The sequence below is a fragment of the Paenibacillus physcomitrellae genome (assembly GCF_002240225.1).
Taxonomy (GTDB): Bacteria; Bacillota; Bacilli; order Paenibacillales; family Paenibacillaceae; genus Fontibacillus; species Fontibacillus physcomitrellae.
In genome coordinates this window covers 3545967-3661309 of record NZ_CP022584.1, presented here as the reverse complement: position 1 = coordinate 3661309, position 115343 = coordinate 3545967, and the positions used below count along the sequence as shown (strand labels likewise).

Annotated in this window: 108 protein-coding genes, 1 tRNA gene, 2 pseudogenes and 1 riboswitch (2 of these 112 cut by a window edge); of the genes and pseudogenes, 37 read left to right on the top strand and 74 right to left on the bottom strand. The window is 51.3% G+C overall.

Features of this window, described 5'->3' with window-relative positions:
* The 6 genes from CBE73_RS16480 to CBE73_RS16455 all read right to left on the bottom strand — a co-directional run.
* Positions 1 to 255, bottom strand: the 5' end (the start) of a protein-coding gene (locus CBE73_RS16480) for an aspartate aminotransferase family protein (RefSeq protein ID WP_094095153.1). It extends 1128 nt beyond the left edge of the window; only the first 255 of its 1383 coding nucleotides appear in the window; the start codon lies at positions 253 to 255; the stop codon falls past the left edge of the window.
* The gene (locus tag CBE73_RS16475) at positions 252 to 2228 is read right to left on the bottom strand and encodes a peptidase U32 family protein (protein ID WP_094095152.1); all 1977 of its coding nucleotides are present in this window, start codon (positions 2226 to 2228) and stop codon (positions 252 to 254) included. The genes CBE73_RS16480 and CBE73_RS16475 overlap by 4 nt, the downstream gene beginning before the upstream one ends.
* A 116-nt stretch (positions 2229 to 2344) precedes the next feature.
* Positions 2345 to 3139 (bottom strand): energy-coupling factor transporter transmembrane component T family protein, encoded by a 795-nt coding sequence (locus CBE73_RS16470; RefSeq protein ID WP_094095151.1) that lies wholly within the window; start codon positions 3137 to 3139, stop codon positions 2345 to 2347.
* A complete protein-coding gene (locus CBE73_RS16465) occupies positions 3136 to 4080 on the bottom strand; it encodes an ATP-binding cassette domain-containing protein (protein WP_094095150.1) in 945 nt (314 codons plus the stop codon). The genes CBE73_RS16470 and CBE73_RS16465 overlap by 4 nt, the downstream gene beginning before the upstream one ends.
* A complete protein-coding gene (locus CBE73_RS16460; protein WP_094095149.1) occupies positions 4056 to 4982 on the bottom strand; it encodes an energy-coupling factor transporter ATPase in 927 nt (308 codons plus the stop codon). The genes CBE73_RS16465 and CBE73_RS16460 overlap by 25 nt, the downstream gene beginning before the upstream one ends.
* Positions 4982 to 5539 carry a Gx transporter family protein gene (locus CBE73_RS16455; RefSeq protein WP_094095148.1) on the bottom strand — a complete coding sequence of 186 codons (558 nt, stop codon included), beginning with the start codon at positions 5537 to 5539 and terminating at the stop codon, positions 4982 to 4984. Before CBE73_RS16455 ends, CBE73_RS16460 begins: the two co-directional genes overlap by 1 nt.
* A gap of 410 nt (positions 5540 to 5949) precedes the next feature.
* On the opposite strand from CBE73_RS16455, the gene CBE73_RS16450 reads away from it, so the two are divergent.
* Positions 5950 to 6846 carry an SDR family oxidoreductase gene (locus CBE73_RS16450; protein WP_094095147.1) on the top strand — a complete coding sequence of 299 codons (897 nt, stop codon included), beginning with the start codon at positions 5950 to 5952 and terminating at the stop codon, positions 6844 to 6846.
* 111 nt (positions 6847 to 6957) lie between these two features.
* Here the strand turns inward: CBE73_RS16450 and CBE73_RS16445 are convergent, their stop codons facing one another.
* The 3 genes from CBE73_RS16445 to CBE73_RS16435 all read right to left on the bottom strand — a co-directional run bounded on the left by CBE73_RS16445 (position 6958) and on the right by CBE73_RS16435 (position 9971).
* Positions 6958 to 7947: a polysaccharide biosynthesis protein gene (locus CBE73_RS16445; protein WP_094095146.1), complete on the bottom strand. Its 990-nt coding sequence runs from the start codon at positions 7945 to 7947 to the stop codon at positions 6958 to 6960.
* Positions 7948 to 7966: 19 nt separating this feature from the next.
* Positions 7967 to 8656: a glycosyltransferase gene (locus CBE73_RS16440; protein ID WP_094095145.1), complete on the bottom strand. Its 690-nt coding sequence runs from the start codon at positions 8654 to 8656 to the stop codon at positions 7967 to 7969.
* Between the two features lie 235 nt (positions 8657 to 8891).
* The gene (locus CBE73_RS16435) at positions 8892 to 9971 is read right to left on the bottom strand and encodes a glycosyltransferase family 2 protein (RefSeq protein ID WP_229752582.1); all 1080 of its coding nucleotides are present in this window, start codon (positions 9969 to 9971) and stop codon (positions 8892 to 8894) included.
* 145 nt (positions 9972 to 10116) lie between these two features.
* On the opposite strand from CBE73_RS16435, the gene CBE73_RS16430 reads away from it, so the two are divergent.
* Positions 10117 to 10812, top strand: a complete 696-nt coding sequence (locus CBE73_RS16430) for a GT-D fold domain-containing glycosyltransferase (protein ID WP_229752581.1) — start codon at positions 10117 to 10119, stop codon at positions 10810 to 10812.
* Between the two features lie 115 nt (positions 10813 to 10927).
* Here the strand turns inward: CBE73_RS16430 and CBE73_RS16425 are convergent, their stop codons facing one another.
* From CBE73_RS16425 to CBE73_RS16385, 8 genes are all read right to left on the bottom strand, one after another.
* Positions 10928 to 12235: a nucleotide sugar dehydrogenase gene (locus CBE73_RS16425; protein ID WP_094095142.1), complete on the bottom strand. Its 1308-nt coding sequence runs from the start codon at positions 12233 to 12235 to the stop codon at positions 10928 to 10930.
* A 162-nt stretch (positions 12236 to 12397) separates the two neighbouring features.
* On the bottom strand, positions 12398 to 13333 hold the full coding sequence (locus tag CBE73_RS16420) for a glycosyltransferase family protein (protein WP_094096361.1): 936 nt from the start codon (positions 13331 to 13333) through the stop codon (positions 12398 to 12400).
* A 95-nt stretch (positions 13334 to 13428) separates the two neighbouring features.
* Positions 13429 to 13836, bottom strand: coding sequence for a hypothetical protein (locus CBE73_RS16415; RefSeq protein WP_094095141.1), 408 nt, complete (start codon positions 13834 to 13836; stop codon positions 13429 to 13431).
* A gap of 296 nt (positions 13837 to 14132) precedes the next feature.
* A complete protein-coding gene (locus tag CBE73_RS16410; protein WP_174704754.1) occupies positions 14133 to 14537 on the bottom strand; it encodes a YhfM domain-containing protein in 405 nt (134 codons plus the stop codon).
* 754 nt (positions 14538 to 15291) lie between these two features.
* A complete protein-coding gene (locus CBE73_RS22220) occupies positions 15292 to 15528 on the bottom strand; it encodes a RidA family protein (RefSeq protein ID WP_174704753.1) in 237 nt (78 codons plus the stop codon).
* Between the two features lie 129 nt (positions 15529 to 15657).
* Positions 15658 to 16038, bottom strand: coding sequence for a transporter (locus CBE73_RS22495; protein ID WP_094095138.1), 381 nt, complete (start codon positions 16036 to 16038; stop codon positions 15658 to 15660).
* Between the two features lie 483 nt (positions 16039 to 16521).
* Positions 16522 to 17097 carry a dihydrofolate reductase family protein gene (locus CBE73_RS16390; protein ID WP_094095137.1) on the bottom strand — a complete coding sequence of 192 codons (576 nt, stop codon included), beginning with the start codon at positions 17095 to 17097 and terminating at the stop codon, positions 16522 to 16524.
* A 170-nt stretch (positions 17098 to 17267) separates the two neighbouring features.
* Positions 17268 to 17747 (bottom strand): DinB family protein, encoded by a 480-nt coding sequence (locus tag CBE73_RS16385; RefSeq protein ID WP_094095136.1) that lies wholly within the window; start codon positions 17745 to 17747, stop codon positions 17268 to 17270.
* 362 nt (positions 17748 to 18109) lie between these two features.
* Here CBE73_RS16385 and CBE73_RS22580 point away from each other — a divergent pair, with 362 nt between their 5' ends.
* Positions 18110 to 18193, top strand: a complete 84-nt coding sequence (locus tag CBE73_RS22580) for a putative holin-like toxin (protein WP_220687457.1) — start codon at positions 18110 to 18112, stop codon at positions 18191 to 18193.
* Between the two features lie 431 nt (positions 18194 to 18624).
* Here CBE73_RS22580 and CBE73_RS16380 read toward each other — a convergent pair whose 3' ends face one another.
* The 8 genes and pseudogenes from CBE73_RS16380 to CBE73_RS16350 all read right to left on the bottom strand — a co-directional run bounded on the left by CBE73_RS16380 (position 18625) and on the right by CBE73_RS16350 (position 24765).
* Positions 18625 to 18978: a VOC family protein gene (locus CBE73_RS16380; protein WP_094095135.1), complete on the bottom strand. Its 354-nt coding sequence runs from the start codon at positions 18976 to 18978 to the stop codon at positions 18625 to 18627.
* Positions 18979 to 19400: 422 nt separating this feature from the next.
* Positions 19401 to 19495: pseudogene (comI, locus tag CBE73_RS22485) on the bottom strand (competence inhibitor ComI).
* A 538-nt stretch (positions 19496 to 20033) separates the two neighbouring features.
* Positions 20034 to 20927 carry a hypothetical protein gene (locus tag CBE73_RS16370; protein WP_094095133.1) on the bottom strand — a complete coding sequence of 298 codons (894 nt, stop codon included), beginning with the start codon at positions 20925 to 20927 and terminating at the stop codon, positions 20034 to 20036.
* Between the two features lie 213 nt (positions 20928 to 21140).
* Complete coding sequence (locus CBE73_RS16365) at positions 21141 to 21887, bottom strand: restriction endonuclease (RefSeq protein WP_094095132.1); 747 nt, start codon at positions 21885 to 21887, stop codon at positions 21141 to 21143.
* A gap of 243 nt (positions 21888 to 22130) precedes the next feature.
* A complete protein-coding gene (locus tag CBE73_RS16360; protein ID WP_094093757.1) occupies positions 22131 to 22583 on the bottom strand; it encodes an NUDIX hydrolase in 453 nt (150 codons plus the stop codon).
* Positions 22584 to 23077: 494 nt separating this feature from the next.
* Positions 23078 to 23173, bottom strand: a complete 96-nt coding sequence (comI, locus tag CBE73_RS22480; protein ID WP_229752580.1) for a competence inhibitor ComI — start codon at positions 23171 to 23173, stop codon at positions 23078 to 23080.
* 288 nt (positions 23174 to 23461) lie between these two features.
* Complete coding sequence (locus CBE73_RS16355; protein ID WP_094095131.1) at positions 23462 to 24178, bottom strand: hypothetical protein; 717 nt, start codon at positions 24176 to 24178, stop codon at positions 23462 to 23464.
* 236 nt (positions 24179 to 24414) lie between these two features.
* The gene (locus CBE73_RS16350; RefSeq protein ID WP_094095130.1) at positions 24415 to 24765 is read right to left on the bottom strand and encodes a DUF3139 domain-containing protein; all 351 of its coding nucleotides are present in this window, start codon (positions 24763 to 24765) and stop codon (positions 24415 to 24417) included.
* 1560 nt (positions 24766 to 26325) lie between these two features.
* Here CBE73_RS16350 and CBE73_RS16345 point away from each other — a divergent pair.
* Positions 26326 to 27120 (top strand): class I SAM-dependent methyltransferase, encoded by a 795-nt coding sequence (locus CBE73_RS16345; RefSeq protein ID WP_094095129.1) that lies wholly within the window; start codon positions 26326 to 26328, stop codon positions 27118 to 27120.
* A 239-nt stretch (positions 27121 to 27359) separates the two neighbouring features.
* Here CBE73_RS16345 and CBE73_RS16340 read toward each other — a convergent pair whose 3' ends face one another.
* From CBE73_RS16340 to CBE73_RS16320, 5 genes are all read right to left on the bottom strand, one after another.
* Positions 27360 to 28676 carry an ABC transporter substrate-binding protein gene (locus CBE73_RS16340; protein WP_094095128.1) on the bottom strand — a complete coding sequence of 439 codons (1317 nt, stop codon included), beginning with the start codon at positions 28674 to 28676 and terminating at the stop codon, positions 27360 to 27362.
* Between the two features lie 195 nt (positions 28677 to 28871).
* The gene (locus CBE73_RS16335) at positions 28872 to 29678 is read right to left on the bottom strand and encodes a carbohydrate ABC transporter permease (RefSeq protein WP_174704821.1); all 807 of its coding nucleotides are present in this window, start codon (positions 29676 to 29678) and stop codon (positions 28872 to 28874) included.
* Between the two features lie 44 nt (positions 29679 to 29722).
* Positions 29723 to 30604 (bottom strand): carbohydrate ABC transporter permease, encoded by an 882-nt coding sequence (locus tag CBE73_RS16330; protein WP_094095127.1) that lies wholly within the window; start codon positions 30602 to 30604, stop codon positions 29723 to 29725.
* Positions 30605 to 30935: 331 nt separating this feature from the next.
* Complete coding sequence (locus tag CBE73_RS16325) at positions 30936 to 31274, bottom strand: hypothetical protein (protein WP_094095126.1); 339 nt, start codon at positions 31272 to 31274, stop codon at positions 30936 to 30938.
* A 180-nt stretch (positions 31275 to 31454) separates the two neighbouring features.
* The gene (locus CBE73_RS16320) at positions 31455 to 32213 is read right to left on the bottom strand and encodes an SDR family oxidoreductase (protein ID WP_094095125.1); all 759 of its coding nucleotides are present in this window, start codon (positions 32211 to 32213) and stop codon (positions 31455 to 31457) included.
* A gap of 188 nt (positions 32214 to 32401) precedes the next feature.
* On the opposite strand from CBE73_RS16320, the gene CBE73_RS16315 reads away from it, so the two are divergent.
* Positions 32402 to 33112 (top strand): TetR-like C-terminal domain-containing protein, encoded by a 711-nt coding sequence (locus tag CBE73_RS16315; protein WP_094095124.1) that lies wholly within the window; start codon positions 32402 to 32404, stop codon positions 33110 to 33112.
* Positions 33113 to 33230: 118 nt separating this feature from the next.
* Here CBE73_RS16315 and CBE73_RS16310 read toward each other — a convergent pair whose 3' ends face one another.
* Positions 33231 to 33818, bottom strand: a complete 588-nt coding sequence (locus CBE73_RS16310) for a YdhK family protein (RefSeq protein ID WP_094095123.1) — start codon at positions 33816 to 33818, stop codon at positions 33231 to 33233.
* 183 nt (positions 33819 to 34001) lie between these two features.
* Here CBE73_RS16310 and CBE73_RS16305 point away from each other — a divergent pair, with 183 nt between their 5' ends.
* Together CBE73_RS16305 and CBE73_RS16300 are read left to right on the top strand one after the other, a co-directional pair.
* Positions 34002 to 34808 (top strand): TrmB family transcriptional regulator, encoded by an 807-nt coding sequence (locus CBE73_RS16305; protein ID WP_094095122.1) that lies wholly within the window; start codon positions 34002 to 34004, stop codon positions 34806 to 34808.
* Positions 34802 to 36061 carry an MFS transporter gene (locus CBE73_RS16300; protein WP_094095121.1) on the top strand — a complete coding sequence of 420 codons (1260 nt, stop codon included), beginning with the start codon at positions 34802 to 34804 and terminating at the stop codon, positions 36059 to 36061. The genes CBE73_RS16305 and CBE73_RS16300 overlap by 7 nt, the downstream gene beginning before the upstream one ends.
* 98 nt (positions 36062 to 36159) lie before the next feature.
* Here CBE73_RS16300 and CBE73_RS16295 read toward each other — a convergent pair whose 3' ends face one another.
* The 4 genes from CBE73_RS16295 to CBE73_RS16280 all read right to left on the bottom strand — a co-directional run bounded on the left by CBE73_RS16295 (position 36160) and on the right by CBE73_RS16280 (position 39888).
* Complete coding sequence (locus CBE73_RS16295; RefSeq protein ID WP_157739601.1) at positions 36160 to 36489, bottom strand: hypothetical protein; 330 nt, start codon at positions 36487 to 36489, stop codon at positions 36160 to 36162.
* A 256-nt stretch (positions 36490 to 36745) separates the two neighbouring features.
* Positions 36746 to 37726, bottom strand: coding sequence for a FecCD family ABC transporter permease (locus CBE73_RS16290; protein ID WP_157739600.1), 981 nt, complete (start codon positions 37724 to 37726; stop codon positions 36746 to 36748).
* Positions 37723 to 38766, bottom strand: coding sequence for a FecCD family ABC transporter permease (locus tag CBE73_RS16285; protein WP_094095118.1), 1044 nt, complete (start codon positions 38764 to 38766; stop codon positions 37723 to 37725). Before CBE73_RS16285 ends, CBE73_RS16290 begins: the two co-directional genes overlap by 4 nt.
* A gap of 48 nt (positions 38767 to 38814) precedes the next feature.
* The gene (locus CBE73_RS16280) at positions 38815 to 39888 is read right to left on the bottom strand and encodes an ABC transporter substrate-binding protein (RefSeq protein ID WP_094095117.1); all 1074 of its coding nucleotides are present in this window, start codon (positions 39886 to 39888) and stop codon (positions 38815 to 38817) included.
* A gap of 264 nt (positions 39889 to 40152) precedes the next feature.
* Here CBE73_RS16280 and pdxR point away from each other — a divergent pair, with 264 nt between their 5' ends.
* From pdxR to CBE73_RS16260, 4 genes are all read left to right on the top strand, one after another.
* Positions 40153 to 41643 carry a MocR-like pyridoxine biosynthesis transcription factor PdxR gene (gene pdxR, locus CBE73_RS16275; protein WP_244905499.1) on the top strand — a complete coding sequence of 497 codons (1491 nt, stop codon included), beginning with the start codon at positions 40153 to 40155 and terminating at the stop codon, positions 41641 to 41643.
* A 150-nt stretch (positions 41644 to 41793) separates the two neighbouring features.
* A complete protein-coding gene (locus CBE73_RS16270) occupies positions 41794 to 42684 on the top strand; it encodes an ABC transporter permease subunit (protein WP_094095116.1) in 891 nt (296 codons plus the stop codon).
* A 2-nt stretch (positions 42685 to 42686) separates the two neighbouring features.
* Entirely contained in the window at positions 42687 to 43583 is an 897-nt protein-coding gene (locus CBE73_RS16265) for an ABC transporter permease (RefSeq protein WP_094095115.1), read from the top strand.
* A gap of 123 nt (positions 43584 to 43706) precedes the next feature.
* Positions 43707 to 43949, top strand: coding sequence for a WGxxGxxG family protein (locus CBE73_RS16260; RefSeq protein ID WP_094095114.1), 243 nt, complete (start codon positions 43707 to 43709; stop codon positions 43947 to 43949).
* A gap of 53 nt (positions 43950 to 44002) precedes the next feature.
* Here CBE73_RS16260 and CBE73_RS16255 read toward each other — a convergent pair.
* From CBE73_RS16255 to CBE73_RS16240, 3 genes and pseudogenes are all read right to left on the bottom strand, one after another.
* Positions 44003 to 44499 (bottom strand): annotated as a pseudogene (locus tag CBE73_RS16255) (manganese catalase family protein); the annotation flags it as partial.
* Between the two features lie 724 nt (positions 44500 to 45223).
* Positions 45224 to 45296: transfer RNA gene (locus tag CBE73_RS16245), tRNA-Thr, on the bottom strand.
* A gap of 224 nt (positions 45297 to 45520) precedes the next feature.
* The gene (locus CBE73_RS16240; protein WP_094095112.1) at positions 45521 to 45820 is read right to left on the bottom strand and encodes an MTH1187 family thiamine-binding protein; all 300 of its coding nucleotides are present in this window, start codon (positions 45818 to 45820) and stop codon (positions 45521 to 45523) included.
* Positions 45821 to 46224: 404 nt separating this feature from the next.
* Between CBE73_RS16240 and CBE73_RS16235 the strand changes: the two genes are divergently transcribed.
* The gene (locus tag CBE73_RS16235; RefSeq protein ID WP_094095111.1) at positions 46225 to 48198 is read left to right on the top strand and encodes an anaerobic ribonucleoside triphosphate reductase; all 1974 of its coding nucleotides are present in this window, start codon (positions 46225 to 46227) and stop codon (positions 48196 to 48198) included.
* Positions 48195 to 48713 (top strand): anaerobic ribonucleoside-triphosphate reductase activating protein, encoded by a 519-nt coding sequence (nrdG, locus tag CBE73_RS16230; RefSeq protein WP_094095110.1) that lies wholly within the window; start codon positions 48195 to 48197, stop codon positions 48711 to 48713. The genes CBE73_RS16235 and nrdG overlap by 4 nt, the downstream gene beginning before the upstream one ends.
* Positions 48714 to 48788: 75 nt before the next feature.
* Here the strand turns inward: nrdG and CBE73_RS16225 are convergent, their stop codons facing one another.
* The 3 genes from CBE73_RS16225 to CBE73_RS16215 form a co-directional block, all read right to left on the bottom strand.
* On the bottom strand, positions 48789 to 49412 hold the full coding sequence (locus CBE73_RS16225; RefSeq protein WP_094095109.1) for a TetR/AcrR family transcriptional regulator: 624 nt from the start codon (positions 49410 to 49412) through the stop codon (positions 48789 to 48791).
* A 189-nt stretch (positions 49413 to 49601) separates the two neighbouring features.
* Entirely contained in the window at positions 49602 to 50396 is a 795-nt protein-coding gene (locus CBE73_RS16220; protein WP_094095108.1) for a TIGR00266 family protein, read from the bottom strand.
* 81 nt (positions 50397 to 50477) lie between these two features.
* On the bottom strand, positions 50478 to 52271 hold the full coding sequence (locus CBE73_RS16215) for a S9 family peptidase (protein ID WP_094095107.1): 1794 nt from the start codon (positions 52269 to 52271) through the stop codon (positions 50478 to 50480).
* A 221-nt stretch (positions 52272 to 52492) separates the two neighbouring features.
* On the opposite strand from CBE73_RS16215, the gene CBE73_RS16210 reads away from it, so the two are divergent.
* Positions 52493 to 53395: an SDR family oxidoreductase gene (locus CBE73_RS16210; protein WP_094095106.1), complete on the top strand. Its 903-nt coding sequence runs from the start codon at positions 52493 to 52495 to the stop codon at positions 53393 to 53395.
* 337 nt (positions 53396 to 53732) lie between these two features.
* On the opposite strand, the gene CBE73_RS16205 is transcribed toward CBE73_RS16210, so the two are convergent.
* The 6 genes from CBE73_RS16205 to CBE73_RS16180 form a co-directional block, all read right to left on the bottom strand.
* Complete coding sequence (locus CBE73_RS16205) at positions 53733 to 55433, bottom strand: proline--tRNA ligase (RefSeq protein ID WP_094095105.1); 1701 nt, start codon at positions 55431 to 55433, stop codon at positions 53733 to 53735.
* 595 nt (positions 55434 to 56028) lie between these two features.
* On the bottom strand, positions 56029 to 57756 hold the full coding sequence (locus tag CBE73_RS16200; RefSeq protein WP_094095104.1) for an NAD(P)H-hydrate dehydratase: 1728 nt from the start codon (positions 57754 to 57756) through the stop codon (positions 56029 to 56031).
* Positions 57757 to 57857: 101 nt separating this feature from the next.
* Complete coding sequence (locus CBE73_RS16195; protein ID WP_094095103.1) at positions 57858 to 58496, bottom strand: NAD(P)-dependent oxidoreductase; 639 nt, start codon at positions 58494 to 58496, stop codon at positions 57858 to 57860.
* Between the two features lie 274 nt (positions 58497 to 58770).
* On the bottom strand, positions 58771 to 59085 hold the full coding sequence (locus tag CBE73_RS16190; protein WP_229752591.1) for a DUF1634 domain-containing protein: 315 nt from the start codon (positions 59083 to 59085) through the stop codon (positions 58771 to 58773).
* Positions 59086 to 59172: 87 nt separating this feature from the next.
* Entirely contained in the window at positions 59173 to 60006 is an 834-nt protein-coding gene (locus CBE73_RS16185) for a sulfite exporter TauE/SafE family protein (RefSeq protein WP_094096358.1), read from the bottom strand.
* Between the two features lie 186 nt (positions 60007 to 60192).
* Positions 60193 to 60903, bottom strand: coding sequence for a DUF421 domain-containing protein (locus CBE73_RS16180; protein WP_094095101.1), 711 nt, complete (start codon positions 60901 to 60903; stop codon positions 60193 to 60195).
* A 130-nt stretch (positions 60904 to 61033) separates the two neighbouring features.
* On the opposite strand from CBE73_RS16180, the gene CBE73_RS16175 reads away from it, so the two are divergent.
* Positions 61034 to 62032 (top strand): hypothetical protein, encoded by a 999-nt coding sequence (locus CBE73_RS16175; protein WP_094095100.1) that lies wholly within the window; start codon positions 61034 to 61036, stop codon positions 62030 to 62032.
* A 204-nt stretch (positions 62033 to 62236) separates the two neighbouring features.
* Here the strand turns inward: CBE73_RS16175 and cysW are convergent, their stop codons facing one another.
* From cysW to CBE73_RS16150, 5 genes are all read right to left on the bottom strand, one after another.
* Positions 62237 to 63103, bottom strand: a complete 867-nt coding sequence (gene cysW / locus CBE73_RS16170) for a sulfate ABC transporter permease subunit CysW (RefSeq protein WP_094095099.1) — start codon at positions 63101 to 63103, stop codon at positions 62237 to 62239.
* A 31-nt stretch (positions 63104 to 63134) separates the two neighbouring features.
* Positions 63135 to 63968 (bottom strand): sulfate ABC transporter permease subunit CysT, encoded by an 834-nt coding sequence (gene cysT / locus CBE73_RS16165; protein WP_094095098.1) that lies wholly within the window; start codon positions 63966 to 63968, stop codon positions 63135 to 63137.
* A gap of 68 nt (positions 63969 to 64036) precedes the next feature.
* The gene (locus CBE73_RS16160) at positions 64037 to 65080 is read right to left on the bottom strand and encodes a sulfate ABC transporter substrate-binding protein (protein ID WP_094095097.1); all 1044 of its coding nucleotides are present in this window, start codon (positions 65078 to 65080) and stop codon (positions 64037 to 64039) included.
* 310 nt (positions 65081 to 65390) lie between these two features.
* The gene (locus CBE73_RS16155; protein ID WP_094095096.1) at positions 65391 to 65738 is read right to left on the bottom strand and encodes a hypothetical protein; all 348 of its coding nucleotides are present in this window, start codon (positions 65736 to 65738) and stop codon (positions 65391 to 65393) included.
* Between the two features lie 254 nt (positions 65739 to 65992).
* Entirely contained in the window at positions 65993 to 67084 is a 1092-nt protein-coding gene (locus CBE73_RS16150; RefSeq protein ID WP_094095095.1) for a lactonase family protein, read from the bottom strand.
* Between the two features lie 178 nt (positions 67085 to 67262).
* Here CBE73_RS16150 and CBE73_RS16145 point away from each other — a divergent pair, with 178 nt between their 5' ends.
* On the top strand, positions 67263 to 67766 hold the full coding sequence (locus CBE73_RS16145) for a CcdC family protein (RefSeq protein WP_094095094.1): 504 nt from the start codon (positions 67263 to 67265) through the stop codon (positions 67764 to 67766).
* A gap of 81 nt (positions 67767 to 67847) precedes the next feature.
* Here CBE73_RS16145 and CBE73_RS16140 read toward each other — a convergent pair whose 3' ends face one another.
* Together CBE73_RS16140 and CBE73_RS16135 are read right to left on the bottom strand one after the other, a co-directional pair.
* Positions 67848 to 68084 (bottom strand): cold-shock protein, encoded by a 237-nt coding sequence (locus tag CBE73_RS16140; RefSeq protein WP_094095093.1) that lies wholly within the window; start codon positions 68082 to 68084, stop codon positions 67848 to 67850.
* A gap of 77 nt (positions 68085 to 68161) precedes the next feature.
* Entirely contained in the window at positions 68162 to 68362 is a 201-nt protein-coding gene (locus CBE73_RS16135) for a cold-shock protein (protein ID WP_068699733.1), read from the bottom strand.
* Between the two features lie 95 nt (positions 68363 to 68457).
* Between CBE73_RS16135 and CBE73_RS22215 the strand changes: the two genes are divergently transcribed.
* The 4 genes from CBE73_RS22215 (at position 68458) to CBE73_RS16120 (ending at position 71306) form a co-directional block, all read left to right on the top strand.
* Positions 68458 to 68787: a hypothetical protein gene (locus CBE73_RS22215; protein ID WP_174704752.1), complete on the top strand. Its 330-nt coding sequence runs from the start codon at positions 68458 to 68460 to the stop codon at positions 68785 to 68787.
* Positions 68788 to 68947: 160 nt separating this feature from the next.
* Complete coding sequence (gene nfsA, locus CBE73_RS16130) at positions 68948 to 69700, top strand: oxygen-insensitive NADPH nitroreductase (protein ID WP_094095092.1); 753 nt, start codon at positions 68948 to 68950, stop codon at positions 69698 to 69700.
* A 90-nt stretch (positions 69701 to 69790) separates the two neighbouring features.
* On the top strand, positions 69791 to 70333 hold the full coding sequence (locus CBE73_RS16125) for a DUF2062 domain-containing protein (RefSeq protein ID WP_094095091.1): 543 nt from the start codon (positions 69791 to 69793) through the stop codon (positions 70331 to 70333).
* A gap of 178 nt (positions 70334 to 70511) precedes the next feature.
* Positions 70512 to 71306, top strand: a complete 795-nt coding sequence (locus CBE73_RS16120) for a (2Fe-2S)-binding protein (RefSeq protein ID WP_094095090.1) — start codon at positions 70512 to 70514, stop codon at positions 71304 to 71306.
* Positions 71307 to 71428: 122 nt separating this feature from the next.
* Here the strand turns inward: CBE73_RS16120 and CBE73_RS16115 are convergent, their stop codons facing one another.
* The 8 genes from CBE73_RS16115 to CBE73_RS16075 form a co-directional block, all read right to left on the bottom strand.
* Positions 71429 to 72250: a TatD family hydrolase gene (locus CBE73_RS16115; RefSeq protein ID WP_229752577.1), complete on the bottom strand. Its 822-nt coding sequence runs from the start codon at positions 72248 to 72250 to the stop codon at positions 71429 to 71431.
* Positions 72247 to 73155 (bottom strand): ABC transporter ATP-binding protein, encoded by a 909-nt coding sequence (locus tag CBE73_RS16110; RefSeq protein WP_229752576.1) that lies wholly within the window; start codon positions 73153 to 73155, stop codon positions 72247 to 72249. Before CBE73_RS16110 ends, CBE73_RS16115 begins: the two co-directional genes overlap by 4 nt.
* 44 nt (positions 73156 to 73199) lie before the next feature.
* Positions 73200 to 73514, bottom strand: a complete 315-nt coding sequence (locus CBE73_RS16105; RefSeq protein WP_094095089.1) for a hypothetical protein — start codon at positions 73512 to 73514, stop codon at positions 73200 to 73202.
* A gap of 162 nt (positions 73515 to 73676) precedes the next feature.
* Positions 73677 to 74453 (bottom strand): ABC transporter permease, encoded by a 777-nt coding sequence (locus tag CBE73_RS16100; RefSeq protein ID WP_094095088.1) that lies wholly within the window; start codon positions 74451 to 74453, stop codon positions 73677 to 73679.
* Entirely contained in the window at positions 74450 to 74743 is a 294-nt protein-coding gene (locus CBE73_RS16095; RefSeq protein WP_094095087.1) for an MTH1187 family thiamine-binding protein, read from the bottom strand. The genes CBE73_RS16100 and CBE73_RS16095 overlap by 4 nt, the downstream gene beginning before the upstream one ends.
* A 678-nt stretch (positions 74744 to 75421) precedes the next feature.
* Positions 75422 to 76519 (bottom strand): ABC transporter substrate-binding protein, encoded by a 1098-nt coding sequence (locus CBE73_RS16085; protein WP_373286350.1) that lies wholly within the window; start codon positions 76517 to 76519, stop codon positions 75422 to 75424.
* Positions 76520 to 76631: 112 nt separating this feature from the next.
* A riboswitch (TPP riboswitch) is annotated at positions 76632 to 76745 on the bottom strand.
* Positions 76746 to 76921: 176 nt separating this feature from the next.
* Positions 76922 to 77128 carry a copper ion binding protein gene (locus CBE73_RS16080; RefSeq protein WP_094095085.1) on the bottom strand — a complete coding sequence of 69 codons (207 nt, stop codon included), beginning with the start codon at positions 77126 to 77128 and terminating at the stop codon, positions 76922 to 76924.
* Positions 77129 to 77154: 26 nt separating this feature from the next.
* A complete protein-coding gene (locus CBE73_RS16075; RefSeq protein ID WP_094095084.1) occupies positions 77155 to 77568 on the bottom strand; it encodes a metal-sensitive transcriptional regulator in 414 nt (137 codons plus the stop codon).
* A 266-nt stretch (positions 77569 to 77834) separates the two neighbouring features.
* Between CBE73_RS16075 and CBE73_RS16070 the strand changes: the two genes are divergently transcribed.
* Positions 77835 to 79490, top strand: coding sequence for a copper resistance protein CopC (locus CBE73_RS16070; protein ID WP_094095083.1), 1656 nt, complete (start codon positions 77835 to 77837; stop codon positions 79488 to 79490).
* Positions 79491 to 79644: 154 nt separating this feature from the next.
* Positions 79645 to 80367 carry a YcnI family copper-binding membrane protein gene (locus CBE73_RS16065; RefSeq protein WP_094095082.1) on the top strand — a complete coding sequence of 241 codons (723 nt, stop codon included), beginning with the start codon at positions 79645 to 79647 and terminating at the stop codon, positions 80365 to 80367.
* 98 nt (positions 80368 to 80465) lie between these two features.
* Here CBE73_RS16065 and CBE73_RS16060 read toward each other — a convergent pair whose 3' ends face one another.
* Positions 80466 to 81020, bottom strand: coding sequence for a flavodoxin family protein (locus CBE73_RS16060; RefSeq protein ID WP_094096354.1), 555 nt, complete (start codon positions 81018 to 81020; stop codon positions 80466 to 80468).
* A 337-nt stretch (positions 81021 to 81357) separates the two neighbouring features.
* Between CBE73_RS16060 and CBE73_RS16055 the strand changes: the two genes are divergently transcribed.
* A complete protein-coding gene (locus CBE73_RS16055; RefSeq protein ID WP_094095081.1) occupies positions 81358 to 81585 on the top strand; it encodes a PspC domain-containing protein in 228 nt (75 codons plus the stop codon).
* A gap of 54 nt (positions 81586 to 81639) precedes the next feature.
* Positions 81640 to 82326, top strand: coding sequence for a PspA/IM30 family protein (locus CBE73_RS16050; protein WP_094095080.1), 687 nt, complete (start codon positions 81640 to 81642; stop codon positions 82324 to 82326).
* Between the two features lie 320 nt (positions 82327 to 82646).
* Here CBE73_RS16050 and CBE73_RS16045 read toward each other — a convergent pair whose 3' ends face one another.
* Positions 82647 to 83576 (bottom strand): SPFH domain-containing protein, encoded by a 930-nt coding sequence (locus CBE73_RS16045; RefSeq protein WP_094095079.1) that lies wholly within the window; start codon positions 83574 to 83576, stop codon positions 82647 to 82649.
* The gene (locus tag CBE73_RS16040; protein WP_094095078.1) at positions 83576 to 84010 is read right to left on the bottom strand and encodes an NfeD family protein; all 435 of its coding nucleotides are present in this window, start codon (positions 84008 to 84010) and stop codon (positions 83576 to 83578) included. The genes CBE73_RS16045 and CBE73_RS16040 overlap by 1 nt, the downstream gene beginning before the upstream one ends.
* Positions 84011 to 84222: 212 nt before the next feature.
* Between CBE73_RS16040 and CBE73_RS16035 the strand changes: the two genes are divergently transcribed.
* A complete protein-coding gene (locus tag CBE73_RS16035) occupies positions 84223 to 86085 on the top strand; it encodes an alpha-glycosidase (RefSeq protein WP_094095077.1) in 1863 nt (620 codons plus the stop codon).
* 83 nt (positions 86086 to 86168) lie between these two features.
* A complete protein-coding gene (locus tag CBE73_RS16030; RefSeq protein ID WP_094095076.1) occupies positions 86169 to 87869 on the top strand; it encodes a glycoside hydrolase family 13 protein in 1701 nt (566 codons plus the stop codon).
* A 125-nt stretch (positions 87870 to 87994) separates the two neighbouring features.
* Here CBE73_RS16030 and CBE73_RS16025 read toward each other — a convergent pair whose 3' ends face one another.
* From CBE73_RS16025 to CBE73_RS16015, 3 genes are all read right to left on the bottom strand, one after another.
* Positions 87995 to 89101 (bottom strand): acyltransferase, encoded by a 1107-nt coding sequence (locus CBE73_RS16025; RefSeq protein WP_094095075.1) that lies wholly within the window; start codon positions 89099 to 89101, stop codon positions 87995 to 87997.
* A 134-nt stretch (positions 89102 to 89235) separates the two neighbouring features.
* A complete protein-coding gene (locus CBE73_RS16020) occupies positions 89236 to 89814 on the bottom strand; it encodes a nitroreductase family protein (RefSeq protein ID WP_094095074.1) in 579 nt (192 codons plus the stop codon).
* A gap of 107 nt (positions 89815 to 89921) precedes the next feature.
* A complete protein-coding gene (locus CBE73_RS16015; protein ID WP_094095073.1) occupies positions 89922 to 90251 on the bottom strand; it encodes a thioredoxin family protein in 330 nt (109 codons plus the stop codon).
* 232 nt (positions 90252 to 90483) lie between these two features.
* On the opposite strand from CBE73_RS16015, the gene CBE73_RS16010 reads away from it, so the two are divergent.
* From CBE73_RS16010 to CBE73_RS15975, 8 genes are all read left to right on the top strand, one after another.
* Complete coding sequence (locus CBE73_RS16010; protein ID WP_157739599.1) at positions 90484 to 92724, top strand: helix-turn-helix domain-containing protein; 2241 nt, start codon at positions 90484 to 90486, stop codon at positions 92722 to 92724.
* 202 nt (positions 92725 to 92926) lie between these two features.
* Positions 92927 to 94513: an extracellular solute-binding protein gene (locus tag CBE73_RS16005; protein WP_094095071.1), complete on the top strand. Its 1587-nt coding sequence runs from the start codon at positions 92927 to 92929 to the stop codon at positions 94511 to 94513.
* A gap of 47 nt (positions 94514 to 94560) precedes the next feature.
* A complete protein-coding gene (locus tag CBE73_RS16000) occupies positions 94561 to 95466 on the top strand; it encodes an ABC transporter permease (protein WP_229752575.1) in 906 nt (301 codons plus the stop codon).
* Complete coding sequence (locus CBE73_RS15995) at positions 95466 to 96362, top strand: carbohydrate ABC transporter permease (protein WP_229752574.1); 897 nt, start codon at positions 95466 to 95468, stop codon at positions 96360 to 96362. Before CBE73_RS16000 ends, CBE73_RS15995 begins: the two co-directional genes overlap by 1 nt.
* A gap of 6 nt (positions 96363 to 96368) precedes the next feature.
* Entirely contained in the window at positions 96369 to 97319 is a 951-nt protein-coding gene (locus CBE73_RS15990) for a sugar phosphate isomerase/epimerase family protein (protein WP_094095069.1), read from the top strand.
* Positions 97319 to 97996, top strand: coding sequence for a hypothetical protein (locus tag CBE73_RS15985; RefSeq protein ID WP_229752573.1), 678 nt, complete (start codon positions 97319 to 97321; stop codon positions 97994 to 97996). The genes CBE73_RS15990 and CBE73_RS15985 overlap by 1 nt, the downstream gene beginning before the upstream one ends.
* A 4-nt stretch (positions 97997 to 98000) precedes the next feature.
* Complete coding sequence (locus CBE73_RS15980) at positions 98001 to 99083, top strand: Gfo/Idh/MocA family protein (RefSeq protein WP_094095068.1); 1083 nt, start codon at positions 98001 to 98003, stop codon at positions 99081 to 99083.
* 29 nt (positions 99084 to 99112) lie between these two features.
* Positions 99113 to 100117, top strand: coding sequence for a Gfo/Idh/MocA family protein (locus CBE73_RS15975; protein WP_094095067.1), 1005 nt, complete (start codon positions 99113 to 99115; stop codon positions 100115 to 100117).
* 295 nt (positions 100118 to 100412) lie between these two features.
* Here the strand turns inward: CBE73_RS15975 and CBE73_RS15970 are convergent, their stop codons facing one another.
* Entirely contained in the window at positions 100413 to 101309 is an 897-nt protein-coding gene (locus tag CBE73_RS15970) for a LysR family transcriptional regulator (protein ID WP_094095066.1), read from the bottom strand.
* 111 nt (positions 101310 to 101420) lie between these two features.
* Between CBE73_RS15970 and CBE73_RS15965 the strand changes: the two genes are divergently transcribed.
* From CBE73_RS15965 to CBE73_RS15955, 3 genes are all read left to right on the top strand, one after another.
* A complete protein-coding gene (locus CBE73_RS15965; RefSeq protein WP_094095065.1) occupies positions 101421 to 102881 on the top strand; it encodes a DHA2 family efflux MFS transporter permease subunit in 1461 nt (486 codons plus the stop codon).
* 435 nt (positions 102882 to 103316) lie between these two features.
* Positions 103317 to 104024, top strand: coding sequence for a helix-turn-helix domain-containing protein (locus CBE73_RS15960; protein WP_094095064.1), 708 nt, complete (start codon positions 103317 to 103319; stop codon positions 104022 to 104024).
* Positions 103999 to 104406, top strand: coding sequence for a toxin-antitoxin system TumE family protein (locus tag CBE73_RS15955; RefSeq protein WP_094095063.1), 408 nt, complete (start codon positions 103999 to 104001; stop codon positions 104404 to 104406). Before CBE73_RS15960 ends, CBE73_RS15955 begins: the two co-directional genes overlap by 26 nt.
* A 136-nt stretch (positions 104407 to 104542) precedes the next feature.
* Here CBE73_RS15955 and CBE73_RS15950 read toward each other — a convergent pair whose 3' ends face one another.
* The 5 genes from CBE73_RS15950 to CBE73_RS15930 form a co-directional block, all read right to left on the bottom strand.
* Complete coding sequence (locus CBE73_RS15950) at positions 104543 to 107278, bottom strand: alpha-mannosidase (protein WP_094095062.1); 2736 nt, start codon at positions 107276 to 107278, stop codon at positions 104543 to 104545.
* Between the two features lie 204 nt (positions 107279 to 107482).
* The gene (locus CBE73_RS15945; RefSeq protein ID WP_174704819.1) at positions 107483 to 110635 is read right to left on the bottom strand and encodes a beta-galactosidase; all 3153 of its coding nucleotides are present in this window, start codon (positions 110633 to 110635) and stop codon (positions 107483 to 107485) included.
* Between the two features lie 2 nt (positions 110636 to 110637).
* Positions 110638 to 111957 carry a glycoside hydrolase family 125 protein gene (locus CBE73_RS15940; RefSeq protein WP_094095060.1) on the bottom strand — a complete coding sequence of 440 codons (1320 nt, stop codon included), beginning with the start codon at positions 111955 to 111957 and terminating at the stop codon, positions 110638 to 110640.
* 185 nt (positions 111958 to 112142) lie between these two features.
* The gene (locus CBE73_RS15935; protein ID WP_094095059.1) at positions 112143 to 115292 is read right to left on the bottom strand and encodes an alpha-mannosidase; all 3150 of its coding nucleotides are present in this window, start codon (positions 115290 to 115292) and stop codon (positions 112143 to 112145) included.
* Positions 115292 to 115343: the final stretch of a glycoside hydrolase family 3 N-terminal domain-containing protein gene (locus tag CBE73_RS15930; protein ID WP_094095058.1), read on the bottom strand. It continues 2252 nt past the right edge of the window; only the last 52 of its 2304 coding nucleotides appear in the window; its start codon lies beyond the right edge, outside the window — the gene reads right to left on this strand; it ends in the stop codon at positions 115292 to 115294. Before CBE73_RS15930 ends, CBE73_RS15935 begins: the two co-directional genes overlap by 1 nt.

The following is a 115343-nucleotide window of genomic DNA, read 5'->3' as shown; positions in this document are numbered from 1 at the left end:
ATAAATCGTGCACGTATGCTGCAGCTCGCGCAGCTGAGCCGCCGTTTTGGCCGCCACGTAAGGGTTGCAGTGGCCGCAGGACGCGACCGAAACCCCTGCGTAGAAATCCGTATAACGAACGCCGTCATGGCCGTACAAATACTGCATCGAACCTCTGACCAGCTGCGGCGGCTTGCGGTAGAAATAACTGGTGCAGGGATAGAAATACTCCTGTCTCTTCTTAACGATCGCTTCAGGTCCAATAAATGCAGTCATGCCAGCACCTCCGTTCTTGCTTCTGCTCCTCTGGTCGTACCGTTAAAATGCAGCGCTCCCGCGGTATAACCCGCATAGATCGGCTTAAGCGCCGCAAACTCCTCGCCGGCGGTATCCGGACGATCCAGCGCACGCCGGTAAGCAGCAACGACCTTGGACAAATGTCCGATATTGCGGTAGGCTGCCCCTTCAATCCGGAAGTGGGTTAACCCGGCTTCCAACAGCTCTTTCACGGCCGGTAGCAGGCACAGCTCCTTCGCCATCATCAGATGACAGCGGCCGTGGGCGTCGCGATATACGGGATTTTCCCCTTTATCCGTCATCAGCACAAGCACATCGTTTGGCACGTATTCATTATCTTCCTGAGCCATCGGCTGGAAGACCTCGGCATTTTCATACAGATCATGTTCCATGTACATCAGCGCCGGAGAACCGTGCACAATGGCCTCGATCGGGCCCTGGCTGCTGCGCAGCAGCTCGGCCAGCTCCTCAAGCGGGGCTTCCATGGACAGGGTGAAGCGCTCCAGCCCTCTGTCCCGGTAAAAGTCGCCGGACGTCTGATTCAGAATGTTGAGGTTGTAATCCCCGATCATTGGATACCCGGCGGAAGCGAAGCGGCGGATAGCCCCGATATTCGTCACCAGGATGCCGTCGATCGGCAGCCGTTCCCCTCTCAGCAGCGCATCATATTGGGCAAAATGCAGCTCCCGCATCATGCGGGGCAGACCCAGGTACAGCTTGGCTGCGCCTTTCAGCGCTCCCAGTTCCTTGATCTGGGCTTTCGTAAAAGGACGGTCAGGCTCAAACACATCGCCCGACAGATAGACATGATTAGCACCGGCAGCAAAGGCGGCTTTAGCCTGCTCCATGTTGTTCACGTGCACGGACAATTCGCCGCGCAAGGCGCCCGTTATCTCCCGTTTCTCCTCCGCCAGACGGCTGCGAATCTGGCCGATCCGCTCCTCCTCCAGCTCGCGTTCGGCTGTTGGCGTGCTAAATACTTTGCCCGTGCTGTAAAATTTCCCGGTTCCCTCATACCGCCGGTTGATAAAATCCAGACCCGGGCGCCCGAAGGCATAAGCCGTAGAGAAGTCCCGTTTGCGGTGCTCGAACAAGGACGGCGTCTCTACGCTGCGCTCGAATCCGACAGGATCGTCGAGATAGCGGTCGATCGCATCGCTGTAGCTGCGGACGAGCATTTGCACAAATTCGGCGTCCCGCATCCGGCCTTCGATTTTGAAGGAGGTGATTCCGCCCTGTATCAATTCGGGAATATGCTCGTACATAAACATATCTTTGGCCGCCAGCGGGTATTCGGTTGGATACACGTTGCCGTCCTTTTTCACGCGGTACTCCCACCGGCACGGCTTCAGGCAGCGTCCCCGGTTGGAGCTGTTGCCGAAGACGGCGGAGCTGAAATAGCAGTTCGCCCCATGCACGCTGCACATATCGCCGTGGATGAAATATTCAAGCTCCATATCCGTAGCCAGCAACAGCTCCCGGGTCGTATGCAGGTCCATTTCGCGGGAGGTCACCACACGTGTTACGCCCAGCTCTTTCAGGGCAAGCACCATTTCGATATTGTGGGCGTTCATCATCACCGAGGAGTGGACTTTCAGCTTGAGACCCAGCTTGCGGATCAGGGACAACACGGCAAAATCCTGCACGATCAAGGCATCGGGTCCGATTTCGTCCAAATACTTCAGGTAATCGGCGGTCTCCTGCATTTCCTGTTCGTTTAGCATGTTATTGACGGTGACGTAGACTTTTTTGCCTAGAGAATGGGCAATTTGAATGGCTTCCGCCATTTCCTCCAGCGTGAAATTGTAGCCCTTCCTCATCAGCCGCATATTTAATGAAGGTCCGCCGAAATAGACGGCGTCGCAGCCTTCCTGGATAATCTGCTTGAATATTTCAAAGGTCCCTGCCGGAGCCAGAAGCTCCACTTCCCTGCCGTTAAATAATCTTGCCATTCCGATCTCCCCCATATCTCATGTTCTCATGTCATCTTCTTGTTTCTCTTTCTCCCAAAAAAATAATCGGACAACAGCAGCAGCCGCAAGTACGGCCATGTCTACGCTCTCGCTAGTTATGGAAGCAGCAGCACAACCATCAGCAGCAGAATGTGCAGCGCCACAAACCCGCTTTCCCTGACGCCCCATGAAGGCTCATAATACTCCGTCCTTGGCGCATCCAGAACGAATCCGCGTGCCTCCATGGAAATGACCAGCTCCTCCGCCCGTCTAAAGGCTCCTACGGTTATGGGAACAAGCAGCGAAATCAGCATTTTCGCCTTCTCGCGCAGCGGCAGCTCCCTTAGATCCGCTCCCCGGGCCGCCTGGGCTTTCAGGATCCTCTGGCTTTCCTCCAGAATGGCCGGAATGAAGCGCAGCGCAAGGCCCGCCATCAGCGTCAGCCGCCGGACCGGAAGCTTCAGCCGGACGAACGGCTTAAGCATGCCGTCCAGTCCCTGGTTAAGCCTGCCCGGCGTCGTAGTGAAGGTGAGCAGTGCGGTGAAGGAAATAAACAACGCCATTCGCAGCACCGCCAGACCGCCCGCGCTGAGCCCTCCTCCGGACACCGAAAATAGTCCGGTCTGCAGCAGCACCTCGCCCTGCGTGACGGTCAATACCTGCAGAATGAAAATAAACACCATCAGCAGCCTCAGCGGTTTGGCCGCCTTGGCGTAATATTTATAAGGGATACGTGTAGCCGCCATAAGGATCAAGGAGAACAAGGCGGCCAGCAGCAGCGCTGCCCAGGAGCGAAGCGCGATGATCGCAGCGGTATAGACCAGCATCGCGGTCAGCTTGGCCCGCGGGTCCAGACCGTGAATCCAAGATCCCGTATCTATCGTCCGGCCGATCAGCAGCTTGCTTCTCATCCTCCTGCACCTCCCGAAATCTCTATCGGAATTGGATTACCACATTTGGCCGTCTCTACATCCGCCTTCTCCTGCTTCTGCCCATCAGGCTTCAGCAGTCTTGCCGTCAGCTCGGCCAGCGCAGCAGCCGTAAAGACCGGCTGTTCGTTTCTCAGATCAAAATGCTCATCCAGCCGATGCCACCAATGCATGCACTCTGGCAGTTCCAAACCCTCTGCCTCCAGCACCGGCAGCTTACGCACCATTTCTGCCGCCGTGCCCTGAAACAAACTGCTGCCTTCCTTCATCAGAATCCAGCGGTCTGCATAAGGCAGCAGTTCATCCATACGGTGGGTGACCATAACCACCGTTTTGCCCTGCTCCCGGCAGAGCCGGAGCAGCAGCTCTATCAGCTCCGCCCGGCTAGACGGGTCGAGCGAAGCCCCCGGTTCATCCAAGACCAGGATGTCAGGGTCCATCACCAGCACGGAAGCGATAGCCGCTTTGCGCATCTGGCCGCCGCTTAATTCAAAGGGGCTCCAAGCAAGCAGCTCTTCCGGAAGCCCGATCTGCCGCAGCGCCGCAGCGGCTCGCCGTTTGGCTTCTTCTATCGGCAGCCCGAAGTTTAAGGGGGCGAAGCACAAATCTTTTTCCACCGTTTCCTCAAACAGCTGATGCTCGGGGAACTGGAAGACCAGCCCGACCCGGCGCCGCATTTCCTTTAGCTTCGGCGTTTTCACTCCAGCCTGGAGCACGTTGTCAAACACCGTGACCTTGCCTTCGGACGGCTCCAGCAGCCCGCCAAACATTTGCAGCAGCGTCGATTTGCCGCAGCCCGTCGGACCCGCGACCGCCGTGAAACTGCCGTCCTTAATCCGAAGGCTCACGCTGGAAAGCGCCTGCTGCCGGAACAAAGTCCTGTCGTCATAAGCGTAACTTACGTTCTCGAAAATAACGGGCATAGGATCTCCTCCAGCGATCCGCCCTTCATGCTGCCCGAAAGCCGGATTCCATAATCGCCAAGCGCCTGCTGCATCTGTATCCGGAACGGAAGCGACAGCCGGCAGGACGCAAGCAGGTCTTTTCTCGCAAAAAGCTCCTCAGGCCGCAAATCCTCACGGATTCCGCCCTCTTCAAGCACCAGCACCCGATCGCTCTGCAGCACCTCATCCGCATCATGCGTGATGGAGATCAGTGTGTAACCGCCGGTTTCCTTTAACTCTTTCAGCACCTCAAGCAGCTCGCGGCGCGATTTCTCATCCAGCATGGAGGAGGCTTCGTCAAAAATAACCACCTTCGGCTGCATAGCCAGCACCGAAGCGACCGCCACGCGCTGCTTCTGCCCGCCGGACAGCTCGCCCGGATGTTTGTGCAGCAGCTGCTCTATCCCCAGCTTCCGGGCGTAGCTGTTCACCCGGCTGCGCATTTCACAACGCGGCAGGCATTGGCCTTCCAGCCCGAAGGCGATGTCCTCCTCGACCGTAGCCCCGATGAACTGGTTCTCCGGATTCTGGAACACCATGCCGATTTTGCGCCGCAGCCGGTAGGCCGATAGAGGCGTCAATTCCTCCCCTTCGATCCAGATCCGTCCGGCTTGCGGCCTCAGAAGGCCGCCCAGCAGTTTGGCCAGAGTCGATTTGCCGCAGCCGTTCGGGCCGACCAGGCTGATCCAGCTGCCCGCTAGTATGCTGGCGGAGGCATTTTGCAGAACGGCAGGTTCTTTTCTTTTTCCATAAGCGAAAGTTAAGTTCTCAAACCGTAGAACAGGCTCGGATGAAAACTCGGGTATACGATAGTCCGTTTCCTTCCAGCTTTCACTTTCATGACTTTGATTGCTTTCCTTCCTTATATGGCCGGTCTCCATCACGCATCCACTCCCAGAAAACCTTCAAATAACGACAGCTTAGCCAGCGCCGGTACCAGCACCCTAACTGCAATTCCCACCACGATGCCCGTGCCGAGTCCAAGCAGGACCAGCATCGGCAGGTAATAGAACACTACAGAGGAGTGAATCACGATGGCTGCCGCCGCCAGCTGCCCGAAGTTATGGGCGATTCCTCCCGCCACGCTGATGCCGATCAGGCTAAGCTTGCCTCTTCCGATCTTAAGCAGAGTCCACATCACGCCAAAGCTGAACAGCGCACCGAGAAAGCTGAACAAGAAGCTCGAGAACGTACCAAAAATAAACGAAGTAAGCAGAGTTTTCAGCACCACCACAACAAAGGCATCTCTGCCCCTCATAAAATAAAGACAAGTCAACACCATAATATTGGCCAGCCCCAGTTTGGCCCCTGGAACCGAAACATTGATCGGAACCAGCGTCTCAAGCAAGCTGAGCACAACGGCCACCGCGGCAAAAATCGCGATAATCACCGTTCTCCTGAGCACCAAACCGGTTTCTTCATGCTGTAATGACGGCATCACCGTCACTCCTCTCTCATGAAAATCTATAGCTCTATTATTTGTGATTTTTTTCACTTGAACTGTTAAATAGATCACATTTCACAAAGAAATTTCTTACTTTTTAATTGCCTGAATCTTAAGCGACTTGAGCGAATTCTATTATATAGCCGTTGCCCGGTCCCTTTCAGTGAAAGAATACACAGCAAGCTGGAACAAACAGCCGGAGTGGCTGCCGCTTTTTTATTTATATTTTATCTACCAGGTATCTATAGGCTTCAGTTATCTAGCGGTTATTCGGTTTTATCTGCCTTATGTTTAAATGCACGGCTTCACGGTTACATACTTGTGGGTTTGCGCAAGCAAATTAAAGTTAAGACTCTATAACTGAGGTTGCAGCTCAACATCCAATTATTAAAGGAGGAAACATCATGGCTGATCCATATACTCTGCAAGACCCGACAACGCAGTATCCGAAAGCCGGACCTGAATTTGAACAGCAGCAGAAGGCGCCTGGACTGCAGGCGGAAATGACTCCTGTCCCGGATTGCGGTGAGGCAAGCTACCGTGGGACAAGCCGGCTCGCCGGACGTAAAGCGATTGTAACCGGGGCGGACAGCGGAATCGGACGCGCAGTAGCCATTGCTTTTGCCCGCGAAGGCGCCGACGTTCTCCTCTCCTATTTGCCGGAAGAAGAAGCGGATGCCAAGCAGGTGGTAGCAATCATAAAGGAAGCCGGACGTAAAGCAGTTGCTTTACCGGGAGATCTGAAGGACAAGGCTTACTGTGAGAAGCTCGTCTCTACAGCCGTTCAAGAGTTGGGAGGTCTGGACATTCTGGCGAATGTGGCAGGCAAGCAGCAGTTCGTGAAGGATATCGCTGATCTGACCGATGAACAGTTCGATGAGACGTTCAAGACCAACGTCTATTCCCTGTTCTGGATCTGCAAAGCAGCCCTGGAACATATGAAGCCGGGAAGCAGTATTATCAATACGACCTCCATCCAGGCTTACAAACCGTCACCGATTCTTCTGGATTATGCGACCACTAAAGCGGCGATCAATACGTTCACCAAAGCTCTGGCCCAACAGGTGGCCAGCAAAGGCATCCGGGTCAACGCTGTGGCTCCGGGCCCTGTTTGGACTCCGCTGCAGATCACTGGCGGCCAGCCGAAAGAGGTGCTGAAGCAGTTTGGCAGCCAAACACCGCTTGGCCGTCCCGGCCAGCCTGCCGAGATGGCGCCGGCTTACGTATTTCTGGCCAGTCCGGAATCGAGTTATGTAACCGGCGAAACGCTGAACGCCAATGGCGGAACACCGACGCCGTAAAGATTTCTCTACAAATAGACAAACCCCTCTTTCTGGTGGAGGAGGGGTTTGTGCTGCTCGCTCTTTATTGCTTACTCTTCATTATTCACTCTTCATTTAATAAGATGCTAATTAAGAGATAAACCCTCCTGCTTGCAGGAACTCGGCAATTTCCTGCTGATCCAGCAGCTTTTGGTCTGATCGGTATTGGGAAAAACTGACGGGAGTCAAATGACTATAACGGCCAGCTAGAAGCGGGTCTGCTTCCTGCGGCAAAATCACATAATATTGTTCATTGTACTCGTAGGTGCGCGGCGATTCAAAAGGGGAGATGAGGACTTCATGCAGCTTCTCCCCGGCCCGAATCCCGGTCAGCTTATAATCGCGGGGATCCCGTCCTGCCTGCTTCAACATTACCTCGGCCAGATCTATGATTTTGCACGCTTTCATCTTCATCACAAAGGTTTCCCCGCCCGCCGACGCCTCTGCGGCCTTTAGCAGCAGGCGCAGTGCTTCTTCACGGGTTAAGAAGAAACGCGTCATATCCTTATCGGTAATGGTCAGCTTCTTCCCTTCTTTAATCTGACGCAGGAACAGCGGAACCACGCTGCCGCTTGTGCCCAGCACATTACCTCCGCGAATACAGACAAAACGTGTATGCTCGCTAAGATCATTGGCGCGGATCATCATTTTTTCACCCAGCGCTTTGGTCATCCCGTATACATTAATAGGATCAACGGCTTTGTCCGTGGAGACATCGATCACTTTAAGCACCTGATTGCTGATCGCCGCACGGATAATATTTTCGGTTCCCAGAACGTTTGTCTTAAACGCTTCTTCCGGTTGAACCTCGCAGACGGGCACATGCTTCAGCGCAGCCAAATGAAAAATCACATTCACACCCCTGCTCGCTTCTTCAACGGCCAGGTAATCCCGGATATCGCCGATCACAAAGCGAAGACGCGGGTCGTAATTAAAATCCCTCTGCATATTAATCTGGGCATATTCATTCCGTGACAGAATCCGGATTTCGGAAGGTTCCTGCTCCAGCAGCACCTCCGTGAGCTTCTGCCCCCACGAACCGGTCCCCCCGGTAATTAAAATCTTTTGTCCCTTAAACATACCGCCATCTTCTCCTTATTCAGATCATGAATTCACGCAGTACCTTGGCCACCTCATTTGTACTCAACTGATTATTTCTAGGAACTTTTTTAATGGATGTATTACTGGAATGCACGACATTTACAAAATTGCGCGGAAGCAAGAACTCGTGAGGCAGGTTAATCACATAGCCGTGCCCTTTGCCGCCAATCGGTTTGATGCGGTATCCTGCGGCATACTCGTCAGTTTTATACAGGAACACATAAAATTGCGGCGAACGATAAAAGATCGGGGCCATCTCGTTATAATCGCTATCCCACAGATAGCCATTTTGATTGATTAAGACAAGCGTGTCCGGTTTAGGCTGCACCTGATACAGCTGCTGTACGTACGTCCGGTGGTAAAGATCATCCGAGTCAAGCCGGGCTATATAAAGCTGTTTGTGTCCTTTCGCAAAAGCAAGAATAGCCTTGTCAGATTCAGCAATAGTTCCAAATCGAATATGGGACGGGAAAGGACTCTGTTTAGCCAGAATCTCCCGGATGAGATCCTTAGATTCTTTCGCTATCCTCACCACCACCAGGAAATCCTGATTCGTCTGTGCCTGAAGACTGCGAAGTGTAAATTTCCGAAAAATCCCTAGCCGATGTTCAATCCAGCCTCGTTCTAAACGATGCGGATCCATCCCATAGTTGTTAAAGTTGATTTCGATGATAACCTTTCTATCCATGTTCTCCCTCCCTGATGAAGGATCTGTCTTGTCTAAAACCTATGATCCCTGTCTCTTAATCAAGGTCTAAATTTCTTACTATAAAATATGACGAGATTCCCGTATCGAACCGGTCATTTATACAGCTTCTATAAAATTGGATTCATGTGCTAGTATCTCTTAAATAAAAACAATCCCGGCCTGAATCAAAGTCGGGATTGTTCTTAGGGGGCTTAATAGAAGCCTTACGGATCAGCTATAGAAGTCCCAGGGCCTGCTCCAGCCGCTTTTTGTTCTCCAGCAGGTTAACTTCACCCGGCAAATAGGAGAGGGCCAGATTATTATGCTCCAGCGCCAACTGGAGATGTCCGAGCCTTGCATAACAGAAACAAAGCTGGACATGGGGCACCCACGTCTGGTAGGCGGCACTCACCACACCCATATAACCTTCCGGCAGCAGGGACTCCAGCGCCCGGTTATACCAGTAGACCGCAAGTCCCCATTCCTCTCTCCCTTCAAAACATCCTGCGACGGCGCAGCAAATGTCAGCATGCGGGACATCATAATGAAACGATTTAAACAGCGTATCCAGCTGCTTATCCTTCCGGCCAAGATGATGATAGCATTCAGCAAGCTTTGCACATGCGGCAATCCGGTCCTCCCGATAACCGATCGGCTCCCCGAAATACGTTTCATAACAGGCCGCAGCTTCCTGGTAACGCTTCTGATCGAGCAGTTCATTCGCGTAGAAAAATAAAGTGCGGCCTTCCAGCTTACCGCCGTTTTCGATCCATTTTTGGAAAATCGCCATATTTCTCGCCGTATGATCGCCCGCACGGTGATGGGAGACCGCGATGTCCGTGTCCAGCACTTTACCTTCCGTCACGTTCAAATATTCATGCACCGGGTTAAACCAGCGGTAACCCTGGCTCCTTTTGACCAACCGGTACCGGCGCGAGCTGGCGATCGTATTTCCATTCGGATCAAATGCCAGGTCATAATTAAAGATGATCGCATCCGGCTCCCAGGACAACGACTGCTTCAACTCGGCGAACTTGACGCGGTCTTTCTCGTAGAGCACATCGTCGGCGTCAAGCCACATGATATAGTCCATCGTGGCCTGGTCAAATGAATAGTTGCGTGCGGCCGCAAAATCATCCGTCCATTCCCAATCCAATACGCGGTCCGTATAACCGGCAGCAATATCCTTCGTACGGTCTGACGAACCGGTGTCCACAATGATGATTTCATCAACCAAATCACGCACGGATGCCAGACAGCGGCCGATCACCTTCTCTTCGTCTTTGACGATCATACACAAACTGACCGTTATCAATGGAACTCCCCCTTAATTGGTGTTCAGGGCCAGGTCCATCCCGGCTCTTTCATTTCATGTCTTACGCCTAAGGCCGTCCAATCGCTCTGCTTCCTGAAGCATAAAATATATTCATAATTACGGTTTAGGAGGAATGATCCCTGGTATGCTCAACTTTAACGGTCTACTCGAACAGATCCGGACGGCACTGGATCATAAACAGCCTTTGTCTTTCGTCAGGATCGGGGACGGCGAAAATTTGATTTTGGCTCAGGATTCCGTTTGGACAATGGAACAGGTGCTTCGCGAAAAATGGGCAAAGAAAGCAAATATGGGGTTGAAAGGGGTGAACCTGCCTAATATCGCCTTGAGGGATGAAATGGTAGCTGTATTGAAAAAGGCCGACATCGTCGGCATTCTCCCCCCAGGAGACCAAACGATTAAAGCGGGGGAGCATTTAAAACGCGAATTGACCGACAAAGTGTTTAAATATTACAACATTCACCCCCGCTATACTTGCCATGCAGGGCTCAACCGAAAGCTAGCCATATACCCCGGATTCTGGAGCATGCTCAGCAAAAAGAGAGTGCTCGTTATCACTTCCAAAGCCCAGGAGTTCCGCAGGGTTTTGGGGCCAAAGCCTTACATGTGCAACGTCGTTCAGGCGCTGCCCTTTTCCCACTACAAGGATATGGAGTCGGTCCGGAAATGGTTAACCGCTCATCCGGATCATTTCGACATCGCCCTGATCTCCTGCGGCGTTAATGCCGTCATTCTGGCGCAAATGGTTCGGGATCTGACCGGCAAGGTGGGCATTGACTTTGGAAAAGGAAGGAACCTCCTGTTAAAGGAGAAGTTCTAAGCGGAAGATTCGATCGGCCCTATACAAATCGGACCATTGATCCTTTATAGTCATAAGCCACCGGCTGCCGGCCGGTGGCTTTCATTTCTTGTTCACCCGGATTCCAGCCTGTTAATTACAAACTGGAATCTTCCTCCGAATCCTGAACTCCCCCTCCAAGGCGTATAACCTTAGCTGCTCCGCTTATGCCTTTCAAGGCATTCCGGGTATCATAAACAAGCGGAACTTGATCCATAATCTGCTTCAGTGGAAGACCATCATGGTTCACCGCAATAATTGCACAATCATAATCGTACCGGCTGCTTTCGTCCTCATTCATCCGGACACCGGTCAGCTTCTGCCCTTGCACCGTTATTTCATGCACATAGGGATCATAGTAAGAAACGATTGCGCCTTCCTGCTGAAGCCGTTTGATCATTTCGATGGAGCTGGATTCCCGGATATCATCGATATTCGGCTTGAATGTAACCCCGACAATCAGAATCTTCACCCCTGACAAAGCTCCAAGAGACAAGGCATCCTTGATCTGCTGGATGATATAAACGGGCATGGAATGGTTGATTTCTCTCGAAACGGCAATAAAAGAACTGGAGATTCCAAATTGTTTGGACCGCCATTGCAAATATAACGGATCGACAGGAATACAGTGCCCGCCCGCTCCCGGACTTGGGTAAAAGGCCGAGAAGCCAAACGGCTTCGAACGGGCTGCTTCGATGACTTCCCAAATATCTATGCCCATGCCAGTGCACAGCCGGGCCATTTCATTGATGAAGGAAATATTGACGAATCGATACGTATTTTCAAGCAGCTTTGTCATTTCTGCAGCATCGGTGGATGAAATCCTTACTACCGTTTGAAACACCGTCCGATATACGTCCTCAACAGCACTGGCGCACCGGTCCGTTACCCCGCTGACGACCTTGGGAATAACCTCAAGCGGATAGCTGCGATTGCCGGGGTCTACACGCTCTGGAGAATACCCCAGAAAAATATCCTTCCCCACGATCAGTCCGCTTTGCTCCAGCATCGGCTTCAACACCTCCCGGGTCGTTCCAGGATAGGTTGAGCTCTCCAAAACAATGATCTGTCCCCGGCGAAGATGGTCACGGATATTGGCTGCCGCCTGCATCAAATAAGTCAGATCCGGCTCCTCGTCCAGATTTAACGGGGTCGGCACACAGATAATAATGACATCCGCTTCTCTTAAACGGCGTATATCTCTGGTTGCAGAAAATTCCTGCTTCTCCATGGACTCTTTCACTTGCTCATCGGGAATATCTCGAATATAACTTCTTCCTTCTTTCAACATTTGCAGCTTCTGGTCATCCAGATCGATGCCGATCACTTCATGTCCCTGCTTGCTGAAGGCAAGTGCCAGCGGCAGCCCCACATAGCCAAGCCCCACAACGGCAATTCTTCTCATATGACCCTCCACTTCTGTCCCCCCTCATGTAAAGCGATTCGGTTCGTATGAACGCCTTTAAAACTTCTATATAACTTATGAAAGAAACCATAAATGGTATGGACGATCTTATCAGGAGAGAGAAAAACGATCTGATATGGCATAGATAACCAGAAGGAGGCTCTATGATCCTGTATGGATAATCGATTGCACCATTCGTATAAACTCAGCCGCACGAATGGCGGAGGTATGCCGTTTATGAACAAATTCAAAACCTTGCCGCGCTATCTTCGTTACTATCGCCTGATTCCGCCTGGCACTGTAGAAATCGACTTGTTCGCGGAAATTTTCTTCCGTTATGGCAACGAAATGTTTTCCCGGTTCAAAACCCAAGGCTAGTAGATCCTCATTACAAGGAGCAAGCAGCAGGGTATTGCAGGCAAGCACCTCAAAATATTTGCGCAGCGGATAATGAAGAATGGAGTCGCAGGAAAGGAATATCCGGCTTCTATTAATTTCTTTGGCATAGTTCTCAGCGATCCAGGCATCTGTATGATCCGGGAACTGCAAATAGCCGGGATGCTCGTGATACACAAAACCCGGGCGCCCTTGAAAATGGTTAAGCATCTGATAGCGCAGCGGATAATATTTTCGCTCTACGAATCCCATGAGCAGCAAGTCAATGCTTTTGGCTTGATGGTAATCCCGAAAGACTGGAGCGTGAGCGAAATGCGGCAGCCATCTCATTTTTGAAACGAATTCAGGATACCGGTCGATAAACGCACTGCGATACATCGTGAAGATAACAGGAACTTGATTCTGCTGAATGAAAGTTTTGCGCCCTTTTACGTCAAAGTGGAGATCGTGCATGATAATGCCCCAGGGGATGGACAGACGGGAAAGACCTTCTATTCTCGGGCAATGGGTATTGCGATAGTCGTTAAGGAGGATAAAGTCCGGCTTAAAGGGCAGCTGTTTGAGAATGACCGAAATGTCGCCGTCCTCGAAATGAAGCGCAATATCTGCGTAAGGCAACAGCTCCTGATAAAAGTAGTGGAAGCTCCGCTCCATATGCCTGCTGAAGTCCCGCGTAATCAACAGTAGTTTAAGCTTTCTCAATGGATCCCAGCCTCCGTTCACCTGCATTTCATCTGTTCTTCTGTATATAAAAGAGGCAGGAATTGCTTCCCGCCCCTTGTCTGATTGTGCTGCTTTTACAGTGCAGTTGCAGTACCCATAAATACTTCCGGGCCATTGCGGATTGCTGTGGTCACTCCAGAGACAAACGCGGTATACACAGTTTCTAGTGCCGCAGGAGCAAGAAGATCTTGGGCTGTGAAAGAAACTACCTGTGTTGTTGCGGTAGCAGTGACTACTCCCGACGCCGTATAGATAACAGTTCCTGTTGCAATAGATGAACCCCGAACGATCTCAACGGTATACGTGTCTCCGAAGTCCCCGCTGATCCCAACAGAACCAGTCAGCGTAACCAGCGGATTGGCTACACCTTGTGTTTGAAGGCCAATAATTCCAAATAAAGTAGGCGTAGAGGTCAAAGCCACTCCCGGTGCTCCAACAGTGTTGGAGTTCATTGAACTTCTAGCATCCAAAAAAGTACTCATTAATAATTCACCTCCAAGTATTTTCTAAGTTAGTATATTGATGACTCTTGTAGATGGAGTGGACAAAACTACTAAGATACTTGCATATTTTTTTATGTTTGATGGTTGGGTTGAGAAACAAAAGCAGGAAAATAAAGGGAAAAGTTATCGCCTTCTTGCGCGTAAAAAAGGGAAAAGCCGTACATACCGGTAGGTTAATGGCAGGACGGCTTCATTTTTAACTGTATCTATATAGAGGGAAATGCTTGAGGGCACGGAGTATGCTGGCTTAAGGGAATGTCTTATCGTTGTTAAGTTTACCTATAAACAATATCCCTTAATTCATTCGCCTTATCCTTGGGGATCGAGTAACCTTTCTCCGAATTGGATTGCTCCACTACTAATCCGTTATAATCACGATTTGAGGTCAGCGAGAAATAAAAGACGCTTTGATTGCTATTTCTATAAGTAAGGGTCATCGTATACTCGGGTTGATAATCTAGCGCACCTGGAATCCTGTTCGCCTTCTCGATCGCTTCTCTAAATTTCTTCAATGTTTTATCATCATCATAAAACTTATCCTTACAGTCACTATTGCTCAGACTTGGGCTTTCGAAACAGTCAAGGGCTATGGATTCCAAGCCGTGGCCAACTTTCAAGTCAGAGCATCCTGCGCACAGTACAGGTACCATAATTAACAATATAAAAAGAAGCAGCTTCATCGTAATAATGGGCGATTTCATACTCTTTAAGCCTCCGGACACACTCCTCTTTCATGCCATAAATAAAATCCCGGGCATCGTGATGCGTGAGGATAAGATCTCCTTCTTTTTCCTTTGCCTCCACAATGTTACCGATTCAAATCCGATTGTCTAAATTGATAGATTAATAAAGTAATTAAGGAAATCAACACCAGGATGGTTATTGGAGTTGTGCTGTAAAGAGGAGGCATTAATGTTTGATTGATTCTTACGATTATAAAGAAGAAACAATACACCATAATCGTTATTAGAATGTGATTCAAATATTCTTCTTTCTTATGCCTGAAGTTCGCGGCTAATGAGAATAGACATCCAATTGAAAGAATGATATACATTAGCAAATTATCAGCTCCGATCGAGGCGTATTTAATCGAGTTATATTTCTCCTTTATTTACATGTTGGTAAATACCCACTGTAATGGGCATCCTATTTATTTTGGTTCCTTCGAATCATAAAAAATGTCGATATGACAAATAATATTAACGAAGCCAACAAGAAATAGATTCCCGTTAATAACAAAGTTAATTTCACTGCCATAATGATCCCGCTCTTATAAGCAATTGAAACCCCGTAATCTGTCGGTATCATTGTTGCTGCCCAATCCTCGCCCTTGGCTAAACTTAAAGCAATCAATAGATTGCCCACAACCAACAGAACTAAAGACGATAAAATTGATTTTAAATACATGTCATTCCTCCAAATTGAAGGGTAATATCAACAGCAGCCTATGATTAATTCCCCTTTTATATTTATGACTTTGTTTCCGGTTTGTCTTGCAAATTCATATCCTTCTTGTGTTGTATATGTACTGCCGAGCTTCCCTTTCGGGCTGCCGCTAGGCCCCTTACCGGAAACAAACATCAGCCCGTTTACAATTACAAAATTAGTGTAACTGGCTGCAGGATTACTTGCTTCCGGCAGGCTGGTAGCTTTGTGAAAGTCTAAATCCAATCTCTCACTTTTTCTATATGTTTGCGTAGATCTCGATATGCTCTTATACTCACGACGCCGATCCCCCTTAGATCGCTCTTATCCTAAGGGGATCGCTGTGCCCGAAGGCTATTCTTTTTCGCAGTCGGCTTAGAAGCACGTGAACGAACGAATCCGATTCAAATCAATGCCAAAGTATGCCCAGAAGAAACCAAACCATCTAAACCCTGCAACAGAATTACGCCCGACGAATATCGGGAAGAACCAGAATTGTTCGCCGTTGTTCAGCCAAACGTATGTGTTTCGGAATAAGCAGCCTCTGATCGCGCCGGGGTCAATGGCAAATGTGGTGGCCGACATTTGGGGTAAAAATTGCGGTGGAGGAGAAGACGGTGCTTGAACACCTCCCGGAAATCCTCCGGGGAATCCCCCCGTAAATCCGCCTGGAAAACCCGTTCCTCCCGACACGCCAGATCCACTCGGGGATCCCGGGAATCCTCCGCCGGTTCCTGGGGTTGAAAAAAGTCCCATATGTTATCGCTCCTTTCAGTGTATAGGCATAATCATCATATGCATTCGCGGAAAGGGCGCTTGGGCGGATGCCCCGATTGTGAATATGGTGTTAGGGGATGGGGAAGCCATGCCCACCTAGATTCAATTGTAGTTATATTTTACCTTTATTTACATACACGTACAATTACTCTTGTATCCTTGTAACCTTTTGATTATAGAATTTTAATATAATAACAGCTCTTCCATATAACGTTCCCGCATCTACGACGCGACCCGGCCTTAGATAAGAGTTATCTAAGGCCGGGTCGTGTGTTGCCTGAGCTTGCCTCCATGTTTATACATCTGACAACCAAGGGACGTGAGCCCGCAGCGTGTTTACGATGTTATAGGATGTTAGTGCTTTCTCCGAAATACAAATACCATCATTCACTTTTAACTATCGCCCCCGTTAGTTCAGCCCCGTTGACTAATTGGGTAATGCAAATTACCTTACGAGCCTAGTCATCTAACCGTTTGGTAGCAGAGACCAATGGCTCCGGAATCGAAAGTTTTATTTTCGATGAGTTTAAGATTGGTCTTCTCTTGGAGTCCTTGAAACAATGGCAGCCCGCTGCCGATCAGGACAGGAGAAACCGTAATTTTGTACTCATCGATTAGATCAAGACCCATCACGTGGTGCGCAAACCTGGGACTGCCGAGGATGACTATATCCTTGCCTGGCTGTTGTTTGAGGTTCCTGATCTCTTTCTCAACATCTTCCTTTACCAGTCTGGAATTGTTCCATTCGACATTCTCCAGCGTCGTGGAAAATACGATTTTGGCTGTCTTTTCGATCCACTCGGCATGATTCCGTTCATATTGCGAAGCTGATGGGTTCGAAGGCACAGATGGCCAGTAACTATGCATCATCTGATAAGTTCCACGTCCCCAAATGACAGTGTCGGCAGTACTGAGAATTTCTTTCGCGTGTTTCTCTAAATCAGCATCGTAGGAAACCCAGCCAATGTCCATTTCACCGTTCGGCCCTTCTACAAAACCGTCAAGTGATGCGTGCAGAAATAGAACGAGTTTTCTCATTTTCAATTCTCCTTTGTTTATATGATGTAATGTATTGACTACAAGATCTCGTATAAAGGTTAGGATTGTATGTTTCATTGCTAATACCCCTAACTTCTGCCGGACCGAGGGACGAATGTCCCGATGCGTCAATACGTTGTTATGCGATTCTTCCGACTTCATCGAACCTACTAATTATCAAATAACCCTCTGCCGATCAAATTTGCAGTAACCGGCTTCACGCCAATTTCCCTTGACCATATAGATAATTGACCGATGTGATGGATCTCGTGGGCGATCACATGCCGCATCACTTCGCCGTATTTATGGGGCTCCCTGTCCCCTTCATCCGTAATATCAATCATAATGCATTCTTCTAGACTGTCATTCCAACCATAAACAAATGGAGCTAGTTCCTCGTGGCAACGGGCGGAAAAGTCTTTTAACTTCTTTAAGCTTGCCACTTCCTTGAATTGTGGGATATTAATCGCTTTTTCTTGTATTCCACCACATATCCAGCCATACTCGACTGCCACTATGTGATACAACGTGGGGAGAATGGACCCAATACCGCCAGTGCGTTGGTTCAATAATTCTTCTTCCCTTACAGTTCCACACCAATTAAACCAATCCCTGCGAACTTGCCAGTTATATTCGAATAGTTTTAACATGCGGTAGCCTCCTAAAAAAGATACTCATTCCATTCGGAATCCTAACTATATCTGATTATTGATTGCATACTGCTCCTCTGAGAACGCATTCTATCAGCTCTTCGGAGGTTTCACATAACGTTAACGTTCCCGCATCTATGACACGCCCCGGCCTTAGATAGCTCTTATCTTAGACCGGGTCGTGTGTTGTCTGAATTTACGCCTGTGAGTTTACATTCTCATATACGGCTTTGTTTCCTATGTATTCTAGATAAATATAGTATTTTAACGGTATTTAATTATGTCATATATGTTATAATTTTCTAGTGCAATATACGGCTATAAGGGCGGTCGGCTAATCTCCCTGAAGGGAGGTGATGCCCATGGAGGTCAAAGATGCACTTTCCTTAATGTTCATGTTCGGCATGTTCATTCTGGCATTGCTTACCTACATGAAAAAGAAATAGACCGCCCTGCCTAAGGAAACGGTCTATTCTGCGACCTAACTAGTGTGGCCGACTGCTCTTTATGCAGTTATTATACTTTGGAGCCGTGTTCGCGCACGGCTCTTACTTATTCTGACCTGAGTATAACTCATTTTATAACGCTTTTATAGGATTTATTGATTTTTATTTATATAGGGTCTGTAATGTTGTCTGCTTCTCTGTCAATGCATCTTCAGACCAAAGGACGTCAGGCCCGCTGTGTGAATATGTTGTTAACTGATGTCCCGACTTCGAAGCCTGCCCCAAACCTCAGTCATTATAAATATTCTTTTAAATGTTCTCTAGATCAAACAAGTCTATTTCTACAAGGAATCTCACAATTTGCAATTAATTTTCTTATGTTTACCTAATTCATTATGTACATTGATTGTGTGGACGTGAATCTAAGCACTTTATTGTATATGAGCAAGTATATTAATGAGCTTGCCAAATGGGTCACGGACAAAGAACCGACGAACTCCCCACGGCTCATCAACAGGTCCATATTCTATCGAAAATCCTGCACTCTTCATGCGTTCATACGCTGCATCTAAATCATCGACTTCAATCGAAAGATCAGGCGTAGACGTGTGGGATCCTCCCTCTGAGGCAAAACTAATTTGTATGCTCATCTCCTCCTGCGACCCGTATGTTGCAATCCAACCATGGTCCATTAATAAATCAAGTCCAAGTACGTCCTGATAAAAACATTTAGCTGCAGCGATATCCCGTGTAGCGATATTAGAGACAACTCGTTTGACCTTCATTTCATACCTCCAAGATTGAACTTAAGTTTTTTTAGTATTTTCGGGAATTTCAGCTAACGTTCTTGTATTCACGAGTCCGAGAGGCTTAAAGGAGCTTTAGCGACTGGGTCGGAGACTTAGCCTCGCAGATTGTCTGCTGAACTACTTCCTGAACCGCCTCTTGCAAACCAAGGAGCCGTAGGCAACGCAGCGTGAATACTATGTTATCTGATGGGGATGCCCTCTTCGAAATACTCCCATAATGCAATTATGTCTTTTCTACAATTAGTTCTTTGATACATCTTTTCAATTATGGTACCATATATTTAATAAAGACCAAGTGCGCTAACACTTGGTCCATACAATTGGCTTGGATGGGTAATCCCTTCTTAGTCATTTACGATCGAAAACCCACCTTCGGCGGTCAACCTTGGGGTGGGTTTTTACTTTCTCTTGTTGTTATTATTAATGTAAGTTAAAAGTGCAAGAATGAATGATCCAAATAGGAACATAATCGTAGTGCATCTTTCACCTCCATGGCTTCACCTCCTTTCGAAGGGAAACCATGACCACCCAAGATTCAATTGTAGTTATATTTTACCTTTATTTACATCTGCGTTCTTATATATTGGTTGGGCCTAAGTTTTTTATGGTTTTAATACAATTAGCAGCCCTTTCATGCCACGTTCTCTGTGTTCACGAACCCGAGAGGCTTAAGGGGCGTTAGCCCCGGGTCCGACATACTTAGCCAGTGCAGGGTTGTCTGCTGAATTCGCACCCTCGAAAAACCTCTGCAGACCAAGGGCCGTCAGGCCCGAAGCTATATTGTTAGGTGAAGTTACTTTCATCTTCGTTACAGCCTACGATTTAATTCCCGAAATAACGATTCTATCAGCTCTTTGTTGTTTCTTTCCATTGCTTCAGCAAATCCCTCAACCAATGAACTTATTATTTGCTCTAAATACTGATTGTCCAAATAATAATAAATATCTGGATGCTTATTAAATTGGTAACTTACGATATCTCTTATTCTGTGCTTACTCAACCCATAATTTTTCATTTATTTCCCTCACATATCAAATAATTGCACTATGATTTTCATACTTTTTGTTAATAATTTCAATGATCGTACCAATACAAAAAATCAGTTCATCAATTTTTTCAGTCATGCATATATAATTCCATTTTAACTGGCGAGCTGAACTTAAATTATTACACTCTTCAAAAATTATTTCTGTCAGTTCAGCTTTTTGCTGATCATTTAATGTTACTCTGGGATTTAACGCATCGTCAAAATAAAACGAAAATATAGATCCGTTTTCGTCATCATTACTTACTATTTTACTAGTAATAACTTCTCCGAGATTTTGAATGGTACAAGTGGTCAAATACATTCTGAAAAGCACTTCATTGATTTTATCTTGTATTTCTTGAGATGCTTGATACCGTGATGTTAAATACTCTTCTACAAGTACATAGAAATTACTAAATTCGGTTTTTATATAGTTCGGAACAAAAAGATAACGTGAATCGCTTTTAATTCTTTCCCAAGCATTAAACTGTGGGTGAGGAACTAATGTTTGAGTTCCCTTCTCAAACCGAAAATAATTCGGATAAGGATTTTGTTCTAATATTGATTTTAATTCAATCAACTCATCGTAGAGTGGTTTGTAAGTAACATTCATCTTGACTAAATACGCTTTTGATTTAGATTGTTTATTATTAACATAAACCGCTGCTATAATTGACATGAGGCCCCCTACTAAAGCTCCCAATAGAGATCCGAATATCCCAATAAATCCTGGGTCCTTGAATGATGCCTCCGCCTTACTAATTAAATTTGAATATCTTATTACTACGTATAATGCTCCAATGATAGTAATAAGAAAAAGTGCAAGAACATATTTTGCACCATGTAATTCCCAATGTTTTATCACTCTTATTTTTTTCTTTATTTTCACTTTACGCATCTATCCCTTCAGTAATTTCACCTAACGTTCCCGTATTCACGACGTCACACCACCCTAAGGTCCGAAGGACCGGCCGTGATGCTGTTGGGTGGTGCGGATGTGTCAGCCTGACTGCCTGACTCCACTTCCCTGCCAATCCCCTCGGGCGGACCGAGGAGCCGCCAGGCTCCGAAGCGTGAATATAATGTTAGGTGAAGTTATTGCCTTCGAAGCCTAACTAAAATCCGAATTTAAAAAATGTTCCTTAACTTCAATCGTAGATAACTTAAATATCAACTGTTCATCATAGGGGAAAAACATAAATTTCAGCTTATGATAGTCTGCAAATGAAAGTAGTACTCTAAGATGAAGTTGGCTAACTCCTCTGACTAACCCACCAGCTCTATTAGAAATCAATTCTGCTGTCTTTTTTGAAGTAAACAAATAAAATCCCTTATCATTTTCGTGAGGTAAAACCATGTATGTACCATTCACTTCACCATCTTGGTCACCCATTAGAGTCCAAAAGGGTTGGCCTACAACCTTTTCATTAGGTAAAATAACAGCAATTTTAGCAGCCACTACTTTACCTAACAAAGGAAGTTCTCCCATCGATATTAGTTCTATTCCATAATGCGATGCAATTGTTTCCGCCCCTTGCTGAAATCCACTTGATGAAACCATGATTCCGGTACAATTATCTAAATCTAAAAGCTTACCATAGAATTCCTGAACGTTTCCTTTGGTAATTGGTCTAGTATGGTTCTTACATTCAATAACTACTTTATGTGTTACCCCAACTAATTCAAATTGATAGAAAGCATCTATTTGATGTTTTGCACCTGACTTTCCTAATATCTCAATATCTCTTAATACTTGAATCTCCTTCCCTTCAAGGAATAACAGTTGTTGATACACGTATTGTACAAGCTCTTCAAAGCTCTTCCCTTTGTCTTTCATTTTTCTTTTAAAGTTAAGCAAAAATTCCCCCTCCGAATTTATGATGTATTTATATTATTATTTGCAAGAATTTCGCCTAACGTTATTGTATTCATGAACCCGAGAACCTTAAGGCAGCCACAGCTGCCGGTCGCGACGCGGTTAGGTTCGCAGGGTTGTTCGCCTGAATCCACTTCCAGCTTCATCCTCATCGGGCGAACCAAGGGCCGACTGGCCCGCAGCGTGAATATATTGTTATATGACGTCACAGACTTCTTCGATTAACTACCAATGAATGTATCCTGACTTCTTTAAGATCTTATAGGTCATTGAATTCAATTCATTTATTGGCTCTTTTAAACTAAAATACTTCAATTCAAGTCCTTCATTATCATTGATTGTTGGAATCCCAGATACCTTGTGGGCTTCGTATACTATAATTGCATTATAAACTTCATCGCCATGAGGATATTGATAGTACATATCACTTCCAGATAAGACCGTTATAAATTTCAGTTCTTCTGCATTGAGTCCAGCTTCTTCATATAATTCTCTATGTCCTGCTTCTTCAAAAGTTTCAGCTATTTCTAAGGCTCCTCCAATAACTCCCCAATCTCCTGTATCCGTTCTTCTTTGAAGCAATATATTCTTTTCTTCGTTCAATACGATAACCGTCACACCAGTCAAAATTAAAGGTCGAGTACCGACCAATTTCCGGAGTTCTGAAATATATCCCATCTAGATTCCTCTTTCTAATATTCATTTGTCTGTGATGTCATATAACGTTCTTGTATTCACGAACCCTCACTGGCTTAAGGGGCGTAAGCCTCGGGTCCGACGGACTTAGCCAGTGCAGAGTTGTCTGCTGATTCTGCTTCCTCGAAATGCCTCTTGCAGACCTAGATCCGTCAGGCCCGGCGCGTGAATACGGTGTTATAGGATGTTCCGGCCTTCTTTGGGTTGCTACAAATATGTCCTTAGGCTTAATGCAAGTTCTTATTCAAGTTCTTATTCAAGTTCTTATTCGGATCCTTATTTGAGTTCCTTAATCATGTTCTTCATTCATAGATTTATTTTTCGGGTTTTCTTCGTCTTATAGGTATGGTATTATTTGTATAAGAAAACCGAGTGCTGAGAACACTCGGTTATACAATTGGCTTGGATGGTTTATTCCCCTCTAAGTCATTTAAGGAACAAAACCCACCTTCGGCCGTTAACCTTGGGGTGGGTTTTTACTTTCTCTTGTTGTTAGAATTAATGTATGTTAAGAGGGCAAGGATAAACGTTCCGAAAAGGAACATTATTGTCAATGCATCTTTAACCTCCATGGCTTCACCTCCTTTCGAAGGGAAACCATGCCCACCCAAGATTCAATTGTACTTCCTTATTCTACCACATATAACAACTCATCAATAGAATGTTTGTTCGTATTTATGTTTTAAATATGTTTTGCCGGAATTTCTTATAACGTTGTTGTATTCACGAACCCGTAGGGTTGTCTGCCTGCTTCCACTTCCTAGAATTATCTACTGGCAGACCCAGGGCCGAACGGCCCGCAGCGTGAATATATTGTTATAGGATGTCAACGCCTTCTTCGATCTAACTTTCACAATGCCTTAATCTATCTTTAATTTAATAATCTCTTCATAAGTCATATTAATTCTTTTTGATTTTTCTAATATTTCTATATGAAATGATGATAATTTAAAATTACCATAAATGTGTTTATCATTAATATGTCTGCAATAACTTATGATATCAACAAGTTGAGTAAATATAGAATAATTGCTGTCAGCATAAAAGACTTCCCCAAAAATATTTTCTGAGTTCTTTATGCTTAGAAAATCTGGATTTACATGTCTTATAATATCAGTAGACTTAACCATTCCAGACATGATTGATACTTCTTTTGAATTTATCTTATCCATTACAGGGATTATAGTTTCTCGTTCCAGTACTGGTTGAAGAATATTAACTAAGCTGCCCCAACATAATCCCAGAAGGTTTTTATCTTGACCGAAAAACTTATCTGTTTGCTCATTAATAAAATACCCTACTCTGTAGATATTGATTTGGAATGAGTTAACAATTGAAATTATCTCATCAATAATGTCTAACTTAACGTCATCCGGATAGTCTCTAAGTAAATTACTTCCATGTAGTTCAGGAATATTCATATTAATAGTGCCTATTTCAGGAGAAATGAATTTATTCAACATGTTATAGAATTCAGTTCTCATCTTTGGATATTTACCGACGGGTATTAGTATCCCCGTCAATGAAGAAATTTTCAATTGAGATGGCTTACACTCATCCATAAAAAATAGATTCATATGATTCTCCTAGTTTTCAATGTATTGCGCTGATTTCCTATAACGTTCCCGTATTCACGACGTCCCACCGACTTAAGGCTCCGCCAGGAGCCGGCCGCGATGCGGTTAGTCGGTGCGGATGTGTCCGCCCGGATCGGCGTTTAGCTCGATCCGTTTCTTGGTGGGCCGAGGGGCGAATGCCCCGAAGCGTGAATATTTTGTTAGACGATGCCTCTAACCTCTTCGAAATCCTAACATCATCTATTATCTAAATGTTTCAGTTCTAATTCTTCTATTCCTATTTGCTTTCCTGCTTCAGTCAGTCTATATCCAAACTGCATTACTTCATTATGTGCAAAATATATATATTCAACTTCTGGCTCATCCTTAAATACAACTACTGCAAAAAACGCGGGCAACATCTTCCCCCAGACACCTTCGACGAATTCGATCTCTTCACTATTATAATTTTGCTTCTCTAGTAAATAGTCTGTCACCCTATTTGCATATATAATCTTGTTCACCTGTACATAAGTAATTGCAGCTGTGATTAGTAAACACACAAGCGTTGTTATAATAATCAAAATTACCTTTGTTTTCTTTTTCATAAATTTTTCGTCCTCATATTTTGAAGTCAAGAACTCGAGAGGAAACAAGATTTATGATCTGGCAAGTTAACTCAAATAATTATGTTGCTGACCGAAGAGTAGTTTTTGTCTTGCTTCATTGAATCTTTCACTTCTCTGAGATTACTATCACATCAGCATTCCAGAGGTTTCGCCTAACGTCTTTGTATTCACGAAACGACCCAGCCTTAGATAGCTCTTATCTTAGGCTGGGTCGTTTGTTGTCTGAGCTTCTTCCATGATTATACATCCGACAACCAAGGGGCGATAGCCCCGCAGCGTGAATACGGTGTTAAGCGATGCTTCGACCTCTTGGATTACATCCCAATTATTATTGGAATTTCTTCGATTCCGAGCTCACTTCGTGCAGTCTTTGTATACGCCGGATTTGCTTCGGTTCCGAATTCACTTCGTTATAGTCCTTGCATTCGCCGGGCTTGCCTCGGTTCCGAATTCACTTCGTTATAATCTTTGCATTCGCCGGGCTTGCCTCGGTTTCGAGTTTACTTCATACATTTCTTGTTTTTGTAGATGTTATTATGAATTCTATATTCTTTCGGAAGTTTCGCTTAACACCACTTATCCGAACTTCGTATAAATAACCCCTAACCCCTTATCTCCGAACTTCACAAATACCCCTAACTCCGGAATATCTGCGAACCCTCTCATCCCTTATAGATTTCTTCGTCCGTTCCTTAAGTTCCTTTTTTCCCAAAATTCACCTTCACCTTCCATCCCGTTCAGTTTCCTATCCCGCCTTGAGTAAAAAAGAAAAAGGCTGCCGCTCTCCGCAGAGAACAACAACCTTCTGATTATCAGATTCGTCTTTTCTTTTTCACTTTACGTTATTCGTGCAGCTCCATGCTCACGCTTGGCCTCGATTCATAACGGTAGTCGAGCATTTGCATAATCATTCCGGTTCATCGCAGGGCGGTAATCCCATCACCGCTCACCAATTAACTCAACGCGCCCCGCGCTCCTCACGGCCAAGCATCACCATAAACCAGCCTACACCAACAATGCCGATCACGCCAACCAGGCCCAGAATTAAAATGTACCAAAAATGTTCATTCATATCCGCTCGCCTCCTTGTTTATCAGACTCACAATTTGATTTACTCCTATTATTACCATTAACCGGTTTGGCCTATGCAGTAAACATTTTTTTGTTGAAGTTTATATTTCTTGACTCCCCACTATACAACGTGTATAATATATATTTAGTATGTTAACGCTTTTTAATTCCTCATTTGGCTTTAACCCTCCTTGAATACCGTTTCCGGTATATAAATTCCTATTTGATGAACCCTAAGAGTATGGATTTTAAGCAGTTTCTGATTCACACTGGCGCGGTCATCGGAGCCGCAAGGACAGAAGAGAGGTAGGGCTTTTGTTGTTTTAGAAGTTTGAGATTGAAGGTTTTAGCCTTGGAAGGAACCATGTGCCTTTTTACGTGTACAGAAGGTACGGTTAACTATACACATCAGTAAGCGTCAGCCAGCAGTTTTGGTTGGCGCTTATGTCCATTTAAGGAGGATTTACGTTGGAGGAACAGCAATATCAGCAGAATCATAAAGCCTGGAACACAGGCACCTACGCCGCCTGGTCGCAGCGATTTGGCACGCCGGAGGAGGCCGCAGCCAAGCTGCGCAGCGCGCCGGAGAAACGGCTCGGTAAAGTGTTGGACTATATGGGCGATGTCAAAGACAAGAAAATCATCAATCTGATGGGCTCCGGTGGCAACAAAGCGGTAGCACTTGCTTTGCTTGGCGCTGACGTGACGGTCGCCGATTTCTCGGAGGAAAACAAGCATTACGCTTTGGAGCTCGCCGCAGCCGCGGGAGTTCCCCTGCATTACATCGTCTCCGACGTGCTTGCTCTCCCGGAGGGAACGGTCACCGGTGACTACGACATTGTGTTTATGGAGTTTGGCATCCTGCATTATTTCACCGATCTGGTTCCGCTGTTTGAGGTGGTTCGTTCCCTGCTCGGCAAAGGCGGCAAGCTGGTGCTGCAGGATTTCCACCCCGTATCGACCAAACTGATCTCCTCCCGTGGAACCACAGCCAATATCCGCAAGCACAAGGTGGACGGCGATTATTTCGATACCGAACTGAAGGAAACTGAAATTTCCTTCTACAAGTTCCTTCCGGACAATAGCAGGCAGCCAGAGGTGCAGAAAGTAAAGCTGCGCCACTGGAACTTGGGTGAAATCGTCACGGCCGTAGCGACCGCCGGTTTGTTCCTGCGTCTGCTGGAGGAACTGCCGAACCTGTCATCCGACGTCTTCGACAAGGGCATTCCCAAGACGTTTACACTGATAGCGGAAAAGCTCTAGCTTCGTATCTGTTCTACAGCATATGTTCTACGGTCTACGGTCTACGCCTTCGTGCCCTGGACTTCGCCCTTCTTTAGAGTGACGGCCGGCCTGGTTTGGCCTCTACCTTGCACCTTTTCCTGAATCCCGCACCTGCAGATTGCAGATTAAAAAAATAAACAGCTCCTTCCGCCTGCCGTCCAGGCCGCGGGGAGCTGTTTGTTTTTTTTGTATAACCCTATTAACTCAACTCTCACTTCTTACTGCACACTCAGGTTATCCCAGTTCGTCTGGAATTGCTCGAACATTTCCTGCTTATCGATTTTGCCGCCGATATAAGCCTGCATCGTGTTCGCAAGCTCCTGCGGCATGCCGTTCGGCATCCGGGCCCAGTTCCAGGTGAGCGTCTTGCCCGCATCCGTGTATTTGAGAATTTCAGCTCCGAGCGGACCAAGGTCCTCTTCGGTACCCTTGATGCTATTAAACGCGGGAATAAATTTGAATTCCTTGGTGATGTATTTTTTTCCCGTATCGGATGTAACCAGCCAGTTCAGAAAGTCCTTGGCCTCCTGCTTCACCGGCGACTCCTTATCGATGACCCAGTTGTTCGGCACGCCTACGTACAGCTTATCGTTGTCCTCGGGCGTATTGTCGATCGGCATCGGCAGGAACCCCAGCTTGAGATCCGGATTGATCCCGTCGAGCTGAACCTGCGTCCAGTTCCCCTGCTGCATCATGGCAGCCTGACCACTTGCGAACATCGTCACCTGGGTGTTGTAGTCGGTCGACAGCGGATTTTTGTTGCCGTATTTCAGCGTCAAATCCAGCAGATTCGCCCACTCCTCAAACACCTGGTTCCCCGCAAATTTCTCCGTGCCGTCGGTCAGTCCCTGAATGAAAGCGCCCGGGGCCTTCTGCTGCGCAAAAGCCACATTGACGTTGTGATTACCGAGCACAAACCATTCCTGATAACCGTTGGCAAACGGAGTAACCCCGATGGCCTGGAGCTTCTTGCACGCTTCCTCCAGCTCATCGATCGTCATCGGCAGCTTGGTAATGCCCGCCTTGGCGAACAAATCCTTATTGTACATAAACCCGTAACCCTCCAGGTTCATCGGCATGCCGTACAGCTTCCCGTCCCGGGTCATCGGCTCTCTGGCCACGTCCTTCACATCCTTGACCCAAGGCTGGTCGCTCAAATCCTCCAGATAGTCGAACCACATGTCACGTTCCACATAACCGCCCACGTTAAAAATATCCGGCTTGCTGCCCGAAGCAAATTTCGCCTTCAGCGAAGCCCCGTAATCACTGCCCCCGCCGACGGTCTGGATGTCCAGCTTGATGCCGGGATGCTCCTTCTCATAATCCGCTTTGAGCTTGTCCAGAGCATCCGCAATTTCCACCTTGAACTGAAAAATATGAATCGTCTTCGTGCCGCCGGCCGTACCAGCCTCACCACTGCCGCTGCTGCTGCAGCCAGCCACAGTAAGCACCGTTGCCAGCAGCAGACTGCCCAACTTGAACGCTCTGCGCACCCTGTTATTCACCTGCACCTCATATCCCTCCGTTCGCTCCATCCCGTTCCTCACCCCCTAGTTACGAGGGGATTGCCGGAAGGGTTTGTCCGTTTGGCTTTCCAAAGTTCGATAGCATAATCATGCATTATGGTTCACGATTCCTATAACCCGATAACCTTCACCCGGCAGCCTCTTCCTTCATACCTTTAATCGTTCACTCGCTTAATCACTTATTCCCTTAACCATCCCGCTTCCTCATCCTTTTACCGACCCGGTCGACACACCTTCAATAATGTACTTCTGCATCACGAGGAAAAAGATCACCACAGGCGCAATGCCCAGCGTCAGCGCCGGAAGCGCCAGATCCCACTGCTTCGTGTATTGGCCGAAGAAGGCGTAGGTGGCGATCGGAATCGTCGCCAGATTCGGACTTTGAAGAATCAGATAAGGCATCAGGTAGTCATTCCAGATCCACAGCGTATTCAGAATAATGACGGTAACGATGATCGGCTGCATGAGGGGCAGCACTATCCGGAAGAAAATGCCGTAAGGCGAACTTCCGTCCACCTTGCCCGCTTCCTCAATATCCACCGGAACGGATTTCACAAATCCGTGGAACAGAAACACCGTGATCGGCGCCCCGAAGCCAAGGTAAGCGATGATGAGACCCAACGTACTGTCCATCAGCGACAGGCCGCTCAGCACCTTCACCAGCGGAATCATGATCGCCTGGAAAGGAATCACCATCGCCGCCACAAAGGCAAGATAAAGAAGTTTATTGAACCGGGTTGGCCTCCGGACCATTTTATAAGCGGCCATTGCACAAATCAGCGACAACAGCAGGTTGCTGACCACAGTCACGATCAGCGAGTTCAGGAACGCCTTGGGGAACTCGGTAGCCTTCCAGGCCTCCCGGTAATTGCTCCAATGGAACGCCGCCGGCCAATTCGCGGAATCTGTCAGGATGCTGCCATATTCCTTGACCGAATTGACGAGCAGGAAGTAGAACGGCACCAGAAACAGCAGACCCAGCAGCACGATAACAATCTCCACTACTACCATGGACGCGCTGTAGCCGCCCCGCAAAGATGGGGTTCTCATGTTTCTCATACCTCCACCTCCTTCCGTTTGGTGGCCCATACCTGAAGGACGGAGATCAAGGCAACCACGATGAAGAAAATGATCGCTTTCGCCGAACCCATGCCATAACGGCTCAAGGTGTAGGCTTCGTTATAGATGTTCAGCGCCACGGATTCAGTAGCCTTAAACGGCCCGCCTTTGGTCAGCGACAAGTTCAGGTCAAACAGCTTAAATGACCACGAAATCGAAAGGAACAAACAAACCGTCACCGCAGGCATCACCATCGGAATCAGCACATGCCGCAGCACCTGCCATCGGCCTGCCCCGTCAACCCGAGCCGCTTCCGTCAGCCCTTTAGGCACATTATTAAGCGCTGAAATATAAATCACCATTAGATAACCGGCATTCTGCCAGACGAAGACAATCACAATGGACCAGAACGAGGTGCTTTCCGTTCCCAGCCATGGCAGGTTGAAGAACGACCAGCCCGTAGCCTGTCCGATGGAGGCGAACCCCCGCACAAAGATAAACTGCCAGATAAAGCCGAGCAGCAAGCCGCCGATGACATGCGGCATAAAGAAGACCGTCCGCATCACATTGCGCGTAAACAGCTTGCGCGTCAGCACATAAGCCAGCACAAACCCGAGCAGATTCGTCAGAATCAGCCCCAGCACCGTAAACCTGAAGGTAAACCAGAACGCGTTCAGAAAGGACGGGTCCTTCGTGAAGATGTGGACATAATTGCGTATGCCCGCCCAATCCGCATGCTTCGCAATGCCGTTCCAGCTTGTAAAGGAATAATACAACCCTAGCAGGAACGGAACGGCTACAATCACTGCAAAAAAGACAGCTGCAGGTCCCACAAAGATGAATTGCTGCGCCAGCTCGGAAGCCCTTCTCCGATTCATCTTCATCACCTCATTTCGGATTAGTCACTGTTCAACATGTTTACCCGTCCTTTGCTTGCTTTAATCTCTTACGCCGAAACTTTGAAAGCGGTTTCTGACTAATTTAGGCAAAAAAAAGAACATCCTCTGCCCTCCTTCAGGACGGGAAGATGTTCGGATCATGGCTGGCTGCCTCAGGCCAGTCATGCCGTTCTAATTAAAGATAGCTACTCAAAAGCTATTATTCAAAAGGGGATGTGTTAAGAATAAGCCGGCAAGCTGAAAATAGAATGATAAGAACCTTAAATTTTCCTAAAAAAATTCTCAGGCGCTCTCCTTTCCGGCCTCCCCCTTAATATTGGGTCCAGTAGCGGGTCCGGCTCTCTGCATTCCCTTGTGAAAAAAGCTGCCGGGTTTCCGTCCTTCTCTCTTCCGGTTCCCGGCTCTGCAGCAGGACAATATCCTCCGGATTCGGCTCATGTCCGGCGGCCCGCTTTAGCGTCCGTACGGTTTCCGCGCTCCACGTCCACGCAATAAACCCCTTCTCCTGCAGCTGTCCCAGCGCGGCCGCAAGCTCCGGCTTCCTGCGTCCCGTCTTCCGCTCCAGCTCCGGCCAGTTCGGCATTCTCCGCTGCTGCGCGGAAAAGTTAAACAAGATCCTGAGCAGCTTACGCTGCAGGTCTGGAAGCATTCGTCATCACCTCTAAACAGGAACATTTGTTCTTATTATATAGGAACTAACGTTCCCTTTTCAACCCCTGTTTATACCGGACCGCTCCACCTGGAAGCATAAAAAAGACGCCCCTCAGGGCGCTTTCTCAACCAAGTCGGGATAATCGAATATTCATTCGATCCTCCTTGGGTAAACCGGTTAATAAGCGGTCCAACCGGCATCTGCCGTAATGACTGTTCCGTTCACGAAGCTGGATTCCTCCGAGGCCAGGAATAAGGCAACCTGTGCGATTTCCTCCGGCTTGCCGTTCCGCGGATTCAGAGCCATGCCAAGACCTTGTCTGGAAGCGCCAAACGGGTTGATATTCGTCATGCTCGAGCCGATGTTCGTCTCCACGCCGCCCGGCGCAATGGCATTGCAGCGAATGCCGTTTTGGGCATACATGAAGCCGGTATTTTTCGTGAAGCCGATCACGGCGTGTTTGGAAGCTGTATAAGCGGCACCCGCCCGTGCGCCGTAAAGTCCGCCTGCGGAAGCGACATTCACGATCACACCGCTCTGCTTCTCCAGAAAAATCGGCAGCACCTTGCGGGTTGCCCGCATCACGCTAGTCGTATTAACCGCAAATACCCGCTCCCAATTGGCGTCCACAATGTCGCCTGCCGGCTCGAAGTTGTCCATAATTCCGGCGTTATTGATCAGAATGTCAACCGTACCGTACGTGCTGACCGTCTTGTCAACCAGCTGCTGGATGTCCTCTTCCAAAGCTACGTTAGTTTTGATGGCTGTCGCTGTTCCGCCATTTGATGTAATTTCCTGAGCTACACTTTCGGCTCCCTCCACGTTCAAATCGGAGACGACCACCTTGGCCCCTTCCTTGGCAAATAAAAGGGCAATTTGCTTACCCATACCGGAAGCTGCGCCTGTTACGATAGCTATTTTATTTTGAAGTCTCATGCCAGAACCTCCTTTAATTTGTGCGAGCATCTGTAATCGCTTACGCCTATATCCCTATTATAAATTTGTCTGAAGTCCTGTTACAATAAACACGTCAAGGGCAATTTGTACAATATTGTTCACATCAATGTTCAAATTATTGTTCACATTTCGGGCCAGCTGTTGAATGAACGAAGGCGGTGAGCGAAATGGCCAGTATCCCGGCTGCGGATAAGAGGATCAGAAAATCGCGGCAGGCTTTGAAGGAAGCCCTGCTTGAGCTGCTGAAGCGTTATTCTTTTGAAGAAATCACCATCACGCAAATTGTGCAGCATGCCGATGTCAACAGAGGAACTTTCTACAATAATTATCAAGAGAAGGAGCAGCTGCTGGAAGAGCTTCTTCAGGATGTGCTGTCCGATCTGCTCCGGGCTTACCGCAGTCCTTATATGAATTGCTCCAAATTCGAAATTCACCGTCTTCAGGCAGATGCCGTAGAGATCTTCAGGCATGTGTCTGAGCACGCTAACTTCTACCGTGTCGTCTTAGGCTCCGATTCTCTGCCCGGCTTCGAGCGTAGAATATTCGCTTTCCTAAGGAGCATCCCCCTTCAGGATCTAATCCATCCGGAGGACTGGACGGTTACCCAAGAAAAGCCAGAAAGCTCGAAAACCGCGAGTTATCCTGGAACTCTGGGCGGCTCGGACGCAACGGGTGACTCTGGAATCCCGGCAACCAGCCGGATCCGGAAGGACGATTTCGAATTGTGGGGCAGCTTCTACGCTTCGGGTCTGATCGGTATGATCGGGTACTGGATCGAAAATGATTTTGCCCAATCCCACGAATATATGGCTTGCCAGCTTGTCGATCTGCTCAACCGGGGGAGCCATATGGCTCTGCTGCCTAGAGGCGGAATTTAAGAGACCAGCCCCACAAATGTGGAGCTGGTCTTTGTTTTGTGGGACTGGTGGTCCCTGCTTTGTGGCTGTACTCTGCCTTGAATCCTGTTCAGGTCCTTAAGCTTAATAAAGCATTGAGTTATTTGGACGCAGCCTTTAATTCGCTTTCGACCACCCACTTGTGGTTTTTAACCTCAGGCCCGCCCGTTGTCGGTTTATAATCCACCATATATACAGTCGTAGGTTCAGCCGACTCAATGACCCCTTTGGCACCTTTCATTCCTTTCATATGATCGGCTTCGATCGTCACTTGGGTGCCTGGCTCCAGCACGGTGCTGCCGGCATCCTTGATTTCCTTCTGGATCACCCACTTATGATTCTTAACGGGCTCCCCTCCAGTAGTCGGCGTATAAGTCACCGCATAAGCGGTTGTATCATAAGCGCCAACGACCGTAGCTTCCGCTCCTTTCATCCCTGCCATATGATCCGCTTCTAGGATGACCTTGGTACCGGCCGGATAAGTCGGATTCGCCTTCGTCTTCAGCCCCTCCGGCAGACTGCTCCCGGAATCATGCATGTCCGAGTCATGCCCTTCCGAATCCTGCTGGGCCGCTGATACGGCTGCGGCAGGTGCCGAAGCCGTGCTGTTCATGCTGTTATCCTTCTGATCCTGGCAGCCGCTTAGAAGCAGCGCAGCGGCTCCCAGCAATGCGAAGTATTTTTTCATATCTGAACACTCCTGTCTTCAATAGTTTATGTTCCGTACAGCCAGCAATAGTATACCCATATAGGGTATATCATCAAACAAGCCCGTTCCTCCCATGGCAGTAAATTCCTTAAAATTGAATTGACAGCTCAAATAGTGGTATTTTAACATAACACTATAAAATCACCGGAATGGAAGATGTTTATGATCGAACAATTGCGAAAGCTGGGCCTTTCCGAACTTGAGGCGAAATGTTATCTGGTTCTGCATCAGAAATCCCGCTGCTCCGGTTATGAAGTTTCCAAGCATGTCTCGGTGTCGCGAAGCAATGTATACGCCTCCCTTCGCCTTCTTCATGAGAAAGGCATTTGCCGTATGCTCAAAGGCGATCCGGTCCTGTTCGAGGCCGTGCCGATCAAACAGGTCGTTAAGCTGCTGCAATCCGACTTTGACCGGACCGCCCGGATACTCGTCAGCGAATTGGAGGCTCCGCCAAGTGCTCCGCCTTTTTTCGCCAACTGGAAAGGGGAGAAGCTGATCCGTCAGGCGATCCGGCGTTTGATTGCCAATGCGGAGGACAGCATTTTGGTAGATGTGTGGGCCGAAGATCTGCATCAGTTCGAGACCGCGCTGCTGGAAGCGGAGCAAAGGAAGGTGTCCGTTCATCTGATCGTCATGGGAGAATGCCACACCACCCTTCGGCATGTCACGATTCACAGCAGGCCAAAAGGAGGGGCCGGTTCCATCCGCCACTTTACTTTGCTGGCCGACAAACAAAGCGCCCTTGTCGGAAGCTTCGGAGCCCAGGCCGAGAATTCCGTGCTTGAAAGCAACCACCCCAGCATCGTGGATCTGCTCAGCAATGCCTACCGGCATGATGTCATCATGCTGCGCATTGAGCAGGACTTTGGGCCTGAGCTGACCCTAAAGTATGGGGAAGACTATCAGAAGATCAAGCAGGAGCATCCCGAGATCCATCATTCCATACCTAGCAGGAGGAGTTTATCATAGCCGCTTCGAATCCATCTGTCATAAGAACCAACCGCTCCTATCGCCACTTGTGGCTGGCGCGGATTTTTACAACCACGTCGTTTCAAATGTTAACCATCGCAATCAGCTGGCAGATGTATGCCTTAACGAACGATGCCTTCAAGCTCGGGCTGGTCGGCCTGGCCGAGTTCATTCCGATGCTGCTGCTCACGCTGATCGCGGGCCAGGTAGCGGACCGTTTCGAGCGGCGCAAAATCATTTTCATCTGCCAGCTTATCGAATGCGGTGTGGTGGCTCTGCTCGTTATCTCCACCCTCGGCGACTGGATTCAGAGCTATCATATTCTGATCGCCGCCGCTATTTTAGGGGCCTCCCGCTCGTTTGAGAATCCAACCAACTCTGCTATGGTTCCCGATCTGGTGGATAGAGAAGAACTGCCGCAGGCCGCGGCCTGGTCAGCATCAGCCGGTCAAACCGCCTCCATCGTGGGCCCAGCCTTAGGGGGTCTGCTGCTGTACTGGGGGCCGTCCGCCGTTTATTTTACGTCCATAGCCGCACTGCTGATTTCGGCTTTCTTGATCTTGTCCATCAAGGCCAAACGAACCGTCCGCAAAGCTGAAGCTATTACCATGGATTCGCTGTTGAACGGCCTCAGATTTGTATTCAACCGAAAAATCATTCTCGGCACCATTTCACTGGACCTGTTCGCCGTCCTGCTCGGCGGCGCTACAGCGCTGCTGCCGATCTTCTCCGATGATGTCCTGCACACCGGAAGCTGGGGACTGGGCCTGCTGCGGACCGCACCGGCGGTTGGGGCGCTGCTGATGTCCCTCGTGCTGACCCGCTATTCGATCCAGCATGCGATCGGCAAATATTTGTTCAGCTCGCTGGCCATCTTTGGTCTGGCTACGGTTCTGTTCGCAGTCTCCAAGAACCTTGCCCTCTCCCTCTTCGCCTTGTTCCTGATCGGCGCGTCGGACGTAGTAAGCGTGGTTATCCGCTCTACGCTGGTCCAGCTCAATACGCCACAGGAAATGCAGGGCCGGGTGAACGCCGTCAACATGCTGTTTATCGGCACCTCTAACCAGCTCGGCGAATTCGAATCCGGCACTATGGCCAAATTGGTCGGTCCGGTGACCGCAACGATTATCGGCGGCATAGGGACGCTTGTCGTAGCGGTGCTGTGGATGTATATGTTCCCGGCGCTGCGGACATTGAAGACTTTCTATGATAACAGCTCCGGGCTGCAGGAGAAGGAAGTCCGCCAGGTCTGACGGGCTGCACTTCCTGATTCCACAACAAAAAGGCAAAGCAAGGTGTCCCGCACCTTATGCTTTGCCTTTGCTTTTTTACCGTGAATGGAACGAAATAGTCAATACCCGCTGCGGATAAACCGCAAATGCCATCGCAGGAATAGCGTACCCAAAATGTAAACCGGGATGGAGTAGAAAAGTTTCCAGCCTTTATAAACTAAATATCCAGCCTGCAGGGAAAGCCATTCATAGAACAAAGCGGCAAGGATAACCCCAAGCAGATACCAGATAAAATTCGAGTTCTTCTGAGGAAGGAAGTTGGCTGTAATAATCCCGTAAGACGAAGGTAAGACAGCTTCCAGGAAGAGATCCGCGCCATCTATCTTAGGGTCTACAAAATCATAAAAATCGAAAATGAACCCAAATACCAGATCCGTAAAAACCGTCAAGAAAGACATCCATCCCCAAGTGATATATATTTCCCTGAGAGTTAAATTTTTGGGCATCAACATTATGACCATAATAAAAACAAACAAGCTTATATAGCCGAACCATATTCCCAAGTTCATTCCTCCTCGAAGATAGGGTTTCCTAAAAAGAGGGTTTTATGAATCTCGACAATAAATTGTAAGTTGCGGCGTGTGCCGTTTGAAGCCTTGTTACCTCATTTCCTCAAACACGGATCCGTGCCTTGCAGCCGGTTCCCTATAGCGAGCCCCTCTTGCGTCTAAGCAGAATATAAATAAAATAAGGCGCTCCGATTAGCGCGGTAATGAGCCCTGCCGGAATCTCCAGCGGCGGATAAATGACCCGTCCGCCCAAGTCGGCTAGGGTGACCAGCAGCGCGCCCAAGAGCGCTGCAACCGGCAGCGAATACCGGCTGTCAGGGCCTGTCAGCATTCTGGCCAGCGGCGGAATGACGAGTCCTACAAAACCGATCGTTCCGGTGGCGGCTACGGCGCTGGCGGCAAGGCCTACTGCGGCGGCCAAGAGAATCAGCCTTACCAGCTGAATCCGCATCCCGAGCCCTTTGACCGTTTCTTCATCCAGCTGGAGGGCATTAAGACTGCCGACACTCAATCCGGCAACGATAAGGCCGGCAGCCGTCCAGGGCCATAACAGCTCTACATGCTGCCAGGAGCGGGCGTACAGGCTGCCTTTCAGCCAGACAAGCGCCTGGGATGAATCGAGAGCGTATTTCACGATCATATAAGTGATCAGCGCTTGGAATCCTGTCGAGATCGCCACGCCGGTCAGGGCCAGCCGCATCGGCTGGATACCGCCTTTCTGGTAGGCGGCCAGATAAACAATGACGGCGGCGATTAAAGCACCGGCAAAAGCAGCAGCCGGCAGCACCGATGCGCCCAGAGCCGGAAAAACGAGCAGCACAATGACGGCTGAGAGTCCTCCTCCGGCGGACACCCCGACAATTTCCGGGGAAGCGAGGGGATTGCGGGTAATGCCCTGAAGAATTGAACCTGATACAGCCATGTTCATGCCAACCAGCAGGGCTAGAACCAAGCGCGGCAGACGGTATTTCAGCACTAGCCAATCACCGCTGCTAAGTTCTTGAAGAATATCGGAAATCGGCGTATTGACAGCGCCGAACCGCAGACTTAACAAGGCCGAAGCCAGCAGAAGCACAATAAGGCCGGTCACCAGGCCGATAAAACGTCTGATCCTCACGGCCGCCCCCCCTTTTTGCGCCGCAATAAATAAAGAAAAAACGGCACGCCCAATAGTGCCGTGATAATCCCGACAGGGATGTCAGACGGATAAGACACCCACTGGGCGGCAAAATCAGCAAGGGAAAGCAGCAGCGCACCCATAACCGCTGACAGCGGAAGCAGCGCCTTATGGTTCACGCCGCCAATCCGCCGTGCCATATGCGGAACCATAAGACCTACAAAACCGATTGGCCCCGCAACGGCAACCGCACTTCCCGACAGCACAATCACGAGAAGCCCCAGTAAAATCCGGGTCCGCTGCACATGGATGCCCAAACCGGAGGCCACCTCGTCGCCCTGCTCCAGCACATTCATCCTGCCTGCCAAGAGGTAAGCGGCCCCAGCAGCCGGAATATCCAGCAGCCATACCAGATAGTTATCCCGCCATTCCGCTCCTGACAGCTTGCCGGCCATCCAGTACAAAATTTCGTTTAACTGCGTCTCAAACAGCAGGATGGTGCCGGTTGTGAGCGAACCCATGAAGGCACTGATCGCTACGCCTGCCAGCACCAGTCTCGAAGGGTCGCTCCCGCTGTATTTTGCGCTGTATGAGGCGATCAATAAGACCAGCAAACCGCAAATTCCTGCTCCGAGCAGGGCCGCCGGCACAACCACATCGGCCGAGTCCGCTCCTCCAATGGCCAGCAAGGCGATCACCGCACAGAAAGAGGCCCCCTGATTAAGGCCCATAATCTCTGGATCGGCAAGCTTATTGCGGGTCATCGCCTGCAGCAGGCAGCCGGCCACCGCCAGTGCCGCGCCAAGCGAAACAGCCAGCAGAAGGCGCGGAAGCCTAACCTGCCAGACCATATATCCAAGCAGTACATCCTCAGAACCGCCAGAAGGGAAAAAGAGCGGCCTCCAAGCGAGACCGCTTACCCGGTACGTTAAACTCAGGCCCGCCACCGCGAGCAGCAGCAGGCCCATCATCATAAATACATTTAACAACGAACCCCGCTGCCGGGGTTTCGTATGCTCCGGTTGCCGCATGCTGTCCATCTGCAAACTCTCCTTAAGGGAAATTCCTTTCTACGTAGACGCCTTACCTTATTTAGAAGCCGCTCCAGCGCTGAGGTTGGCAAGCGCCTCATCCATGATTTTGCTCGCGGCAATCGGTCCGCGTCCGCGTGACCAAAGGTTGCGGTCCACTTCGATCAGATGCTTTTCCTTCACTGCCTTCAAATCCTTGAACAGCGGGTTCGACTGCAGCTTGTCTGTCTTATCCCCGTAGACCATGATATAGTCCGGATTAATTTCATGGATGCGTTCAAGCGTCATTTTGGTTCCTTCGCCTTTCCCCTCCAAGTTGGAAACCTCGCCATTGTAGGCATAATTAAGACCGATGCGGCTCAGCAGCGAACCAACGAAGGAATCTTTCACCCAAACCGTAAATTCGTCATCAAAAAATCCGGCCACAATGATAGAAGGGCTGCCCGCAAGCTGCTGCTTGACCTGTTCCATCTTGGCATTCAAATCTGCTTCTACCTTATCCGCTTCCTGTTCTTTACCGACGATCTGGGCGATGCTATGTAAATTGGCGATGATCTGGTCATAACTTGCATCATCAAAAGCAATTGTTGGTCCAATATCCTCAAGCTCCTTACGGATCATACTGTGCCGGTCTACGCTGGCAACGATCAAATCCGGCTTCAGCGACTGGATGACCTCCAGATTCGGCGCTTTTCTTTCCCCTACGTCAGCTACCTCGGACTTTAACATCCCGTTCAGATATTCAGGGATTTTGGTTGTGCCAACGCCGGCGTTCCCTGCAGGCGTTATGCCCAGGCTGGTCAGCGTATCGATGAACGAGAAGTCCAGCGTTATGATTTTTTGCGGCGTTTCGGTTACCTTTAACGGGTTCCAAGCGTTCGTCACCTCAATCGGCGTGTTCCCGGCTGCCGCAGATCCAGTTCCGGTATTTGAGGCGTTTGAGGCGTTCGAGATATTTGAGCCGTTGTCAGGAGCCGCCGAGGCAACGGCTGAACCATTTGCCGCGTTACCCGCGTTGGCCCCGCCTGCCGTCTCTGCAGCATTCGTCTTATTGTTAGCGGAGCCGCAGCCGGTCACCACAAGACTTAACATGGATAGAAAAAGAATAAGGGTGAGGATATTTTTCTTCATCTCGATCTCCTTCGTAATTGTGAATGATTATTATTATCAATTAGAATTATAGTGGAGCACTTTTCCTTTTGCACCAGCCAGTTTGTAAAAGATAACGCCACCCAATTTTAAACGCCGGAGGCTGGTTCCCCTTCTCGGCCCTTTCTGCCTTTCTACTCTTTCTGATCCTTCTTGGTCCTTCTTGTTCCTTCTTAATGAGGCTTCCTTCGGGAGAGCCTGGTGTTCCAATAAGGTGTTTGTTAGGCTCCAGCCTCTTGTGATACGATGGGGGAAAATCTGACAGGACTTATAAAGCAGGTGTTTATTGTGTGGAAACCCGACCGCCGGAGTTCAACGCCAATCTATCTTCAGATTGCGGACCGGCTGCAGCATTTAATAGCCGAGGGGGAATATTCACCGGGAAGCCCTCTCCCCTCCGAAAGAAAGCTTGCTGAATTATTTGACGTGAACCGCAGTACGATTGTTCAGGCTTATACCGAACTTCGGGCGCATGGCCTCATTGAAAGCCGGCCCGGAAGCAAAACGAGAGTCAGTCTTCATCAGGGACGGGACCAAGGGGCTCTCCCGCCTGAGTGGCACCGTTATGCAGAAAACGGCGTTTTTCTGCCCAATGTCCCTTTTCTCCGGCATATCCGGGAAGCGCTTGCCCAGAATCCCTCTATCATCGATTTTGCCAGCGGCAAGCTGTCGCTGAATCTGTCGCCTGTGCAGGAGATTAATGAAATCATGAGGAACTGCGTTTATCAGCCCGAACCGGAAAATGACAGCCTCCTCGGTTTTCCTCCCCTGCGCAGAGCTTTGGCCGCCTTCCTTCAAAAATACAGAGGTATAAACGTCTCCCCCGACTCTATTCTCATTACAAGCGGTTCGCAGCAGGCCTTATACCTCATTACCCAATGCCTGCTGTCTCCCGGGGACGCTGTCGCCGTTGAAGCCCCGTCCTACACCTTGTCCTTATCCATGTTCCAATCCGCCGGACTGCGGATGTACAGGCTGCCGGTAGACGAGTATGGGGTACGGCCGGAAGGGCTTCGCACTTTGCAGAAGAAATACCGGATTCGGATGCTGTTCGTTAACCCTAACTTTCAGAATCCAACCGGGACACTGCTTCATGAGGAACGAAAAAAACTGCTGCTGGAGACCGCGGGCAAGCTCCGCCTGCCGATCGTCGAGGACGATCAGTTCAGTCTAACCGCTTATGGCCTGGACTCCCCGCCGCCGTTAAAAGCAGAAACAGATGCGGTGAGCACCCTGTACATCGGCTCATTCTCCAAAATCGCCGCCTCCGGCCTGCGAATCGGCTGGATCGTCGCCCCGGCTTCCGTGATCCGGCGGCTCTCCGATGCCAGACGGCAGATGGATCTTGGCTTCAGCGTGATTCCGCAGCAGATTGCGGCGAAGTTCATGGCCTCGCAGTATTTCGATCCTCATATGGACCGGCTGCGCCGGGAGCTGATTCTCAAGAGGGATACAACGGCCGAAGCGCTGCGGAAACATCTCGGCGATCTGGTCGAGTTCACCGTGCCGCAGGGCGGGCTGCATTTATGGTGCAGAATTTTGCCCGAAGTCAGCGACAGCCGGCTGCTGGACGAAGCACTCCGGCAGCGCGTCGCTTTTGTTCCCGGCAGCGTCTACGGTTCAGGTCCCGGGTACATGCGGCTCACCTACGCACGGCCCAATGCGGAGGACATCGAGCCGGGTATATCCCGGCTGGCCGCGGCGGTTCGGACGGCAGTTCGTGCTGCCGCAGAGTGATGGAACCATCGTAAGAGGTCCGCTTCCTTTCCCATCCGAAAAATCTATCAGGTTTATTAGTTAATACTTTCAGCAACCTTCTAGACAGCTATCACGTTAATTATTAAAATTCCAACTAATAGTCAGAGGGTAGAAAAAGAGGAGGGAAACATGAAATTTGGTGTAAGAATGCTAACAACGGGAGGCATAGGTTTGCTGGCCTTTCTGCTTGTGGTTTTGTTCGTCGAACTTCCCAGGACCGACCCATTCAGCTGGAGCGAATATGGGGCAAATCTGCGGGTATTATTGAACAATGTTTTTGTTCACCATACACTCGGATTGTCCCAATATCAAATCCCGGCCGAGCAGGATGCCCTGATGGCAGTTAAAAAAAGCTCCCTGGTCTTGATCAGCGCCCTTTTAATCGGTTATGTCCTTGGCCTGTTGAAAGGGATTCTCGATTACGGACTTAGTCAAATCAAACTCGGCTTCCTCGGAAACGGAAGCACCTGGCTGCTTCAGGCCATCCCCGATTTTATGATCCTGCTGTTATTTCAATGGTATATCCTGCACCACGGCAATAAAATCCGCTTTTTTGCGCCCGACGGCTGGACGGGTTACTGGATTCCGGTCGTCATCGCTTCGATCTACCCAGTCATGTACATTGCCCGCATTACGTTCACCTCCATTTCCGAGCAGGAAGGAGCGTTATACATTAAAACGGCTCATGCCAAAGGCCTTCCGGAGTGGCTGATTTTCGGAAAACATATTCTTTTAAATTCCATCGGCCGCGTACTTAACCATTTCACCCCTCTTGGCGTATATATCCTTTCGAGCCTTGTGCTGATCGAATACTTCCGGAACGTACTGGGTGCGGCGAACCGGATGCTGCTCAGCGTGGACTATATCAAAAAGGCTGGTTTCTCAGGCCCAAACTTCGAACCTAATGTCATCATCGGTATTGCTTTCTGCTTTATGATCATCATTTTGTTGTTCGATGTGGTCAGCTTTACGTCAAGAAAGTTTTTCGACCCGAGATCAGGACAAGAGGGGGGCGTTTAAAAATGCTGCGGAAAAATTATATATTCTGGGTCGGATGCGGCCTGCTTTCTCTCCTGCTTGGTATCGCCGTGCTGGGTCCCGTCTTGCCTTTCATCAACATGACTCCCATCCTTTCACGGGTGACCGAAAACGGCCACGTGACGATCCCCCCTTATCCCTATTCCCCCAAAAACTGGCTGGGCGTGGATAAATACGGGGTGGACAATCTGAGCCGGGTCGTTGTAGGGACTCGTGAAACTTTATTCATCGCCGGCTCAATCGCGATTCTCCGCTATGTTATCGGCATTCCTTTAGGGCTGCTGGCCCGAAAAAAGCGGGGGGTCCCGCAGCTTGTGTTATCGGTACTCAACAGAACTTTCTCTTATCTGCCCGCTTTGGTTGCCGCGGCCCTTTTCATGAGCCTTCCCTTGATTTATGGACGGGAGCTGCGGACATTTTGGATCGTCCTGTTCCTTGCCTTCATCGAAGTCGGACGGGTGGCTTACCTGGTCCAGCAGCAGAGCAGCAGCTTGTCCCGTGAGCCTTATATGGAAGCCGGTATCGCCCTGGGTTTAAATCCTTTGCGCCTCGCCAAAAGCTATTACATCCCCGGCCTCCTGCCCGAGATTATCGTCAATTTCTTCATCGATTTCGGGAAAGCGGTTCTTCTGATCGGACAGCTTGGCGTGCTTGGCATCTTCATCGCCCAGCGTTATTCCACTTGGGCAGGTCTGCTGAACACCAGTAACGACTGGGGTACGATGCTGGCCCAGCATATCTCCGAGATCAGCGTCAGCAGGTTCGGCTTTGTCATGATTCCGGCTGCGGCTATCCTTTTTGCATGCCTGACCCTTAACCTATTTGCGGAAGGGCTCCGGCAGGTGTTTAATCGGAGATTCCGCGTTTATCATTCCCGATAGAAGGATCAAGCGATCATCCCGCCTCAGGATCTCCGAAATGGCCGAATTCTCCAAAATCCAATGTATATAAAGACATTCATTAGCAAACGTTATGGATGTCACAAACATTGGAGGTGAAACTTGGTGAAAAAGAAATTAGCAGCCTTACTGTTAGCCGCAGTCGTTTCTGCCTTGATGGCGATTCCGGCCGGTGCCTATGGAACAAATGACGCAGTCAACGCCAACAACACAAATGGCAATATGCAAACCAATAATGTTAGAACCTATGCAGCGGATGGTAATAACCATACCGATTGGGGTTGGCTTGGACTTCTGGGATTACTTGGTTTGGCCGGACTCCGCAAAAGAAATACAGAGCGTTCCTAGTCGTTTTTGGTGGTCAATATGTAGTGCTCCATAGTAAAAGCCCGCTAACCTAATCAGGTCAGACGGGCTTTCTCCTTTTCGGGGACCGGGAAACCTTGAGGAGGGTCAATCACCTTCAGGGTGCCGCCGTTACAGCTTGGCGTTTGCCGCTGAAGATCCCCCAATCCACCCCAAGCGTCTCCAAAGCTTTGGCAAACGCGTTTTGATGCGCATTGTCGCGGACGATCAGGAAAGCCTGCGTTTCCCGGAAGGTTTTGTTGGCGCTCATTTCATAAATTCGGGACTTCTGCAGAACCCCTATGGATTCAAAAGCCGGGTTAGCCAGCAAATGACTGATCAGATTGCCGTTACTGTATACATAGCTCCCGTTCCAAGGATTACCGGCTGCGTCCACCGGCAAGAAGCTCTGGGCCCCTATAATAAAATGATGCGGGTTGACATGATTAATGGCTTCCTGAAGAGGAGCGCCGTTTGCACCGCCCTTTCCGGGCGCCTCTTCCCCGGAACCTGTAAATAACTGATTTATCGTATGCTGAACCAGCTCTACGTGATATGGATTAAAAGGTTGGCCCACTATGCCTGAGGGAAGCCGCTTAATGATTCTCTCCGAAATTCCGGAAAGCCGATTTCCTTTGCAAAAAAGCAAGTCTTCCGATCATTGATGAGCTATGCCTATGACACAGAAATTGGTATAATTTAGTTTGTACAACTGAACTTGGGTGGGAAGTATCGCCTCCGGATCGGAGGTGATGCTTATGCAATTTTCGTTTTCGGAAGTGACCATGCTCGGAACAAACGAAAATAACCCGCCCAGGTTAGAGGTCCAGGTACGGGTTATTTCCCACTTTTCTTGGAGGTATCCCATCCAAGTGTTGTACAGGGAGTCGGCGGCCACCGGCTCCTTTATTTATTGTTATCTTAGCATACCACGCCATATACCTCAATATGACGTGGTATGCAGCTATGCTGCGTGTTATTGCTCAGATAATAACAAAAGGAACGGTGATACCATCAAAACGATTAAAAATTGGATTGTCGTAGTTTTAGTTTTCTGGGGTATTTTTCAACTGCTATTTTATGTATTAAGGCAATGGATATTTGCATACCTAACTCTTCCATCCCCATATGAAAATATGATTCAGATGATCTGCCTGGTTGTTATTATTTTATTGTCGATCATTTTTGCTGTGCTTCTGGTTAGAGGCAATTCCAAGCATTAAAAACGCGGCCCTCCGAAATCCCGGAAAGCCGCGTTTTGACTGTCTTTCATGGAATGCTGGTGAAGGGACTCGAACCCCCGACCTACGCGTTACGAGTGCGTTGCTCTACCAACTGAGCTACACCAGCATAATTTAGAACAGCCGTATAAACAATTATATAGTTCCGGTATCCGATTTTCAACGGACAAACAAACCGGGACGCCCTCGAGTCGCAGGATCTAATTGAATCTATCCCCGGTTTTCATGCTTATTCTCCCGCTAGCGCCCCGTTTCTCCTGCTTGCTCACTTACTTAACTCTCCTGCTTACAGGTTTTACCGCTGCCTAATACCGCTTGCCCGTGCCTTCCCTTTTACAGCTTCTCCCGAACCGAACGCAGCTTCTGCTCGGAGGAGGATTCCTTGTCGCGCCGGTCGTCGATTTTGATCGAGGTCGACACCCGCTGCACCCCCTGCGCAAAAGGCGATTCATGCAAAGCCTGAATAGCCGCAAACACTTTATCCAGCGGCCCTTCGATAATCGTGCTCATGGATGTGAGCGTGAACTGAACACCATCCTGACTCTCCAGCACCCGCTGCATGTCCGCCACATAAGCGCTCAAGCTCGTCGAACCTGTCCCCACCGGAAGCACCGTTACCTCTGCAATTGCCATGCTTGATCACTCCTTCGTTCGTTGTTTGTCGCCTATATTGTAACAGTCCCCGTCCGAAATTACCAAAATCTCCACAATCAAATTTGCAAAAAATTCACATTTGCCCGCGGGCTAGTCAGGACAGGACGTCCGGGCCTCCAAACTCTTTAGTGTGACATATTTATCATTGCCGAACACTAGATGTTGTTGTATCATCGTCAGAAATCAACGATATGTAGTGGGGACAGAGGGGATCATCAGCCAACCACCATCCCAGCCATGAGCCTATCATCCGTTATTCCAAAGTGCCGCAACCCCGAGGCACCCACATAACACCGGCTGCTGCCGGTCATTTATGCTCCATCTTTCAAGCTGCATTTCAAACCAACTTTACAACCATTTTCGGAAGGGAGATACAAGCCAATATGGCACTACTTCAACCTACTTACGAAGCCAATGAACATCTGCTGCGTGAAATGATCGCGGTGGGAGAGGACATCATCGACAGCAAAGATCTGGATCTGATCCGGGAGAATGCGAACCTTAACGGGGAGAGCTTTTCCGGAAAAATGAGCAAGCTTGGCAGCGAATACGCCAAATGGTATGCCAAACATTTTATTATGCCGAAGTCTGTCGTCCGGGCAATCGAGGAGAACTATGTCTATGTCCATGATCTGGACCAATACGCGATCGGCACGACAAACTGCATTTTCATTCCGTTCGACAAGCTGCTAGGCGGCGGCTTTAACACCGGAAACGGCAGCGTCAGACCGCCGAATTCGATCATGACGGCCATGGCGCTGGTGGCGATTATTTTCCAATCCCAGCAAAATGCCCAATACGGCGGCGTCTCCGCCAGCAAAATCGACCACGACCTTGCGCCTTACGTGGCCAAGTCGTTCAGTAAATATTTTCGCAAAGGGGTGTTCTATTTCGAAGAGGAAGACGGCGCGGAGCCAAGCGACATCCACATGTCCAACTTTGAGCTGCAGCTCCGTTACCCGAAATCCTTCCGTTATGCCCTGAAAGAGACCGAAGCCGAAACGCTGCAGGGCGCGGAAAGCCTGATTCACAACCTGAACACCATGTCCAGCCGCGCAGGTGGGCAGATCCCCTTCACCAGCATTAACTACGGCACCTGCACATCGCCGGAGGGACAGATGGTCATCGACGCTCTGCTCACAGCGACTATGCAGGGACTGGGCAGCGGGGAGACGCCTATTTTCCCCATTCAGATCTTCAAATGCAAGCAGGGCGTCAACCAGTCGCCTAAAGATCCCAATTACGCGCTGTTCCTGAAAGCGGCCGAATGCTCGGCCAAACGGCTGTATCCAAACTTCGCCAACCTGGATGCGCCGCTGAACCTGCAGGTTTACGATCCATCCGATCCGGACTCTGAATTTGCGACGATGGGCTGCCGGACCCGGGTGCTCAGTGACCGCTTCGGACGGAACAAGCTCTCCGGCAAAGGCAATCTATCCTTTAACACCTTGAACCTGGTCAAGCTGGGCATCGAATACGGAACGGCGCTCGGCAAGCGGAAAAAAGCCGATGAACAAGGCTTCTACCACGCCCTCGATCATTACCTGGACATCGCGCTGGACGGCCTGCTGCACCGCTTCGATATCCAGCGCCGGCAGAAGGCGAAAGCCTCCGACTTCATGATGCGGGAAGGCGTCTGGGAAGGCGGCGAGCAGCTTGCTCCGGATGAACCGGTAGGCGATCTGCTGAAGCATGGCAGCCTGTCGCTGGGCTTCATCGGCGTTGCCGAATGCATGAAAGCCCTGTACGGCCGGCATCACGGCGAAGACGAGCAGGTGTTTGAGAAGGCCTTCCGGTTGATCGCTTATATGCGGGCCTATTGCGACCGGAAAAGCGATGAGCTTGATTTGAACATCACGCTGTTTGCTACTCCGGCCGAAGGGTTATCCGGCAAATTCACGAAACGCGACCGCCAGTATTACGGTTCTCTGCCCGGCATTACAGACCGGGAATATTACACGAATTCATTCCATATTCCGGTTTATTACGAAATCCAGGCCGCCCGGAAAATTCGGCTCGAGGCACGTTTCCATGACCTGTGCAATGCCGGGGCCATCTCCTACATCGAACTGAACGGCAATGCCCGCAGCAATCCGGCCGCTTTCCTGAGCATCGTGCAGTATGCGCTGTCCCAGCAGGTCAGCTACTTCAGCATCAACCATCCGATCGACCGCTGTTCGGCCTGCGGTTATGAAGGTATTATCGGCTCCGTCTGCCCGTCCTGCGGCAGCCATGAGGAAGACGTACACATCCGCCGCCTGCGCCGGGTGACCGGCTATTTGACAGGGGATTTCCAGACCCGGTTTAACAGCGCCAAGCAAGCCGAGGTGCGAGACCGGGTCAAACATACGCCATGAATTTATGCGGCTATTACCCGGAATCGATCAATGAAGGCGAAGGCCTGCGGGCATCGATTTTTATCAGCGGCTGCCGGCATCGGTGTAAAGGCTGCTTCAGCCCGGTCACGTGGAATTTCAATTATGGTGAGCCGTTTACCCTGCAGAGACAGAACGAAATCATCGGCGATATTGCCAGAAATCCGCTGCTCAGCGGCATCAGCCTGCTGGGCGGCGATCCCTTTTTCTCCGCTGCCGAAGTGAGCGAATTCCTGGACCGGCTGTACGCGCAGGCAGGGGCAGTTAATACCTGGATTTATACAGGTTACACCTACGAGGAGCTTACGGCAGACCCTTTGGCAGCCGAATATGCCCTGCTCCGCCGCTGTCACGTGCTGGTGGACGGACGTTTCGAAGAAGCGCTGCGGGATACCTCCCTCCGCTATTGCGGCAGCTCCAATCAAAGGCTAATCAACATCCCGGCCAGTCTGGCTTCCGGCAAGGTGGAACTTTGGGAGCCAACCGTCCGGTTTTGAAGGGCTGCATAGATCTCATAAGGCTTCACAAAAAAAACAGCGGCCCCGGTTTTCTGATCCGGGCCGCTGTTTTCCTTATTTTCTAAAACCATCCTCAAGCATTCCCCATACCTGCTCGAACTGGTCGTCGATCTCTGCTTCTACCCATTCATAAGCATGAGCCGGGTGGTGGAAACGTACGGTGGCCTGAAATAAAGCCACGGCCATTTTAGCCGGGTCCCCCTGCCGAATCTGGCCTTTGTCCATGCCGGTTTTAATTAAGGATGTTAAATGTCCGCAAAGCACGGAAATGTGCTCGGAGATCAGGTCAGCCGAAGCTTCCGTTACCTCTGCGTACATTTTGAACATTTCAGCATCGTGTTGGGAGAAATCCCGTTTCAGCTTTATCAGTCCTTTAATATAGGCTTTAAGCCGGTCAGGAATATAGGCCTCAGTTTCGGATTCGGATTCGGCTCCCACTTCCGCTCCCGCTCTGATTTCCTCCAACGGTTTGCTGATCATCTGCTCCAGCCAGCGCTCGGTGACCGCCTCCTTCAAAGCAGCTTTGGTGTCATAATGCCGGTACAGCGTACCATGGCTGACCCCCAGCAGTTTGGCTACATCCGTGACCGAGGTTTTGTCCGGTCCATATCTGCGTAATGCCGTCTCGGCGGCATCCAAAATTTCTGTTTTGGTCAATACAGCTGATTTCTTGTTCATAACTTCAGGAACACCTCCATGCATCACTCTGTTCTTATTATCGTAACACACCCTCCGTCTCTGTCAAATGACGAATTATAATTTTTGTTATTTATTAAAAAAGAAAAACAGGCCTCCCGCGGAGACCTGCTGCTATAAATATGGTCGGGGGCGCATAAGCTTCCTGCTCCTTGTTCCGGCCCCCGCTTATTATTTGCCGTCGAACAAGTCGCCCAGCCCGCCAAGCAGGCTGCCTTCCTCACGCCGGCCTCCGCCGAAACGTGAAGCGGACAGAATCCGGTCCGCCATCCGGTTAAACGGCAGCGATTGGATCCACACCTTGCCCGGCCCGCGCAGCGTGGCGAAAAATAAACCTTCGCCGCCAAACAGGGCGGACTTCACTCCTTTTACAAATTCGATGTCATAATCAACGCCAGACGTGAAAGCCACCAGGCAGCCGGTATCAAGGCGCAGCACCTCGCCCGGAGCCAGCTCCTTCTCCATCACGTAACCGCCCGAGTGGACAAACGCCAGGCCGTCTCCCTCAAGCTTCTGCATAATAAACCCTTCGCCGCCGAAAAAACCGGTTCCCAGCTTGCGCTGAAACTCAATGCCGATCGAGACGCCTTTGGCTGCGCACAGGAAGGAATCCTTTTGGCAGACGATTTTGCCGCCGTATCTCTGCAGATCAAGCGGGATGATTTTGCCGGGATAAGGAGCCGCAAACGTTACCGCCTGGCGGCCGCCGTATCCGCCGTGAGTAAAGATCGTCATAAACAGACTTTCTCCGGTCAGCAGCCGCCGGCCCGCGCCCATCAGCTTGCCGAACATGCCGCCCTGTCCGCTGCTGCCGCCGTCGCCGAACACGGTTTCCATCCGGACATCCGGATCCATCATCATAAAGCTGCCGGCTTCAGCCACTACGCTTTCTCCGGGATCAAGATGGATTTCCACGCACTGCATTTCTTCGCCAAGAATCACATAATCGATTTCGTGAGCACTCATTTGTACCTTCTCCTTTCTGTCCTAGGCCGATTTCCCCTCGTATTTTGCCACCTGCTGCAGAGAAACCATACCTCCTTGTTCCTAAGCCCGATGTTTATTTAAAAATTCCAGCATACGGCGGTAAACCAAAATTTCGTTACTCCGTTTGGAGAAGCCGTGTCCTTCATCTTCAAGCACCACGTATTCTACCTCGGTTCCCTGCTCCTTCAGCGCAGCTACGATCTGATCGGATTCGGCTTTGACGACACGCGGATCGTTGGCGCCCTGAATGACCAGCATCGGCTTCACCATCTGCTTCAAATAAGTGATCGGCGAATCCTTGGTCAAACGCTCCTTGTCGCGCACCGGATCGCCCAGCCAGCGTTCCATGATCGGCTTCCAGTCCTCCGGCACGGAATTGATAAACGTAAACAGGTTGCTCGGGCCAAAAATATCCACCGCCGCCCGGAAATACTCCGGATGACGGCCGGCCAGCAGCAGCGTCATGTAGCCGCCATAGCTGCCGCCGACCACAAAAAGCTTCTCCCGGCTGGAAATGCCCTGGTCAAACAGCCACTCCATGCCGGCAATGCAGTCCAGGCGCGGTCCTTCACCCCAGTCGCCTTCGACCATTTTGACAAATTCGGAGCCGTAGCCGGTGCTTCCCCGGAAGTTAGGCGCAAAGATGTTGTAGCCGTAGGCCAGAATAAACTGGAACATCGCCCGGAAAAACTTGCCCTCCGCCGCCTGAGGCCCGCCGTGAGGCCAGAAAATCGTATAGCCATTTGCCGCCTCAGGTTTCGCCTTGAACAGCAAAGCTTCGATTTCAAGCCCGTCAAAAGAAGGGTAGCGGACCACGTCCGGATACACCAAATCCTCCTGTGTGAGGCCGGTCACCCGGTTTTGCGTAAGCTCCGTCCATTTGTCATCCCCAACCGTATAACGGTAAATGTTAAACGGCTGAACCGCCCCGCGTCCCAGAATATAAACCGTGCCGGATTTCGCCACGACCGCTTTCTCTACCACGTCAACCGGCAGCTCAACCGGCTCGGCTTCTCCGCCTTCCAGAGGTTTCACATACATGCGGTTTTCGGTGCCCCGCTCCGTCCAGATGTACAAGCGATCAGATTCCTTGTGCCACTTGATATTGTTCACCGATTCGCCGCTGATTTGGCATACAATTTCAAATTCACGGCTGTTCAGGCTGTATTTCATCACGTAAGCATATTCGCTTTCAAAGTTGGTTATGTACACCAGCGTGCCGTTGTCGATAAACTCGAAACTGTGACTGACCTGCACGGCCTCAGGGTTCGGGGATAAATAAGTCTCTTCCCCGTCTTCCAGCACAAACGCCAGCTGGTGCGTGTTGGCATACATTTTGGTCAGGACAAACCTGCTCTCATCGGGACTGACCGCCGCCAGGAAGGTCGGTTTCTCTTTGCCCGCATACAGCAGCTTGTCTTCCCTGGTCTCAAGATGAAGCAGCCTGGAGTTCATAAAGTTTGGATTCTCCCGGGAAGTCACGTAATACAGCCGTTCGCCGTCTTCAGACAAATGCGTGATATAAAATTTATCCGACGGTTCGCCTTCGATCAGCTTCATCGGCTGCCCACCCTCCGGAGGGAGCGCGTACACATGGTAATTCTCATCCCCGTCCCGGTCAAAGCCGGCCAGTACAAAACGCCCCTTGGGATCGGCTTTGATGTCATTTACATTCTGGTTGTTGTAAGTCAGTGGAAAAGGATACGTATCCGGCAGGTTCATCCCCCATAAATTAGGTTTGCCGTTCAGGTTGCTGCTGAAAATCAGCCGCCGCTCATCCGGTGTTACCGTAAAATCCCGGATGACATAAGTTTGGAAAAACTGCTCCACATCCGGTTTTGGAAATTGAATCATTCCTTACCCCTCCCAGCATCATTTAAAAGAAATAGGATTTGGTTATTATCATAAGCGATCGGACCGGGAAAGTCGAAGGGAGAATGCCTTTCAGCCGGCGCAGGCTGTGCCGGAAGCCGTTAGACCTCGAAGCCGGAAGGCCTCCCGTTAATCACCCCTTCCTTGGCGGCTGCATACCCTATTCCATAGTAAAAACGCCCAGAAAGGAGTCCCCTTCTCACATGAATCCTAAATACCCTTATTTCGGGACTGAAACCGTCTGCAAGGAGCAGATTATATCTTTTCCTCCCCAGCACCAGGACCGGCAGCCAGGCATTGAAAGTAAAATGGTGCCTTTGCCGATCTGGGATAATCCGGACTACAAAGGCAGCGGCAAGCTGGAAGGAAAAGTCGCTTTGGTCACAGGCGGAGACAGCGGCATCGGACGCGCCACCTCCGTTGCTTTTGCCAAGGAAGGCGCAGACGTCGCCATCGCTTACCTGTACGAAAGATCCGACGCCTTGGTGACCAAACAGGCTATTGAACGGCTCGGACGCCGCTGCCTGCTGCTTGAAACCGATTTGCGCGTCAAATCCAACTGCGAGGAGGTCGTCCGCAGAACGCTGGCTACCTTCGGCAAACTTGATGTCCTCGTCAACAATCACGGGGTCCAATTCCCTCAAGACAGCATCGCCGATATTACCGATGAGCAGCTGTACCGGACTTACCAGACCAATATCCTGTCCTACTTCCATCTGGTGCAGGCCGCGCTGCCGGCTCTAAAGCCGGGTTCCTCCATCATCAATACCACTTCCGTTACGGCTTACAGGGGAGCTAAAGTCCTGGTCGACTATTCCTCGACCAAAGGGGCCGTCGTCAGCTTTACGCGTTCCCTCGCTCTCCAGCTCGTCGATAAGGGGATTCGCGTAAACGCGGTAGCCCCGGGTCCGATCTGGACGCCACTTATCGTATCCAGCTACGACGCCAATACCGTCAAAACCTTTGGCCTGGATTCCGCCATGAAACGGGCCGGCCAGCCGTATGAACTGGCTCCCGCTTACGTCTTCCTGGCCAGCGAGCTGTGCTCCTCCTTCGTAACGGGCGAAGTGCTGCACGTCAACGGCGGGCAGATGGTAACAACCTGATTGCTGTCAGTCACTTTAAGAGGAGCGCAGCAGCTGAGTCCTTATGTACAAAGAGATAAGCTAAGTGCGTAAGTGATGGATGCGTTAAAAGATTAATATTCTAAGAGATAGAGCCGTAAAATTAAAGACACTTTAGGGATAGATCTGTATCCTTAAAAACAAAGAGAGGCCAGGCGGAATTTCATCCGCAGGACCTCTCTTATCATTTCATTTAATTAATGTCGTTAACCATCGCTTTGCGCGTTGGACCTGATCGGTTTACAGCATCGGGCTAATGCCCGTTAACTGCTCGTTAACTGCTTGTTACCGTCCAAATCCAATTCGTCTATCGCAATTGTTACGGCTTTACGAAACGCAGAACCTCCGCCATCACTTGCTCAGCTGTATACACCTCGCTGACATCCTCGGCGCGGTTCTTGAACTCGACCAGACCTTCACCGGCCTGTTTGCCGACCGTTACACGGATTGGCATACCCATCAGATCGGCGTCCTTGAACTTCACGCCCGCACGTTCGTCGCGGTCATCGTACAGCACTTCGATGCCGGCAGCCTGAAGCTGCTCGTAAAGCTGCTCAGCCAGTTGGCGCTGCGCTTCATCTTTTGCAGAGATCTGGATGAGGTGAACATGGAACGGCGCAATGCTGACCGGCCATACCATGCTGCCGCCGTCCGAACGCTGCTCGGTAATAGCGGACAGAATCCGCGAAATGCCGATGCCGTAGCAGCCCATAATCATGGTCTGCGATTTGCCTTCCTGATCGAGGAACGTAGCGCCCAGCGCCTGGCTGTATTTGGTGCCCAGCTTGAACACGTGGCCTACTTCGATTCCGCGGTGGAATTGAAGCGGCTCGCCGCAGCGAGGACAAACATCGCCTTCGGTTGCGTTGCGCACGTCAGCCACTTTCGTGATCTTTACGTCACGGGTAGGAATAACATTTTTCAAATGGTAGTCCTTCTCGTTGGCACCCACGATCCAGCTGGCCACGTTCATGACTTCACGATCTGCGATCACCGTCACATCAAGGCCCACAGGGCTGGCAAAACCAGGCACGAAGCCGGCAGCCGTCACTTCTTCGCTTTCAGCCGGGCGGATGTCTTCAAATCCAAGCACGTCCTGCAGCTTCAGCTCGTTGACTTCATGATCGCCGCGGATTAATACAGCTACGATTTTGCCGTCGGCTACATAGATCATCGTCTTCACCAATTGATTCGCAGGTACGCCCAAAGCCTCGGACAGCTGTGCAATGGAGGCGGTACCCGGTGTGTGGATTTTCTCGAAGGCAGGCACTCCTTCATCATTCCGCGGAACTTCCGTAAAGCCGATTTCGGCTTTCTCCAGGTTCGCCGCATAATCGCAGGCCGTGCAGCTTACGATGGTGTCTTCGCCGATGTCGGCCAGCGCCATGAACTCATGGTTTTCGCCTTCGCCGCCAATGGAACCGGCATTAGCTTCTACTGCGCGGAAATCCAGACCTACGCGGGTAAAAATCCGGCTGTAGGCGTTATACATGTCTTTGTAGACCTTGTCCAGCCCTTCCCAGTTCACATCGAAGGAATAAGCATCCTTCATCATGAACTCGCGGCCGCGCAGCAGGCCGAAACGCGGACGGCGTTCGTCGCGGTATTTCGTCTGAATCTGATACAGATTCATAGGCAGCTTGCGGTAAGAGGTAACGTCATTGCGGACCAGCGTCGTAATGACTTCCTCATGGGTGGGTCCCAGGGCAAATTCACGGTCGTTGCGGTCTTTCAGGCGGATCAGTTCAGGGCCGTAAACATTGTAGCGGCCAGACTCCTGCCAGAGCTCGGCAGGCTGCATTGCAGGCATCAGCAGCTCCTGCGCGCCTGTGCGGTCCATTTCCTCGCGAACGATATTGGATACCTTTCTCAGCACTCTCCAGCCGAGCGGCAAATACGTATAAACCCCTGCCGCCAGCTGGCGGATGTAACCGCCGCGCAGCAGCAGCTTATGGCTGTTCGCCTCTGCGTCCCCTGGCGCTTCCCTTAACGTAGGGACCAATAATTTGTCTTGTCTCATCTCTGAATTCCTCCTTCTGAAAATAAAAAAGAACGCATCTCCCTAGGGACGAATGCGTTCGTGGTACCACCCTAATTCAAATGCCCGGCCATCAATCGGCCACCGGTTAACGGCAGAAGCATTTTCTCAAAATCCGGTAACGGGGATGAACCGGCGCACACACCGCTTAGATAGCAGGCGCAGCTCGCAAGTAGGGAGCATTAATCGTGTCGTAAAGCCTCTCAGCGATAACTGGCTTATTCTCTGAACGACCCGGCTTTAAAGCTCATGGCTTGGTCACAGCTGATTCCATGTTAATGACATGAAGTACAAACAACCTCAATATAGCCTAATTTACCGCTAACCGCCGTTTCCGTCAATGGGGAAGTTGTGGATGCGGCGGATGCGGCATTTCAGATCTGCCAACACTGGCTTACTGTCACGCAAGCTTCAAGAAGAACCGTGCAGGCAACGGATGGCTGATCCGATCCTATCTCCAACATGGTCAGAATGCGGTGATTTTATCCCTGTGAAATCTTTAAGGGGCCGGGGGCCAAGCCTGAAGTCCCCTGCAATACTAACGTCACAGCATACAGCACATCCCGCCCTGTTCCCATCACAGCGCGTCGATCAGGTCGCCGGCCAGCAGCGAAGCTGCGCTGCCGCGCGCGGCAGCGGCCTTGTCTCCGGCGGCGCCGTGCAGGTAGACGCCGAGGCAGGCGGCCGAGACGTCATCGCGTCCTTGGGCGATCAGGCTGGCGATCAGGCCTGTGAGCACATCGCCCGTGCCGCCGGTCGCCATGCCGGGATTGCCGGTCGCGTTGACGAAGACGCGGCCGTCCGCCGCCGCGACGACGGTGCGGGCGCCCTTGAGCACGAGGGTAACCCCGTGCTCGGCCGCGAAGCGGCGGGCCAGGCCGAGGCGGTCCCGCTGGATCTCGGCCGTGGGGATGCCGGCGAGGCGGGCCATTTCGCCGGGATGCGGCGTCAGGATCGTCGGCGCATCCCGGCGCGGCCAGGCGTGGAGGCCGTCCGCCGCCGCCAGGATGTTCAGCGCGTCCGCATCGAGGACAAGCGGCTTGTCCGCGCCTTCCCATAAGGCGCGGAGCCAGTCCGTGTCGCCGGCGAACCGGCCCAGGCCAGGTCCGGCGGCGAGCACGTCACGCGTCTGCAGCAGCCGCAGCACATCGGCGGCTGCAGGCGCGCTCCAATGCCGGTCACCGTCTTGGCCGACCGGCGCCAGCATCAGCTCCGGCACAGCTCCGAGCACGTACGGCAGCGCGCCGTCAGGCAGCGCCCAGGTCGCGAGGCCGCAGCCGCCGCGCAAAGCGGCCCGGCCGGCAAGCAGAGACGCGCCGGTCATGGCCAGGCTGCCTCCGGCCAGCAGCACATGGCCGTAGGTGCCCTTGTGCGCATCCGGCTGTCTATGCCTCAGGCCAGCCGGATCCGCGCCCAGCCTGCTGCGCAGCACGCTTTCCGTTAACAGGAAAGCATGAACCCCCGCCTGCTCGGCCAGCTCATCCGGGATACCAATATCCCGGACAACCACCTCGCCGGCGTACCCGGCGGCCGGATACTGCGTTAATCCGGCCTTCAAATACCCCAGCGCGACCGTCACGTCCGCCCGGATGCACGCACCGGGAACCTCGCCGGAATCACTGTCGATTCCGCTCGGGATATCCGCCGCTACCACGGGCAGGCCGCTTCCGGCCGCTTCCTCGATCAGCGCCGCGTAGTGCCCGCGCGGCGCCCCGCTGCTCCCGGTGCCGAGCAGCGCATCCACGATGCCGGTATAGGACTTGAAGTCCGTCCGTCCCGGCTCATAAACCTCGAAAGGCAGATTCAGCCTTTCGGCAATGCCGTGCTGCACCGCCGCCTCGCCCGCAAGCCGCTCCGGCTCGTCGGCGTGCAGCAGGACCGCGTCGATGCCCGCGGCCCTTAAATGCCTGGCGCAGACGATCCCGTCTCCGCCGTTATTGCCTTTGCCTACCAGGATAAGCCAACGCTCCTCTTGGTTCCGGCCTTTATTCCTGCCGTTTTCCAAAGTCGCGGACGGGGCAAGGGCAGCAGCAGAATTTAAGGCGGAACCTGAGTTCATGGCCAAAGCAGCCCCTCTATCCCTTTCGATAATCCGGGCGCTGCCAAGTCCTCCCACCGACTGCTCCAACGGCTGCCCGTTCCCGTTCACGCTCTCTTGAACCCCGTTTCGCCCAAGACAGAAGCGGATCACTTCCTCGGCGACCGCCCGTCCGGCGTTCTCCATCAGCACCAGGGCCGGGATGCCTATGCCTTCAATCGTCTCCCAGTCAAGCGCCCGCATCTGCTCTTTGTTCACTATTCGCATGGCGATTCCCCCAAGCTTCATAAATTCCCCAAGCCGTATCCGTTAGTGCTTTATGCTGTTAATCATCAGCTTTTGCTTTCTCCTGAGGCGCCCTCGTTATCTTAATAAGCAACCGTAAAACGTTCCCGGATAAACTGGGCATCCTCGATTTCATCCAGCAGCGCAACCGCATAATCCTCCGCCGAAATCCGGCTGTTGTCCAGCTCGTCCAGAATAACGCGGGTCGTTCCGATCCGGAACATGCCCGTCCGGTCTCCCGGCTCGATCACCGCCGGCGGACTCAAATACGTCCAGTCGATGTCTGAAGCCTGATAAATTTCCAAAGCTTTCGCATGGGCTCTGGCCAAAGGTTTGATCTCCTCCGGGAATCCCGGCGTATCCATCAGCAGAACGCCCGGCGAAGCTTCCAGGCTTCCTGCTCCACCGACAATAATCAATCGGTGAACCTGTGCTTTCTTCACCCCTTCAACAAGCGAACGTGCTACTTCGAGCAGTTCGTCTTCCGATCCAAAACGGGGACCGTAAGCGCTGATGACCACTTCATGTCCTGCAGCTGCCTCGGCTACCGATTGGGGCATCAGCAAATCGCCGCTCTTCACATGCAGCCGCTCGTTCGGCGTCGCTTCAGCCAGCTTGGATGGATCTCTCACGATCATCGTAACTTCATGTTCCCGCCGTAACGCTTCCTTCAATATTCTGCTGCCAATAGTGCCTGTAGCACCAAATATAGCAATTTTCATTGTCATCCCTCTTCCTCAGCCTGCGGATTCCTCCGCGGCCGCCTGTTCTGTATAGTGAATGTTAATTTTAGCATGTAAGACTCACTAACCTAATTTACCCATAATTATGTACAAACTCTAGTCCGAAACACAAGTTTCTGCCCAAACTGGCCTTCTGGTCTCCTGCCCTTCTCATCATCTTCCCTTTCCGAAAAAACAAAAAAAGCAGAAGGTTCAGACCCCTGCTTTGTTCGCTTATGGAGCGGCTCTGCCTTTTTGCGTTTGGTGTCCGTTCTCAGCCCGCTTTGCCCAGCGCAAAGCTGATGATCAGAATGAGCAGCACAAGCGCCGTGATGGCGACAAAGCGGTAATCTTTTTCCCGGAGGAACACAAACAAGGAAACCACCACGCGCAGCACTGGCGTCAGAATCAGAAGCAGCAGTCCCGCCTCAATCACCGCTACCGGCTTCCAGTCTCCCACCCCGTTCACGATGCCCATAAAGCTGGTAGGGTACGTATCCTCCGGATACCCGCCTTCGCCGGTAATCAGCAGCCACAGCAAACCGACAATAATGACAGCTGCCGCCAAATAGATGCCAATGCGAAGCATTTTGCTCACTGCAAGCTCAACTGCGGCAATCCGGCTTGTACCCGGCTCGGCTGCCGGACTATTTTTCACTTTAGATTCATCCATCGTTTAACCCCTCCAGCCTGTATAAAGCATTTGCGCCGCCACATAAATCATGACCGGGATAAACAATTTGCGGATGGTTTTGCTCTTCATGCGCTGCATCAGACGCGAACCGACCGTAGCGCCGATCAGGACACCCAAGGCAACCGGAGCCGAGATCACCGGATTAATATCGCCTCTGAACAAATAAATGACCGCACTTGCCGCAGCCGTAACGCCCATCATGAAATTACTGGTTGCCGTAGACACTTTGAGCGGCATTTTCATGAAGACGTCCAGTGCCATCACCTTAAAGCTGCCGCTTCCGATGCCCAGCAAACCGGAGATGACCCCTGCGCCATACATGACGCCAAACCCGTGAGGCACCCGGTCTACGTTATAAGCCACCGTCTGGCCCATCGCCTTGTCATAATATTCCCCCTGCAGCTGCAGCTTCTCCGCCAGCGGGTGCTGGCGCACGTTGTGCGGCACTTCCTGATTGGTTTTCTTGATCATGGCATAAGCCGAATAGAGCAGCAAAACCGCAAAAATGACGTACAAAAACTTCGGCGCGATAATCGCCCCCAAAAAAGCGCCGGTGATGGCCCCGACCGTCGTGGCCACCTCCAGAAACATGCCCACCCGCAAGTTCGTAATCTTGTCGCGGATGTAGGCAACCGCCGAACCGCTTGATGTCGCGATGACGGAAATAATGCTGGCCCCGATGGCATGATTGATGTCTACGCCGAACAGCAGTGTCAGCGCAGGCGTCACGATGATACCACCCCCAAGGCCAAGAATGGACCCGACCACCCCAGCCAGGATGGCAATCAGAAAAATTTCAATCACTTCAGCCGTCAATCCAAGTCCTCCTCTGCCTCCAAATCCAAACAAAACGTCCTCTATATCTTCAATGAAGATTATAACACGGAAGGAAATGATAAATTTGTATTTCGTTAAAAATATTTTCATCGTATATTGGTTTCATTTCGAAAGTAAATCAGCATTTTCATTTTCTGTTATCGTTCTGTTATCGTTCTGCTACGGTTAAATATCTCCTTCAGGCCGCTTCAGCGAACCTTCTTTGTGCTCCAGTACATAAAGTCCTCCGCTCTGCTGCCATTCGGCATAAGCGATTTCGCCCAGATCGGTATATCCCTGTTCCTCCAGCTTCTTCATCAACCACTCTCTGCCATGCCCGATCAGCTCCAGATTCTCTTCTACGATCTCTCCGTCTTCGATCAGATTGTAAGAGAGCTCGCCGGGTTTGTCCGGCAGATGCAAATCGCTGCGCGTAACGGTTTCAGAAGCGGATTTCTTCATGACGCTCAAGGTTCCGCTTGCCTCAAAGATGGCATAATCTACGTCTCCAATGTAAAAAACATTCTGCTGCCGCAGCAGCATCCGCAGTTGGTCGAAGTCAACGCTGTTGCGGCGCATTTCCTTCAAATCCACCTTGCCATGCCGGATGAGGATTCCCGGTCTGCCGTCCATGACTTTCCTCCATTTCCGGAAATGCTGGGTTATTTTCTCAAACAGGAAAGACAGCAAAGCCCAGAACAGCAGCGAATACAGGAGCTTCATAATCCCCGTCTCTTCATCGTAGATAGTATTTCCCACAAGCTCGCTCAGCATGATAGAGGAAATGAAGTCGAACGGGGTCAGCTGCGAGATTTCTTTCTTGCCGAGCCATCTCGTCATCACCCACAGCCCCACAAAGCCGATTACTAACTTTAATGTAATTTCACCGAGCATCATATAGCCGCCTCCATATCAGGACAGGATGAGTGATTATTTTAAATATGTAACTTATATACCCGTCCGGCTTGAATTTGTATGCTTTGTTGTGCAATAGTGGAAATATTAGAGGTCAAGAGGAGTGAGTTTGGTGTTCCTTACGGATGGGCTGTATTGGATCGACCATTACCCGTTTCGGGCTGCCGCGCTGCTTGCCTCCGTCATTCTGTTCACCTGGCTGTATGTGACGGCTCAGCGGGTTTGGCGGCGAAACGACGAATTCCGGCTGGACAAGCTGCAGGAGAGCCTGGAACGATATGCGGATGCGGAGTATGTAATCAGAAGGCAATTGATCAAAGAAGATGCCGGTTTCCACCATTCCCCGGAGATAACGCTGGAAGAGGATACGGATCTGCCCGACAAGCTGCTGGCTTGTCAGGCTGCGGCCTATGCTTCGCCCGGGCTGCGTGAGCAGATCGGCGTCTACCTGAGAAGAAGGGACGCCTCCCGGCTCGAGCCAATTCTCCGCGTGATGAACCGTGAGTCCTTGCAGCTTGCGGATGAATACGAAGAGCTGCTGCAGCATACGGAACAGCCCGGATGGGGGCGCTCCCTGATCCGGCTGATCCGTCCGGCTCTGCCGTTTGTTCTGCTGTCCGCAGGCGCCGCGCTTGGCATCTGGCTTGCTCAGGATCTGGCCAAGCTTTCGCCGGACGAAACTCCCGGATACGACTGGAGCCTTGCCTGTCTCGTGATGCGCACGGTTTCCGGCCTGTTCTCGCTGCTGATGCTTGGACAGGTTCTGCTCGTGAATCGCAGACCGTCCCGGAATGGCGGACTGCGGATCGGGCTCTCGCTTGTCATCGCTGCCCTGTTCGCCGTACACATAGCCGGATTAGAAGCGGCGCCTTATACACTGGCCCTTCAGATCCTGCTCTTCCCGCTAGGCTTCTGGAACCAGGGCAGATCACGGAGATCCCGTCCGTTTGCCGGGCATTATGAGCTGGCCCGAGTGGACGGAGCAGACGGGCATGGCGGAGCGGACCCGGCGGATCATATGAACCACATGAATCATATGAACCGGATAGACGAAGCGAACGGGTTTGAGCGGTTGAATGAACCGAATAGTTCAACGGACGGAAAGAAATAGCGGGGAGCAATAAACCGGAGAATAAATCTAGGGAAGAAACCGGAAGAAAACCGGAATGCAACCCGCCCATACGAACTTATCAATGCTTCATTAACAATCTAAGGCCCGCTCTGCTAGGTACAGCAGAGCGGGCCTTATTCATGAATCTACTTCATGATCATGATGGATATCCTATATTCGTATTCACGTTTAAACGAGCCTGCCTTAATGGCTATGTTTCCTTGTAAACCAAGCCTTCAGCACTAAAGTGACCAGTGCGAGCAGCAGCAGCAGAGACGCCACGGCAAAGGAAGCCGAGAATTGATATTCATTATACAGAATCTCGACATGCAGCGGGAGCGTATTCGTCTCCCCACGGATATGACCGGATACAACCGAAACGGCTCCAAATTCCCCCATCGCCCTCGCGTTGCACAATATAATGCCGTACAGCAGTCCCCATTTAATATTAGGCAGTGTAATATGCCAGAACACCTTCCAGCCTTTCGCCCCTAAGGTCACGGCGGCTTCTTCCTCCTGCTGCCCCTGATCCTCCATCAGCGGAATCAGTTCCCTGGCTACGAAGGGGAAAGTTATAAACAGAGTGGCCAATATAATCCCCGGAAGCGCAAACACGATATGGATATTATGATCGTCCAGCCAAGGGCCGAACCAGCCTCTTTTTCCATAAATCAGCACATACATCAGACCGCCGATGACCGGCGATACGGAGAAAGGAAGGTCAATCAGCGTGGTCAGCAGCCCTTTACCTTTAAAGCGGAATTTCGTAATGGCCCAAGCGGCCGTCACGCCAAATAACGTGTTAAGCGGAACTGTGATCAGGGCAACCAGCAGCGTCAAACGCAAGGCCGACATCGCATCCGGGTCGGTAATAGCAGCCACGTAAACACCCAAGCCCTGCTTGAGGGCCTCATACAGGACGGAAATGAGCGGAAGCACTATCAGCCATAACATCACCAATGCGGCTAATCCGATCAGAGTCCATTTTACAGCCCCGGAAGAAGCCGTGTTTTTGTTTCGTTCAGCTGAAATGTGCGGCTTGCCCTGCAGCGCAGGAACCGTTCCTGCCATGATATCCTCTCCTTCTCTGTTAGATTTAATCTCAGCCGGCGTTTTTGCGTATCCAGCGCTGCAGCAAATTTGTGCCGAGCAGCAGCAGGAACGAAATCAGCAGCAAAATGATAGCTACCGCCGTAGCTCCGGCATAATCGAACCTCTCCAGCTTGGACATAATCAGCAGCGGGGCAATTTCCGTCTTCAGCGGCATATTGCCGGAGATGAACACCACCGAGCCGTATTCGCCGATCCCGCGGGCAAAAGCAAGCGCAAATCCGGTAACGAGCGGCGGGGCAAGCTGCGGCAGAATGACCGAGAAGAAAGTCCGAACCCGGCCCGAACCCAGGGTCGCAGCGGCTTCCTCCACATCGGCTTCCAGCTCCTGCAGCACGGGCTGCAGCGTCCGGACCACAAAAGGAATACCGATAAACATCAAGGCGATGATGATACCAAGCGGTGTAAACGCCACTTCAATCCCCAGTTGGGCCAGCCAGGAGCCCATCCAGCCTGTTTTGGCATAAATCGAAGTCAAAGCGACGCCGGCGACAGCCGTTGGCAGCGCGAACGGCAGATCGACAAGCGAGTCGAATATATTTTTACCGGGAAAATCATACCGCACCAGCACCCAGGCCAGCAGCAGACCAAGCACCGCATCCACAAGCGCGGCCGCCCCGGCCGTCAGGAAGCTGACTTTATAAGAGGCGATGACCCGCGGATCTGTGGCCACCTCCGCAAATTTCCCCCAGGTCAGGCCTGTTGAATTAAACAGCAGCGCCGAAATCGGGATCAGCACCACAAGGCTCAAATAAAAGATAGTAATTCCTAAGGTTAATCCGAATCCAGGTAAAATGCCCCGATTCGGGACAGCCGCGGCTTTCATTGTCCATCCCTCCCTGAGAAAATTGATGAGACTCTGTTCTCTTATCGATAAATTCTATTTATTCGGCCTCATCTGCCCGGCGTATAAATTTGATCAAAAATGCCCCCATCACTGAAGTGTTCCTTCTGGGCTTTGGCCCATCCGCCAAATTCTTCGTCAATCGTATACAGCTTGATATCCTTGAATTTGTCTTTGTATTTCTCCTTCACACTTTCCAGTGTAGGGCGATAATAGTTTTCGGCTGCTATGGTCTGCCCTTCCTCCGAATAGAGGTATTGCAGGTAGGCCTCCGCCGCCTCCCGTGTTCCCCTTTTATCTACATTGTCGTCCACAACGGCTACCGGCGGTTCCGCTAAAATACTCTCGGAAGGGTAGACAATGTCGAACTTATCCTGGCCCAGCTCCTTCATGGACAACATCGCTTCGTTCTCCCAGGCGATCAGCACATCCCCGATGCCGCGTTCCACAAACGTTGTTGTAGCTCCGCGTGCGCCGGTATCAAGCACCGGAACGTTGGCGAACAGCTTTTTCATAAATTCCTTCGTCTGCTCCTCATCGCCATTGTTATGATGTATGGCATACTCCCACGCGGCCAGATAATTCCATCTTGCACCGCCAGAGGTCTGAGGGTTGGGCGTAATAACCTCAACACCGTCTTTGATCAAGTCGTCCCAGTCTTTAATCCCTTTTGGATTGCCTTTGCGAACGAGCAGGACGATCGTTGAGGTATATGGCGCACTGTTATGCTCGTATTTGCTCTGCCAGCCTTCGTTAATCAGGCCAGCCTCCTGAATAGCGTCAATATCATAACCCAGCGCAAGGGTGACCACATCCGCATCCAGACCATCGATGACAGAACGGCTTTGCTTGCCGGATCCGCCGTGGGACTGCTTGATCGTCACCTCTTGCCCGGTCTTCTCTTTCCAGTAAGCGGCAAACGCTTTGTTGTAGCTTTCATAAAGCTCTCTCGTGGGGTCGTAAGAAACGTTAAGCAGTTCAATCTTCTTACTGCCGGATCCCGAACGTGCGCCGCCCGAGCCGCAGGCAGTAACAGCCACCGTCAGACTTAATACCACTCCTGCTATAACAGCCTTCTTTAAACTTTTCTTCAACAGTTTCACCCCTCTAAAGCGTTAAATTATTTTTATAGAAAAAAGAGAATGAGTTCCCTGCTGCCCCTTCTGGTCAAACCGGGTTAGCCCGTGTCTGCCGAGCAAAGTTCCCTCATCCTGTCTCAGTTGATTATTCAATTAAATCCTACCTGTTTAGTTGTATATATGCCTATTATATAGAGTTTCCAACTCTTGTCAAACCTTTTTCTTAGAGAAAAATCACGATTTTTTTAAGAAACAGGGCAATTATAAAAAGAAAAAAGCAGGATCGTTATTTTGATCGATCCTGCTTTCAACCCGCAGTTCTGCCTTATTTATTTAAGGTATTGAAATCAATCCATTTATCTAAGTTTGGACGATAAAAAATCAAATTGCCATTAAGATCGACATAGGGAATAAGATCATACGCATGGGTAGGTCCTCTTGTATTTCTCTTTTCCTCATCTTGTTTAATAACTTGCTTTAAATCATCGGTGGAAATTCGTAAATAATTAGCAGCTTCCTCCAGATTTAATACCGAATTCTCAGAAATTGAATCCTTAGCTTCCCCTGAAGGTAAATCATCCACCTTCTCATAGTTTCCGTATAAAAAGGTACATACGATTAGCGTTCCGCATAATAGGATAACGGATATAAGGTAAGTCCAACCTTTATTCAAGCTTATACCTCCTTTGTTTTTATATATTACCATTAAATAAAAAATTTACATTTTATCTAAAAAAAAGAAGTTGAGTATATATTTTTATATAATTTATTATTTGTAGTATAAAAACTCAATTTGTCATAGACATAAAGAAAAGTAACTCCCCCTCTTAATTCAATAGAGGGGGAGTTACTTTTCTTACAAAATACTAATTGAGTTTACTCACAAATTTAATAATAAGCTACCTGTCCCAACAATTGAATCAACCGCTAGTCCAAACTTTCCGGAATGTGCCATGCCGCTATGCAAACAGGCTTGCCCACCTTCAACGAATAACCGGTCTCCTTCAGCTCGCCGCTCTCCGGATCAATGAAGAACGAGACGATGTTGTCGCTGTCCTGGTTGGCGCACAGCAGCAGGCGGTTGTCAACCACTGCAAAGTTGCGTGGAACCTTACCGCCACAGTCGAACCACTCGGGATCGCTGAGCTGACCGTTCTCGCGGTTGACCACAAAGCGGACAAGCGTATCGGAAGCTCCGCGATTGGAGCCATATAAATAACCTCCGCAAGCGGAAAGATGAAGGTCCGCTGCTGTACAGTTCGCAGGATCAATAGACGCTGGAAGCGTCGAAACCTGCTGTACAGGCACGAGCCCGCCCTCCTCGGCAGTATAGCTATAAACGGTGAACGTGTTGCTGAGCTCGTCGATGCCGTAGGCGTATTTTTGCGATGGATCGATGATAAAATGTCTTGGCCCGCTGCCGGCTGGCAGCATAACCGCCCCATGGTGCGCCAGCTTGCCCTGATCCAGGCCGTACACGACTACCTGATCTTTGCCCAAATCAGAGACGTAGACGAACTTCCCCTGCTTGTCGGGAATCGCCGAATGCGTATGGGCTTTCTCCTGCCGCTCTTTGTTCGGGCCGCTGCCGGTATGCTGAACCCTGGACAGGACTTCCTCCAAACGGCCTTCCCCGTCCAGCTTATAGCTGCTCACCTGGGCGCCCGTATAATTGACCGTCACCAGATAGGACTCCGGCGCAAAAGCAACATGGCAGGGATGCTCCCCGCCCGTTAGCAGACGTTTGTGCTCCTTCAGGGAGCCGTCCTCCAGGATATCATAGCCGACCAACTGGCCTTCATCCGTCTCCGTAACCGCATACAAACGATGCCCCACCGGATGTACCGCCAGGAATGACGGATTCTCCACGCCGTCCGTGCTGCCGAGGAGCTTCATCTCCCCGGTTTCTTGATTCAGCGAAGCCAGGTGAATGCCCGGTTGATCCGCTGCCGAATAAGAACCTATGTAGAACAGCCAATTGCTTTGCTCTGAATTGCTTTGATCTGAATGTGCAGCCATGAAGGATTACACTCCTTTTTCTTATGAATATACCATCTCTTCCGGACCACGAACAGAAGGCCATCAGGCCGTCACTTGTTAAACAGGAAGTTACCGACCGGATATGCTATAATGGTTGCGTTCTATTCCGAATAATGGATTTCCCTGGAACCCAACTTATATAGAGAGGAAGACCCTAATGGACGTCACCACTATTTTTGGTCCGAATACGCTGCGTATTATCGTGACGCTTGTTACCGCGGCTTTTGCCCTGTCGGTGATTGTTGTGCGTCTCAAAGCAAGCAGCCGTCCCGTCACCATTCGAAAAATCATCATCCCGCCGCTCGGCATGGCCACCGGCGCTTTAATGTTTGTGTACCCGCCCGTCCGTTTCCCGTTCTGGTGGGGGCTGATCGCATTTGCCGCGGGCTGGCTGGTCTTCTCTTACCCGCTGATCAAAACGACCAAATTCGAAATGCGCGGCAGCGAAGTTTATGTGCAGCGCTCCGCAGGTTTTGCTTTCATCCTGCTGGGACTGCTTGTTCTGCGCCTTATCCTGCATGAATTTATCCAGGAATACGTCTCGATTCCACAAACCGCAGGCCTCTTCTTTCTGCTGGCGTTCGGTATGATTACCCGCTGGAGGCTGTATATGCTGAAGGAGTACCATATTATTAACCCGCCCGCCTCGCAGACAAACTGATCTCCTGCCCCAATAAATGCGCAAAAAAAAGCCGCAGAGCATGAACATGCCCGCGGTTTTTTCATTCTCCAAAATCCGTCATTAAGAATTCTGAATGTTAACGCCTTTCTTCAGATCCTTAATGTTTCCGTTGTTATTGACCAGAAGGGGAAGCACCTTGGTTCCCTTTTCCATGGATGCCGAGCATAAAGGACAAACGGGAGTGTAGTCAAACGCAAAGTTATCCCTCATCCAGCCGTTGCAGCCATCGCTCGTACAGGACCAAATGGACGTAAGCTCCTGGGGTATTTCTTCTAACGTTTTTTTACGGTAGTTCATGTTTTCCCTCCTAGTTCAGAATAAAAAAAGAAAACTGCCCTTAACTTGTCTGTTAAGGGCAGAGTCCGGCATTATTCTTACAGTTTAACAACGTTGTCGGCTTGTGGACCGCGGTTGCCTTGAACGATATCGAATTGAACGCGTTGACCTTCGTCAAGCGTTTTGAATCCTTCGCCAGTGATAGCGCTGAAGTGTACGAATACGTCGCTTCCGCCTTCAACTTCGATAAAACCAAAGCCTTTCTCAGCGTTAAACCATTTAACTGTTCCAGTTTCCATGGGTGAATTCCTCCTAAAGTAAATTAATATGTTCCTTTTCATTCCCCGCAGTGAACCCGAATCCCCCCGAAGGGAGCCAAAAAATTCATCTGACGATGCAAAAAAAAATTCACACATTGAAAAAAGTTCCATTCAAAGTGACACTCTTTTCAATACGTGAATATCGCTTTAAAACCGTTATCAATTACATTCATTATACCCCCTCTGGCAGAAAAAAGCAAACGGCTTCAGCTATCCAAATTTTCCGCACCCCCTATAGATTATGCAAAAAAGGAAAAAATATGCCCCCGGCGATCCAGGCCGCTGCTTTTGGTACAGGGGGACAGCCGTTCTGCGGTTTCCAAACCCTGACTCCCCTTTCCCTGTTCCGGGTAACTTCAATGTGGGAAGACATGATTTGCAGCACAACATCGTTGGGACCATGAGGAAAGACATGCGGATTTTGTTCCAGCTCCTCAATTGAACCATGAATTTAGGGTCGCATCGTCGTTTGCATTCCGGCCTTCCCTTGTAGTTTAATGGACTTGAAAATGGGAATCTGATCCAAAGAAAACGGACCCTTATCTTGAATGGAGGTTAATCCTGATGAATACATCCAATCCGACCCTCGATCTTCTGATGCAGCACCGTTCTATCCGCAAATATACTGACCAGCCTGTTGACCGCCCTGTACTGGAGCAGGTCATTTCAGCCGGGCAGATGGCATCCAGCTCCAGCCATGTGCAAGCATACAGCGTGGTTGCCGTCATCGATCCTGAACGAAAAAGAAAGCTGGCCGAATTGTGCGGCAATCAGGCCTACGTCGAAGAATGCCCGGTATTCCTCGTCTGGTGCGCCGATCTGCACCGCCTGAAGGATGCGGCAAGCAAATATACGCCGGAGCTTGAGTCACACGAAGCTTTGACGGAAAATTTCATTATCGCCACCGTCGATGCCTCTCTCGCCGCCCAGAATGCGGCCGTAGCAGCCGAATCACTGGGTCTTGGCATCGTATATATCGGCGGTATCCGCAACCGGATTGCTGAAGTCAGCGAGCTGCTGGAGCTGCCGGAGCTGGTTTACCCGGTGTTCGGCATGTGCCTCGGTTATCCCGATCAGACGCCGGTCATTCGTCCGCGCCTGCCGCTTGAAGCCGTGCTGCATGTCGACCGCTTCGATAAGGAGAAAGCGGACAGCCATCTGGACGCCTATGATGAAACGATGGTCCGCTACATCTCCGAACGGACGAACAGCGCCCGCGATACGGCCTGGACGCGTCTGATGGCTGACAAAATCACCTCGCTGTCCCGGCCGCACATGCGCGAGTATTTGAACAACCGCGGCTTCAAAATGGAATAAGCGTCCGCTAACGTGTACCCGATGCTTGTGATATAATAGATTTAGACATACAGGATCTCACATGTGATCGGGGACAGGAGTTTTGAAGTGATGAGAAACAAAAGAAGTTTTCCAAACCGTCTATATAGAGCCTTTAAATTGAATTTTCTGCGCCTGTTCCGTACGCCCGGCGGCGTCAAGAAAATTTCACTGGGCTTCTCCATCGGCTTCGGCCTTGAAATGATCGTCATTTCGAGCGCTTGTCTGGTGTACTTGATTTTTTATCCCGTCGTCAAGCTCGCCGGGGGTTCCGTTCCGGCCGCGATCATCGGCAATGTAGTCGGGAAACTGACTTTTCTGCCCATTATTTTAATGCCTTTCGCCAAGAAGCTGGGCGAGCTGATTTATCCGTCCTCTTCCGCATCCGGCACGATCAAGGAAGCTTCGATTATGGATATTTTCCAAGGGGACTTCTCGGCCGTTAAGGCTATTTTGCATGGAGGACTCCATATTTTGATCGGCATGTCGGTCTTCGGGATTCTGTCCATGGTTATCTCTTATTATGTGATTACGTTCTTCCACAACCGGAATCACAAACGGCGTCAGGCCAAACGAAGAAAAAAAATCGTCGTTTCGGAGACGGCGTCGAGCTGACCCGGAAGCTGTGGCAGACGGTCATCTCCTTTAATTAAGAAAGTTTCCCAAACCATGCATCGCCGTCCGTTCTCCGGGCGGCGATGTTGTTTTTAAAACGGTTAATCCCTTTAATCATTTTGCGTTATAATCACTTGTATAAGCACATTCATCCATAAAGATGAGGGGAGCAGCGAAAATGGAACCCGCGTTCGATTTTTCCATCGTGAAAATGTATTTCCATGTCTCGCCTGAAGGAGCCGAGCATCCGATCTATGAACTTCCGGCTGTACGTATGTATGAAGAACAGGCGCTGCAAGAGGCGCTAAAATTATCGGGAGAACAGGTTCAAGCCACTTCACTGGCCCTTCCGGCCTCTTTTGTTGGAACCTCCCTGTGCAAACTGAGCCTGATCCAGCTGTTGTTTGCCGCCCAGTACAACCGGCTTATCCATCTTGCCCCGGAGCAGCTGGTTTATCAGGTAGAACAGCACGACGATCACGCCCATCTCGGATACCGGATCACAGAAGTCGTATCGGAGGAAATTCCATCTGATGGACGCGCCGCTTTTCTGGCCCGGCATTGGGAGCCGTATTTTGAAACCTTCATCACTCCCGTTGTAGAACAAATCGCCGTAACCGCCGGTTTGAAACCGGATGCGATCTGGCAGCAGTTCGGCGGGCAGCTGTCCTACGTCAAGGAATTCCTGATCGCTAACGAGCCGCGAAAGGATGTTGCTGAACGCTTTATGCAGGATAGCCGGCAGCTGGCTGAAATGGCTCCCGAGTTGTTCCGGCGGAGACGGAACCCTTACAACCATCATCCCCGGTATGTTGAGAATCCGCTCAATCCGGATGAAAAGTGGCTGATGCAGTCTTCCTGCTGCATGTATGACCGGCGCGAAGGCGGAATGAAATGTTATACCTGCCCGCAGATGCCGCCCGAGGAGCGGGAAGCGAGAAGACAAGTCCTGCTGGCTGAAGCCGGAAAATAAAACGTTATGCAGGCATGACTAAAGAGACTGACGGCCTCACAAGCATAAAGGCCGATTCTAGACGCGGACAAGTCCAGCGGTTTAGAGTCGGCCTTTTTTTGTGCAGCATGTTCCCTTTATGCTTAAATTCGATAAAAACGCCGGGTGTTCGCTTCCAGCAGCTCGGCCGCTTCCTCGCAGGTCCAGCTGTACAGTTCAGCCAAGGCTGCAGCGACCTCATGAACCATCCGCGGATGGGTGGCCTGTCCCTCAAAGGGACCCTCAAACGGCCAGGGCCCGTCCGTTTCGGCCATGATCTGCTCCGGCGGATACAGCAGCGCCAATTGGCGGATTTCCGGCTCGTACAGGATGTCCGGAGTAAAAGAAACGAAATATCCTCTGTCCGCCATACGGCGAACGGTAGTCTCCGCCCCTTTGAACCAGTGAAAATGAGCCCGCTTGATGCCGTATTTGTCCAGCAGATCACAGACGAGATCTGCATCCTCGTAAACGGCATGCAGGACCACCGGTTTGTCCAGCTCGGCGGCCAAAGCTAGGAAACGCTCCAGCACTTCAATATAAGGCTGGAGTTCAAAGGGTTCGCCCGCCTCTTCTTTCTCGCGGCGCAAATAATACGGCAGGCCGACTTCTCCGACAGCCGTCATGTGTTCGGCGCGCTTGCGGGTCCAGGCCAGCAGCCGGCCAAGCTCCTCCGCTGAAGGAACCGGCTGCTCGGGATGATACCCGTAGGCCGGCTTCACCAGCGCCGGATACCGGGCAGCCAGCTTCTCGGTACGCTGGCACGATTCCAGGTTCATAGACACGGCGACAAGTCCTTGAAGGGCATCCCGCTCCGCTTCCGCCAGCATGGAATCAATCTCTCCGTCGCTGTATTGATCCAGGTGAATATGCGCGTCGAGCATAGGAATCCGTTTGCTATGATCCTCTGCTTTCTCTGCTTTCATGAGTCCGCCTTCCCCTCCTGCATTTTCCGCTGCTCGCTTCGCATCAGCTCTGTCATCTCGCGGCGGAGACGCAGGAATTCCGGTTCTTCGGCGATCTCCGGCAAGCGAGGACGAGAGAATGGAACCGTCAATTCATGCAGTACCCGGGCCGGCCGGCCGGACAGCAAAACAATCCGGTCCGACAACAGCAGCGCCTCTTCAATGCTGTGGGTGATGAACAGCACCGAACGGCGGTTCTTCTCCCACAGCTCCAGCAGCCAATGCTGCATGTCGCTGCGCGTCAAAGCGTCGAGCGCGCTGAACGGTTCGTCCAGCGCCATCAGCTCCTGCGGGCTGAGCAGCCCCCGCAGGAATGCCGCCCGCTGCTGCATGCCGCCGGACAGCATATGCGGGTAGGCCTCTTCATAGCCGGCAAGCCCGGCTTTGGCCAGCCATTCCCGCGTCTGCGTTCGCGCTTCGCGCAGCGGCGTGCCCGCGACCTCCAGCCCTAGCGCTACATTGTCCTGGGTAGTCCGCCAGGGGAACAACGCGGGCTGCTGTGGAACGTACGCGATATGTCCGCGTTCGCCTGTGATCTCCCGGCCGCGCAGGGCGATCCGGCCGGCGTCCGGCTGCGTCAGTCCGCCGATGAGGTGGAAGAGCGTGCTTTTTCCGCTGCCGGAGGGTCCGACGATGGATACAAATTCGCCCTCAGCCACTGTCAGGTTAATGTTGTCCAGCACCTGCACCGCCGATTTGCCTTCCGGGTAGGTTTTGCTTAAACCGGTCACTTCCAGCGCGGTCTGGCGGCCGGACGTGTCTGACGTATTGCCGCCTGTTACGGCAGCTTTGCCTGCTGCGGCTGCTCCGCTGGCCATGCTCGGTTTGTCCAAGGTGGCTTTCCCCTCTTGTTTTTCTACTTCCATCCTGGCCTCCTCCTTCCCTAACTTACTGATAGCTAATTTAACACTTATTGCTCTATCCATAAGAGATGATAGTATTTTCCATTAAGGCCACAATTCCAAACGCGTACTTTCCCTTCGTATCTTCTATGTCTGACTAATTCATAAACAAGGGCATGGACTAACTTAGGATCAGTTGAGATGTATCCATTGTAATCATGACCTATTTTATTGTAAGAATCAGATAGTACCCATTCAGAGGCTTCTCTTAATGTATCGAAATGTACATGGTCTTCAAACCACGTAATACCCTTGGGTAATTTACTATTTTTTAATTTATCCGGAAGAGCCTCCAAATAACTTCCATCGTCATCATAATACATTTCGTTTAATTCCCCTCCTCCCGCTTATGAATCCTTAACAATAAATACTCCTTGGTTGAGCAGAACTTATTCCTCCGGAATCACCGCTAATGGAGAAGTTAAAAGAAGTAATATCCATCGCCTGGGCTCAATTCTTGTCTGTCCCGGTAAAGGCCCCATAAATCAGCCGCCCTTCCGGCGCGGCGGGCTGTATCGCGACAGCAGGCGCTCCACGATCGCCACGGCCACAAACATCGCCAAGCTGATCACCACAATGATCAGAATCGCTACAAATACGCGGTCCGTCCGGAACGTGGATTTCTGCATTTTCATATAGTAGCCGATGCCCTTCTCCGCGCCGAGCCATTCGGAAATGATTGCGCCCATTACGCTGTAGGTAGCCGAAATTTTAAGACCGGACAGCATGGATGGAATCGCATAAGGAAACTCCAGCTTCCGAAAAATCTGCCCCTTGGTCGCCCCGGCCATCTCCATGTAATTTCGCATCACATGATCGGTTCGGGCAAGCCCGTCCATGGCCGCGACAGCAACCGGGAAAAAGCAGACCAGCGTAATCAGGATCAGCTTCGGCAGCACGCCGAACCCGAACCAGATCATCAGCAGCGGACCGAGCGCGATCGTCGGCACGTTCTGGCTGAGGATCAGCAGCGGATACAGCGCCGATTTCACAAAAGGAATCCGGTGCAGCAGCACGGCCACCAGCAGACCAATAATCGACCCTACCGCAAACCCTTTCAGCGTCAAGGCAAGCGTAGCTCTGGTATGCTCCCACAAGCCGGAAGCGCCAGTTGCCGCCTCATGGCCGATATCGGACGGACTGGGAAGGATCCATTTTTCCACATGAAAGACGTCGACCGCAACCTCCCACGCCAGTAAAAACAAGAGGACCGCCACAAGGGGCGGCCACACGCTTTTCCAAACGGCCCGGACCGAGGTCATGGACGGTATTTCTCCGTTAATTTATCCATGCTGACGCCGTCCGGCCCGTACAGAATTTTGATCTGGGAAATGATGCTGTCGCTGCCGAATTCATAAACCGCTTCGTTCATTTGGCGCACGATGTCCAATAGCTCGGTCAATTCGCCTTCCATCGTTGTATCCAGCGCGTTGACCTGATGTTTGACGCCGGACTTCTGAATGACTTCAATGGCGCGGTCCACATAAGGAATGACGCTTTCGCCGTTTGGAGTCTTCGGAATGATTTGAATGCTTACAAGTGCGTTGGTCATGAGGGATTCCTCGCTTTCAGATGGGAATGGGAAAAATGGACAAATAAAGGGTTGAGGCCTTTGGAAACTCCGGGGAGCTGCCTGAGAAAATTTATAATGAGTTACGTCCTTCCGCTGGGCTGCGATCCGAATGTTCCTACGACCGCTGTTGTTCCCGGATTTCTTCAAAGTTTTATTAATACGATAAAATCCGGGAACAGCCTATGCTTACGATGCAGCTTTCCTTCGGAAAGCTTTCAGGCGGGCGCTTACGCTTCTTCGGAATCACTCGGCTCTCCGCCAGTTACGTTTGGCTGGACTCATTATTTTGTCATGGGCATCTCCTAAGTTCCCGCCGTGCTGTTATAGGCTTCATTTGTCCCATTTTATGAGATTGGTAAAAAGGGAACAGGGATCGTTTGAATTCGATCCTGTTTTAATCTTTAACACGTGCTGCTTACGAACTGCTTAAATTCTACTTTTAAGTTCGTTTTCCCTTTGTTCTTTTATTCCTTTGTTCCTTACTCTTGCTACTTACTCTCTTCTTACCTTCTTCTTCCGACGCTTTTCAAAGCTCTGTTAATCCGATTAAACCTTAACCTAGTTAAACTCCTGTTCCTGAACGGTCCTTGTCACTGGCATCGGTTAGTCGACTACTAGGCCCAGACTTATTAACTCCTCTAAGCTCCTCATCCTCAATTAAGATTCAGGCAGGAAGTCGTTCGTGAACGCTTTAGAAGCGTCCAGAGGTTTGTCGAGCAGCTTGCGCTCGTACATCCAGTTGGCGTAGCCGGTCCAGACGGATTCCTTCTGCTCGCCCCATCTTGAGGCGTCGTCCTGGTAGCGAGGGCTCAGCCATTCCTGGCTGGCTTTGACCAGCTTCGGATCGAGGTCCGGAGCTGCCTTGATCAGGATGTCGGCCGCTTCGTCCGGATGGGCGATGGCGTATTCATAGCCTTTGGAAGTGGCTTTCATAAAAGCTTTGACCAGATCCGGGTTTTGCTGAATCTCTTTTTCATTGGTGGCGATGACCGGTGTGTAATAATCCAGATCCTTCGAATAGTCCTTCACATACAGCATATCCAGTTTCTCGCCGCGCAGCTCGGCTTCGATGCCGGTCCAAGCGTAGTAGATCCAGGCAAAATCGACATCACGCTTCACAGCCGTGAAATAATCCGCGTCGCCGATGTTGATGATTTTCACTTTGTTTACGTCGGCATTTTGCAGGTCCATGATGGATTTCATTACCGCTTCTTCGACCGGGGAACCCCAGCCGCCGTAACGTTTACCTTCAAAATCCTTCGGCGCTTTGATGTTCCGGTCCGCCGGGGCAGCAAAACCGGAGGTGTTGTGCTGGATCACCGCCGCAATCGACACCAGCGGCACACCCTGCGTCTGTGCCTGCGTGATGCTTTCCTGATAGCTGATGCCAAACGGCACAGCATCGGAAGCGATCATCGCATCGGCTCCGCCTTCATCCGGCTGCACGATTTGCACGTTCAGGCCTTCTTCTTTGTAATAGCCAAGCTCCTGGGCCACATACAAGCCGGTATGGTTGGTGTTCGGCGTCCAGTCGAGCACTACTTTAATGTCCTTCAAATCCTTGGCGTCCGTAGACGGCGCCGAGCTTTCCCCATTGCTCCCGGAGGCATTACCCGCAGCGCTGCTTGCCGGCTCCTGGCTGCCCGAGGCCTTATTGGCTCCGTTTGTTCCGCTTGCTCCATTTGAACCGCAGCCCGCGGCTGCCAGCAGCAGCATTCCGGACAGCAGCAAAGCTCCTAACTTGTTTGCTTTCACTTCTTGTTCGCTCCCTCTTGATATGGGTTCCCGCTCCTGAAACTTAGGATTTAACGCCAAAAAAGGCGCCCGGTCGGGGCGCCTGCATCCTGTCAAATGATTGAAAGTCCTACAAATTGACAACAGCTCTTCCTACGCTGGCATTATCCAGATCAGGTATAAGGGTCAGCGTCTTTCCTGGGACGCACTCTCAGCCGGCCTTCTTCCAGCTCCCCATGTCTATGAAATTGCGGGTCATACAACCCATATTATAGTCATATCGGCGAAATGTTGTCCATAGCCAATAGGAAAAACTCCCGTACCCGCCCCGCAAACAGGGAGATACGAGAGCCTTGAAGCCAAGCGATTAGATCATGCCGATCAGATCATACCGATCAGATCATACGGTTAGACCACGTTGGATTAACTGTTCACAACGTCGTAGCCTTGATCTTCGATGGCTTCCTTGATTTTTGCCAGATCCAGTTTGCTGTCATCATAAGTAACGTCGACTTTTTTGGCCGCCAGATCCACTTTGCCTGTCGCTCCAGCCTCTTGAACCGCGCCTTCTACCGCCTTCACGCAGTGGTTGCAGGACATGCCTTCTACTTGCAGGGTAACTGTTTTCATTGTCAAAAATCCTCCCTTAAATGTTGTTATTTCATCAATTTATTAATCGTAACAATCAGCTCATCCAAAACCTCGGTTTCGCCTTCCTGAATGCGTTCAACGATGCAGCTCTTCATATGGCCTTCCAGCAGCAGCTTGCCGACGCCGTTCAGCGCGGATTGAATCGCCGCAATCTGGTTCAGCACATCGTCGCAGTACGTATCCTTCTCGATCATGCCTTTCACGCCGCGAATCTGGCCCTCGATCCGGTTCAGACGGGCAACAATCCTGCCTTTCATCTCCTCCGAATGGTGACTGCGCCGCTCGGCCGGCTTCTTGTCCGCTCCGTTATGGCAGCTTTGCTGTTCTTCATGCGGATGACCTCCGCTACTTTGCGCCACAGACTTCACTTCCTTATAAAAAAATGAACGCTCCACTTCAATATGTTCTTGTATACTCATTGCTAACACCCCTATTATACCCCCACCCCCTATATAAAACAAGTTTGAAAATAGCTGGTTTAAACCCGCTAGCTGTTAGGGCATACAGAAATAAGGTTAGTTTTTTAACATTTGCATCCCCGCAGCCTCACGTATCTGCCCATCTTTCACAGGATCGACACAGGTCTTTCAAATTTTAAATTGTTCATAGCCCGATATGGTCATGATTTGTCTGGAGCTCCGTGTTAAATTGAACAAACACGAGTTCCGAGAGAGTAGGTAATCTTATGCCAAAAAAATATATATCCGGCGCGTTTGCCGCCTTTCTTCTATTTTTCCTGTTCCAGCTGCTCGTCCCGGCGGCAAGCTTTGCCCATGCTTATATCATCAAATCCGAACCCGCTTCCGGACAGGCCTTGCAGACAGCGCCAACCGGGGTACACTTGCTGTTTAACGAAGCCATCGACCCTTCCTTCTTTGCGCTCAGCGTCCTGAATGATAAAGGGCAGAAGGTCAGCAGCGGGGAACCCGCCATCGACGCGGATAATCCCGCCGGCTTGTCAGTGAAGCTCGAGAAGGATCTGCCTGAAGGCGTCTACGTCGCCAGATGGCGAGTGATCTCCAGCGACGGCCACCCGATCTCCGGTACGGTTCCTTTCGCTGTAGGAGCTTCGGCAGGCGACGCCGCGGCAGCTTTGGCAGCTGGTGATTTGACCGCAGGCGGAGCTCCCGGCGCCGACCAGGTAATCATCCGCTGGCTCTTGTACGGCGGGCTTATGCTGCTTGCGGGCAGCCTGGCTTTTCCGCTGTGGCTGTTCCCGCGTGCCTTCCGCGCTGAGGCTTTCGAGATGCGCAGCTTCCGGCTGCTTCTGCTGACCGGTTCGATTCTGACCGCACTTGGCATCCTGCTCAGTCTGCCTCTGCAAATCCGGCTGGAGACCGGTGCGAACTGGATCACGCTGTGGCAGGGTGAATGGTTCCGCGAAACCCTCAAGGACGGCTTATTCGGCACCATTTGGTGGGTGGAGACCCTGCTGCTGCTCCCGCTGGCCTTTCTGGTTTACGCGTTATGGTCACAGGACTATGTGAAACGCCGCCGGATGTATGGCTTTCTGGCTTTGCTTAATGCAGCGGCCATCGCTGCCATGAAGGCCATGATCGGGCACCCGGCAACCGCCCCGTCCCGCCTGGCCGCCAGCGCGGCGGACTTCCTGCATCTGAGTGCTGCCGCAGTTTGGGTCGGCGGCCTGCTAGTGATGGCTTTTGTCCTGCCGAAAGCCGCCGCCCGGGATGAGAGCGGCACGCTTGCTCCTGAAACGGTAAGACGTTTTACGGATACCGGATCGATCAGCGCTGTTGTGCTGCTGTTCAGCGGCCTTTACGGCAGCATCATTTATTTACCTGATCTAAACGCCCTGTTTGACACGGCTTACGGCTGGATTCTGATCGCTAAAGCGGCGATTATGCTGGTCATGCTCTCTTTTGCGCTGGTTAACTTCCTCAAAGGACGGGCTAAACGCCGTCTCGGACGCGCGGTTAAGCTCGAATGGGCTGCCGGGATTGCCGCCCTGATTCTCGCTGCAGTGTTGACCAACCTGTCCCCGGGAGCGCCAAAAGGCGGGCCTTACGAGCATTCGGAGACGGCAAAATCAGGCTATACAACTTTGATCGACGTAACGCCCGCTGTAGTCGGCGATAACCATTTCAAAGCTACCGTCACGGATGTCAATGGCCAACCAGCCGAAGTCCAGCAAATCACGATTAAATTAATCTGTATGGAAATGTCCAATATGGAGGAAGAGGTCACCTTAACCGATGCCAGCCAATTGGAAGGCGATGCTTCGCTCCTTATGCCGGGCCGCTGGCGCGCTGAATACCACGTACTGCTGAAATCGCTGGATACGTATGACGGAAGCTTCACGTTTGAGGCTGGCGCTCCATAAGCCGGCTCGTCCATTTAGTACAGCTCGTTCAGCTCGTCCAGTTAACCCAGTTAGCCCAGTTAGTCCAGCTCGTCCGACCAGCACGGCTAGTTCAGCTAATCTGACTCTCCTGCCGGACGGCCACTATTTTGTTCTGTAAAGGGGATTTTCTGACATGTCACTGAAAAAATCATTGCGTTTCGCCTCCATCCTGTCGACCGCCCTGACCGGGGCCCTGCTGTTCGCCGGAATCGCCAGCGCCCACGTTACCGTCAAACCGACCGAGTCCGCTCCGGGGGCCTGGGAGACCTACACCATGAAAGTACCTACTGAAAAAGACCTTCCTACGGTAAAGGTCGCCCTCAAGGTACCCGAGCAGGCCGAGCTGGAGCAATATCAGCCCGTTCCAGGCTGGAAGACAACTACAAACAAGGATGACAGCGGGAAGATCAAGACGATTACCTGGGAAGCCGAAAGCGGAAACGGTATTGAACCGGGACAATTCCAGCAGTTCAGCTTTGTAGTGAAGAATCCCGCTGCCGACGGCGATCTGGCTTGGGACGCCTTCCAATATTACAGCGACGACTCGGTCGTCGAGTGGACAGGCGAGGAAGGTGCGGATACCCCGCATTCCATCACCAAAATCACTTCGGCTGCCGGCGGTGCAGCCGCTGCTGACGCCGGTCACGGCCATGACGCAGCAGCCGGGAACGCTTCCGGAGCCGCTGCCGCCGGGGATAACACGAGTGCGAACGCTGGCACGGATACGGCCGCTACTGCAAGCAGTTCTTCCAGCAGCGTCATGCAGACGGTGACGCTGATCATTACGATTGTCGCCCTGCTCGTATCACTGGCCGCTTTATGGTTCGCCGTTCAGAACGGCCGCCGCAAGGCTTAATCCAAACAAGGCAGATCCCGGGTTCGGAGAAGCGAAGCTTTTCGCTGCTCTGTGCCTCAGGATCTGCCTTTTCTTTTTCGCTATTCTAATTAACTGCCTTAGACGTTCACCAGAGCCTTCAGCTGGTCATTCAGCCAAGCGGCTTCTGCCAAAGCCCGCCGGTCATTCTGGATATCGCCGGGTTTGGAAGCCTGACCCAGCACATACCCCTCAAACGGCAAACCGACAAAATCAAACGTGTATTTCAGCTGCTGAATCATCGGCAGGGCTTTAATGCGCGGGTTGTCTCCGCCCACCACAATGGCATAAGCTTTCTTCTTCGCCATCTTCTCTTTGAAATCAGTAAATCTCGGATCGCGCAGGGATTGGGACCAGCGGTCGAACAAATTTTTCACCAGGCCTGTCACGTTGTACCAATAAATAGGAGATACAAAAATAAGCACATCGGCCGCCAGCATATCCTGAATCACCGCATCATAATCATCATTCACAGGGTCAAAGCCGCCGGGCGTATGACGCTGGTCGACAATCGGCAGAATTTGTTTCTCGCGCAGCACGATCTCCTTAAATTCAAGCCCTTCAAGCGCAAGCCGGGTGAGCGTCTCCGTATTGCCGCCCTCCCTGCCGCTTCCGTTAATGACCACTATGCTCATGAAAGTCACTCCTTTTCCGTTTCCTTTTTCTTTTCCCTTTTCCCTTTTCCCTTTTCTTTTCTTATCCTTCACTCTCCGGCTAACCTTCTTTAACTTTCCTTCCCCTGACCTTACATACCCTGGTAATGCCCTTTTATTGTTATACGGTAAATCCCTTATTTTCAGACTATCTTTCCGCAAATAGTCCGGGCCTCCCGGATGTTTCCCCGTCTCCGGGACCGAGCTGCTCCCCGACCAAGGTCCAGTCCACAAACCGTCTGCGGGCCGTTTTGAAGAAGGTTCAAAAAGACTAAGATAAAAACATAACAAATGAACGAGAAAGCGAGTGAGTGCAGGAATGAGTAAATTGTACCGTTCCAGGAAAAACAAGAAGATTTCGGGATTGTGCGGAGGACTGGCCCAGTGGCTCGGGTTTGACGCTACGATCATTCGGCTGGCCGTTGTGATCGCCGCTTTCTGCAGCTTCGGCGCCGTTGTGGCGATTTACCTGATCGCCAGCCTGATTGTGCCGGATGAGCCCATCAGCTGGTATGACATCGATGATTCCTACTCTTCGAAATACTAAAGAAGTTTTAGCGCGAACCATTTACTATTAAAACCATACTGAGGAGAGATGAACATGAGTTTATTTGAACGTATTTCCAATATTACAAAAGCCACCTTGCACGAAGCCCTGAACAAGCTAGAGGATCCGGTCGTCATGACCGGCCAGTATCTGCGCAACCTGGAGGAAGAACTGGATGACGCAAGCAACGAACTGAATGCCGCCAAAACCTCCGCCCGGATCCTGCAGGCCAAACGTGAGGATGCCCAGCGTCAAATCACATTGAAAGAGCATCTCGCACTCCAGGCTATTACTGATGGCGATGAGTTGACCGCCCGCAGAGCGATTGAAGCCAAACTTCATTATACGGAGCAGGTTTCCCATCTGACGGCCGAGGAAGACCGGGTTCAGCACCGGGTTGCTGAGCTGGAAACACAGCTGGACATGGGCAAAGAGGAGCTGGAGCGTCTGAAAAAGAAACGCGAGGAGCTTGCGGAACGCGCCCGCAAAGCCTCTGAGCTGAAAGCCTCGGCTCACCCGCAATTCAGCCGCGGCCTTGACACCGGCTCAGCCGCGCGCGGCTTCGAGCGTATGGAAGAGAAGATCAACGGCTGGGAAGCTTCTGCCGCCGCCAGCAGTCCTTACGCCGGCAATCCGGCCTACTCCAGCCGGGTTGATGAGGAACTGGCCCGGCTGCAGGGCCGGACTCAGGGCGGCACTCCATCCCAAGCTGCCGAGGACAAAGGAAACGCTCCGGAGTAAAGGAGTAGCGCTGCCGGTTGGAAGACTGGAGCTAACAAGCTGAAATACCGGATGCAGATGCAGATGCAGACACATACGCTCCATCCCGAAAAAGAAATGCTGAGCTGCCAACTTAGCTATAGCAAGAAACCAGCAAGCCGGCGAAGCGGCTTGCTGGCCTTACAAAAGCCCGGTCAAGAACCCCCTTACCGGGCTTTTACCTGTTGTCCCTTAACGGCGAAGAAGCCCTGCATAAAGAAAATCCTCCTTGCACTCCGCTTGGAGTACAGGAGGATGTTGAAGGGGTGGGGCCCTTTTTTCAAATCAAAGGCTGACGATAATCAAGCTTTCTTGTCTTTAAACAGCTCGCCCAGTGCGCCAAGGCTGCCCAGCGTCTCCACCGCGTTCGACGGGATAAACACTTTGTTAGCCGGGCCTTTGGCCACCTCTTCAAGCGCTTCGAAGGAGCGGTAAGCCAGCACCGCTTCGTCCAGGCCTGCGCTGCGGATCAGCTCGATCCGCTGCTTCTCGGCGGCCGCTACGGCTTCGATCGCCTTCGCCTGACCGAGCGCCTCCAGCTCCTGCGCCTGACGCAGACCTTCCGCTTCGCGGATGCGCGCTTCCTTGTCGCCTTCGGCTTTGAGGATTTTACTTTGCTTATCCCCTTCAGCGCGCAGGATCATATCCTGCTTGGCAGCTTCCGCTTCCAGCACGATCGCCCGTTTGTTCCGCTCGGCTTTCATTTGTTTGTCCATCGCTTCCTGAATGTCGGTCGGCGGCTGGATGTCGATGACCTCCACCCGTTCGATGCGGACGCCCCACTTCTCAGTGGCTTCGTCCAGCGCGATACGGATTTCGTTGGAGATTTTCTCCCGGCCGGACAACGTTTCGTCCAGCTCCAGCTTACCGATGATTTGACGCATGGTAGCCGTGGAGATATTGCGCACACCGTAGACATAATCGGAAATCCCGTAAGTCGCCTGCTCCGGATTCACGACCTGGTAGAAAATGATCGAGTCAATCTGCACTTGAACATTATCCTTCGTGATAACCGTCTGCGGCGGCACGTTGGCCTGCTGGATCCGCAAATCGTGATAGATCCTTACTTGATCAATAACCGGAATAAGGATATTAAGGCCCGGGCTCAGCAAACGGTTGAATTTACCGAGACGCTCTACAACGCCTACCCGCTGCTGCGGTACAACCTTCACTGTCAGCGCGATGAAGGCGATGACGACCACCAGAATTACAACGATAACAACCCACTGCATTAAAGAATCTCCTCCCATTTCTCAACTTCAATTCTTGTACTGCTCATCTTCATAACCCTCACGCGTTCATCTTTCCCCAGAGATACCGAAGCGGTAGCGCTCCACGTATCGCCGCCGATTTTGACGATGCCGTAATGCCCCGGTTCAATCGGTTCGACAACAATGCCCTGCCGTCCGATCAGCTCGGTGCCCGCATCCTGAAATCCCCGGGAAGTCCGGATTCTGCGAGACAACGGTTTGGTAAAGACGGTTAACACAAGAGCCACTATACAGCCGGCAAGCACCTGCAAAAGAATCGCATCGGGCAGCACAAGCGAAATCAGCAGCGCCGCGACCGCCCCCAGACAGATCCACAGCAAATAGAACGTAAGCGTAAACATTTCCAGCACTAACAGCACGCCTGCTGCGATCAACCAGATCGTCCACATATGCATAGGGCAGATTCACCACCTTTATTCAGCATTATATTAAGTATATACGGATGACAAAGGTTTAGGTATCACATTTCTTGTAATTGTTGTGTTTTTCTGCGGATTGCAGGCAGAACCACGGAATTTACGGAGACCTGATTGGAAATCCTATCCTTGTTCTGTTATTGTTTTTCGCTGCGCAAGTCCTTATTCAAATCCATGCTGGGAGGAATTCGATGCTGCTCGAAGCTGTCTATCACCGTCCAAAAATGAACTGGGCTTACGCCTATGACGACTATACGCTCCACCTCAGGCTGCGTACGAGAAAAGGCGATATGACCGAGGTCCACGCCTGGGTCGGCGATAAATACGCCTGGGATCAAACGGAGGAGCTTGTACCGATGAAGCTTGTTCTGTCCGACAAGAGATTCGACTATTGGGAATGCGAAGTGAAGCCGCCCTTCCGAAGATTAAAATACGGATTTCTGCTTCAGGACGGCCATGAATCCATGTGGATGACGGAAAATGATTTCCACACCGAACGGCCAGGTAAGCCTGACCGGTTATATGACTTTCCGTTTATCAACCCTGTTGACGTCTTCAAGACGCCGGCCTGGGTAAAGGATGCCGTGTTCTATCAAATCTTTCCCGAGCGGTTTGCGAACGGCGACCCGGGCAACGATCCTGAGAACGTGCAGCCTTGGGGCGGCAAACCGGAGGTCGACAATTATTTCGGCGGGGATCTTCAGGGCGTCATCGACCATCTGGATCATTTGTCCGAGCTCGGCATTACGGCCATCTATTTCACGCCGATCTTTGCAGCTGCTACCAACCACAAATACGACACTGAGGACTACCGGAAAATCGACCCGCATTTCGGCGACGCCGAAAAACTCAAGGAGCTGGTCCAGCTTTGCCACGACCGCGGCATCCGCGTGCTGCTGGATGCCGTGTTTAATCATGCCGGGCGGACCTTCGACCCGTTCGTGGATGTGCTTGAGAGAGGCGAACAATCCAAATATAAAGATTGGTTCCATATTCACGAATTTCCGCTGACCGACAAGGACGGCCGCCCCAATTACGATACGTTCAGCTTTGAGAAGCATATGCCGAAGCTGAATACGGAAAATCCGGAGGTAAAAGAGTACCTGCTCGGAACAGCTGAATACTGGATCCGGGAAATCGGCATCGACGGCTGGCGGCTGGATATCGCCAATGAAGTGGACCACCACTTCTGGCGCGAATTCCGCCGCCGGGTCAAGGCGATCAACCCGGACGCCTATATTCTCGGCGAAATCTGGCATGAAGCCTCGCCTTGGCTGCAGGGCGACCAGTTCGACGCCGTCATGAACTATCCTTTTACTGACGCAGTGCTGGACTTTGTGGCGCGCGGCACGCTGAACGCCAGCGAGCTTGCGAGCGCGATCCAGATGCAGCTGTCCCGTTATCCCCGCCAGGCCAATGAAGTTCTCTTCAACCTGCTGGACAGCCACGACACCCCGCGCCTGCTCACGATGTGCGAAGGCAGCAAGGCCAAAATGAAGCTGGCGGCCGTAATCCAGTTCACTTACAGCGGAACACCGTGTATTTACTACGGCGATGAATACGGCTTGGACGGCGGGCCAGATCCGGACTGCCGTAAATGTATGCCGTGGGAGCCGGAGCAGCAGGACCGGGAGCTGTTTGATTTTTACAAGGCGCTTATCGCGATTCGCAAAGCCCACCCGGCTTTGAGGACGGGCAGCATCCGTTTTAAGGGATCGTCCGGCAGCAGCGAAGAGGATAACGGCACATTGCTGGCTTACGAACGCAGGCTGAACCATGACCGTGTCGTGGTGCTGGTTAATAATTCAGATAAAGCGCAGACCCTGGAATTGCCTGCAAAGGCCGCAGAGACAAGCACAGGGATAAGCGCCGGCCTTGCCGGAGCCGGAACCCAAGGAACCGCCGGAACCTCCGCTGGAACCTCTCCAGGCTCCCTTCCCTGGACCCAGCTTTTGGCTTCGGAAGCCGTACGCCTTGAACAGGCAGAAGACCGGCAAACCATCACGCTTCCCGCTTACGGGTTTGCCCTGTTTGCCGCAGGGCAGCCGAATTAACCCTGTAATCCGAGCGGGCAATGCTCTTCCATTTCACTCACAGGAGCGGGCTCCAACCTTGATTAACAGGAGGAATCGCAGAAATGAAACGCACTTTCTGGAAAGAAGCCGTCGTCTACCAAATCTATCCGCGCAGCTTTAAAGACAGCAATGGCGACGGGATCGGCGATCTGAAAGGCATTACATCCAAGCTGGATTATTTAAAAGAACTGGGGATTGACGTCGTTTGGATCTCCCCGGTTTACAAATCCCCGAATGACGACAACGGCTACGACATCAGCGATTATTACGATATTATGGACGAATTCGGCACGATGGCCGACTGGGAAGAGCTGCTGGAGGGCCTGCACAGCCGCGGCATCAAGCTGATGATGGACCTGGTCGTGAACCATTCCTCGGATGAGCATCCGTGGTTCGCCCAGTCCCGGTCTTCCAAAGATAACCCTTACCGCGATTATTACATTTGGCGGAAAGGCAATCCGGACGGTACTCCGCCCAACAACTGGGCCTCTTTCTTCAGCGGCTCGGCCTGGCAGTACGACGAAACGACGGACGAATATTATCTGCATCTGTTCTCCCGAAAGCAGCCGGACTTGAACTGGGAAAATCCGAAGCTGCGCTCCTCAATCTACCACATGATGAAATTTTGGCTAGATAAAGGCGTAGACGGCTTTCGGATGGACGTCATTAACGTGATCTCCAAGGCTGAAGGGCTGCCTTCGAACGGCACGGCCCCACTGGCTGACGGCGGCCGCTATTACATCAACGGGCCGCACATCCATGAATATTTGCACGAAATGAACAGCGAGGTGCTGTCCAAATATTCGATCATGACGGTTGGGGAAATGCCGGGCGTCACCGTAGAGGAAGCGAAGAAATACACGGCCGAAGACCGTGAAGAGCTGCAGATGGTGTTCCAGTTTGAGCATATGAATGTGGATTCCGGTCCCGGAGGCAAGTGGGATGTGGCCGAATGGACACTGCCACAGCTGCGCGAGGTGCTGGACAAATGGCAGCTGGGCCTGGCGGAGGAAGGCTGGAACAGTCTGTACCTGAACAACCATGACCAGCCGCGGATGGTATCCCGTTTCGGCAATGACGGCGAATACCGCGTACCATCCGCGAAGATGCTGGCTACGCTTCTCCATACCCTGAAGGGAACCCCGTATATCTACCAGGGCGAGGAGCTAGGCATGACCAACGTAAGTTTCGAGAAGCTGGAAGACTACAGGGACATTGAGATCCATAACATGTATAAGGAAAAAGTAACCGACGGAGGCGAAGATCACGCCAAGATTCTCAAGGCCATCCATGCCAAAGGCCGGGACAATGCCCGTACGCCGATGCAGTGGAGCAGCGAAGCGAACGCCGGGTTTACGACCGGAACGCCGTGGATCAAGGTGAATCCGAACTACACGGAGATCAACGCCGAGCAGGCGCTGGCCGATAAGGATTCGATTTTTCATTATTACAAACGCCTGATCACCCTCCGCAAAGAGAATCCGATCATGGTTTACGGCGACTATACGCCTCTTCTTCCAAACAACGAGCAGATCTATGCTTACACCCGTACGCTGGAAGGGGAGCAGTGGCTGGTGCTGCTGAATTTTTCAGCTGAAGAAGCGTCATTTGAACTGCCGGAGGACCTGAATCCAGCCGGAAAAACGCTCCTCATCGGCAACTATCCAGCCGAAGGCCGGGCGGATGTTCCGCTCCGTCCTTACGAAGCGCGGGTATACCGGATTAAAGGGGGAATAGATAGAACCAAACTGCTGACCCGTTAGTTAAACCTAATTTTATACTTCTTATTAAAAACCGCCTGAAGAAATCTTCAGGCGGTTTGATCTAACTATTTTATTAATCGAATGAGTGCTATTGCCATTAAAAGTTCCTTCACTTATTTCTGCTATCAGCGTCCAATCACGTATTGGCTCCATCTCCATCTGCGCAGCAGCAGGTAGAAAGCCCAGGAGACCAGGAACACAACTGCTCCGCCAAGCCAGGTCAGATAGTGATAATATTCACCATGCCGCCCCACGACGGCCAGCCGCCAATAATACAGCAGGAGCGGGTGCACCAGGAAGATGGCGAAGGAAGCAGCGCCGAAGCTTGATAGAAGCCGGACCGGCCAGCCGTTTTGCCACCTCAGGAACAGCGCCCTTGCGATCAGCAGCAAAGAAAAGCTCGCCACTGCCGTAAATAGATAATAAATGGCGAAGTTCAACACGGCTTTGTAAGGCAGCAGCTGCGGAACCCAATCATAATAAATCCTTCCTGCGAATACAAAGCAAAGCCCGATTAATACAAACAGCGGCAGCACCAGCCAGGCCCACTTCCGGAGCAGCTCCATGGCCCGCTCATACTTTAAGCCAAAACTTGCCCCTAAGGCGAACAGCAGGAAATAACTCGCAAACAAATCCCCTGACGTCCAGTGCAGCACCTTGTTATTCAGGAAATAGAAGCCGGTCTGGAACACAACCGCAAACGGGATCAGCCAGCGTACCGCCGCCTGATAGCGAAGCACCGCCAGCAGCGGCGGAAACAGCACATAGAACTGGATCAGGATCAGGAAATAATACAAGTGTTCATAGTTGTTGCCCGTCAGCAGATGGATCAGGAACGTCTTCCAGTCTGCAAGGGGATGATTCCACTGCCTCCCCTGCTTCATCAGAAAATAGATAAAAGACCACACCGCGTAAGGCACAAAGATGTACAGCAGGCGTTTCTTGTAAAAGCCTAGCACCCAGCCGCTTCTCTGCCGCTCTGGATCAGCATAATTATAGAACAGAACCAGTCCGCTCAGAAAAATAAAAGCCGGAACGGCGAACTGGCTGAGCTTGTTCCAGAACTCGTAAAAAATCGTCAGCCCGCTGCCCGGCACCTGCTGCATCCGGACAACCGGATTCGAGGTGACATGAATCATCACCACAGCCAGAATAGCAATGGCCCGGTAAATGTCCAGACTTTCTATCCTTGGTTTTGTCTTATGTTTAGCCCCCGGTTGGGTCACATTCACTTGAAATCACTTCTTTCGGCAGTCGTTCTTAGCTGTAGTTTATTTGGTGAGCTGTCAAACTTTACTTAAATCTTTACCCACATTGTGAGGCTGCCAAGCGTTTCAAGCAGTTGTCCAGTCTGACCGTCAATCCATTAGGCATTATCGATCCAAACGGTTTTCTCTTCTATGGATGTGCGTTTGCCTTCCGGAAGCTCTTTAACGGCAGGGTAGCCGATATATAAGAAGCCGAGCATTTTCCCTTTGTCTCCCAAACCAAAGGTCTGGTTCATCACCGGATGATAAGCCTGCTCGCCGGTTCTCCAGACGGCCGCCAGGTTCAGCCCGTGGATCTCCAGCAGCATATTCTGGATTGCCGCGGCTACCGCCGCATATTCCTCCAGTTCCACTACGCCCGGTTTATCGGACGGCTGAACGGCTACTCCGATTACAACCGGGGCCCGTTTCACTTTCTCTTCCGCTTTGGACAGCAGCTCCGCTGCCTGCTCTGCGCTAATCTCTCCAGCTTCCTGTCTGGCGATTTCAGCCAAAGCCTTCGCCAGCTTCTTACGCCCCTCTCCTCTCATAACGAAAAACTGCCAGGGTTCCGTCCGGCGATGGTTCGGCGCCCAGGTTCCGGCTTCCAGAATACGTTCAATCAATTCCTTGGAAACGGCTTCCCCCGTTACTTTACCAATGCTGCGCCGAGTGCGGATTGCTTCAAAGATGTTCATATCTGATCTTCCCTTCCCTATGGAAATATGATAGATGAATCCTGCCTAGCTGCAGGACAGATGGTGCATACGAATACCGTTTATTTTAAACCTGCTGAGCGCTTTCATCAAACCGGATACAGCTTATCCCGCCGCACAAATTCAAACAAATGATCAACCGAACGCATCGCATATTCCTTATGCAGCAGCTCCCCGCCCTGCATGACCGCCACGCCCGGCACACTTTCGATCCTCCACTGCTCCCGCAGCTTCGGCGCATAATTGATGTTCAGCTTATAAAGAGGAACACTTCGTCCCGTAGCCTCCACAACCTCCAGCATTCGTTCGCCTACCTGGCACGTTCCGCACATCGGGGTGAAGAACAGCACGGCCTGGCGCTCCTGATTATGATCTAGGCTTTGCAGCAGCTCCTGTTCCGTAATTTCCTTCAGCGGCATGCGAATCGACTCCTTTCTTGAGTCTGCTTCTTTCTTGATTTTACTTCTTGTCTTGTGATGACTTGGCCTATTACCGGCCCGTGTTTGTATTCTGGATTTTACCACAGACACTTGATCAGGTGAAACACTGCGATAACACAAATCAAGTAAGATGGACAAAAACAAGCTTGATTCAACCCTTTCCAAGATAATCCGACTTTTACCGATAGCGTTATGGAGGGATGAGATTACAATGCGTAATAAAAAATGGTTGAAGCAAATGTTCCTTTCTCATTTAGCCATCCTGTGCATCTTTGGAGCTGCCATTATTTGCATCACTTTCATTATCACTTACAGCGATCTGATTGAGGATATCAAGAAATCAAACCATGCCTACGCCAGCCAGGTCGTTGACAGCATGACCACGTCCTTAAAGAATGTGGAGCGCACACTGGCCGAGCAGATGGTTAAGAATACAGCGATCAGCGACTTTTTTAACGCGAATGGAAGCGGAAGCAGCCTGACCAATTATAACGCCTCAAAGGAACTGGATAAACTTCGAAACAACCCTTTGATCCATTCTGTCTACTTCTATCGGAGCAAAGACCAGGCTGTGCTCACGGACAGTTATATCACCGACCTATCCCGATTTAACGATCGCAGCTTTGTACGGCTTCTGCAAAATGATCCTCCCAAGTCCCGCTGGTCATCCCTTCGTTCTTATAGCGAATTTCCGTTAATCGATCCTCCTGAACGAATCCTATCTATGGTCCAAAAGGTAGGCACCGAAGGCTGGATTATCCTGAATGTAAAAGCAGATCAGCTGCTGACCGCAGCCGATAAGCTCAAAAGCCATTCTCAAAGTTTCATGAGTATTTCAGACGCCAAGGGACACCCCGTCTATTCAACCGGACCAGAAAGCAGCCATTCCAAGCTGTTTACCCGATTGTACTCCAATTATATGGACTGGAATTTTTTAAGTGGCACAGCCAATGAGAACTTATTCGGACAAGCCGCCCTGTTGTCCTTGATTCCCTTAACAATTATTGTGATATCCCTGGCTGTCATCGTTGCGGGTTTTCTTTATGTCACTCGCCGAAGCTACCGGCCGATTGAACATATCGTTCGGCGGGTTTCTTCCTACCACCAGGAGCCCAAGATGCCGGGGCATGACGAATTTGCCATTCTGGAGCAGGCCTTTGACGATATGCTGATTCGAATGAATCAAATAGACCTCAAGGAAGCCGAGAATCTACAGTACAGGCAGAAGCAATTCTTTAGCGAGCTGCAGGATTATGAAAACCTCGTTCCAGCCGAGGAATGGCAGACTTACCTTTCCTTGTTTAATCTGCCGGAGCACAGCGACCTGATCATCGTTATTCTAGAGATTGATAAATATGTTCCTTTGCTGCGCCAAGACCGCCAGAGCATGATCAGCTCCAAACAACGGCTTGAACAAATGGCCGCCGAATGGCCGGATCCTGCGTTAAGAACGGTTTGTCTGGACTGGATTTCTGCCGACAGGCTAGTCTTGCTGATCGAGCTTCCCCCACTTGTTAAACCGGAGCCGGACGGGCATGGCGATCGTATGCAAAGTGTGATCCAGTCATTGGATCAGCTCCGTATCCTGGCCGAAGACAAACTGTTCTTCACCACCACTATAGGGATTGGATCTCTGGTACCTGAACTTCCTTTTATTAAAAAATCCTTTGAGGAGGCTTTGACCGCCCTGCAATATAAAATGACGGCGGGACGCAACCGAATTCTCGTTCACCAGGAGATGAAAGAGCTGGAGGAATCTATTAACCCGCTTTATTTCAAGTGGGTAGAAGATTTGGTTCACCATTTCCGGATTCAGCAGATGGAATGGAGAAACGATTTTTCCCGGATCTTCGATCTTCTGGAGGACCAATTGCTGAAAAACGAAGAAATCCAGCTCCTCTTCAACTATTTGACGCACCGCTTTGCGCGGGAGATGGAGGATACCTCGCCTACGATCAATGAATATTGGCATTCGGTTACCCACCCCCGGATGAGCGAAGCGCTCAAAGAAATGGAAGAAACCCCTGAAATCCGGTCGTTGTTCAGCGAGCTGCTGGATCAGCTGTACGAGCAATATAACGTTATGCTGGAGTCCAGAAGCAAAGATCGCCTGATTTACGAGGTCAAAACATATATTGAAGATCATTTTGCCGACTACGATCTGTCCCTGAAATCCATCAGCGACCGCTTCGGTATTAACGGGAAATATGCCAGCCAATTGTTCAAGGAAGAATTTGAGGTCAAATTTGTCGATTTCCTGATCGGGCTGCGGATGGATCAAGCGCAGAAGCTGCTGCGGGAAACCAATGAATCGATAAGTGAAATTGCGCGGCTGGTTGGTTATGAACATGTCATTTCCTTTGGAAGAATATTTAAGAAAATGGTCGGCATGTCTCCCGGTGATTACCGCAAACGGATGCAGACTGCACGGGGTCAGGCCGACCCTGTCTAATAAGCCAAATGCCCCTAAACCCGGCCGTGTTTGGCTTTTTGTATGCTAACTGAATAAGGTTTATCGGCCTCAATGGCGCCCCTCCGGCGCCATTTCTGCTCTTTTGTATAGGCTGCGGAAAGTTGTAAATTGTCTCGCCTCACTCAAACAGGCTATAACGTAGTTGCAAATCCAAATTTTATGGCGAGGTGAAGAAAGGGTTATGAGAAAAAGAGCGTTGAGCTACGCATTGTTGGCCACTTTGGCTATCGGCTTGCTCGGCGGGTGTTCGTCCGGAAGCGGAAACGAAACATCTGCCGCAGCTGGCGCGGCGCCCGCAGATGCGGGCAAGCAGGTGACCTTAAAGGTCGGTATCTTTGACCGCGGCAATGCGCCTGCGGGTTATACGGCTACGGACAACTATTGGACGGACTACGTTCAGCAGAACTTCGGCGATCCCAACAACATTAAAGTAGAGTTTGTTCCGATTCCGCGTAACGACGCCACCGACAAAGTCAACGTCATGATGACCAGCGGAGACGCTCCGGACATTGTATTCGCCAGCACCAACGTTTTAACCCCTTATGGTTATGCCAAAGACGGTGGACTTCTTGAGCTCGACTCGCTGATTGACCAGTATGGTTCTAATCTCAAACAGTATTTGGGTGATGCCCTGGAGGTCGGCAAAGTAGACGGCGTACAATATTCGATTCCTGGACGCCGCGTCAACACTGGCAAATATGAGAACCTGATCCGTAAGGACTGGCTGGACAAGCTTGGACTGCCGATGCCGCAAACAACGGATCAGGTGTATGAGACGCTGAAAGCTTTTAAAGAGAAAGATCCCGGACAAACGGGAGGCAAAGTCATTCCGCTCGGCTTATCCCTGACCCCGGCCTCCATCGAACCGATTGTCTGGTCTTTCATTCAAGACGGCCTTACGGATGAACAGCGCTACACCCTGTCGGAGAATCTGGGTTATCCGCTGCTGCTTCCCGGACATAAAGACGCGGTGAAGTTTCTGAACAAGCTCTACAACGAAGGCCTGATAAGTCCCGACTTTGCACTGGATAAAGATGAAAAGCAGGTCTTTCAGGACGTTATGAACGGAAAAGTCGGCATGTTCAGCGATAACCTCGGCAACGCTTATGCGGACAATCCCGGCATTGCCAAGGTGTTGACCCAAAACGTTCCGAACGCAAATTTGGTCCCTGTCGACCCTTATACCAACAATGCCGGCAAACACCTGAAACCGGAATATGATCCTACAGGTTTCTTCCTGATGATTCCGGCTTCCAGCAAACGCGGTGTCGAAGCGATCAAATACCTCGACTGGATGGCTCAGCCGGATGTTCTCTTTACGCTGATGAACGGCATCGAAGGTGAAGATTACACGCTGGTAGACGGTTTGCCGCAGCGCAACCAATCAGTGGAAACCAACAAACGAATGTTTAACTCCAACGATATTGTGATGATTACGCAAGGCGAGGACTTCGGCAGCAACGAGAAGAACTGGGCTGCAGCTGCTGCGGCGGTGCCTGAGCAATTCCGGCAAAATGTGATCGATGCTTATCGGATGTCGCTAACCGATACGATCCGTTACGCCAATTTCACCACGCCGATCGAGGCGGAGAACAAATTTATGCCAACACTGCGAGATAAATATGACGAGCTTATCGTCAAAAGCGTCATGGCTAAACCTGCCGATTTCAACAAAGTTTATGACGGTCTTCTTAAAGACTATATGGCCAGCGGCGGCGACGCCATTCTCAAAGAACGCACCGAAGCTTTCAAGGCAATGGCGCAATAATCTCACAGCTTAGCCTTAACTAATTCAACTTCTTCTGGAGGATGGGAATGAAACAACTGTGGCTTTACATTTGGCGGAATTGGCAATTGTACGTCCTGCTGCTGGGTCCGGTCGCCTACTTCCTTATCTTCAAATACGGACCGATGTACGGCATCCTGATTGCTTTTCAAGATTTCAATCTGTTCAAGGGGGTGCTGGGCAGCCCTTGGGTCGGATTCGACGTGTTCCGCGAGGTTTTTAGCATGAGCGCCTTTTACAAGGCGCTCCGGAACACTTTTATGCTGAATCTGGCTGATCTGCTCTTTTCGTTCCCTGCTCCGATTCTGCTTGCACTGATGCTGAACGAAGTTTCCAGAGCAAGGTTTAAAAAATGGACTCAAACCCTGTTATATCTGCCCCATTTCTTATCCTGGGTCATTATCGGCGGCATCATGCTTCAGGTCTTCGCTACCAATACAGGGATCGTTAATCTGCTGCTGGGGCATTTAGGGATTGATCCGATTCCGTTCCTGACCAACAAATACAACTGGCTTGTAACTTACCTGGCTGTAGGAATCTGGCAAAGCGCAGGCTGGGGAACGATCATTTATCTGGCTGCGATCGCCGGTATCAACTCCGAGCTTTATGAGGCCGCCTCCGTTGACGGAGCAGGACGTATTCGAAAAATGTGGTCCATTACGCTGCCGGGCATCCGGCCGACCATTGTGGTACTGCTCATTCTCAAGATCGGGGAAATCGTGCAGATCGGCTTTGACCGGCCCTACGTTATCGGTAATGTCAGCGTGCTGGATTTCTCGGAAGTCATCAGTACGTTCGTCTATAAGACCGGGGTTCAAACAGCTAACTTCTCTCTGGCAACAGCGGTAGGTTTGTTCCAAGCTTTAGTAGGAATCGTGCTGCTGCTAGCGTCAAACCGGATCGCCAAGAAAATAACGGGTAACGGAGTGTTTTGATGAAGGCTGCAAATCGTAAACCGTCCATCTCACAGACATCAGGAGGCCGGGCCTTCGAACTCGTCAATATGGGGATTATCTTGGTTCTGGTTATCCTGTGTCTGGCGCCCTTGCTTCACATCGCTTCTATGTCGCTTAGCTCCAACAGGGCTATTCTTTCCGGGGAAGTCACCGTGTTTCCGCTTGAAATCAATCTGGAAGCTTACCGGAAGATTTTTCAGGACAACTCCATGATTCGTTCACTGCTGCTGACTGTAGCGCTGACGGCAGGTTATACCGGCTTATCCATGCTGATGACAATCTTTGCCGCCTACCCGCTGTCCAAGAGGCTGAAGGGCGGCAAACCCATCATGTTCTTTATCATCTTCACCATGTTCTTCAGCGGCGGCACCATTCCGGATTATTTGCTGATCCGCAGCCTGCATTTGACGAACCATCTCGGCTCGCTGCTGCTGCCTACGATGATCAACCCTTTTTTTCTGATCATTCTGATTACGTTTCTTCGTTCCCTGCCGGCCGGGCTGCTTGAAGCCGCCGAAATGGACGGAAGCAGCCATTTTCACACCCTGATCCGGATTGTCCTGCCGCTGTCGCTGCCGGCGCTCGCTACGCTCAGCTTGTTCTATGCCGTAGGCCGCTGGAACGGATTTATGGATGCTTTGATGTACATTACGGATCCGAGGCTGTACCCGATCCAGCTCAAGCTGTATCAGGTTGTCATGAACAGCATGACCAACGATCCTTTGTCGATGCAGGGTGATCAGGTCGTGTCCGTATTGCCGGAAGGCATCAAAGCGGCAAGCATTATGTTTGCCACGGTACCAATTCTGCTCGTTTATCCATGGCTGCAAAAATATTTTATCTCCGGCGTTATGATCGGGGCCGTAAAGGAGTAGTCCACCATGAGGAACAAAGGCGACTTTTCGTTCTCTACCTGCTGGAACATCAAGAGACACCGGGAAGGCAGAGCCATGCTGGAAGAGATCCTGGAGCTCGGCTTCCAATATGTGGAGCTGAACTACAACGTGACGCGGGAGCACCTGGCCACGATTGAGCCGATGATCGAAAGCGGCGTTATCGGCGTATCCAGTGTCCACCATGCTTTTCCGTTTATTGAGGACAAGGATTTTGATACGGACTCCCCCATGCTGGGCTTTGAAGACGAGGACAAACGGAGACGGGCGGTCGAGCTGCTCAAGCAATCCGTCGAATACGCCGTCCGTTACGGGGCAAAAGCCGTCGTGGTTCATCCCGGCGAGGTCCCTTTTCCGGATAACATCGATGCCCGGCTTAAAGAGATTTACAAAACTGAGGGCAGAAGCTCGGAGGCCTATTCGGCACTTTGGAGGACGATGCTGGAGCAAAGACAATACCAGGCTCCGCAAAATTTGGACCGCATTCATCGCAGCCTGGAGGAGATCAGCGAATTCATCGAGCGAAAAGGCTACAAGGTAGCCATCGGCATCGAGACGCGGGCCCGCTGCTACCAAATGCCGACGCTGCGCGAGGCCGAGTGGCTGACCAGCCGCCTGAAGGGAAGCCCTGTCGGGCTTTGGTACGATATCGGCCATGCCATGATGATGGACCGCATGGGGCTTTATGACAACCTGCGCGACCTGCGCGAGCTTGACCTCCCGCTTGCCGGCGTCCACATTCATGAAACGATTGGACTCTCCGATCATTGGTGCCCTTATGTCCACAGCGGGACGGACGAATTTGACGTTTTCCTGGATACCATCCATAAAGCTCCTGTCCGGGTTTACGAGCTGAAATCGGCTTGTCTGCCTGAAGAGATTGAACTAAGCCACACTCAAATCATCAACAAACTACTTGTTATGGAGGGTCAAGCCTGATGATGAATACCGAATGGATTTCCAAATACGCGCCTTATATTTATTTTGACAACAACGAGCCGTTTTTCCCTGTCCGCGTCGGCGTTACCGTGCTGGAGGAAGCGGGGCCTTCCCCTTCCACGCGCAGAACCTTTGCTTTCGACGAGCCGGGCCTTAAATACATTATCGAATATGCGATTTACTGGGATTACGATATTCAGCACCTGTACGAGCTGGAGCATGTCTGGATTTACGTGGGACGAAACGGGGAAGTGATCGATTGCGACGCCAGCTTCCACGGCCGGCATTTCAAGGGGCTTCTGCATGACCGCAGCAACCTGGTGGACGGCACCCATGTCAAGCTGTATTCCCAGCCGGGCAAACATGCCTTCATGCCGCACCCGGAAATGTTTTATCTGCTGCCGGAGCTGATGACCGCAACCGATGAATTTGCGGGAAGACGCGGCCTGCTGATTACCGGCCCGTTCGATGGGGTTTATACGACGGACGACGAAACGGACCGCAAAGTGCAGCTTTATTTGCAAAGCTTCCGCTTTAAACCTGCCATGGAATTTTCGGAATATCGCATTGATCCGGCATTCTACACCACTTGGGAGCAGCTCCATGCCGAGGTTCCCGTCCGCATTAAGGAAAGACTGTCCGAAATTGATGAATGGATGAAAACTAGGGAGGAATAGAGAAATGAACAAACAATTAAAAGTGGGAATCATCGGCTGCGGATCGATCGCATTCGGCAAACATTTGCCTTGCTTGAGCAAACAAGAGGCTGTTGCCATTACGGCTTTCTCCGATATCGTTCCCGAAAAAGCCAAGCAGGCCGCCGAAAAATTCGGAACGCCTGACGCCAAGGTTTACGGCGATTACCGGGAGCTGCTGGCCGATGCCTCTATCGACGTTGTTCACATTTGTACGGCAAACGATGCTCATGCTGACATCGCCATCGCGGCCCTGGAAGCAGGCAAACACGTCATGTGCGAGAAACCAATGGCCAAAACCGCCGCCGACGCCCGCCGCATGGTGGAAGCCGCCAAACGTACGGGCAAAAAGCTGACCATCGGCTATAACAACCGTTTCCGGCCGGACAGCCAATTTTTGAAGCAGGTTTGCGACAATGGCGATCTCGGCGAAATTTATTTCGCCAAAGCCCACGCGCTGCGCAGACGGGGCGTTCCTACCTGGGGCGTGTTCCTCGACAAGGACAAACAAGGCGGCGGACCGCTGATTGACATCGGCACCCATGCGCTGGATCTGACGCTTTGGCTCATGAACAACTACGAACCTCAGGTTGTGCTGGGAACCACCTATCAAAAGCTGGCTAACCGCAAAGGTTCTGCCAACGCGGGCGGAGCTTGGGATCCTAACAAATTTACGGTGGAGGACTCGGCTTTCGGCATGATTGTCATGAAAAATGGAGCCACGCTGATGGTGGAATCCAGCTGGGCTCTGAATATGCTGGATACTCGGGAAGCGTTGTACACGCTTTGCGGCACCGAGGGCGGCGCGGACGTGAAGGACACGCTCCGGATCAACGGGGAGAAATACGGCCGTCTCTACGCCAACAACATTCAGTTTGACGTCAAAGGCGCGGATTTCTTCGACGGACGCAAGGAAACAATGCATGAGCGGGAATGCCGGCTGTGGATCGAAGCGATTCTAAATGACACGGAACCGGTCGTCAAACCGGAACAAGCCTGCGTAGTTTCTGAAATCATCGAAGCCATTTATGAATCGAACCGCACCGGCGAGGCCGTTTACTTCGACTGATACAACTCTAATAAAGGAGGATTAAGGGAATGATCCATGTAGCGATATTGAGCTTTTGGCATGTCCATGCGAAGGATTACGCGCTGCAAGCCGAGCAGCATCCGGAGATCGCCGTCAAAGCAATCTGGGACGAGAATCCCGAGCGCGGGGCTATGCAGGCGGAAGCGCGGCAGGTACCTTTTTACGCCGACTTGGAAGAAGTGTTGGCCAACCCGGATATCGATGCCGTGATTGTAACGACGGCTACCTCAAGACACCGGGAGGTCATTCTGGCAGCGGCGCGGGCCGGCAAACATATTTTTACCGAAAAAGTACTTGCCACAACCACCCAGGAAGCTAAGGAAATCGTGGATGTCGTGGAGCAAGCGGGCGTTAAGCTGACCGTCTCCCTCCCCCGGCTGAACACCCCTTTTGCCCAGGCCGCTCAAGAGGTCGTCGCAAAGGGACTGCTGGGCAAACTGACGCAGGTTCGGGTAAGAATGGCGCACAAGGGCGCACTGTCGGAAACGGGATTGCCGCCTTATTTCTACAGCCTGGAGCAAGCCGGCGGCGGAGCCATGATTGATCTCGGCTGCCACCCGATGTACCTGACCCGCCTGCTGCTCGGTATGCCCGAGACCTTGAGCGCAAGCTACGGTTACGTAACAGGCCGGGAAGTAGAAGACAATGCCGTCGCCGTACTCCGTTATGCATACGGAGCTTTGGGGATCGTCGAAACCGGCTTCGTAAACCCGCTTTCCCCGCTTACGCTGGAAGCCCACGGCACCAAAGGAAGCATGGCCTTCAGCCTGCAGAACCGGAAGCTGGTCGTGGCCAGTCTGGACAACGGCGCCAATCCATTGATGGAGTGGCCGCTGCCCGAAGCTCTGCCTTCGGATCTGGAGCAATGGGTTTCCCATATTCAGCAGAACACGGTAAACACACAAAACCTGGAGATGGCTCTTGACCTGACCCGTCTGATGGAGGCCTCCAATCTGTCGGCCAAGCTGGGCAGAGCGGTAGAACTTTCGCAGCTGCAGGAGCAGACGGTTTAAAAGCGGGTAAACGTTGTAATATAATTGAATTACAAGTTGATTATGTTAGGATTAAAATAGAAATAAGGACGGTCAGCAGACCGTCCCCAGCATAGCATCTTGAGCGGGATTCCCTCAGACTGCAAAAGCGATCAGAAAATGACCCACCGGTTCGCCAACCTGGAGTGGGTCATTTTCGTTTAATCCCCTCTTAGAAAGGCTATCCCCATAATTACGCTACTCGAACTATTAAGCTTCTCATCTCACAGCCCTCCAACCTTTCAAATAAAAGAAGCTATTGATTATAAGTTAATGATTATAAGTCAATGTAGTCCAGGAATTTTTTAATGATTCTCTTGCGGGAATTCTTATCTGAAAAGATCCAGCCGAATGAAAGGTTAGAAGCAAGTTGATTATTAGCCAAGGGGATAGCGATAATCCGCCCACTTTCAATGTAGGGGTCATCAATTAACAAATAATTAGATAAAAAACTGATCGCCAATCCTTCAGCTACTGTTTTCTTAATCACTTCAGAGTTTGAGGTTTTAAACAGAACATTCATGGAACCATTGCTCTCTTCAAGCAGGGTCATGAAATTTCCCCATAACTGACTTGCATTCACAACCAGTGGATAGTCCGCTAAATCCTGAAGATTTAATACTTTTCGAAAAGCAAGAGGGGAATATTTAGGAACGATCACTTTAACGTCAGGTTTGTAATCAAAGGTTTCAAAGATTATATGTTCAGGCAATGACTCCTCAATTGACTCCTGCATGACGGTAAGTCCTAAATCCACTTGCTGTTTTTTTACTTGTTCAATAATCCCCAGACTTTCCATTTCGATTATGGTTACTTTTATATGAGGATAATCTTTTTTAAATAAGGAAAGAATTTTTGGAAAAAACGCCATTAAACTGGGTGTGGCTGCGATTTTTAGCTCCCCTTGAAGAATGGACGCCGTGGTTTGCGCTTCTTCTTTGATCATCTCCATATATTCAACAATTTTTAAAGCTTTAGTTATAATCTCTTTTCCTTCTAGTGTAGGGGTTGTTCCAAATCGGGTTCTTTTGAAGAGCCGAATTCCCAGTTCTTTTTCAAGCAATGAGATTGACTGGCTGACAGCGGATTGGGAAACATGAAGATTTTGCGCTGCTACCGAAATGGATTGCGTATGGACAATCTCTTTGATGTACCCCATCTGTTCTAAGTTCATAGGCGCCCTCCTAACATAAGTAATGCTTATATAAATATTAAAAATGATAATTTTACATAGGTAAAGATGATATCTATATTTAAAGTATAGCAAAATAGGAGGAGAAAATAATTGAAACAGGCAAAAGGAACAAAAGATTCGTTTATCTTTATAATGATAGCCATTTTTCTGGGAAATTTTATAGCCATGTTAAACTCAGGCACAGTAAACGTTGCGCTTCCTAAGATCATGAATGATCTGCATTCCAGTATAAACACCGCTCAATGGGTAGTAACGGGATTTATGCTGGCCATAGGAATTATTGCTCCCGTTACGGGCTACCTCGGAAATAAAATCGGCTACAAAAATTTGTATGTATATGCCTTGATCGGATTAACCGCTTCTTCTGCACTATGCGGACTTTCTTGGAACATGAGTTCCTTGATTGTTTTTCGTTTCTTGCAAGGTTTTAGTTCAGGATTGATTCAAATATCGACCATGACTATTATTTTCCAATCCGTGAATAAAGAAAAGCAATCGATGGCGACCAGTCTGTGGACGGTATCCCTGATGGTTGCTCCGGCAATCGGTCCGACCTTGGGCGGGATTTTAACCCATTCCCTTGGTTGGAAGGCGTTGTTTTTCGCCAATGTTCCGTTCGGAATCATAGCCGCTCTATTTGCTTATTTTTTTATCCCTGCAAGAGAAGGAGCAAAGGATGTTTCGCTTGATTTCATGGGGCTGCTTACGGTTGTAGTCGGTAATGTTTCTTTGCTGATGTATTTTACAAAAGGGGCTGACTTAGGCTGGCTCTCTGTACCGGCTTTGTCCTTGTTATTCTTCGGTGTTGTAGGGATAGCCGCATTTATATGGAGGGAATTGACGGCCAAAGAACCCTTATTGAATATCCGAGTTTTTAAATATGCCAAATTTTCATGGGGAATGGTCATAAATTGCCTTATTTCAGTAGGACTGTATTCCAGTGTTTTTTTAGTTCCGATCTTTATGGAAGAAGCACAGGGAGAGTCTTCATTTACAGCAGGGATGATCATGCTGCCAGGGGCTTTACTTATGATTATAGTTACCCTTATAGGCGGTAAACTGCAGGAGAAAATAGATTCTTTCTGGTTAGTGCTGTTCGGGGGATGTTTGCTTAGTCTTGCTACATGGGAATTCAGCCGGTTAAGCATGAACTCCTCCATCGTTTATATCACTTTTTGGATGGTTATTCGTTATATCGGGATAGGGCTGGCGGCTTCTCCGGCAATGAGCATTTCGATGAGTGTGATTCCGCGGGAAAACGCCGGTCATGCATCAACGATATCCAACTGGCTGCGCCAGGCGATGGCTGCCCTAGCCATTGCAATCTTCAGCTCTATTTTGGCCGCAAGGACACAAACACATCTCCTTGCATTAAGCGGAGAGAAAACAGGTGAAGCGCTGAAGCGCTTTGCATTGGTTTATGCAACCAACGATACGTTTCTTGTGGGTACCTTCGTCACGATCATGGCCATTCCGCTTTCGCTGCTTTTGAAGCAAAAGAAATCCAAAAGCTCCAAGGAGAATCTTGCAACGGCAGAGAGAAACCTGTAATGAAGTGAGCCCAACAAAAGGAGACGGCTCTTGGGCTGACCCGTCTGATGGAGACTTCTAACTTGTCGGCCAAGCTGGGCAGAGCAATACCGTTTTTGCAACTGCGGGGGCAGACGGTTTAATAGCGGGTAAAAAGCTTCCGGAGGGAAAAAGTCGAATTTTTTATACGCCCACAAATGTAAGATAAAATTGAATGATAAGTTGATTATGTCAGGATTAGAATAGAAAGAAGTAACCCGACCAAGCTAACAACTGTGGCGGGTTACTTCTTTTTTCGATCAAAATAAAAAATCCTAAAAGATGACTAAGATAGTTATAAATGAATAATAATGATAATGGTTTACGTTATATTAATTAGGTTTAAAAAAATTTAAGTTAGTTAAACTTCGTATTGTAACTGCATTATAAAAAAGGTACACTTGGAGGTGAGGTGACATGAATATGGGAATCACTTTGGTGGAGAAAAATCAATTCAGCCGAAACGCTTCTGGAATTGCTGAGGAGTTAATTGAACGATTAAGCAGTTTTGACAACAGTATCTTGTTATTCAAGGTGCTGGCCCTGGCTTTAAAAAACAATGAGGAATTGGTCCAAAAGTTTGATGAATCGATTTTCGAGGATCCTAGTCAATTTCGAGAGCAATACTTGGCGTTGTTAGAGCACGCTCTATCGCAGGCTGTAGGCACATCCAAAGAAAACCGTCCGAGTCCATTACTTACCACTCCAATCAAAGAGTATACACCGAAAGAATTATCTAAATATTTTGGCGTTAGTGTGCCTACTATTTTTAAATGGATTGACCAAGGTCGTTTTGAAGGTGTACAAAGAGCTGGCTCCAATAAACACAATCATATTCCTGACTATACCATCTATACATACAGTTCCGGAGCCAAAGCAGCCGTTCGTGATATTATTGCATCCTGGGAGCATGAAGAGACCGAACGTCTCCGTCTAGTAAATGAAGAAGACGACTTAACTTACTACACTGCTCAAATCGCACAATTTGAATCTAAATATAACGGAGAATTCGAACGTACGCTCGGAACAAAAGAGCAGCTCACACCCGAAGAAGAAACCGACGCACAAGTTTGGAGGCATCTTCTCGGGAGGCAGAAACATGGCTTTAGAGATTCCAAGAAGTAACTTTCGTTTTATTGAGCGAAATTTCTCTGATCTCATCCTTGAAATCAGGGATGGTGTAGGAGGTATTCTCGGCGGAGTGAGGAGTATTAGAAAGACTATCGTCTTTCAGGACACTTCGAAATTATACTGTATCGAAGAGCTGGATTCGAATGGGGAGTTTATAGAGCTCTATTGGTATGATTGGTATGATCATGATAAAAGTCTTATTATGAAATTTCATGCTCACTATCATAAGGATGGAACTCCTCCTCAAATAACCATGTATGATCCTTTCCATATTCATCTGAGGAATCAAAGCCGCATCACTAATACTGCCCACCGAGAATTAGATTCGATACTTGAATTTATCCGCCTGCGACATCATTCAATGAAGAATTCATAAAGGAGTCCTTATAGAAAATAGAAGAATTCCTGCTAATTAAAGATATTAAAAGAATCAAAAAGCTCCCCCGGTCATCTTTATCCGGGGGAGCTTCTTTTATTCCATCGTCTTCTTCTAACCTGCCCATACAAACAAATTAACGTTTAATCCCTACCGTCACAATTTCGCAAGGACCAACCGGAAGGGTCAGGCTGCCGTCATTCGCAGGCTGGAGCGCTTCGCCCTGCTCCTCCAGAATGTTGCTCTTGTAGCCGGAGCCTTTCAATGGCTTGAAGGCAAAAGACAATTCCGCGCTGCTGCTGTCCATGTTGTACCAGCGGAACATCAGGTCGCCGGATTCCTCGCTCACTTTCAGCGAAGAGAAAGCCAGCTCCTGGCCGTTCCAGGCCAAAGGCGCATAGTCAGGCGTTACGCTGCCCGCATGCACGCCGGTTTGGGCTGCCGTCCAAGGAATCTGGAACTGGTACGCTTCGGCATAAGCGCCGGAACGAACGCCGTCGCCGTCATGCGGAATGACTTCCATGTGTACGGTATAGTCGCCGAGGCACTGCGCCTCCGGCGTTGGGAACAGGCCCCAGTCGCCAAGCTCGCCCGTAGCGCGAAGCAGCGTTACGGCAATCGTGTTGCGGCCGTCGCGCAGAACCTCGTATTCGTTAAGGCCCAGGTTGGCAACGGTAAGACCGGCGCCCGCTTCGCTGACATCTACAAAAGCCTGCTGGTGCTGCGTATTGCTTGGGTTTTCCCATTCTTCGGCAGGTACCGTATCCCGTTTGGCGATTTCAAACATGGAATCGACATGGTGAACGTTCGCCTGCAGGTCCGCCGGGAACAAAGCCCGCAGACGGTGATCCTTAGCCTGGTTGTTAAAGGAAGTTTCGATCGAAACGCCTTTGCCGTTTTTGCTCAAGGAAACAATCGTACGAATCGTAAAAGGAATCAGCTCTGTGGAGCGCTGCGCCTTGCGGTTCGGATACCAGATCAGCTCGCGCTGTTCCTGGTCCAGCTTCTCATCCGCGGACGCCGGGATCTCCCAATGATGCACGATTTCCACGGAAGCGCGGTAAGGCGTATCCTCGATCACGTTAATGTCGGCTTTCAAGCCGCGCGTGGTCAGCGCTTCTTCGCCGTCCGGCTGACGGAACATGTATTCGTTGCCGATGTCGCCGACATTCTCGTAAACGCCGAGATCGCGGTATACGCGGCCGGTTTGTTTGTCGGTCAAAGCGAAGGAGCCGTTGTCCGCAATCTCCACTTTAAGTTTGCCGTTCTCCAGTGTGCGGCTGTCCGCAAACAGAGAAGCTTTGGCAGATGCGGATGCAGATGCCGCTGCAGAGCTGCGTACCCAAGCAAACGTTTTAAGCCCGAGCGCAGGCACGTTAGCCGCTTCGAAGGTAAGGCGCACACGGCGGCAGCTGTAAGGCTGGCGGAATTTGTCGTCCGGCAGGTCGTAGCCGAACAGCAGGCCCAGGTCTTCCACTGTGCAAGGAATCACGTTGCCTTCGGCGTCGACCAGCACGCGGCCGGACAAATCGACGCTGCTCATGCGGCGGGTGGTTTCTTCCAGGCCAAGATTTTCACGGAAGTAAAGACGGGCAGCATCCACTTCAACGGAGATGACGCCGCTGCGGTCCCAGCCGGAGGTATTGAACGCTACCAAAGGCACCGGATCTTCGCCGTATTTGCTGAACACAGTCGTATCGACCGCATCCGCAATCGTCCGTTTGCTGTCGTCGATAATCGTTTCGGTCACGTGACGGCTCTTGTCGAAGCGGGTCACCATCTCGCGGTGCACCTCATCGACGCTGCAGCCGCAAATGCTGTCGTGCGGATGGTTTTGCATCAGCGTTTTCCAGGCATAAGTAAACGTATGATGCGGGTAAGGTTTACCGAGCAGGTCGGCCAGGGAGGCCAGCGGCTCGGCGACTTTTTCCAGCAGGGCTTGGCCCTTCTGGTTCATTTGTTTCAGGTAAATCCGCGCGGACGCGGTATTAACGAGTGTTCCCCAGCCGTCGGTGCGCTGGCTGCGCAGCTCGCCTCTAACGCTGGAAAGCTCGCGGTCGACTGCTTGTTCTACAGCGTTAATATAATCCGGGAAGTTGGAGTGGATGAACTCCACGTCCGGGTACAGCTTTTTCGCGGTTTCGATCGCTTCAGGCAGGTCCAGCTGCACCGGCTGGTGGTCAACGCCGTTCATGAACAGCAGCTCGCCGGTGGAGGCGTATTTCTCCGCGTCGGCCAGCTTGCGCTCCCAGTAAGCTTTCGCTTCCTGCTCGTCCACCGGTACCTCGTTGCCGTTGGAATACCAGTTCGCGAACAAAATGCCAAGCACCTTGGAGCCGTCCGGTCCTTCCCAGATCAATTCGGAGAACGAAGATTCATAGCCGCTGTCCGAAACCATGTTGTTGAAGCCGGTCGGCTTCACGCCGCGGCCAAAAAATACGTTGTTAATGCCGGACTGCTTCATCAGCTGCGGCGTTTGACCTGTCAGGCCGAACGTATCCGGATAATAGCCGACTTTAGCCGGTACGTCGTAACGTTTGGCGTCGTGGTGGCCCACCTGCATATTCCGGACATTCGCTTCGCTGCTGGTCAGGAACGCATCCTGCAAAATGTACCAAGGACCGATGATGATCCGGCCATCCTTGATATGTTTCTCCAGACGTTCGCGCTGCTCTGGCCGAACCTGAAGATAATCCTCCAGGATGATCGTTTGGCCGTCCATGTAAAAGCTTTTGAACTCGGTACCCGAGTCCAGTTTGTCCAGCAGGGAATCCACCAGGCTGATCAGCCGCATGTGGTGTTTCTCATAAGGTAAATACCATTCCCGGTCCCAGTGCGTATGGGAAATGATATGGGCTTTTTTCTTGCTCATAACTGCTCCTCCTCTATAGCAAAACTTCCAAAGCTGCTTGTTCCTATACTAACCCAACCGGTTCAGGGAACCAATTATAAGATTCCGACATAAGGGCCGCCCGGATGTCGCAGGGCTCCATGTTACAGGGCTCCATGTTACAGGCCCGTATCCCATCGGGGCGGCCGTTTGCCGGTTTATAGCTTACCTTTATCGAGTTAAAGCTTAGCCCTCGGTAGCAATGTTCACTTCTTCCGGCCGGTAGACGGCTGTAATCCGGCCTTCAACGTCGGTTGCAAACAATACGCTGCGGTCGCTCTCCAGCGTGAAGCTGTAGATCTTGCCAGTCGCCGCGTCTTTGATCTTCACGTCGGCGTCCCAGCCGAACTCGGAGACAAAGACGAACAGGCCGCCGTTTGCAAACGTAAGCTTGCGTCCGTACACGCCCGGCAGATCGCCGGCAGACAGCCATTCCATATCGCGCTCCACGTCCGCTACCTCGGCCGCATAGCGGTACAGCTCGGCGATCGGTTCATTTCGTCCGTTCAGCTCCAGCGGCAGCGGGCTCCAGATCAGACGACCTTTGCCGAGCGGCAGGTCCATCACGCGGTCCACGCGTTTGCTGGCGGCATCGGCGGAAGCGGCGGCAAGGCTTTCCTTCGCCACTTCGGCGATACGGCGGTGCCCGTAGGAGACCGGCAGCATTTTGCCGCCGAAGCCGAGCATTTCCTCGCGGCGGACGTTGCCCAGCACGCGTTCGCCCAGCAGGGCGTCGGCGCGGTCCGTCGGACGCCAGTAAGCATCCAGACCCAGCGGACCCGTGACGAGAAGCGTGGCGCCCGAGTCGCGGACAATGTCCAGCAGGCGTTCCAGCGCCGCGCTGTCCAGGTTATGCGCGCTTGGCAGCAGGATCAGCTTCGGCGGATTAGCAGCCAGATCGTCCAGATGGTATTCGGACGCCCCGCGGCTTGCCAGCTTCAAATCATAAGTCAAAATCCGGATCGTACGGGTCGTGGCTTCAAACGCCAGCTTCCGGTTGGAGAAGTCGTTTGAATACGGGAAAACCACCGCAATCTCTTCGAGCTCGCGGTCCGTGAACAAATCGCGGGCTGCGGCGATAAACCGTCCGAAATCATAAGAAACATCCGCTTCCGGTTTCTCCGTTCCATCCGCGCGCAGGGCACCGATGTGGGATTCGTTGGCGTTATCCATATAGAAGTTGGTGTTCCAGATCCAATGGATAGCGCCTGCTCCGCCTGTGGAGAAAGCATAAGCATATTTGCGCTCCAGAATGTTCCGCAGCTCCGCTTCCGACCGTTTTGCACGGCCGTCCGGCGTTTCCACGTACATGATGCCGGTCTCCTGAATCAGGTTCGGTTTGTTTGGCGTCTTCGCGAACACGCCGTCCCAAACGAGATAATCGTTCAGCCACCAGGAGTGAACCGTCGTATAGTCAACCGCTTCCTCATAGAAAAACGGTGACGGACGCTGCGCGCCAAGCGCTTCGTCCTGCCCGACGACCACCAGATGCTCCGGACACAGGTCTTTAATAGTCGCCACAAGCTGCTTGGCCCACACATTGTGCATCTCCATGGAGAACAGGCAATAGTCCAGCCAGCGTGTTCCCTTCTTGGCCCGGTGCATATCCTGCACGTCGAAGTTGATCTCCTCCGGCTCCGGAATCGTTACGGACGCGAAGTCCGGCAGCTGCTTCGGCGACATGTTCCAGGCCGCCTGCAGGTCTTCGATCCGGATGTGACGCCGCTCCAGCCATTTCACGAAAGCTTCGCGCTCAAACGGATCGCGCGCGGAACGCGGGCCGTCCGAGAAGATGCGCGGCGGATCGAACATCGACGGTTCGTTGATCAAATCCCAATCCACATGCGTCGTTGCCGTATGACGGCTGACGATGGCGCGGATAAACCGCTTTTGCGCTTCCACACTTTGCGGATCGAGGTAGGGGTTAACCCCTTCCCACGTTTCAGGCGTGAAGGAGAAGAAAGTAAACGTTACTTGAAGGCCGTGGCGTTTCGCCGTCAGGAAGAAAGCGTCGATCGCCCGCAGCACTTCCTCCGACACATGGCCGTCTACCTGCATGATATTGCGGTAAGCCGTCCAGACGCCGGTCCGGATCCAGTTGATGCCGGCTTTCGCCATTTGGGCCATATCGCGGTCCCAAACGTCAACGTTCGGCAGGAACAGGAATTTCCGGGCTACGTCCGAGGTCATATAAGTCATGCCGACAACCGGCAGCGGCCGGCCGTCCTTCACAAAATAGTCCCGGCTGCGCGTAATCGGCGTGCCTTCGGCCAGCAGAGCATCATCGCGGCCCCAGAAGCCCTGGCGCAGCACGCGTACTTCGCCGTCCGGCCCTTCGGCGCGGAGCTCGGCATGGTACAGGCCGGCACGGATAGCCAGCGGCACCGGCAGGCGTACAAAATTCTGCTCGCCGGTCACGGAGGCCTGGAAGCTGTGGCTCCAGCCTTCCGCCTCTGCGCTGCCTTCACCTTCAGCTCCGCTCTCCGGCCGTACGCTCAGCTCGAAGCTCCACAGCTCCGGCGCCGCCTTGCGCTCATTGCCGCGCTGCAAAATTTGCGTCTGCAATGTCAGCGTAACCGGCTCGCCCGGCGCATAGGAAGCATAATTCGGCTTCAAGCTCAGCTCGGTTACGCCTTTGGCACAGAACGCCGCCAAGCCGGCCAGCTTCTCCGCTCCGCCCTGCTTCCAGAAGGAGGCGGTCAGCGGCAGGCCGATGAACATCCAGCGCGAGCCCGCGAAGGTAACCCGCGAGTTCTCCCACAAAATGACCGGAGCGGCGACTTCGCGCCCTTCCGAGCTGATCCCTTTGAGCAGCGGATAAATCTGCGTGCTCATCGGGCCTGCGGAGCCCATTTGCTCCGGCAGATCGCTGCTGCGCGTCGTATGCGGAACCAGGTTCCAGCTGTCCGCCGCTTCAAACAGGGACTCGGACCCTGCCAGAACGGGCACCGTGTCCAAGGCTTTCAAAGCCGTGATCTTGGAGCCGTCCACCGGCAGCGCCTCATGAATATACAGCTCCTGATGGTAAGCCGTTTGCGGCTGCTCGGCTGCCCACTGCCCCTGCTCCTTGCGGACAGGCTGCTTAAACGGCGCGCCGCCCGCGTTGATCAGGCTTCCGCCTCTGTGCAGGAAAGCTGCGATCTCCGTCCAGGCCGCTTTCGGAAAATACGGCGCATGCAGGTTCACGAAACATCCGTTATCCAATCCGCGCAGCGCTTCAGCCAAACCTTCGGCCGTAACCGTGCGCACGCCCTCAAAAGCGTCAAAAGCTCCCTGAGCCGGCAGGGAGCCGGCTGCAGGAAACTCTGCATCAAACAAAATGACGATATTCCGGTTCATGCTCATAGCAAACCGTCCTTCATCGCTTTATAGACAAGCTGGGAGAACAAGCTGTTCGACCAGGCAAACCATTTTCTCGTAAAAATCGTCGGATCGTCCGCATGGAAACCTTCATGCATAAAGCCGGTGTCCGCATCGGTCGCTTCGAGCATCGCGATCATTTGCAGCTTCTCTTCCGCCGTTTGCGCCGTAATGCCCTGCATGGAAAGCGCCATATGCCAGATGTAATCCTCCGGCGTATGCGGGCTGCCGATGCCTTTGGCTACTTTGCCTTCGTAGTAGAACGGATTCTCTTTGCTCAGCGCAAAACGTCTTGTATTTTGATAAATCGGATCATCAGCCGTCGTGTATCCAAGGTAAGGGATAGACATCAGGCCCGGCGTTCCGGCGTCATCCATCAGGCAGTAGTTGCCAAAACCGTCGGTTTCGTAAGCATAAATCGGCCCGAATTCCGGATGACGGTAAATCCCGTACAGCTGAATGCCGTAGTTGACTTCGATTTCAAGCTCTTTAAGCTCAGCCAGCAGATCCATGTCGCGGAACACCCACTCGGCAAATTCCTGCATCTGGCGCAAAGCTACGACCGCAAACATATTGCCCGGTACGTTATAGTGGAAATCGCACGCATCATCGCTGGAACGGAAGCCCGACCAGATCATGCCCGTATAGTTGACCGGCATCCCGAGACCGTTGTTGCGCAAGGAATCGGTCAGAATACCGTTGTTGCGCGTAAAGCGGTACGGGGATTTCTCAAAGTGATGCTGCTCGGTTTTGAACAGATCGACAATCGTACGGATCGCTTTCTTGAAGTTCGCGTCAAAAATATCCGTCAGCTCGGTTTCTTTCCAATACTGGTAAGCCAGACGGACCACAAAACACAGCGAGTCGATTTCGAATTTGCGCTCCCACACCCATGGGGACATGTCCGTCACGTCCGTCGTGTTCCAGTGCCAGTCGTTGGCCGATTCGTTAAACGCATTGGCGTAAGGGTCGATCAGGACGTAATTCACATGGCGTTTGATCAGGCCGCTGATAATGCGCTGCAGGTCTTTGTCCTCTTTGGCAAAAGGCACATAATGAATGACCTGCTCGACGGAGTCGCGCAGCCAGGAAGCCGGGATATCGCCTGTGATAACGAAAGTGGTGCCGTCTTCCATCAATTTTGTAGTCGTTTCTAGCGTGTTCGGAAAACAGTTCTTAAACAGTTGAAGCAGCTTGGGCCGGTGGGCCAGCTTCTCTTCCGCTTCGCGGATCACTTCCTGGATGGCCTGCGGCAGTTCGAGCTTAGGCATCGGGATTTTAGGCAGTCTGAATTGTTCCAAGTGAATTACGCTCCTTTGCTTTTGAAAAAGTTGTAAAAATGAGGGAAGGACCAGCCTTCGCCGGCCTCCTCCGTTTCTGGGCTTGCTTATTTCATAGCTTATCTCGCGGCTTAAGCTTATACCTCTATCTTGCTCTCTATTTCCTTGCACGATTTACAATCGATTCTAATGCTCTATGCTTCGTGCTACTTCAGCAGCACGGTTTTGATTTCATAAGGGGCAAAAGAAAGCGAAAGCTTCCCTTTCTCCGTTTGCAATTCCTCCAGCTGCTCTTCCAGAGCGTTGGACAGGTAGACTTTGGCGTTACCGGAAGCCAGCGGCCCTTGCAGACTGATCTGCTCGCGTCCGCCGGAAGATTCGTAGAAACGCAGGATCGTGCCGTTTCCGTCTTCCGCCGCTTTCACCGTATCCAGCACCACATGGGAGCTTTCGTAATCAATCAGCGATCCGGCGGACGGACGGGAACCAGCCTTACCGGCTTCAAGCCGAAGCACAGGCATTTCCAGGTTCAGCTCGGCGGCATGGCGGACAATATGGCTGGTACGCCAGTCGCCCTCATGCGGAAGCAGCGAATACGTAAAGTCATGCTCCCCAAGGTCGGCCTGGACGTCCGGCCATTTCGGCGCGCGCAGCAGGGACAAACGAATCGTGCTGCCCTGCACGTCATAACCGTATTTGCAGTCGTTCAGCAGGGAGACGCCGTAGCCGAATTCAGAGACGTCGACGAAGCGGTGTCCGCAAACCTCGTATTGCGCCTGCTCCCAGCTCGTGTTCCGGTGCGTCACGCGTTCAAGCGATCCGAAGGGAATTTCGTAGGTGGCTTTTTCGGTCAGCACCTCTACCGGGAAACCAACCTTCAGCAGCTTGTGCGCTTCGTTCCAGCTGACATGCGTTTTGAAGTCGATCCGGCGGTTCTGATGGTAAAAGATAACGTCCTGCGAAATCTCGGAATTTCCGATTTTCCAGCGGAAACGGAGCACGTCTTTCGTCTGCCCCGCCAGCACAAGCCGCTTCTCCAGCAGCTCGGCTTCGCCGGCCCGCTGCTTCTCGTAGCGGGTGTCGATATCCCAGGCGTCCCAGAGCGTCGGACGGTCGTGGAAGAAATGGAACCGGTTCGCCGCTTCGCCCGGCTTGACGATTTCGCGTCCGGCCTGTTTGTCGAACAGGCTTACGATTTCGCCGCGCTCGTTAAAGCGTACGGAATAGAAATCCGTTTCCCACGTATCGTTCAGCTCGGAAGAACGTGCGGCCTTAGCAGAATTGCTAGCCGGCTTCGCGGAAGTGGAAGCCTCCGCAGCCGCAACCCCAGCCTTCACCCAAAAAGTTTTGTAGCCGAAGGCCGGCACTTCCGGCACGTAGACGGTCAAGCCGCCTTCCTCACGGTCTGCTTCAAGCGGCTGGCCGGATTCGTCGCAAACAGCATAACCGGACGCGTCAGTGGCTTCCAGCTCTGCAAGCTCAACGCGGACCGCCGCGCTGCGGCACCAGCCGAAGCTGTTGAACACCGCGTAAGGCGTGCCTTCAGGCTGCCTGGACGTGTCGATGCCGGAAGCGAGGGCCGTAAGGCCTTCCTGCAGACCGGCCTGCCCTTTTTCAAAAACTTCCGCGTATTCCTTATCCGAAGTCTCGTAAGACTCGGTGATCGCAGAGCCAGGAATAATATCATGGAACTGGTTCAGCAAAATCAGCTTCCAGCCCTCATGCAGGCTGGTCAAAGCCTGCTCGCGGCTGCCGCCGTCCTGTACCGGACGAGCCAGCTCGTTCCACAGCTCCGCTTCGCGGTACAGCACCTCGGCTTTACGGTTGCTGCGCTTGTTGCGGGCATGCGTGGTGTACGTACCGCGGTGCAGCTCCAGATACAAGTCGCCGTGCCAGGCCGGCAGCTCCGGATTCGCCGCGCTGATGCCTTCAAAGAACTGCTTGGCCGTGCTGTAGCGGCTGGCCGGCTGGCCGACCATCAGCTCGGAACGGTCCAGGTATTCCAGCATCTCGCGAGTGACCCCGCCGCCGCCGTCGCCGTGTCCGTAGAGCAGCATCTGCTCGTTGTGGACGGCTTTTTCCCGGTAGGACTGCCAGTGGTCGCGAATATCCTTCGGCGTAGTATGTTCATTAACTCCGTGATTCAGGTAAGACAGCAGCGGCGTGCCGTCGATGCCTACCCAATGGAACAAGTCGTAAGGGAACACGTTCGTGTCGTTCCAGCCCAGCTTGGTGGTCATGAAATAATCCACTTTGCCGTGCTTCAGAATTTGCGGCAGGGACGCGCAGTAGCCGAACGTATCCGGCAGCCACTCGATGTTCGACGTTTGGCCGAACTCCTGCTGGTAGAAACGCTGGCCGTACAACATCTGCCGGATCAGCGATTCGCCGCTCGGCAGGTTGAGGTCGGGTTCGACCCACATGCCGCCGACCAGCTCCCAGCGCCCTTCCGCAATCCGTTTCTTCACCCGTTCGAACAGCTCGGGGTCGTTCTCTTTCAGGAAAGCGAACAGCAGCGGCTGGCTTTGGGAATACCGGTATTCCGGATATTCGTCCATCAGCCGGTCCACGGTCGAGAAGGTGCGGCTCGTCTTGCGGACCGTCTCGCGCACCGGCCACAGCCAGGCGATGTCGATATGCGACTGTCCGACCATATGCTCAAGACCCTCGGCATTGCCGCCTACCTCTTGAACCTCCTGCTTCAGCTTCTCTTCTATTTCAGCAACCGCTGCGCCTTCGCGCACGGCTGATTCATCCAAATTCACGAACCGGTCCATCGCCCGGTACAGCGCCTCTTTCAGGCGGACGCCGCGGAAATCGTCTGCGGACAGCAGGACGAGGGAATCGCGGACCACCGTGGCGGTATACATCAAGCTCCGCACAGCCTGGTTAGGCCGTACAAGCAGGCTTGTGACCGAGGTAATCGGCGGCTGAATAACGGCCTGCCGGTTCAGCGGATCCACGGGCTCGGGCACCGGATCAAACAGCTCGATCTCCAGCTCGGGAGCTTCACCCACTTTAGCGGGATCAAGCGTCACATAAGTGTGATTGCGGTCCAGTCCCTGGAAGGACGCGCCGTTAACGCGGAGCAGTCCTTCCCCTCCGGAAGCAAACACAAGGCCGTAAGGCTCCGTCCGCCATTCGGCCGGAACCTCCAGGGTTGTTCTGAAGAAATAGGTTGTACCCTGCTTGCTCGGGAAAAAGTCCAGTCCCTCTCCTTCCGGATAAGGCGCAAAGTTCTCATATTCTCCCGGCAGCTTGTAATACGATTTCGTAATACTCCAGCTGCGAAGCTCCTGTTGCTCCAGCCACTGGCGGTCTGCCAGCTCGCGGATAAAACGTCTGATACGTTCCATTATTCAGCCTCCCGAACGGTTAGCTCGCAGCTAACCGTGTCATTTACGTGT

What these genes read in the sequence shown, in the direction of transcription:
- CBE73_RS16475 (WP_094095152.1), bottom strand. Translation starts at nt 2,228, where the DNA reads ATGGCAAGATTATTTAACGGCAGGGAAGTGGAGCTTCTGGCTCCGGCA.
- CBE73_RS16470 (WP_094095151.1), bottom strand. Translation starts at nt 3,139, where the DNA reads ATGAGAAGCAAGCTGCTGATCGGCCGGACGATAGATACGGGATCTTGG.
- CBE73_RS16465 (WP_094095150.1), bottom strand. Translation starts at nt 4,080, where the DNA reads ATGCCCGTTATTTTCGAGAACGTAAGTTACGCTTATGACGACAGGACT.
- CBE73_RS16460 (WP_094095149.1), bottom strand. Translation starts at nt 4,982, where the DNA reads ATGGAGACCGGCCATATAAGGAAGGAAAGCAATCAAAGTCATGAAAGT.
- CBE73_RS16455 (WP_094095148.1), bottom strand. Translation starts at nt 5,539, where the DNA reads ATGCCGTCATTACAGCATGAAGAAACCGGTTTGGTGCTCAGGAGAACG.
- CBE73_RS16450 (WP_094095147.1), top strand. Translation starts at nt 5,950, where the DNA reads ATGGCTGATCCATATACTCTGCAAGACCCGACAACGCAGTATCCGAAA.
- CBE73_RS16445 (WP_094095146.1), bottom strand. Translation starts at nt 7,947, where the DNA reads ATGTTTAAGGGACAAAAGATTTTAATTACCGGGGGGACCGGTTCGTGG.
- CBE73_RS16440 (WP_094095145.1), bottom strand. Translation starts at nt 8,656, where the DNA reads ATGGATAGAAAGGTTATCATCGAAATCAACTTTAACAACTATGGGATG.
- CBE73_RS16430 (WP_229752581.1), top strand. Translation starts at nt 10,117, where the DNA reads ATGCTCAACTTTAACGGTCTACTCGAACAGATCCGGACGGCACTGGAT.
- CBE73_RS16425 (WP_094095142.1), bottom strand. Translation starts at nt 12,235, where the DNA reads ATGAGAAGAATTGCCGTTGTGGGGCTTGGCTATGTGGGGCTGCCGCTG.
- CBE73_RS16415 (WP_094095141.1), bottom strand. Translation starts at nt 13,836, where the DNA reads ATGAGTACTTTTTTGGATGCTAGAAGTTCAATGAACTCCAACACTGTT.
- CBE73_RS16410 (WP_174704754.1), bottom strand. Translation starts at nt 14,537, where the DNA reads ATGAAGCTGCTTCTTTTTATATTGTTAATTATGGTACCTGTACTGTGC.
- CBE73_RS22495 (WP_094095138.1), bottom strand. Translation starts at nt 16,038, where the DNA reads ATGGGACTTTTTTCAACCCCAGGAACCGGCGGAGGATTCCCGGGATCC.
- CBE73_RS16390 (WP_094095137.1), bottom strand. Translation starts at nt 17,097, where the DNA reads ATGAGAAAACTCGTTCTATTTCTGCACGCATCACTTGACGGTTTTGTA.
- CBE73_RS16385 (WP_094095136.1), bottom strand. Translation starts at nt 17,747, where the DNA reads ATGTTAAAACTATTCGAATATAACTGGCAAGTTCGCAGGGATTGGTTT.
- CBE73_RS22580 (WP_220687457.1), top strand. Translation starts at nt 18,110, where the DNA reads ATGGAGGTCAAAGATGCACTTTCCTTAATGTTCATGTTCGGCATGTTC.
- CBE73_RS16380 (WP_094095135.1), bottom strand. Translation starts at nt 18,978, where the DNA reads ATGAAGGTCAAACGAGTTGTCTCTAATATCGCTACACGGGATATCGCT.
- CBE73_RS16370 (WP_094095133.1), bottom strand. Translation starts at nt 20,927, where the DNA reads ATGCGTAAAGTGAAAATAAAGAAAAAAATAAGAGTGATAAAACATTGG.
- CBE73_RS16360 (WP_094093757.1), bottom strand. Translation starts at nt 22,583, where the DNA reads ATGGGATATATTTCAGAACTCCGGAAATTGGTCGGTACTCGACCTTTA.
- comI (WP_229752580.1), bottom strand. Translation starts at nt 23,173, where the DNA reads ATGGAGGTTAAAGATGCATTGACAATAATGTTCCTTTTCGGAACGTTT.
- CBE73_RS16355 (WP_094095131.1), bottom strand. Translation starts at nt 24,178, where the DNA reads ATGAATCTATTTTTTATGGATGAGTGTAAGCCATCTCAATTGAAAATT.
- CBE73_RS16350 (WP_094095130.1), bottom strand. Translation starts at nt 24,765, where the DNA reads ATGAAAAAGAAAACAAAGGTAATTTTGATTATTATAACAACGCTTGTG.
- CBE73_RS16340 (WP_094095128.1), bottom strand. Translation starts at nt 28,676, where the DNA reads ATGGAGCGAACGGAGGGATATGAGGTGCAGGTGAATAACAGGGTGCGC.
- CBE73_RS16335 (WP_174704821.1), bottom strand. Translation starts at nt 29,678, where the DNA reads ATGGTAGTAGTGGAGATTGTTATCGTGCTGCTGGGTCTGCTGTTTCTG.
- CBE73_RS16330 (WP_094095127.1), bottom strand. Translation starts at nt 30,604, where the DNA reads ATGAATCGGAGAAGGGCTTCCGAGCTGGCGCAGCAATTCATCTTTGTG.
- CBE73_RS16325 (WP_094095126.1), bottom strand. Translation starts at nt 31,274, where the DNA reads ATGCTTCCAGACCTGCAGCGTAAGCTGCTCAGGATCTTGTTTAACTTT.
- CBE73_RS16320 (WP_094095125.1), bottom strand. Translation starts at nt 32,213, where the DNA reads ATGAGACTTCAAAATAAAATAGCTATCGTAACAGGCGCAGCTTCCGGT.
- CBE73_RS16315 (WP_094095124.1), top strand. Translation starts at nt 32,402, where the DNA reads ATGGCCAGTATCCCGGCTGCGGATAAGAGGATCAGAAAATCGCGGCAG.
- CBE73_RS16310 (WP_094095123.1), bottom strand. Translation starts at nt 33,818, where the DNA reads ATGAAAAAATACTTCGCATTGCTGGGAGCCGCTGCGCTGCTTCTAAGC.
- CBE73_RS16305 (WP_094095122.1), top strand. Translation starts at nt 34,002, where the DNA reads ATGATCGAACAATTGCGAAAGCTGGGCCTTTCCGAACTTGAGGCGAAA.
- CBE73_RS16285 (WP_094095118.1), bottom strand. Translation starts at nt 38,766, where the DNA reads ATGGACAGCATGCGGCAACCGGAGCATACGAAACCCCGGCAGCGGGGT.
- CBE73_RS16280 (WP_094095117.1), bottom strand. Translation starts at nt 39,888, where the DNA reads ATGAAGAAAAATATCCTCACCCTTATTCTTTTTCTATCCATGTTAAGT.
- pdxR (WP_244905499.1), top strand. Translation starts at nt 40,153, where the DNA reads ATGGGGGAAAATCTGACAGGACTTATAAAGCAGGTGTTTATTGTGTGG.
- CBE73_RS16270 (WP_094095116.1), top strand. Translation starts at nt 41,794, where the DNA reads ATGAAATTTGGTGTAAGAATGCTAACAACGGGAGGCATAGGTTTGCTG.
- CBE73_RS16265 (WP_094095115.1), top strand. Translation starts at nt 42,687, where the DNA reads ATGCTGCGGAAAAATTATATATTCTGGGTCGGATGCGGCCTGCTTTCT.
- CBE73_RS16240 (WP_094095112.1), bottom strand. Translation starts at nt 45,820, where the DNA reads ATGGCAATTGCAGAGGTAACGGTGCTTCCGGTGGGGACAGGTTCGACG.
- CBE73_RS16235 (WP_094095111.1), top strand. Translation starts at nt 46,225, where the DNA reads ATGGCACTACTTCAACCTACTTACGAAGCCAATGAACATCTGCTGCGT.
- nrdG (WP_094095110.1), top strand. Translation starts at nt 48,195, where the DNA reads ATGAATTTATGCGGCTATTACCCGGAATCGATCAATGAAGGCGAAGGC.
- CBE73_RS16225 (WP_094095109.1), bottom strand. Translation starts at nt 49,412, where the DNA reads ATGAACAAGAAATCAGCTGTATTGACCAAAACAGAAATTTTGGATGCC.
- CBE73_RS16220 (WP_094095108.1), bottom strand. Translation starts at nt 50,396, where the DNA reads ATGAGTGCTCACGAAATCGATTATGTGATTCTTGGCGAAGAAATGCAG.
- CBE73_RS16215 (WP_094095107.1), bottom strand. Translation starts at nt 52,271, where the DNA reads ATGATTCAATTTCCAAAACCGGATGTGGAGCAGTTTTTCCAAACTTAT.
- CBE73_RS16210 (WP_094095106.1), top strand. Translation starts at nt 52,493, where the DNA reads ATGAATCCTAAATACCCTTATTTCGGGACTGAAACCGTCTGCAAGGAG.
- CBE73_RS16205 (WP_094095105.1), bottom strand. Translation starts at nt 55,433, where the DNA reads ATGAGACAAGACAAATTATTGGTCCCTACGTTAAGGGAAGCGCCAGGG.
- CBE73_RS16200 (WP_094095104.1), bottom strand. Translation starts at nt 57,756, where the DNA reads ATGCGAATAGTGAACAAAGAGCAGATGCGGGCGCTTGACTGGGAGACG.
- CBE73_RS16195 (WP_094095103.1), bottom strand. Translation starts at nt 58,496, where the DNA reads ATGAAAATTGCTATATTTGGTGCTACAGGCACTATTGGCAGCAGAATA.
- CBE73_RS16190 (WP_229752591.1), bottom strand. Translation starts at nt 59,085, where the DNA reads ATGCTTCGCATTGGCATCTATTTGGCGGCAGCTGTCATTATTGTCGGT.
- CBE73_RS16180 (WP_094095101.1), bottom strand. Translation starts at nt 60,903, where the DNA reads ATGATGCTCGGTGAAATTACATTAAAGTTAGTAATCGGCTTTGTGGGG.
- cysW (WP_094095099.1), bottom strand. Translation starts at nt 63,103, where the DNA reads ATGGCAGGAACGGTTCCTGCGCTGCAGGGCAAGCCGCACATTTCAGCT.
- cysT (WP_094095098.1), bottom strand. Translation starts at nt 63,968, where the DNA reads ATGAAAGCCGCGGCTGTCCCGAATCGGGGCATTTTACCTGGATTCGGA.
- CBE73_RS16150 (WP_094095095.1), bottom strand. Translation starts at nt 67,084, where the DNA reads ATGGCTGCACATTCAGATCAAAGCAATTCAGAGCAAAGCAATTGGCTG.
- CBE73_RS16145 (WP_094095094.1), top strand. Translation starts at nt 67,263, where the DNA reads ATGGACGTCACCACTATTTTTGGTCCGAATACGCTGCGTATTATCGTG.
- CBE73_RS16140 (WP_094095093.1), bottom strand. Translation starts at nt 68,084, where the DNA reads ATGAACTACCGTAAAAAAACGTTAGAAGAAATACCCCAGGAGCTTACG.
- CBE73_RS16135 (WP_068699733.1), bottom strand. Translation starts at nt 68,362, where the DNA reads ATGGAAACTGGAACAGTTAAATGGTTTAACGCTGAGAAAGGCTTTGGT.
- CBE73_RS22215 (WP_174704752.1), top strand. Translation starts at nt 68,458, where the DNA reads ATGCAAAAAAAAATTCACACATTGAAAAAAGTTCCATTCAAAGTGACA.
- nfsA (WP_094095092.1), top strand. Translation starts at nt 68,948, where the DNA reads ATGAATACATCCAATCCGACCCTCGATCTTCTGATGCAGCACCGTTCT.
- CBE73_RS16125 (WP_094095091.1), top strand. Translation starts at nt 69,791, where the DNA reads ATGAGAAACAAAAGAAGTTTTCCAAACCGTCTATATAGAGCCTTTAAA.
- CBE73_RS16120 (WP_094095090.1), top strand. Translation starts at nt 70,512, where the DNA reads ATGGAACCCGCGTTCGATTTTTCCATCGTGAAAATGTATTTCCATGTC.
- CBE73_RS16115 (WP_229752577.1), bottom strand. Translation starts at nt 72,250, where the DNA reads ATGAAAGCAGAGAAAGCAGAGGATCATAGCAAACGGATTCCTATGCTC.
- CBE73_RS16110 (WP_229752576.1), bottom strand. Translation starts at nt 73,155, where the DNA reads ATGGAAGTAGAAAAACAAGAGGGGAAAGCCACCTTGGACAAACCGAGC.
- CBE73_RS16105 (WP_094095089.1), bottom strand. Translation starts at nt 73,514, where the DNA reads ATGTATTATGATGACGATGGAAGTTATTTGGAGGCTCTTCCGGATAAA.
- CBE73_RS16100 (WP_094095088.1), bottom strand. Translation starts at nt 74,453, where the DNA reads ATGACCTCGGTCCGGGCCGTTTGGAAAAGCGTGTGGCCGCCCCTTGTG.
- CBE73_RS16095 (WP_094095087.1), bottom strand. Translation starts at nt 74,743, where the DNA reads ATGACCAACGCACTTGTAAGCATTCAAATCATTCCGAAGACTCCAAAC.
- CBE73_RS16080 (WP_094095085.1), bottom strand. Translation starts at nt 77,128, where the DNA reads ATGAAAACAGTTACCCTGCAAGTAGAAGGCATGTCCTGCAACCACTGC.
- CBE73_RS16075 (WP_094095084.1), bottom strand. Translation starts at nt 77,568, where the DNA reads ATGAGTATACAAGAACATATTGAAGTGGAGCGTTCATTTTTTTATAAG.
- CBE73_RS16070 (WP_094095083.1), top strand. Translation starts at nt 77,835, where the DNA reads ATGCCAAAAAAATATATATCCGGCGCGTTTGCCGCCTTTCTTCTATTT.
- CBE73_RS16065 (WP_094095082.1), top strand. Translation starts at nt 79,645, where the DNA reads ATGTCACTGAAAAAATCATTGCGTTTCGCCTCCATCCTGTCGACCGCC.
- CBE73_RS16060 (WP_094096354.1), bottom strand. Translation starts at nt 81,020, where the DNA reads ATGAGCATAGTGGTCATTAACGGAAGCGGCAGGGAGGGCGGCAATACG.
- CBE73_RS16055 (WP_094095081.1), top strand. Translation starts at nt 81,358, where the DNA reads ATGAGTAAATTGTACCGTTCCAGGAAAAACAAGAAGATTTCGGGATTG.
- CBE73_RS16050 (WP_094095080.1), top strand. Translation starts at nt 81,640, where the DNA reads ATGAGTTTATTTGAACGTATTTCCAATATTACAAAAGCCACCTTGCAC.
- CBE73_RS16045 (WP_094095079.1), bottom strand. Translation starts at nt 83,576, where the DNA reads ATGCAGTGGGTTGTTATCGTTGTAATTCTGGTGGTCGTCATCGCCTTC.
- CBE73_RS16040 (WP_094095078.1), bottom strand. Translation starts at nt 84,010, where the DNA reads ATGCATATGTGGACGATCTGGTTGATCGCAGCAGGCGTGCTGTTAGTG.
- CBE73_RS16035 (WP_094095077.1), top strand. Translation starts at nt 84,223, where the DNA reads ATGCTGCTCGAAGCTGTCTATCACCGTCCAAAAATGAACTGGGCTTAC.
- CBE73_RS16030 (WP_094095076.1), top strand. Translation starts at nt 86,169, where the DNA reads ATGAAACGCACTTTCTGGAAAGAAGCCGTCGTCTACCAAATCTATCCG.
- CBE73_RS16020 (WP_094095074.1), bottom strand. Translation starts at nt 89,814, where the DNA reads ATGAACATCTTTGAAGCAATCCGCACTCGGCGCAGCATTGGTAAAGTA.
- CBE73_RS16015 (WP_094095073.1), bottom strand. Translation starts at nt 90,251, where the DNA reads ATGCCGCTGAAGGAAATTACGGAACAGGAGCTGCTGCAAAGCCTAGAT.
- CBE73_RS16010 (WP_157739599.1), top strand. Translation starts at nt 90,484, where the DNA reads ATGCGTAATAAAAAATGGTTGAAGCAAATGTTCCTTTCTCATTTAGCC.
- CBE73_RS16005 (WP_094095071.1), top strand. Translation starts at nt 92,927, where the DNA reads ATGAGAAAAAGAGCGTTGAGCTACGCATTGTTGGCCACTTTGGCTATC.
- CBE73_RS16000 (WP_229752575.1), top strand. Translation starts at nt 94,561, where the DNA reads ATGAAACAACTGTGGCTTTACATTTGGCGGAATTGGCAATTGTACGTC.
- CBE73_RS15995 (WP_229752574.1), top strand. Translation starts at nt 95,466, where the DNA reads ATGAAGGCTGCAAATCGTAAACCGTCCATCTCACAGACATCAGGAGGC.
- CBE73_RS15990 (WP_094095069.1), top strand. Translation starts at nt 96,369, where the DNA reads ATGAGGAACAAAGGCGACTTTTCGTTCTCTACCTGCTGGAACATCAAG.
- CBE73_RS15985 (WP_229752573.1), top strand. Translation starts at nt 97,319, where the DNA reads ATGATGAATACCGAATGGATTTCCAAATACGCGCCTTATATTTATTTT.
- CBE73_RS15980 (WP_094095068.1), top strand. Translation starts at nt 98,001, where the DNA reads ATGAACAAACAATTAAAAGTGGGAATCATCGGCTGCGGATCGATCGCA.
- CBE73_RS15975 (WP_094095067.1), top strand. Translation starts at nt 99,113, where the DNA reads ATGATCCATGTAGCGATATTGAGCTTTTGGCATGTCCATGCGAAGGAT.
- CBE73_RS15970 (WP_094095066.1), bottom strand. Translation starts at nt 101,309, where the DNA reads ATGAACTTAGAACAGATGGGGTACATCAAAGAGATTGTCCATACGCAA.
- CBE73_RS15960 (WP_094095064.1), top strand. Translation starts at nt 103,317, where the DNA reads ATGAATATGGGAATCACTTTGGTGGAGAAAAATCAATTCAGCCGAAAC.
- CBE73_RS15955 (WP_094095063.1), top strand. Translation starts at nt 103,999, where the DNA reads ATGGCTTTAGAGATTCCAAGAAGTAACTTTCGTTTTATTGAGCGAAAT.
- CBE73_RS15950 (WP_094095062.1), bottom strand. Translation starts at nt 107,278, where the DNA reads ATGAGCAAGAAAAAAGCCCATATCATTTCCCATACGCACTGGGACCGG.
- CBE73_RS15945 (WP_174704819.1), bottom strand. Translation starts at nt 110,635, where the DNA reads ATGAACCGGAATATCGTCATTTTGTTTGATGCAGAGTTTCCTGCAGCC.
- CBE73_RS15935 (WP_094095059.1), bottom strand. Translation starts at nt 115,292, where the DNA reads ATGGAACGTATCAGACGTTTTATCCGCGAGCTGGCAGACCGCCAGTGG.